Genomic DNA, 113790 nt, shown 5'->3' with positions numbered 1-113790 from the left:
GGGATCCGCGGCGAGCGCCCGGGCCACCGCCACGCGCTGCGCCTGCCCGCCGGACAGTTCGGCTGGACGGCGGCCCGCCAGGTCCCCGGCTTCAACATCGTCCAGCCACCGCACCGCCTGCTGCATAGCCTGGCGCCTCGGCGTCCCGGCGCTCCGCGGCCCGAAAGCCACGTTGTCAGCCGCGGTGAGATGCGGAAAGAGCAGCGGCTCCTGGGCCAGCAGCGCCGTCCCGCGGTGGTGGGGGGCGGCCCACCGCTTCTCCCCGTCCCCCAGGTGGAACAGAGTCCGGCCGTTCAGCTCGGCCCGCCCCCTGTCCGGCCGTACAAGCCCGGCGATGACGGAGAGCAGGGTTGACTTGCCGGCGCCGTTGGGACCCATCACGGCCACAGTTTCCGTGGCGCCCAGCGACAGGGCAACGTCGAAACCGCGCTCTGCCACGGCTGCCTGGAACGAGAACGTCACGTGAGGGCACCGCCTGCCCCGGCAGCCGTCGTCGGCCGCTCGCCCGAAGCCTGCTTCCTGGCTTTCCCATCCGGGCCCCTGCCGCCGGAGCGCCGGTAGGCAAGGGCCACCACCGCGGCGGCCACGGCCACCAGTACCAGGGAAAGCGCGACGGCGGCGTCCGGGTCGGTCTCGCGCTGCAGGTAGATTTCGAGCGGCAGTGTCCGGGTTACCCCCTGCAGGCTGCCGGCGAACGTAAGCGTGGCGCCGAACTCCCCGAGGCTCCGGGCGAAGGAAAGGACCGCCCCGGATGCCAGCCCCGGCAAGACCAGCGGGAGCGTGACGCGCCGGAAGACGGTTCCCGGCGTTGCCCCCAGCGTCGCGGCCACGGCCTCGTACCTCTGGCCGCCGGTCCGGAGGGCACCTTCGAGGCTCACCACCAGGAACGGCAGGGCCACAAACGTCTGGGCCAGCACCACGGCGGTGGTGGAAAACGCGATCTGCAGTCCCAGCACCTCGATCGCCCCGCCCAGGAGTCCCTGCCGGCCGAACGTGTACAGGAGGGCAATGCCGCCAACCACCGGCGGCAGGACCAGGGGCAGCAACACCAGCGAGCGCAGGAGCCCCAGCAGCGGAAACCTGCCCCGGGCCAGGACCACCGCGAGCGGTACCCCAAGCACAATGCAGAGGGCAGTGCTGGCCGCCGCCGTACGCAGGCTCAGGCCCAGCGCCGCCAGTGCCGGCGCGGACGTGACCAGCGGAATGAAGTTGGCCCAGTTGACCCGCGCCACCATCGCAACGAGCGGGAGGACCACCACCAGGGCGGCCAGGACTGCGAGCCCATACAGCCAGCGGGGAACGCCGGTGTACGCCTGGCGGCGCGCGTGCCCGCCGGTCACCTGGCGCCCGCCCCGTGGATGCGCATCACGCGGGGCCCGGCCCAAAGCCGGCCGCCGCCAGGACCTCCTGGCCTTCGGGGCCGGCCAGAAGGTCCAAAAACCTGCCCGCTGCGGCTTTATTGCTGCTGCCGGCCAGCACGGCGGCAGGGTACGGGTTCACTGCGGCTCCTGCCTCCGCGAAGGGGATGCCCTCCACCCGGGCGCCGGCTGACCGGACGTCCGTGACATACACGAGCCCTGCATCCGCTTCACCGGAGATGACTTTGCCCAGGACGTCCGTCACGGAGTTTTCCTCGCTGACCGGGCTGAGCACGGTACCGGTACTGTCCGCCACCCTGGCGGCGGCCGCCCCGCAGGGCACTTGCGGGGCACAGGCCACGAGTTTGATACCGGTTTTGGCCAGGTCCGCGAAGGAGCGGATGCCTGCCGGGTTTCCTGGCGGGACTGCGATGGCCAGGGTGTTGGTGGCAAAGTCGCGCGGTCCGCCGTCCACCAGGCCGGCCTCCTGCACCTTGGCCATGGTGCCGGCGTCCGCGGACGCAAACACGTCCGCGGGCGCTCCCTGGCTGAGCTGGGTGGCCAGGTCCGCTGATCCCGCGAAGCTGAGGCTGACGGTGGTGCCGGGGTTTTCCGCTTCGAAGCGTTCGGCGAGTTCGGTGAAGCTGCTTTTGAGGGAGGCTGCGGCGAACACGGTCAGTGTGCTGCTGCCACTGCCGGCATCCGCGTCACCCTTGCCGGTGCACGCGGCCAGCGAAGCGGTCATCAGTACCGCCAGCAGCAGCGCCGTCAGTCTTTGTTTCCCCGTCACAGCGCCTTGCCCCGGGGCGTTTCGATGATCACCGTGGTGGCTTTGACCACTGCGGTGGCCACGGAACCCGGTTCCAGCCCCAGCTCCCGCACGGCCTCGCTGCTCATCAGCGACACCACACGGAACGGCCCGCACTGCAGTTCCACCTGGGCCATGACCTTGTCCGCGGTGATGTTGGTGACCAGGCCCACGAACCGGTTGCGGGCCGAGCTGCCCGTGCGGTGGGGATCATCCGGAAGCTGCGCGAGTTTCTGCGCATGCAGGGCCAGCTCCAGCCCGTCGACTGCCAGCCGGCCGGCGTCGTCCTTTACCGGGGTGAGGCTCCCGTTCTCTGTCCAGCGCCGGACGGTATCGTCGCTGACGCCCAGGAACCGGGCCGCCTCGGCCACGCGGATAATGTTCATGCCATCAGTCTAATCCGCAGATACGGATGAAAGCGCCCCCTGCTGCCGCATTTCCGGAGAGCTTGAGGCAGTGGGCGCCACCCCGGTGGGCGCTCGGTTTGTGCCTGGTTCCGGCCCGGCGTGCGCTCCTGCCCGGTTGCCCGCCCGGACACGCCGGAGCTGCCGGCGGGTCGGTGCGGAAACCGGCCGCCGCCACCACGTAACCGGGCGGGAGCGCACCCCCTCCGCGGGTTCGGGCCCAATTAGACTTCCCCCATGGCCATCTTCATCGACCCGCCGCTGTGGCCTGCGCACGGAACCCACTTCTCCCACCTCGTTTCGGATGAGTCGCTGGAGGAGCTGCACCTGTTCGCAGCCGCGGCGGGCATCCCCGAGCGGGCGTTCGACGGCGACCATTACGACGTCCCGGAGCGCCGCTTCGATGACCTGGTGGCTGCCGGTGCCGTTCCGGTCGAAGCCCGGATCCTGGTCCGCACGCTGATCGCCAGCGGCCTCCGCATCCCCGCCCGCCGGCGCAACAAGTCGTTAAAGGTTCCGCTGCTGAACCGCTGGAACACCGTGATGCCCGGCCACGACGCCCTCTTCCTGGACCTCCTGGACCGCTGGAGCGAGCCGCACCGCCGGTACCACGGCTGCACCCACCTGCTGTCCGTCCTTGAATCCCTCGACCTGCTCACCGATCCTGCCGATCCGCCGCGCACGGTCCTGCTGGCGGCCTGGTTCCACGACGCCGTCTACCGCGGGGTGGCCGGCCAGGACGAGGAGGAGTCCGCCCGCCTCGCCGAAGAGCGGCTGCAGGCAGCAGGCCTTCCGGAAGCGGAGGCGTACGAGGTGGGGCGGCTGGTCCGGCTGACTTCGGACCACCGCCCGGAACAAGGGGACGACGACGGCGCGCTCCTCTGCGACGCCGACCTCTCCGTCCTCGGCGGGGAACCTGGGGAGTACGCGCGGTACGTTGCGGCCGTCCGCCAGGATTACGCGCACATTGGCGACGCCGACTTCGCCGCCGGGCGCACCGCCGTCGTGCGCCGCCTGCAGGAACTGGACCCGCTGTTCCACAGCGGCAGGGCACGGGAGCTGTGGCTGGACGCCGCGCACCGCAACTTGAAAGGCGAACTGGCGTGAACGCATCCACCTCCAACCCGCGCCACACCATGACGGCAAGCGCCGCGCACCGGCAGCTGCCCTCCGCCGTCCGGATGGAGTGGGGGCTCGACGGCGCCAGGACAGTAGCGTCCGGCGCGGACCTTGCCGTCGTGGTGGACGTCCTGTCCTTCAGCACCTGCGTCAGCATCGCCCTGGACCGCGGAGCGGAAGTTTTCCCCTTTCCCTGGAAGGACACCGGCGCTGAGGACTTCGCCGCGCGCCACGGCGCACATCTGGCAGGTCCCCGCGACGGGGGCGGACTCAGCCTCTCCCCCGCAAGCTTCCGGGCCGCGGCATCCCTGGACCGGGTGGTCCTGCCGTCACCCAACGGCTCCGCGCTCTGCCACGAGCTGGCCCGCGAGGTCCCCCTGGTGGCCGCCGTGAGCCTCCGCAACGCTGCCGCCACCGCCGAGTGGGTGGCCGCCAGCCTCCCCGCGGATGCCGTCATCGCAGTGATTGCCGCCGGCGAGCGCTGGCCCGGCGGCGGACTCCGGCCCGCCGTGGAGGACCAGATCGGCGCGGGCGCGTTCATCGCCGGCCTGGTGGCCGCGGGCAAGGGCGGGTACGAGCCGGAGGACGGCCGGCACGGCTACTCGCCGGAGGCTGTAGCGGCCATGGCCGCCTTTGAAGCCGCCGAGCCGCGCCTCCGCGAGATGCTCCACGCCTGTTCCAGCGGCCGCGAGCTGGCCGGCGGCGGCTACGGGGCGGACGTCGATATCGCCGCCGAACTGGACGACAGCGACGCCGTGGCCCTCCTGGTCAACGGGGTGTTCAGTCCGCGCTGACCGGTGCGGTCAGCGGGCTGGCCTCTACACGGAGGCTGGTGCCCAGGCCGGCAGGCAAAATGGCCGGCAGCTCCCGCCTACCGGTAGGTGGAGACGAACGGCTGGCTGGTGGGCACGATCTGCTTGCCCAGCGGCATCAGGGACACCGGAATGAGCTTCAGGTTGGCGATGGCCAGCGGGATGCCGATGATGGTGACCGCCATGGCGAAAGCGGTGACCACGTGCCCGATCGCGATCCAGACGCCTGCCACCAGGAGCCAGATCACGTTGCCCAGCAGCGGGAAGACGCCGGTGCCGCCGGGCTTGTCCACCACGGTGCGGCCGAAGGGCCAGAGGGTGTAGGCGGCGATCCGGAACGAGGCGATGCCCCACGGGATGGTGATGACCAGCAGGCAGCAGATGACACCGGCCGCGAAATATCCGAGCGCGAGCCAGAACCCGCCAAAAACCAGCCAGATGATGTTGAGCAGTGTCTTCATTCATCCATTGTCCCCCGCGTCCGCCGGCAAACAGCTCAGGGGCTTCCCTGAGAGGCCCCTGAACCGGCTCCCGATGTGCCGCCTCAACCGCGGTGCCGCCTAAACCGTGGACTCGGCTTTCGCCGCATGCACGAACGCGCGGACCTTGGCCAGGTCCTTGACGCCGCGGGATGCCTCAACACCGGAGGAAACGTCCACTCCCCAGGCGTGGGCGGCAGCTGATGCCTTCCCCACGTTCTCCGGGTCCAGGCCGCCGGCCAGCAGCCAGCTGCGTCCCTGCAGGGCAGGGAGGCCGGCCACCGAACCGTAGTCCCAGGCCTCGCCCGAACCGGGAACGGCGGCGTCGATCAGGAGCAGGTCCTCGCCCCAGTCCTCCAGCTCCTCGGGCGTGGCACTCAAGGTGACGGCCCTGACCAGCTTCATCCCGGCGTCGTGCACGGTGGCAACGTCCCCGCGGGTGCGCGTGCCGTGCAGCTGGATCCATTCCAGCCCGGCGGCGCGGGCAATGGCCACGGCGTCAACAACGGGCTCGTCGCGGAAAACGCCGATCGGCAGAACCCTTTCCGGGACCTCTGCCAGCAGGGCCGATGCCTGCGAGGGCGAAACCACGCGGGGGCTGGCGGTGAGGACGAAACCCACCGCATCCGCTCCGGCGTCCACCGCTTCACGGACAGATTCTGGCGTGCTGAGACCACACACTTTGACGAACATTCCCGGCTCCTTCAGGCTGTTTTCGTGTTGTCCCCCCGGAGGAGAGTAGCAGGGAAGGATGGGAGCTGCCGACACCTGCCGCCTGCACCCCGCCCTGCGCGGGCAACTAGGCTGAACAGATGGAGATCATCCGCTTTGCCGACCTTAAATCCGAACCGTGGCGCAACGGCGGCGGGGTAACACGCCAGATCGCGGGCCACTCCGGCGCCGCCTCCGGACAACACGGCGCCTCCGGACATGACGACGGGTGGGACTGGCGGGTCAGCATCGCCGAGGTCAGCAAAGCCGGGGACTTCTCGCCGTTTCCCGGAATGGAGCGGGTGCTCACGGTGGTTGAGGGCGAGCTCCTGCTGCTCACCGTGGATGGTGCTGAACATCCCCTCGAAAAGTACCGCCCGTTCCGGTTCCCCGGCGGGGCCGACACCACCTGCGCCCTCCCCACGGGGGACGTCCGCAACCTCAACGTCATAACCCGGGCAGGGAAGTACAAGGGCTTTGCATCCATCATCGAGCTCTCGAAGAAACGCGCCCACCCCCTTTTCGCCGGCCAGTTGGGCGTCCTGCTGCAGGGCCAGGCCACGGTCTCTGCCCCTGCTGCCCCTGCCGCTGCCGCGGCCGCTGCAGCCGGGTCCGGAGCGCCTGGGCCGGTGGCCCTGGACCGCTACGACGCCGTGGTGGGCTCGGATAGCGGTTCCCCGGAGATCCTGGGCCGCGGCTTCCTGGCCGTTTTGTCCATCGATGAGGTTACTGGCTGAGGCTGAAGCGCCCGACGTCCACTACGGCATTGTTCCGGCGCGCTTCCTCGGCGGCGAAGACGGCGGCGTGGCTGACCAGGGACTCGTCCAGTCCGGACACCACCCCCGACCAGTCCCCGCCGGCGAGCGCGGCAACCCAGGCGGAGATGAGGCCGCGGTCGCCGCCCTCGTGCTTTTCGCCCCGGACCTGCGGGACGGCAGCGGCCACGGGGTGGACAGTTGTTGTTCCGGTCAGGAAGTCGTAGACGGAGATGGCTCCGGCTTCGATGGTGATCTCGCCGTGGCTGCCGAAGATGCGGGTCCGCCGGGGGCCTGCGGCGGTGAAGGCCGTGGCGGTGAACGCGGCGGTTGTGCCGTCCTCGTATTCGATGTTCACCACCTGGTGGTCCACGACGTCGTTGTCCGAGAAATAGACGCAGCGGCCGTAGGGTCCCGTGGCCAGGGCGTGCAGCAGTGATTCGGGGGTGCCGCCAGGATCCACGACGTCGGCGAAGTACGCCCGTGCCGGGTCCGGCCTGCCGCCGTTCGGTGGCCGCCCGGCGCCGTAGATCTTCAGCGCGGAGTAGGGGCAGCGTGGTTCAGCCGGGCAGTCGATGCAGCGCCGGGTTGCGCCTTCCGGTGCCCCCTCGGGACGGAAGTGGGCCAGCTGCCCGAAGGAGGATACCCGCAGGGGCCTGCTGCCGATGATGAAGGAGAGCCAGTCGACGTCGTGCGTGCACTTGGCCAGCAGGAACGGACTTGAGTTTTCCTCGCGGCGCCAGTTCCCGCGGACGTAGGAATGCGCGAAGTGCCAGAAACCAACGGGCTCCAGGTGCTGGACGGAGATGATCCGGCCTACCGCTCCGCCGGCCAGGAGTTGCTTGAGCAGTGCGGTCAGCGGGGTGTAGCGCAGTACGTGGCACACCGTTGCCCTGGTGCCGGTTTCACGGCTGAGGCGGTCAAGTTCGGCGCAGCCGGCGGGGTCGACGGCGACGGGCTTTTCCAGGAGGATTGGGTAGCCGTGGGCTGCGGCTGCTGCGAAGGGGCCCGCATGTTCACGGTCCGGTGTGGCGATGATGATGCCGTCGGCGGGCAGGCGGCCGGCCAGCATCGCCTGCCAGTTGTCGAAAACCCCGCTGTCCGGGACGCCGAGTTCCTTCGCCAGTGGGCCGCGCAGCTCGGCGCGCGGCTCGGCAAGGCCCACCACGGTGGCCCGGCCGGTGGCAGCGGCGAGCCGGGCATAGGCGGCGCCCCTGGCTCCGGCGCCGGCGATGAGGAGGCGCACCGGGCCTGCGTGCTTGCTGGCGGCGCCGTCGTCGTGTGCGGGGAGGCCCGGCGGCAGGGCGCCCACGGATCAGCCGTTCCCGGGATCGGCAAGCCATTCCAGCGCCACGGCCGCTGTCCATGACTGGTCCATGCTGCCCAGCGGTTCACCGGTGAAGGGCTCGTAGTACTCACCGAAGTGGCCCTCCATCAGCTGCGCCAGGGAGGCCTCGCGCAACTGGCCGTATCGCTTCCCGTCGCCGCGCCTGCGCAGGCAGTGGGCCAGGTACCAGTTCATCACCGGCCACACCGGCCCCCGCCAGTACTGGCGGGGCTTCAATCCTTCGTACGTGGTGGAGGTGGAGGCCGGCAGCGGGAAGGCCAGGCGCGGGTCTCCGGTCCAGTCCGGCCCTTCGAAGATCTCAAGCTGCCTGTCGAGGAGGGCCTGGTCCGCGGTGGAAACCAGGGGCGCGAACCCGGCGATGGTGGGCGGTCCGATCCATTCGCCCGCCAGCACGTCCCTGTCCCGCGCAAGTCCCGTCTCCGCATCCACGGTCGCGTCGACGCCGTCGCGGAATTCCCTGGCCCACTGCCGCAGCTGGGGCGCTTCCTCGGGCAGGCCGAACTGTTCAGCCAGCACGGCGAGGTCCTCGCTGGCCGCGGCAAAGATCGCCGACATGAAGACATCCTTGACCTGGAAGGACATCACCCCGGGCAGCCGGGCGTCGTCGAATCCCACGTCGGCCATCTGCTGCACCAGCCACAGGTAGCGGCTGTACTCCTCGTCGCTGGGACGCTGGCTGTGGTCCGTGACCTTGAGTGTGTCCGTGCGGACAAACGGCTCCATGTCGCCGGGCTGGACCCTGGAGTACGGGCCGTCGAAGCGCGGCGAGTTGTCCATCCCGGACTCCCAGCCGTGGTAGATGGTGAGCAGGCCCGAGCCGTCCCCGCCGCGGGCGCTCCGCAGCCAGGCGTGCCAGTCGATCCAGTGCGGCAGGGTCCGCCGGGTGAAATCCTCCGCGAGCCTGGCATCCTCGCCGCCGGCCGCCGTCGCCCGTTCCACGATGCGGCGCAGCATGGTGGCGTGGACCGGCGGCTGGCAGATGCCGCTGGACTGCACGCCCTCCGGCGAAACGCCGCGGGTCCCCCACCGGTCCACGTCGGGGAAGTAGCCAGGGACGTCGGAGAACACGATGTGCGGGATCATTCCGCTCTTCCACTGCGCGGCCACCAGGTAGTCCAGCTCCTGCAGGGCGCGGGCCACGCTCACGGTGGAGAGGCCGGTGGCCACGAAGGCGGCATCCCAGCTCCACATGTGCGGGTACAGGTTCGGCGCCGCCGTCACCATCGTGCCGATGTCGTTGGCCGCCAGGACGTCCCTTGCCCGGCTCCCCAGCTCCCCAAGGGTGCGGATGGGAAAGCTGTCGTCGCTGTTACCCTCCGGCGCGTGGCTCATGCCGTGAGTCCAAGCTGGGTTTCCGTATCGAAGAACCGGATGGCGGCCTGGTCGAAGCGCAGCCCCACCTTTTCTCCTGAGGAGACGCGCACGGTGGAGGCCACCTGCACTTTGATGGTCTGCCCGCCCAGGTCCACGGTCAGCAGCGTGGCGTGGCCCAGCGGTTCCACCACTTCCACGGTGGCGTCCAGAGTGCCCGGCGTGCCGCGGTCCTCGAGGTAGATGTTCTCCGCCCGGATTCCGACCATCACGGGGAGGCCGCCGGACCGGGCTGCGGAGCGGGCCAGGAATTCAGGGGCCTCGGTGCTTTGGCCGGCGACTTCCAGGGCGCCGTGCTGGGTGACGCGGCCCTCCAGGAAGTTCATGGGCGGTGAGCCGATGAACCCTCCCACGAACCGGTCGGCGGGCTCCTCATAAACCGTGATGGGATGGCCCAGCTGGGCGATCTGCCCCTTCTTCATCACGGCGACCCGGTCCGAAAGGCTCATGGCCTCCACCTGGTCGTGGGTCACGTAGAGGGTGGTGGAGCCCAGCTGCTGGACGATCTTCTTCAGCTCCGCCCGGAAGTCGAGGCGCAGAAGCGCGTCAAGGTTGGACAAGGGCTCGTCCATGAGCAGCACGTCGGCGTCCATAACGATGGCGCGTGCGACGGCGACGCGCTGCCGCTGCCCGCCCGACAGCTGGGCGGGGTACCGGTCCAGGTAGGGGGTCAGCTGGAGCAGGTCCGCCGCCCACGCGACCTTCTTTTCCAGTTCGTCCTTGGGAACCTTCTTCATGACCAGGCCGAACGCGATGTTGGTGCGGACTTTCCGGTGCGGGAAGACAGCGTAGGACTGGAACACCATGGACAGGTTCCGGTCCTGCGGCGGCAGGTAGGTCACGTCCCTGCCGCCGATGGAGATGCTTCCCTCGTCCGGGAAGTCCAATCCGGCCACCATGCGCAGCAGGGTGGTCTTTCCGCAGCCCGAAGGCCCCAGGAGCACCATGAACTCGCCCTCGGCCACATCAAGGGAAACGTTGTTGGTGGCCAGCTCGGTGCTGCCCGGGTAGGTCTTTTTGAGACCCTTGATCGAGATGTCAGCCATGGAACAGCCTCTCTGGAACGCACTCAGCGGATGGTGGAGCCCCACATGTTGGTGAGGTAGCGGCGCATGAAGAAGATGAAGATCAGTGCCGGAATCACCAGCAGGAAGCCGCCGGCAAACCGGTAGGCCAGCGGTGACTCGGCGAGGGAACTGAGGACCTGGGCCGGCAGGGTGCGCTGGTTCAGCGTAAGGATCGACGCGCCCAGCACCTCGTTCCAGGACATCACGAAGGTGAAGATCGAGGCCGCGGCAATGCCCGGAATGGCCATGGGCATCACCACCTTGATGAAGGCCTGCACCGGGCTGCAGCCGAAGATCCGGGCGGCTTCCTCAACGTCGCGCGGCACGCCCAGGAACACCGAGGAGGTGATCAGGATGGTGGTGGGCAGTGCCAGTGCTGTGTGGAGCAGGACGACGGCCAGGACGCTGTCGTACAGCCCGGTCTGGAGGAAGAGCTGCGCCAGCGGCACGGAAAGCACCACGATGGGCAGGGCCCGGGTGAAGAGCAGGAAGAGCTGGTACGGGTCCCTGCCGGGGAAGGCAAAACGCGCCACCGCGTAACCGGCCGGGACGCCGATGATCAGGGACAGCAGGAGGGTGAAGATGCCCACCTGGACGGAGTTGATGAGGCCGCCCAGGATGCCCGTGGACTGCAGGAACGTCTGCATGGTCTCAAGGGAGAAATTGTTCGGGATGAAGCTCAGCGGGAAATCCTGCAGGGCCGCCCTGCTGGAGGTGGCGGACAGGGCGATCAGGTAGATCGGCAGCGCCATGAAAAGCGTGATGAGGATGCAGCCCACCTGGAGCAGGATCCGGTTCCGCCGCCGCTTTGCCAGCGGCCTGCGGTCCACCTCCGGCGCCGGGCGGTCTGCCGGGGCCGTTGCCTTGTTGGTGGTGGCGTGGCTCATCGCGGGGCCTCCGACTGGTCTTTCAGGAGCTTGAGGTATCCGACGGCGGTGACCATGGAAACTGCCATCACCACCAGGGCCAGGGCCGACGCCACGTTGGCGTCCTGCAGCCCGGTGTACCAGCGGTAAGTCTCGCCGACCACCAGCGGGAAGTTCTGTCCGGTGAGGGCCAGTGCCACCGCGAAGGTCTGGAAGGCCAGGATGGTCCGCAGGATCAGGGCGGTCTGGAGGCTGGGCCGCAGCAGCGGCAGGGTCACGTGCCACAGCCGGTCCCAGAAGCCGGCCCCGAAAACGCCGGCCGCCTCCTCATAGTCCTTGGGGATGGACTGCAGCCCGGCGACGACGATCACGAACACCAGCGACGTTGCCCGCCAGACTTCCGCGATCAGCACGGCCATGAACATGGATGCGTAGTTGTCGTAGGCGAGCCACGAGACAGGCTCAAGGCCCACGGAGGCGAGCACGGAGTTCAGGTACCCGCGGTCCGTGAAGACCGTCAGCCAGACCAGGCCGGCGGCAAGGTCGCTGACCGCCAGGGGGATGGCCCAGATATAGAAGTACACCGAGGATCCGCGCGGTTTGGCCCGGATCAGCAGGGCCATGGCCAGCGCCAGGACGAACTGGATCGGAATCATCACCACGATCAGCAGCAGGGTGTTGCCCACAGAAGACCAGAAATAGGGGTCCTGCGCCATCCGGGTGAAGTTCGCCGTCGTCAGTCCTTCCGGGCCGCCGAACGCCTGGAGGATGCCGCTGACCATTGGCCAGCCGAACAGCAGGGTCATAAAGACGATGGACGGGGCAATCAGCAGCATTGCCGCCGACGTTCCGCTCCTCCGCGGCGGCCGGCCGCGCGGCCTGGCGGGCCGGGGCCGGGGCCTTGCGGCAGCGGGTGCGTCCGGGGAAGCCATCACGCAACCCTGCACTGGTCAGCGTCGGGGTCCGGGGCCCAGCAGGGAACATTCAGCGTGTCCATGATGCTGGCCAACTCCGCCCCCTGGCGGTCCAGCGTCGCCCTGACGTCTGCGTTGTTCAGGCAGATCTCCTGGAAGCAGTTCTTGAACAGCTGGGAGACCTGCGGGTCCTTGTCGCCCAGCCCCACGGGCGGGAGCGCGAGGATGGCGTCCGGGGCTTCCTGCTGCGCCTTGACGGCCTTGGCCTCCAGGGCGATGCCGCCCGGCAGGTCGCTTCCGATATCCGCCTCCACCACCGGGAAGAACGCGTTGGACTTCAGCGTCTCGATTTGCGCCTCCGGCTTTGACAGCGCCTTGATCAGCTCGAAGGCCTTGTCCTTTTCCGGCGAACCCTGGGGCACGGCCATGCCGCCGACGACGAGCAGGTAGCCCTTGCCCTTCGGGCCGGACGGGGCGGGCACCATCAGCCAGTCGTCAGGCTTGTCCTGGACCGCGTTGATGAGGCGTGCCACATGGTCCCATGCCACCAGGACTTCCCCGTTGCCCAGCGGTTCCTGCATGAAGTCGTAATTTGCGGAGGCCGGATTCATGTTGGCCCACAGGTCACGCATGTAGGTCCAGGCGGTGACGGCATCGTCATTGCGGAACGTGGTGATCTGCCCGCCGGTGAAGCTGGGGAGGAGGAAGCCCTGGTAGAAGCGGTGGTGGAGGCCCTTCGGCCCGGCCGGAATGCCGAATACCGGACGCCCGCCGTTCGCCGCCTTGGCTGCCTGGGCCCACGCCAGGAAGTTCTCGTAGGTCAGGTTGTTGACGTCGGCGCCCGAGGGCAGCCAATCCAGCGCCTTCTTGTTGACCGCCACCACATAGGTCGCCTGGATCCAGGGGATGTACCGGGGAGAATCCGTTCCGAGCTTCGCCAGCTCCAGCAGGTCGTCGGAGAAGCCGGCAGACGAAAGGTCGTTGGTCAGGGAGCTGAGGTCCTCGAACTGGGACGCGAAGGGGATGAGGTCGCTGTGCAGGCCCGCTGCGATGCCTATCTCAACCTTTCCGGCGGCGAGCTGGGACTTCAGGGTGGTGTTGAAGATGCCGGTGTCCACGGGGTTGTAGGCCACCTGGATGTCACCGGCGAACTTCTTCAGCGTGGCTTCATATCTCTGCCGCTCCTCCACGGGGGAGAACTGGGTGGAAAGGAAGTTGACGGAGCCTTCCCCTCCGCTCCCGCTGGTGTTCACGCCGCAGGCTGCCAGCAGGGGGCCGGTGGCCAGGGCCATCAACCCTCCCTTGAGCAAGGTCCGCCGGCTGAGGTCACGGTGGGCAAGATCCGACATTGGAACCTCCTGCTGCAAGGGCAGATAGTATTTTTGTCTGATGATCGATCATAATTGTGTGATCTAGACCACGTCAATGGCCAGCCCGCGGCGCGGGCAGGCCACACATGCAAAGGAAGCGGGCAGGATGACCCAGCAGAGGACGCTCGTCGGGGGCTCAGGCCAACCTCCCGTGGGGCCCGCCACCAGCGCCGGCCACGTCCTCCAGCTCCTGCGCTCAAGCCCGGCCGGATACAGCCGGGCGGACCTGCTGGATATCACGGGAATGGCCCGGTCCACCCTTTATGAGCGGCTGGACGCTCTCTTCGCTGCGGGCCTGGTCTACGAATCCACGCCGCTGCGCTCCCAGCGCGGCAGGCCGCCCCGGGCCCTCCGCTTCGATGACCGCAACAAGCTGGTCCTGGCGATCGAGATCGGGCACACCCACGCCAGCATCCACCTCCTGTCCCTGGGCCGGGATATCGTGGCCTCCGCCCGGCTGCCCATCAAGATCAGCCAGCCCCAGGAAGGCGTGGCCGGCACTGTCATCGAAGAGTCCCTGCGGCTCCTCGACGGGCGGCAGCCGGTAGGAGCAGGGGTGGGGCTGCCGGCCCCGGTGGACCCCCTCCACCGGCTGGGCCTGGAACGCACCGTCCTGGCCCACTGGGACCTGCAGCGCCTGCAGGACGTCATGGAGGCGAGGCTGGACTGCCCGGTCCTGCTGGAAAATGACGCCCGCTCGATGGCCGTCGGCGAGGTCCGGGAGCCGCTCGAGTCCCTCGTGGCAGTGAAGGTCAGCACCGGCGTCGGCTCCGGCATCATTGTGCGGGGCGCCCTGGTCCGCGGCGCCCACGGTGCCGCCGGGGACATCGGGCACGTGCGGATTCCCGAGGCCGCGGGACGCCGCTGCCGCTGCGGCAGGGACGGCTGCCTCGCGGCCGCGGCGTCAGGACGCGCGCTCCTCGCGGAACCGGAACTTGCCCGCTACGGCACCCTGCGCCAGCTCGTTGACGCGTGCGGCAGCGATCCCGCCGTACGCTCCGCCGTCACGGAAGCCGGGCGGGTGCTGGGACGCGCGCTCGCAGCGACGGTGGGGACGCTGAATCCCGGCCGGATCGCCGTGGGCGGACTGGTGGGCGTGCTGCCGGATTTCCTGGGAGCCTGCCGGCAGCAGATCCTCGACGACGCCTTTGAACCGTCCCTGGTGGACCTTGAGGTTGTCTCCGCGGACAGCCGGACGGCCACGGCCGTCGGGTTGTGCAAGCTCGTTGAAGAGAGCCTTTACGCGCCGGAGCGGGTGGAACAGCTGCTGGCGCAGCGGGCCGGCTGAGCAAAGTGCCACAGGGCAGCCTTGCCTTGCAGAAGCAGAGCCTTTCCACACTGGTGGCTCCCCCGGGCCGTCCCTAGACTCGGGCTATGACCACTTCATCGTTCAATGCGCTCCTGTCCACCCAGATCGGCAACGAGTTCACCGCGTCGCAGCAGTACATTGCCGTGGCCACCTGGTTCGCCAACCAGGACCTCCCCCAGCTGGCGCGCTACTTCTACCGCCAGTCCGTGGAGGAACGGAACCACGCCATGATGATGGTGCAGTACATGCTTGACCGGGACATCCCCTTCACCATTCCCGGCGTTCCGGCTGTCCGCAACGACTTCGCCTCCGTCACCGAGCCCCTGGCCCTGGCCTTGCAGCAGGAGAGGGAAGTCACCCGCAACATCGAGGACCTGTTCCGGGCCGCCCGCAGCGAAAACGATGCCCTGGGCGAGCAGTTCATGCTGTGGTTCCTGAAGGAGCAGGTGGAGGAAGTGGCGTCCATGACCACCCTGGTGAACATCGCAGAGCGCGCGGACAACCTGTTCGACATCGAAAACTTCATTGCCCGCGAAACCATCGGCGACGGCGGCCGGGACTCCTCCGCCCCCGAGGCTGCCGGCGGGGCGCTCTAACCCCCCGCCCGGCCCAACTGGGTCGCAGCAGATGTCGGATTGAGCCGCCAAAAGAGCATCTGCTGCTACCTAGTTGGGTGGAGCAGGCGGTGGTGAGGTTGGGCACCAAACGAGCCCGACGCCGTCGCGCGTTGCTATTCTGGAAACCAAGGCTCCGCACCTGAGCCTCCGGACGACGGTTCAGTACCCGGAACGCGACAAGACTGGCCAAAGGATCTGCCATGTCGTGGTTAATACTTCTTCTCTCCGGTGCGCTCGAGGCCGTCTGGGCCGCATCCCTGCACCGCGCCTTCCAGGCTTCCGGGCGGCAGCGCCTCGCCCCGGCCGCACTTTTCCTGGTCTCCGTCGCCGCGAGCACGGGCGGCCTTGCCATCGCAATGCAGTCCATCCCCACCGGCACCGCCTACGCGGTCTGGGTTGGGGTGGGCGTGGTGCTGACTTCCGCCTACGCCATCGTCACCAAGGCGGAACGCCCGACGGCGGCGCGCCTCCTCCTGCTGTCCGGCATCGCTGTGTGCGTGGTTGGCCTGAAGGTGGTGGCGTAATGCTGCGGCGATCACTTCCCTGGCTGGTGCTGCTGGCCTCGGCCGTCCTCGAAGCCGTGTGGGCCACCGCGCTGGGACTGTCCGACGGCTTCAGCCGGCCCGTCCCCACCCTTGTTTTCGCCGTGACGGCCACCCTGAGCATGCTGGGCCTGGGCTGGGCCATCCGCACCATCCCGCTGGGCAGCGCCTACGCCGTGTGGGTGGGCATCGGCGCCGCGCTGACGGTGGGCTGGGCGATGGCCACCGGCGTGGAGCCGTTCAGCGTGCTGAAGGTTGTGTTCATTGCCGGGATCGTTGGCTGCGCCGCCGGCCTTAAGGCGCTGCCGGCCGAAAGGGACCAGCCGGCTGCCGAACCTGCGCACCGCTGAGGGCGGGCAGTCTAGGCTTTTGCCATGGACTCCCCCGAGATCGCCGCAGCTGTCGCCGGACTGCGCGATGCCTTGCGTAGCGCCCCGGGCGGCGGGCGGCGGATACTGCTGGGCATCGCGGGTGCGCCGGGCGCCGGCAAGTCCACGTTCGCTGCCTGGCTGCAGCAGCAGTTCGGGCCCGGGCAGGCGGTGGTGGTGCCCATGGACGGCTTCCACCTGGGCAACGCCATCATTGAGGGCACGCCGCTGCGGCAGCGCAAGGGTGCCATCGACACGTTCGACGCCGGCGGGTACCTTTCGCTGCTGCGCCGGCTGGTGCGGCGGGACGAGGCAGTGGTCTACGCGCCGGAGTTCCGCCGCACCCTCGATGAACCTGTGGCGGCGTCCATCGCCATCCCCGCGGAAGTTTCCCTGGTGATCACGGAAGGCAACTACCTGTTGTTCGAGCAGGAACCCTGGAAGGACATCCGGGCGCAGCTGGACGAGGTCTGGTTTGTTGATGTTCCCCCAACGCTGCGGCTGAACCGGCTGGTGGAACGGCACATCTCGTTCGGAATGGAACGGGCCGCGGCGGAAGCCTGGGCAGCCGGCCCGGACCAGGCCAACGCCGCGCTGATCGAGGCCACCCGTCCGGCGGCCAGCAGGATTATTCCCTGGCACTAAGGGGTTGCCACTACCAACGGCATCTCGAAACAGCGCCGGTCATGGCGAAGAAACAGGAGAACTGATGGCACACGTGGTAAACCTCGGAGTCGGGCTCAACGTCAGCCCGCTCGGCTTCGGCGGCATGGCCCTGACACCCGTGTATGGGGAGGTGGACCAGGAGGACGCGCTCCGCACGCTGCACCACGCCGTCGACTCCGGTGTCACCTTCATCGACACTGCGGACATCTACGGCGGGGGCAGCAACGAGGAACTGATCGCGAAGCTGCTGAAGGAGCGGCGGGACGAGGTCCAGCTGGCCACCAAGTTCGGGCTGGTGGGCACGCCGGCGGACGGCTACACGGATATCCGCGGCGACGCCGCCTACATCCGCCAGGCCGTGGACCGCAGCCTGCACCGGCTGGGCACAGACGTGATCGATCTCTACTACATGCACCGCCGCGACCTCCGCGTTCCCCTGGCGGAAACCGTCCAGGCCATGGCGGAGCTGGTACAGCAGGGCAAGATCAGGCACCTGGGGCTGTCCGAAGTGACGGCCCGGGAGCTGGAGGAAGCCAGCGCCGTGCACCCCATCGCGGCGGTCCAGAGCGAGTGGTCCATCTGGAGCCGCGACGTGGAACGCAACGTCGTTCCTGCTGCTGCCGCCCTGGGAACCGGTTTTGTGCCGTACTCGCCGCTGGGCCGGGGATTCCTCACCGGCACCGTCGACGCCTCCAGCCTGGGCGAGAAGGACTTCCGCCGCCGGATCCCCCGGTTCGCCCCCGATGCTGCCGGCGCCAACCAGGCAGTGGTGGACACGGTGCAGGCCGTGGCGGACAGCCTGGGCGCGACACCCGCGCAGGTTGCGCTCGCCTGGCTGCTCGCCCAGGGCAGGAGGCTGGGGCTGCCCGTCGTCCCCATCCCCGGCACCCGCAAAGCCCACCGGATTGACGAGAACCTCGGCGCCCTGGACCTGGAACTGACCCCGGCGCACCTGGACGCGCTCGGCGAAGCGTCGGACGCCGTCGTCGGTTCCCGCTCAGCCGACCCCAGCTTTGTGTCCGAAGGGCGCGAATAAAGCATCACACGACGCCGAAGGGCGGCCCCGCAGGGGACCGCCCTTCGGCACGCGTCAGGTCAGGAGGCGGAACGTGCTTCCCGGACCAGCTCGGCACAGCGTTCGCCGATCATCATGGTGGTGATGTTGGGGTTCACGGTGGTCAGCTCCGGCATGACGGAGGCGTCAGCCACCCTCAGCCCGGTGACGCCCTTGACGCGCAGTTCGGGATCCAGCGGCGACATCCCGTCGTCGGCCGCGCCCATCCGGACCGTCCCGGCCGGGTGGTACACGGTGTTGTGGGTCTTCCGGATGTAGTCGGTGATCTCCTCATCGCTCTGGATCTCCGGGCCGGGGTACAGCTCGGTTCCCACCCAGTCAGCCAGCGCCGGCTGCGCGGCAATTTCGCGGGCCTTCCGGATTCCGGCGATCATCACGCGCATGTCGTGGCCGTCCGGGTCGGTGAAGTAGCGGGGGTCCACCCTGGGCTTGTCCCGGAAGTCCTTGCTGCGCAGTTTCACGGTTCCGCGGCTGCGGGCGTGCGTGACGTTGGGCGTGAGGCAGAAGCCGTTCTCCGTGGTGGGGAAACCCTGCCGCAGCGTGTGCATGTCGAACGGCACCGAGCCGTAGTGGAACATCAGGTCGGGACGGTCCAGGCCTTCCTCGGTGGTGGTGAAAATTCCTGCCTCCCACCACTGCGTGGACGTCTCCGTCATGGGCTGCCTGGCCTCCCACTGGATCACGCCTTCGGGGTGGTCCTGCAGGTGCTCGCCGACGCCCGGCGAGTCCACACGGACGGGGATGCCGAATTCCTCCAGCTGGGCGGCCGGGCCGATGCCCGAAAGCATCAGCAGCTTGGGGGAATCGATGGCTCCGGTGGAAACGATCACCTCGGCCCGCGCGGTGAGCTCATGCGTCCGGGAGAAGGCGTTGTCCACCACGGCAACGCCGGTGCAGCGGTTGGCGGCGTCGAAGGTGAGTTCCTTGGCCCGCAGCCCGGTCAGGAGCGTGAAGTTCCCGCGGTCCATGATCGGGTGGATGTAGGACACCGAGCTCGAGGACCGGGTACCGTCCGCACGGCGGTTGATCTGGAAGAATCCGGCGCCGTTGATCACCGTCTCACCGGTGTTGAAGTGCGCCTTGGGGATGCCGGACTGTTCGCAGGCTTCCAGCATGGCCCGGCCGGCGGGATCCGACGCCGGGACGTTCATCAGGTGCACCGGGCCGCTGTCGCCGTGGTGGGGCGCGTCGGGGCCGGCGTCCTGGTTGGTTTCCAGCTGCTTGAACAGCCGGAAGGCCAGGTCCGAGTTCCAGCCGGTGGCGCCGAATTTCTGCTCCCACTCGTCGATGTCCTCGCGGGGCGCCCAGAAGGCGATGCAGGAGTTGTGGCTGGAACAGCCGCCCATGACCTTGGCCCGGGCATGCCGCATGAAGGAGTTGCCGTTTTCCTGCTCCTCGATGGGGTAGTCCCAGTCGTAGCCGGATTCCAGCAGCTCCATCCAGCGGTCCAGCTGCAGGATCTCGGGAAGGTTCCGGTCATCGGGCCCGGCTTCCACCAGGGCAACCTCCACGGCCGGGTCCTCGCTCAGGCGGGATGCCACGGCGGCCCCGGCGGAGCCGCCGCCGATCACGATGTAGTCGAATTCCGTCTTTGCTGCCATGTGCCTTAGTTCCTCCCTGCAGGTGCGGCGGCGTGGTCCGCGAACCAGCCGGTGACCTGCGGATCGATGTTCTGGTAGACGTGCTTGGCTTCCTGGTACTCGGCCAGGCCGGTGGGCCCCAGTTCGCGGCCGACGCCGGACTGGCCGAACCCGCCCCATTCCGCCTGCGGCAGGTAGGGGTGGAAATCGTTGATCCAGATGGTGCCGTGGCGCAGCGCCCGGGCCACCCGCTGGGACTTGCCGGCATCCTGGGACCAGACGGCACCGGCCAGGCCGTAGTGGGTGTCGTTGCCCAGTTTCACGGCTTCCGCCTCGGTGGTGAAGGTTTCCACGGTGACCACGGGGCCGAATGCCTCGTCCACCACCACGGACATGCCGCTCTTGACCCGGTCCAGGACGGTGGGCAGGTAGTAGAAGCCCTTCTCCAGCTCCCCTTCGCCCCAGGCGCCGCCGCAGCGCAGCCGGGCGCCCTCGGCGATGCCCTTCTCCACGTAGGCGGTGACCTTGTCGCGGTGGGCGGCGGAGATCAGCGGGCCGGTTTCGGCCTCCGGATCGAACGGGCCGCCCAGGCGGATCTGCTCCGCCCGGCGCACGAGCTCATCCACGAACTCCTCTGCGATGGTCTCATCCACGATCAGCCGGGCGCCGGCTGAGCAGACCTGGCCGGAATGGACGAACGCGGCGTTGAGGGCGTTGTCCAGGGCGGCGTCGAAATCGGCGTCCGCGAAGACGATGTTGGGGTTCTTGCCGCCCAGCTCCAGCGCCACTTTCTTGACCGACGCTGCCGCCGAGGCGGCGATGGCCTTGCCAGTTTCCAGGCCGCCGGTGAAGGACACCAGGTCCACCTCCGGATGGCCGGAAAGGACGGGGCCCACGGTCTTGCCGTCGCCCAGCACAAGGTTCGCGACGCCGTCGGGCAGTCCCAGCTCCGCGAGGACCTCCATCATCAGGATGGAGGTGTGCGGCGTCAGTTCGCTGGGCTTGAAGACGAAGCTGCAGCCCGCGGCGAGCGCGGGAGCGATCTTCCAGGCGGCCTGCAGCAGCGGGTAGTTCCATGGGGCGATCAGCGAGCACACGCCGACGGGCTCGTATTCGATCCGGCTCACCACCGTGGCGCTGCCGGCATCCACCACGCGGCCTGAATCCTGGCCGGCCAGCTTGCCGAAGTACTCAAAGCAGTTGGCGATGTCGTCCATGTCGATTTCGCTTTCCACCAGGCGCTTGCCTGTGTCCAGCGTCTCGGCGCGGGCAAACTCGTCCTTGCGCTCCCGCAGCCGGTTGGCGACGCTGATCAGGAAGGTGCCCCGCTCCAGCGCTGATTTCCCGGACCAGGCGCCGGAGTCGAAGGCTGCCCTCGCCGCCTCCACGGCACGGTCCGCATCCGCGGCGGTCCCCTCCGAGACAGACCCCACCAGTTCGCCGTCGGCCGGGCAATGGATGTCCCGGGTGCCGCCGTCGGACGCTGCGGTCCAGCTGCCGCCGATGTAAAGCGTTGCCGTGCTCATTTCGTTTCCTCCTGCATGTCGAAGTCGGATTCCCAATTGTCTTTTGCCACCTGGTCCTCAACCAGGACGGTATTTCCGGGCGCTGCACGGTTCAGGTGCAGGAATTCAAGGTGCTGTTCGTAGTGGTCCAGGACGTCCGTGATGACCTGTTCCTTGGTGTAGCCCATGAGGTCGTAGCCGTAGCTGCCCTCCTGGGAGAACACCTCCATGCGGTAGTAGTGGTCGTCCGGATCAGCCCTGCGCGTGGCATAGCTGGGCGTCTCGTACTGCACCGGGTAGATCTGGTATTTGAAGGCCCGTTCCTCACCCATGGGCAGCTGCAGGTCGATGCTGCGGATGCCGCAGGGTTCCACGGTGGTCACTGTCAGTGCCGTCTCCGCACCCTGTGCTTTGAGTTCGGCTTCAACTTCCTGCAGTGCCGGGACGGCCACCGTTTCAGCGAACCGGATGGTCTGCCTCCGCCCTGGGTAGCTCATGGCGCGGCTGAGCCGTTGCCGCCAGGTGCGTCCTCCGCGCAGGTCGCTGGAGCGGCCCGTGATGATGCCGGGCAGGCTGGCGCGGTAGCTGTCGTTGAGCGAATTCTCCACCCGGAGGGCCTTGTAGAGGCCCAGCATGATGAACACCAGCAGCAGGGACAGGGGAAGGCCCATGACGATCGTGGCATTCTGCAGCGTGGTGACCCCGCCGACCGTGAGCATGGCCAGGGTCAGCAGCCCGGTGGCCACAGCCCAGAACACGCGCATCCACTCTGGCCCGTCGGAATCCGCGTCCTTCAGGTGGGAGGTGAAGTTGGACATCACCAGGGCGCCGGAGTCCGCCGATGTCACATAGAACAGCAGCCCCGTGAATGTTGCTACGGCCGCTGTGAGGGGGACAGCCGGGTACTCAGCCAGGAGGCTATAGAACCCACGCTCCGGATGGCTCATGGCAGCGTCGCCGAAGGCCATGTTGCCGCCCATGACCAGCTCAAGGCTGGAGTTTCCGAAGATGGAGATCCACAGCACGATGAAGAGGAAGGGGACCGTCATGGTGCCCAGCACAAACTCCCGGATGGTGCGGCCGCGGGAGATGCGGGCCAGGAACAGGCCCACGAAGGGCGCCCACGCAATCCACCACGCCCAGAAGAACAGGGTCCACGCGTTCATCCACTCAGTGGGCTTGTCATAGGCAAACGTGTCCAGGGTCATGGCGGGGAAACGGCTCACCACGTCACCGATGTTCTGGACGATCCCGTCCAGCAGGAAGTTCGTCTTGCCGGTGGCGAGGATGAACAGCATCAGGGCCACGGCCAGGATCACGTTGAGTTCCGAGAGCCGCCGGATGCCCTTTTCCACGCCTGACACCACGGACACAGTGGCCATCACCACGGACAGGGCGATCAGGCCGATCTGCACGGCAAGGTTCTCCGGAATGCCGAACATGAAGTTGAGCCCGTAGTTGAGCTGCACGACGCCGATGCCCAGTGAGGTGGCGATGCCAAAGATGGTGCCGAGCAGCGCGGCGATATCCACCGCATGCCCCATCGGGCCTTCGATCTTCTTCCCGAAGATGGGGTACAGCGCCGACCTGATGCTCAGCGGCAGGTTGTGGCGGTAGGAGAAGTACCCCAGCGCCAGCCCCATCAGGGCATACAGGGCCCAGCCCGTGATGCCGTAGTGGAACAGCGTCCACACCAAAGCCTGCCGTGCGGCCTCGGCGGTTCCGCCCTCCCCTTGCGGGGGCGCCAGGTACTGGCTGACGGGCTCGGAAACGGAGAAGAACATCAGGTCGATGCCGATTCCGGCCGCGAACAGCATGGCCGCCCAGGTGAACATTCCGAACTGCGGTTTGGAATGGTCCGGGCCCAGCTTGGTCCTGCCCACCCGGGACACTGCCGCGAACAGGACAAAGACCACCACCGCAGTGACGATCAGGAAGTAGTACCAGCCCATGTTGGTGGACACCCAGCCCACCATGGATCCGATCACGGCTTCTGCGTTGTCTTTGGCAACAATGGCCCACACGGCGATGCCGAGCACCCCGAAAGCCGAGCCGAAGAACACGGCCTTGTTCACCCGGGTGGTGGCTTCGGGGCCGGCGTCGGCGGCCGGCGTGTTCTTCCCGGCGGGTGGTTGCTGCGACTTTGGATCAGCGTTTTTCGTTCCCGCGGTGGCCGCGGGTGGCGTTGCATTATGGCTCATCGTGTCCCATTCCAGTTTTGAGGCTGTGGTGCGGACGACGTCGGCTCATTGCCTTTCGGACACCGCCGAAAGACCCCAGCCCGCACCATGAGTGACTGTGGCTTGGTTTTCGACGCTACCAAGCCGTTTCCCGAAGGGCCGACTTTTATGAGTCCGGTCACTAGTCCAGACTGAAGCCCATGGACTCACTCATTCACGGCCTCCGTGACATCACCATCCGCCGGATTTCGGTCAGCGAGATGGACAACAACGTGTACCTGCTGACTGCCAAGGCCAGCGGCGAACAGGTGCTGATCGACGCCGCGGATGATGCGCCCGCCATCCGGCAGCTGCTGGCAGACGGTGCTGCGGACACGTCCGCGGCCCCGCGGCTGGGGCTGATCGCCACCACGCACCAGCACTGGGACCACGTCCGGGCGCTGAAGGAGCTCGCGGAGGCCACCGGGGCCCCCACCGCTGCAGGAACGGACGACGCCGGCGCGCTGCCGGTTGCGGTGGACCGGAACCTGGAGCAGGGGGATACGGTCGCCGTGGACGGGTTTTCGCTGACGGCGGTCCACCTGCGCGGTCACACGCCCGGCTCGATTGCCTTTGTTTACGAAGCCCCGGAAGGACCCGTGCACATCTTCTCCGGTGATTCGCTGTTCCCCGGGGGTGTGGGCAACACCCAGAAGGACCCGGAGCGGTTCAACCAGCTCCTCACCGACGTCACGGAGCGGCTGTTCGGGGCCTACTCGGATGACACCGTGGTGCACCCGGGCCATGGCAAGCCGACAACCCTGGGCGCCGAGCGGCCCCACCTTGAGGAGTGGCGCGCCCGCGGCTGGTAGCTGTTAAACGCATCGAGTGCTCCGTAGTTGTCCTTATGACGCGTCTAAAGGACAACTACGGAGCACTCGATGTGGGAACTAGTGGGGATTAGCGGCTGCGCCGTTCGTTGGACGCCGGGGCCGATGCGCGGCGGGGTCCGCTGCGGGCGGGACGGCCGGAGCCGCCGCCGTTGCCGGCGTAGGATCCGCCGGAGGTGCCACCGGTGTTGGAGGACCAGACGGCCTTGTTGCCGCCGCCGGCCGAAGCTGCACCGGCGGAGCGGGCGCCACCGGTCCGGGCACCTGCACCTGCTGCTGCACGCTGGCCCGTTGCCGGGCGGCCGCTGCGCTGGCCGCCGGAAGCAGCCGGACGGCCTGAGGAAGCCGGCCTTCCGGTGCCGCCACGCGGGGCGTCGCTGCGGGTGACGCGTGACTCTGCACGTCCGTCCGAACCGCGGCCGGCCGATGCACGGCCACCTGCCGCGGGGACGTCGTTGCGGTGCGTGGAGGCCGTGCCGCGTCCGCGGTTGTTGCGGCGTGCAGCTGCTGCTGCCACTGCGCGGTCCTCGTTCTGCTCAGACACCCGGTCGAAGGCAGCCCGGGCTTCGGTCCGGCCCTCGAAAGCGACGGCACGGCGCTCTGCGCGGGGAATGTCGGTGCGGGTGGGCTCAGCCGAAACCCGGCCGCGTCCACCGCGTCCGCCACGTCCACCTGCAGTGGGTGCGGCCTGGCGGCGGGCCCGCTTGCGCTCGGCGTTGGCACCGGTGGAGGTGCCGCCGCCCTGCTGTGCGGCCTTCTTGGCCAGCAGCGCTGCGCGGGTGCGCGGATCGATCTTCTCGGCCATTTCGCCCACCAGCTCTGCAACCAGCGGGGAGTTGGCGGTGACGCGCTCGAAGTTGACCTCCACGCCGGCGGCCTTCATCAGCTTCTTCACGTCGGTCTGCTGCTCCGGGAGCGTCAGCGTGACCACGGTGCCGTCGGAACCGGCGCGGGCGGTACGGCCCGAGCGGTGCAGGTACGCCTTGTGCTCGGTGGGCGGGTCAACGTGGATGACCAGTTCGACGTCGTCCACGTGCACGCCGCGGGCTGCGACGTCGGTGGCCACCAGGACGCGGACGTCACCGGAGGAGAACTCGGCCAGGTTGCGGTCGCGGGCGTTCTGCGACAGGTTGCCGTGCAGGTCGACGGCGGGGATGCCGGCGTCGGTCAGGGTCTTGGCGAGCTTGCGGGCGTGGTGCTTGGTCCGCATGAAAAGTACGCGGCGGCCTGCACCGGAGGCAAGCTCAACGATTAGCTGCTTCTTGACGGTCTGGTCGTTGACCACCAGCACGTGGTGCTCCATGGTGGTGACCGCGGCCTGCGGATCGTCCACGGAGTGGGTCAGCGGGTTGGACAGGTAGCGCTGGACGATCTTGTCCACGCCGTTGTCCAGGGTTGCGGAGAAGAGCAGGCGCTGGCCCTGGCTGGGGGTCATGTCCATGAGCTTCTTCACCACGGGCAGGAAGCCGAGGTCGGCCATGTGGTCCGCCTCGTCCAGGACCGTAATTTCCACGGCCTCAAGGGTGAGGACGCGCTGGCGGATCAGGTCCTCAAGGCGGCCGGGGCAGGCGATGACGATGTCGACGCCGGCACGCAGCGCCTTTTCCTGGCGCGCCTGGGAGATGCCGCCGTAGATCACGGTGGTGTTCAGGCCGGCGGCCTTGGCCAGCGGCTCGATGGTGGCGTTGATCTGGGTTGCCAGCTCACGGGTGGGTGCCAGGACCAGGCCCATGGGGCGTCCGGGCTTGCGGAAGTGCTTGGCTTCCCGCTCAGCGAGTCTTGCTACAAGCGGGATGGCGAAAGCGATGGTTTTACCGGATCCGGTCCGGCCGCGGCCCAGGACGTCACGCCCGGACAGCGTGTCCGGGAGGGTCTTGACCTGGATGGGGAACGGTTCAACGATTCCCTGTGCGGTGAGGGTGTCTGCAAGGGCCTTGGGTGTACCGAGGGCAGAAAAAGTAGTCATGTATTTATACGGTCTTTCAGGCGGTATCCAGGCGGATATCGGCCCCCGATGCCGGTTGGACCAGGGGTTCGCCGAAGAAAAGTCAGGTGATCAACCGGGCCGCTGCAAATTTTGGCAGTCAGCCGGGACCAAATGGAACGCGTTCATCGACGCAGGATGTGCCTCTCACATGAAAAAAGCCCAGTCCCTGGCTGGAGGTGTACCTCCGAACAGGAAAACCTGGGCATCACTGCACATCAAGTTCCACCAGTCTAGCATCCCGCCGCCGGCAGGTTTCCCCCGCCCCTCCCCGTTGCCTTGAATGGCACCGCGGGGCAGGCTTGGGGCATGAGCGAAAACGCGGCCCACCAGCATGACACGCAGCATCACCCGCACGACGGCGGCCCCGGCCTTTCCGGCGGCACGCTTGCCGGGGGCACGGCGATAGGCGGCGCAGCGGACGCCGCTGCCACCTGGGATGAGCGGTACCGGAGCAAACCCCAGATGTGGAGCGGCAAACCCAACCCGCAGCTGGTCCGGGAGGCCGGGGGCCTGCGGCCGGGAAAGGCGCTGGACCTGGGCTGCGGTGAGGGCGCGGATGCCATCTGGCTCGCCCAGCAGGGCTGGACCGTCACCGCCGTCGACGTTTCCGCGGTGGCGCTGGACCGGGCCCGCTCGCACGAGAAGGCGGCGTTGGCCCGGGAAGCCGTCCACGCCGCGGATGCCGCCATCGCGAGCCGGATCACCTGGCAGCAGGCGGACCTGGAGCAGTGGCAGCCCGGGGCGTCCTTCGACCTGGTGACAGCGCAGTTCCTGCACTCCCAGGAGCTCGCCTGGCAGGGCCCGCTGCGCACGGCTGCGTCAGCGGTCAAGCCCGGCGGAACGCTGCTGGTGGTGGGCCACCACCCGGACCGGCTGCCGCCGTGGGGCGGTGCCGGGCACCACCACCGGGAGATGTTCTACACCGGCGATGAACTGGTCCAGGAACTGGGACTGGAGGGACCGGAGTGGCAGCTGGAGGTCCAGACCAGCCGGGAACGGCCGGTGACGGGACCGGAGGGCCAGCACGCAACCATCGCCGACGTGGTGGTGCGCGCAACCCGGCTCCCCTGACCCCCGATGGAGTTTTTGTCCGGATATGCAGGGTTCCAGGCCTGACTCCCTGCATATCTGGACAAAATCTCAGGGGGTTTTGGCGGCGGTGACGCGGGGCGCCACGGCGGCCGCGGCTGCGGCGAGCACGGCGGCAAGGCCAAAGACCCCGGCGAAGGAACCCGCCGTCGTCGTAAAGGCCGCGAAGACGATGCCCGTGGTGGCCAGTGCCAGCGCCCCGCCCAGGGAATCCGCAATGGACATGGCGGAGCTGTTGAAGCCCTCGTTCTCCTTGGTGGACAGTGCCAGGGTCATCACGCTGAGCCGCGGATACAGCAGCCCCATGCCTCCGCCGGCGGAGATCCAGCCTGCGATGGCGACGGCGGCCGGCCAGTTGAGCGCTGCCGTTGCCAGGGCCAGGACCACCGCTCCGAGGACCATGAGCGCCCCGATGCCCACGGCGCGGCGGTGCGGCAGCCTGGCACCCAGCCTGCCCTGGACGGCTGACGCGCCTGCCCAGGACAGTGCCCCGGCGGTGAGGGTCAGGCCCGCGAAGGTGGGCGGGAAGGCGTACTGCTCGATCAGCAGGTAGGGCAGGTAGACCTCGGCGCCGAAGAACCCGGCCGAGGCGAGCCCGCGGGTAAGGATGACGCTGGGCAGTCCGCGCCGGGCAGTGAGGGTGCCACGGGGAACCAGTGGCCGGACTGCCAGCAGCGCCACGCCCACGGCCGCGACGGCGAGGGCGCCTGCAACTGCGGGAATGCCGGGAACGCGAACCCCGGCAGACAGGTTGAGCCCGAGCACCGCGGCGGCGGCCAGCGCCGCCCACGCCAGCCGGCCCACCGCCCACGGCGTGGAGGGCTGTGCGGCGGGTTTACTGTCCAGCCTTTTGAGGACAGGTGCGATCATCAGCAGCGCCGGGATGACCAGGCCCACCACGCCCAGGAACACCCAGTGCCAGCTGAAGACCTGCGCCACGATGCCGGCGGCGAACGGGCCCACGAGGGACGGGATCACCCACGCGGCGGAGAACGCCGCGAAGATCTTCGGATGCAGCGCGCCGGGATAGATGCGGGCCACCAGCACATACAGCGAGACGGTCAGGGCTCCCCCGCCGAGGCCCTGCACCAGGCGGCCTGCCACGAGCGCCGGCATCGATGCAGCGGTTCCCGCGATCAGCAGTCCCAGCACAAACAACGCGACGGAGGTGTAGAGCGGGGCCGTGGGTCCGCGCCGGTCGGACCAGTTTCCGGCCGCAACCATGCCGATCACCCCAGTTGCCAGCGGACCGGCGAAGGCGAGGGCGTAGAGTGCCGCGCCGTCGAGTTCGCGGCTGACGACGGGCATGATGGTGGTGACGGCAAGGGATTCGAACGCGGCCAGGAACACCAGGGCGCACGTCCCTACGGTCACCCAGAGGTACGGGCCGCCAAGGATTCCCGACGCCGGACGGGTTGCTGGAACCACGGAATCCTGCACCTTGTCCCGGCCCCTCAGCTGACGTACCGGTTGCGGCCGGCGCGGTACCCGAAAATCCCCGCCAGCAGGCCGACCACCAGGAACAGGACACCGGCAGCGGTGAAGGACCCGGTGGCCTGGTGCAGCTGGCCCACCATCAGTGTCCCGGTGGAGCCCAGCCCGTAGCCCACGCCCTGCATCATGCCGGACAGGTGCGCCGCGGTGTGCCCGTCGCGGGTCCGGAGCATGATCATGGTGAGGGCGACGGCGGTGAGGCTTCCCTGGCCAAGGCCCAGAAGCCCCGCCCACACCCAGACCAGGTCAAGGGGACCGAAAATGCTCAGGGCGAAGCCGCCGCCGGTCATCAGGGCCACCACGGTGTTGATGGCCCGTTGATCGTGGACCCTGGCTGCGAGCGCGGGCGCGAACAGCGAGCCGAGCATCTGCAGGACGATGCACATGGAGACGATCAGCCCGGCGGTGGCCCCGTCCACGCCCCGTTCCCGCAGGATCGGGGCCAGCCAGGCGAAGACGCTGAAGGACATCATGGCCTGCAGCACCATAAAGATGGTCACCTGCCAGGCCACTGCGGAGCGCCACACGTTGACGCCGTCCCTGACGGCCTGGTGCTGGATGCGGGGCTGGCGGAGTGCCACCGGAAGGAAGAGCAAAAGTACGACGGCGGCAGGCGCCGCCCAGAACCACAGCGCCAGGGTCCACTCCCCCGAGGCCGTGTACAGCGGGTAGGTGAAGCCCGCCCCGAGTGCTGCCGAGGCGCAGATGGCCGTGGTGTAGAGCCCTCCCATCAGGCCCAGCCGGTGCGGGAAGTCGCGCTTGACCAGGCCGGGCAGCAGGACGTTGCACAGGGCGATGGCGGCGCCGCATGCGGCTGTCCCGGCGAGCAGCGCGGGCAAGTGGCTGGGACCGGGCAGCTCAACCGGGCGCAGCAGCAGTCCGGCCGTGAGTACTGCCATGGCGCCGAGGAGCACGCGCTCAGCGCCGAACCGCCTGGCGAGGACCGGGGCAAGGGGCGCGAACACGCCCAGCAGGGTGACGGGTACCGTGGTCAGCACCACCACGGCCCAGCCGGGGAGTGCGGCCTGGGCCGTCACCTCAGGCAGGACCGCCGAAAAGCTGGAGAAGACTGTGCGCAGGTTCAGTCCGATCAGGACCAGGCACAGCCCCAGGTAGGCGAGCTGCCGGCGGCTCCCAACGTGGGTGGGCCCGGTTGCAGGCGACTCATCAACCTCGGCATCCACCAGGATGCCTGCCGGCTCGCTCGCCGCAGGTTCAACAGTCCGCTGCTTCCTTGCCCCGGCGTTCGTCGCTTCCCTCACCCGCCCATTCTTGCAGGACTTGTTTCCCCGGTTATCCACATACGGGCTGCGACATCTTCCGGCTCCTCCGCTGCCTCCGTACGTTGGAGCTGCAGTTGCGCGCCGGCAAACCAGCCGGTTGCGTCGTCAGCCATCAGCCACTAAGAGCACGAGGAGAGCAATGGGTGTTCCCCCACCAAATGAGCCCCCGGAGAAACGGACGGCGCAGCACGAGTCGCTTCGTAAAGCGGAAGCCCATGAAGCTTTCGAAGACCGCAACGTCCGCGGGGCAACAGCCAGCCTGATCTTGGCCATTCTTGCCTTGGCCAGCATGGTTATCACCGCCCCACTGGCCATGTTCGCGATGCTTGCCACCTATCCCTCAGAGGGGCCGTCGGAGATGCCCTGGGTGACCCCCTTGGTGTTCTTCAGCCTGCCGCTCCTTTTTGCTGTACCGTCCCTGGCTTTGGCGATACATGTCATCAATCGCTCACCTGAGTCATCGCCTGACCGGCCGTCGGCGGCTGCCGCCTTATGCATTGCCGGTTTAGTCGTGGCCCTTGCTTTGGGTCCTGCGCTTGACCTGCTGGGGAACCTGTAAGTGAAGCTCTGCTCCTGCGCCGCTATTCTGGAAGGGATGAGCGAATCCCCAGAAAACCCCCAGCAGCCGCATGTCCCGAGGCCCGTCACGCCCGGAACGCAGGCTTCCTTCGGCACGTATGGCGGGCGGCCGGTGAGCTTTGTCCGCCGCGGCACCCGCCTGCAGGGCCGGCGGCAGGCGGCATGGGAGGAGCACGCGGAGCGGTGGGCTGTGGACGTCCCGCGGCACGTTGCCAACACCTCCGTCCACCCGGAGTACACCTTCGACGCCGAAGCAGAGTTTGGGCGCACGGCCCCCCTCATTGTGGAGATCGGCTCCGGCCTGGGCGATGCCGTGTGCCATGCCGCCGAGCAGAACCCGGACACCGACTTCCTGGCGGTGGAGGTCTACACCCCGGGCCTGGCCAACACCATCATCAAGATCAACAGCCGCGGACTCAGCAACGTCCGGGTGGTTGAGGCCAATGCCCCGGAGGTTCTGGCCACCATGCTCCCGCCCGGATCGGTCAGTGAGCTCTGGGTCTTCTTCCCCGACCCGTGGCACAAGTCCCGGCACCACAAGCGCCGCCTCATCCAGCCCGAGTTCGCGGACCTTGCAGCGAGGGCGCTGAAGCCGGGCGGGTTGTGGCGGATTGCCACCGACTGGTCGAACTATGCCGTCCATGTCCGTGACGTCCTGGCGGACTCCAAGGATTTCGAAAACCTCCACACCGGCGAGCGCCGCGGGCCGGAAAGCCCCCTGACGCAGGTGTGGCAGTCCGGCGTCGAGTCCGTGGTGGGCGGAGCTCCGGTCAGGGAGGGCCGGGCTCCGGTCAGCACAGCGCACACGGGACCCAACGAGGGCATCGACGAAACGGGAGGCTGGGCACCCCGCTTCGAAGGAAGGATCCGGACCAGTTTCGAGGCGAAGGCCCATGAAGCCGGGCGGCTGATCTTCGACCTCTGCTACCGCCGGCGCTGACCAGCACCAGGGGCAGGCAGCAGGCAGCAGGCAGCAGGCAGGGGCAACGACCAGCCAGCAGCCAGCAGCCAGCAGCCAGCAGCCAGCAGCCAGGGTCAGGCGACACTGATGGCGGCCACAATCTCCTTCAACATGCCGAGCCTCGGTTCAATGGACGGGTCCGTAGAGGGCCAGATGACCACCACGCCGATGAACCGCCCGTTCTCCCAGACGCCCACTGTGGCTGCAACCTTCGCCGAACCCCCGGCATCGTTGTAGCCCACCACCACGGCGTAAGCAGCTTTCCCCGGAAGGTTCAGTTCGCCCTCGGCCAGGAGGGAGCCGCCCCGCTCTTCCCGGTAGAACTCGGACATCAGGTGCGCCCACCCGTTCGCCTGCGGGGCGCCCTGCACGGAGGCATCGTCCTTGATGACGGTCACCAGGACGTCGCCCAGGAGTCCGTACTGCTCGGTGTTGGGCCCGGCGGTGGAATCTTCCAGGACCTGGGTGTGCTCGGGAAATTCTGCGGTGAACCCCAGCGGGGATTCGATGTGCACTGACATGGGTCACAGCCTCTCGAGCTTGGTGTCGTTGGGCACCTTATAGTACGTGGACACGTTGGTGGTGGCCTGGTGTTCGGTCTTGACCTCCACCTCGCCCACCTTCACGTCAAGGCCCGCCTCATGGGAGGCGGTGACAACACTGTTGACCTGGACGGTGGCAGACCCGGCCTCGTAGAGCTTTGCCGCGTCCCGGGCCGCGCCGTAGTCATTGCCCAGGGCGACGTTCCGCAGATAGCTGTCGATGACGTCCCTGTTGTCCGGGGTGTAGTCGACGTTGATCTTCACGGTGCCCTGGCTGCCCACGCTGACGGAGGATTCCACCTTGGCCGCCTTGACGTCCGTTCCTGCAGTGACGCCCTGCGCTACCGTTCCGTCCATCGATACCGTCACCGAATCGATGTTGCTGTCCTTGTCCAGGCTGACCTGCAGCCCGCCCTTGCCGGAGGCTTCGAACACCCGGCCGTCCAGGTTGAGCTTGCCCTGCGCAGAAACCTCGCCGCCCGCCGTCGCGGTCCCGTCCGTCAGGTTCCGTTCGTAGGCCAGGTCCAGCGTCGCCGAGCCGGAAGCGGTGCCTGCCTCCCCTGTGGCCTCCAGGGACAGGGTGCCCTTGGCCTTGTCCGTCTGGCCGGTGGAGCCGTTGTCCCCGGCAGCCTCGTTGATGGTGTCCAGGATGTACCCCGGCGGGTTGCCGGCCACGTCCTTGATCTCGCCCACGCTGTCCGGCGGCAGGTCCCGGTACATCTGCTCCCGGGCCTCCATGGCCTCCTCCACGCTTCCGAACGTGTACTCGCGAGAAACCTCACCGCTGAGCGTGACTCCCGCAGCGCCGGTGGTGTCATTCACTCCCAGGCCCATGTTCCCGTACACCTTCATGGTGGCTGAGCCGTCAGCGTTCTCCACCACTTCCGTGCCCACTTCGGCGCCGCCGTGGACCCATGCGACCCGCGCCTCAATGGACGCCGTGCCGGTCTCGGAGTAGACGGGGATGTCCGCCTTGGCCAGCTCCTGGAGGTGCTCCCTGGCCTGCTCCTGCACGGAGGCAGGGATCCCGCCGTCCATGCGCATGAGGTCGCGGGCAAACGGGCCGTCGTCGTTGCCGCCCTCAATCAGGTACCGCTGGTCAGCCGCGGAGAGGCTGTCCCACCAGGCGGCCTGCTCTTCCGGGCCCGCCTCCAGCATGCGCTCCAGGTCCGACTGCAGCTCCCGGCGGTGTTCAGCGGCTGCTGCTGCGGCGGCTGCCTGTTCCGTCAGCCAGTCCCGGGCCTGGCCGGCCAGTGACGTGATCCGGTCCCAGGCGCTGTTTCCGCCGCTGCCGGCCGGGGACGATGACGATGATTTCTCCTGTTCATCAGCGTGCTGCAGCAGGATCCTGGAGTTCTCCCGCAGGCTGGACACCACCTTTTCCAGCCCTGGGCGGTGGTTCCCGCTCCACTCCTGCCGGAACCGGTCACCGTCGCTGCCCTTCCACGGCGCCGACTGGATCTGGCTGTGCAGTGAGCTTGCCTGGGTACTCAGCGATGACGCCGCCCTGTCGGCGGCCTTGGCCAGGGCCCGCAGCTGGCTGACGTCAGCGCCGTAAAAAGTCATGGTGTTCCCCCGGGAGAAGTTCGCGGTGCGTGTTCAATCGCTGGTCCATATCGTTGCACGGCTGCCACGGCCGGGCGATGGGGATCCCTCCCCATCGCCCCGTGTCACAGGCAACCGGGCAGTCGCCAGGCCGGGGCGCAGCCGCCGCGGCCAGGCCACAGGCGGCGGGCCACTGTCCCAGTACCGCCCGGGCGTGGCACGATTGCCCTAGTGTGCAGGGGCGCACACCGGAAGAGCATTTGCACAAAGGAACCGCCATCAAAAGAGAACTGAAGCAGGCCGCCGACGCGGCGGAGAACGTCACTAATTCGCGGACGCTGGAACTGCTGGCACGGGCCGGGTTCGCGGCCAGCGGGATCCTGCACCTGCTGGTGGGGGCAATCGCCATCCGGCTGGCGTTTGGCGGTACCGGGAACGCGGACTTCAGCGGCGCGGTGGCGGAGCTTGCCACACAGCCGGCCGGGCCGTTCCTTCTCTGGGCAAGTTTCGCAGCCTGCGCTGCACTGGCGCTCTGGCAGGTCAGCGACGCCATCTTCGACTACAACCACCTGCCCGCCAAGGAAAAGGCCGGCAAGAAGGCCAAGGCTGGCGCCCAGGCGCTGGTGTTCGCCGGGCTGGCCCTGACCCTGATGTCCTTCGCCACGGGAACGGGCTCCGGCGGGGACAACCAAGAGACCGCCAGCGACCTGACCGTCGCGGTCATGAAGGCCCCGGGCGGCGTGGCCCTGCTGGTCCTGGTCGGTATCGGCATCGCGGTGGCCGGGGTGGTGTACGGCATCCGGGGGCTGAAGAAATCGTTCGAAAAGCACCTGGCCATGCCCGCATCCCCCTCGGCGCGGACCGCTGTGACCGTCCTTGGCGTCACCGGGTACGTGGCCAAGGGAACGGTGCTGCTGCTGACGGGCCTGCTGATCGCCATCGCCACCGTGCAGGCGCACCCGGAGGACTCAACCGGGCTCGACGGCGGGCTGCGGGCCCTGCGCGACCAGCCCTTCGGCATCTACCTCCTGGCCGCGGTGGGTGCCGGGCTGATCTGTTACGGCGTGTTCATGATGGTGCGGGCCAAGCTGGCCAAAATGAACCGCTAAATCGGTACCGCCAGGAGAATCAGGGCACGGTCACCACTGCCACGGCGCGCTGGGTGCCGTCCCGCAGTTCCACGCTGGAGATGCTCCCCAGCTGGACGGGCGTGGCCCCCGTGATCCTGACCCTGCCGCTGGGGGTGGCGGTCCAGGCGCAGGCACGGTCCTCGCCGCCCGCCCGGTCCCGGACCCACAGGGACAGCGTCCCGTCCTGCGGCAGGCTGCTTCCGTTCACGGCCAGCTCGGTTCCCCAGGTCTTCCGGGCGAGGTCGATGCTGAACTGGAGGCCGCCGGCGGACTGCACCGAGTAGGTGGCGTCCGGCTGCGGCGGCCGGGCCAGGAGCGGACCCGCCGCCAGGCCCAGTGCCAGGCACGCCGCGGCGGCCGCGCCCGCCAGCGCCGTCCACCGCCGTCGTGATGTCCGACGGCGGCGGGCCACCTGACGCAGCAGCGGCGCGGGATCGGAGGGGGGAAGCGGGTCCGCCGCCCCCGGTGCCACCGTCAGTGCAACGGCGTCCGGTACCGGAAGGGCGTCCAGCATCATGGGAACCTTCTCCAGGCCGGCAAGTTCCTTCCGGCAGTGTCCGCACTCCTGCAGGTGCGCTTCAAAGGCCTGCAGATCCTCCGCGTCGAGTCCGCCCAGCAGGTAGGCGCCGAGCAGGTGGTGGGTTTCGGCGTTGTTCACCGTTCCACCCCCATCTCGTCCAGGATGGTCCGCAGCGCCCGCACGGCGTAGTAGGCGCGGGATTTGACGGTGCCGCTGGGGATGTTGAGCTGGACGGCGGCCTCGTTCACGGTGAACCTGCGGTAGTGCAGTGCCACCAGGACGTCCCGGTGTTCCTTGCTCAGCCGCAGCAGCGCCTCCTCGACCAGCACGCGGTTGAGCAGCTCGTCCACCCTTTCCGGAACAGCGGCCGGCTCTGTCAGGCCGCTTTCCAGGGTCTCCGCGGGACGGCGCCGGGCCCGGCGGTAGTTGTCAATCATGATGTTCCTGGCCGTCCGGTACAGGTAGCTGCGGAGGCTGCCCGTGATCTCGGGGGTGTGCTGCCAGACGCGGAGCACGGTTTCCTGCACCACGTCCTCGGCAAGCTGGGGGTCGTGGGAGGCGCTGAGCACGAAGCGGCGCAGGGCAGCGCCGTGGTCGCGGTAGATGGACGCCACCACGTCCTCATCGAGCGGCATGCCGTCCCTCCTGCCGGGCCCCTGCCCCACATTCCTGCTTACCACCGTAAAGACGCCGCCCGCGGCCGGAAGGTTCAACCGCCGGCGGCTGACTGTGTGAACCATTGTTCACCCCGGTACGTCGTAAGGGTTAGCGTCCGGCGGTCCGACGCCGGGCCCAGCCAGCAAGGAGCAACGCCATGAAACTCAACGTGGGCGCAGGACTCGCCGTCCTGGCCCTTTCCGCAGCACTGACTGCCTGCGGCGGCAGCACCGGAACGGCACCGGCAACCACCAGCCCGGCCGTCACGGAAGGTGCGCCTCCGGCCTCCGCAACCGCCCCCGCCGCGTCTGTCACCCCGCCGCCCGCAACGTCCGTCCCGCCGGCAAGTGCCGCCGTCGACCTTAAGACGGCTCCCTCAAGCGCCGGGGACATTGTGGTGGATGCCAACGGGATGAGCGTGTACTTCTTCACAAAGGACGTGAAGGACTCCGGAGCCAGTGCCTGCACGGACGCCTGCCTTGCAGCGTGGCCCCCGGTCACCACCGCAGTTGAGACGCCCCAGGTGGAAGGTGTCACGGGGACCGTGGGCACCATCACGACGCCGGACGGCGCGCAGCAGGTGACGCTGAACGGCCTGCCGCTGTACTACTTCGCCAAGGACACGAAGCCCGGCGACATCCTGGGCCAGGGCGTGAACGACGTCTGGTACCTGGCGGATCCGACCGGCGAGATGATCAGGATGGGTGCATCCGGCTAGCGGACCGGCCCTCCTGTGCCGGGCCCTGCTGTCCAGTGCGCGGACGTCACGGGAGCGGAACGGACGGAAGGTTCCCGGGCAGCGGAACCTGGGACGGGACCGGGACTTCCGGCGCCTTGCCCAGCCCGTCGGCAACGTGCCCGGCCACATTTTCAGGCACAGTTCCTGGAGCGGGGACATCGCCGGGCTTGCCCGGGGTTGTCCCCTGCCCGGCAGGTGTCTCCGGAACAACTGCAGCGTCCGACGGCGGGACGGCGGCCGGTTGCGTTGCTTCGGCCGGGTTCGCGGGGACCGAGGCTGCTCCGCCAGGTGCGCTGCCGGCCGGTACGGTTCCGGCGGGTGCAGGTCCGGCGGGTGCTGTGGGCAGCGGCGCGGCGGGCTGTCCGGTCTGGTGACCGGCCGTGGATGGGGCGGCACCCGTCACGAACGCGGTGATGGTGTGGTTCAGCTGCGTGAGGGAGTCGCGGATTCCCTGGTCCGATGCTGCGGCAACAGCCCCGCCGGCACTCAGCGAGACCGCCACGGAGAGGGTGGTGAGGGCGATCCGGCGCTTGGCCCTGCGGCGGGCGGCCAGTTCGTCCACCCGCGGAGCCTCGTCGGGGCCGGCCGGAGGGGGTGCGGCGGCGCCGGCTGCGGCCGGTGCGGCCGCTCCGGCAGGGGCCATCAGCGCCGCAATCGCGGCGGAAGGCTCGGGCGCGGTGTCCGCGAGCGCACGAAGCTCCAGCAGGGCAGGGCGGAGGCGGCCGTCGTCGTCCATACCTGCCTCAAGCAGCAGCTCGTCGACAAAGGCGTCGCTGCGGGTTCCTGCGGTGTCACTCATGATTCGCCTGGTTTCTCTGGAGCGTTTGTGCCTTGAGGTTGTGAAGGGCCCTGCGCTGGAGCTGTTTGATGGCTCCGGGGCTCTTGCCCATGATCTGCGCTACTTGGTCGATGGACAGATCGGCCACCACCCGGAGGGCCAGCACTTCCTGGTGTTCCTCGCTGAGTCCGTCCAGCAGGGCCACGGCCCCGCCGGTGAGTTCAACGGCGTGGTCCTCCGCGGACGGAGTGGTCCTGGCATCCTGGTGTGGATCGTACGGGCTGAGCTGGGGCCTGCGCTCCAGCCGGCGGTAGTAATCCACCATCCGTGCGTGGGCAATGGAGAAGAGCAGGGACTTGGCGCCCTGGAGTCCCCCGGTAATTTCGCTGATTTTCGGGTAGAAGGCCAAGAACACGTCCTGGGTGACTGCTTCCGGATCGTCCACGCCACGGGCTTTGAGGTATCCCTGCACGGGGCCGGCGAAGGACCGGTAGGCAGCGCCGAAGAGCACAGCCGGGTCTGTTCCGGCCGCGCTCTCGAATATGTCGATATCTTCTTGGGCCAAAGTGCTGAGCACCAGCGGCTCCTCCATCCCAGGACGCGGGGTGCGGCTGTCCGGTTTCCGGCGCGGACAGCCTGGCCCCTGTGTTTCCTGCTGCCTGCCGGCAGGTGCTCCCGGCGGGCCCTCGAACGGGTGGTTGCGTTCGTGCAGCCGGGGCTGTCTGTACTGCGGGAACAGGCCTGGGCCCGGTTCCCGCAGTACAGACTAGCGATCAGCCCTTAGCGGACTGAAACGGAGGGGGTGTCCACTACGTTGCCGCCCTGGGCGGGAACAGCAGGGACTGCGGGGACGGCGGGCTTGCCGTCAACGCCGGGAACGGCAGGCACTGCGGGAACGGCCGGGAGCTCGGGGCGCTCAACGTCAACAGCTGCGGAGCCGTTTGCTGCGGCGCCGGCCTCGGCGGCGGCGTCAGCTTCGGTCACGACGTCGGCGCAGTAGCTTTCCACGTTCGCTTCGCCTTCAGCAGCGATCACCAGGGAGGAGAAGCCCTCGGAGGAAGCGTTCAGGCCGCCGTTGGTGAAGGCGGTGCACAGGCCGAAGGCTGCGGCGCCGGCTGCGTCAACGGCGGTGTCAGCGGCCGCAGAAGCGGAGGCCTTGGCGGAGGCGTTCTCGTTGGTGACCTTGGCGTCGCCTGCGGCAGAAGCCTCTGCGTCGGCAGTAACGTCGGCGTCGGCGTCGGCAGCAGGCTCGGTGGCTGCGTCGGCAGCGGCCTCGGCGGTGGCCTGCGCGTCAGCGGCTGCTTCCGCTGCGAGCTCCGGGGCGGGAGCGCCGAAGAGGTCGTGGGCGGTCTGCTGCGCCTGGGCGGGGAGGACACCGGAAACGGCTGCGGCGCCGGTTCCGCCGACGGCAATGGTGCCGGCTGCCAGAACTCCGGCAGCGACTTTGCTGGTGGCGAGGACGGTGAACAACGACATTTAGAACTCCAAAACCTAGACAACACTTTTGATTCGGGCCCGTCGGGCGGACCCATCACCTCCTACATCGCAGGGGACGGCGGAAAGGTTACGGGTACGGAAGATCTTTTTTCTGCGTGCCTTAGACCTGACCCTCCGCACTACGATCGGTACATGCCCAGCGAAATCGGTATGGAGGACTACGCGGGTTTCCTGCCGCTTGCCCGAAGGACGTCAGTGGTGCCCCCGGCCTCGGAGTGGTGGCCCTGGAGGAATCATCGGATCCACCTTCTTCGGTTTCGGGACGCAAACGCCCCGGTTCGGCTACTCGTCGTCCACGGCGCAGGAGCCCACGCGTTGGCGCTCTGGCCTGTTGCGTCCCTCCTGGCAGGCCGGGGCTTCGACCTGACCGCTGTGGATATGCCCCTCTACGGCCGAACGGTGACAAGATCGCGCAGAACAGTGACCTACCAGGACTGGGTCGACTTACTGGTGGACCTCATTTCAGCTGAGGACGATGGCCGTCCCGTCATCCTCCTCGGGGCCAGCATCGGCGGTCTGCTGACCGTAGAGGCAGGAGCCCGCTCACACCGCGTCGCGGCCGTGGTCGCTACCTGCCTGCTCGACCCGCGGGAGAGGTCCGCCCGCTCAGCCATGACCCGGTTCCATTCTTTGGCGCTGGTTTTCATGCCTCTGCTCAGGCTGGTCCGCGGACCGATCGCCAGGATCCCCCTCAAGGTCTCCTGGATTGCTGATCTCAGGAACATGGGGCGCGACTCCAGCTTGGGGCGGCTCTGCGCGAAGGATGCTCGCGGAGGCGGCGCGTGGGTTCCCCTCGGGTTCCTCGCCAGCTACATGCAGCATTCACATTCCGAGGCCCGCACGGCCCACTTCCCAGTCCATTTGATGCACCCCGAGCTGGACGCGTGGACCCCGGTGGAGCTCAGCGAGGACACTCTCCAAACCCTGCACGGCCCCACCACCAGCCAACTTCTCCGTGGCTGCGGCCACTTCCCCCTCGAAGAACCGGGTTTGGCAGATCTCCTGTCCGGCCTCGAAAAGGTGGCAGCCGCCGCAGTGTCAGGCATAGAGTCGACGCCGGGCTGAGCGCGTCTGTCCGGATAACAATGTGCCTCGTGTCCCTCGGTTTCAGAGCGCAGAAATTTTTCAGTCGAATCTGATGAAGGCTTTGACCGATCCTCGTTGGAATTCCTCGGTCTGGGTGTAGCCGAGCGCTTCATAGAACGCTTTCTGCTTCGGCTCGTCGTCGGTGATTAGAACTTTCTGACGAACATGCGGGTACTGTTCGAGCGCGCGTTCAGCAAGGGCTCGTCCTATACCTCGTCTGTGATGCGACGGCATGACAAGGATGTCCTGGATGTAGCAGATCGAAGCATCATCAGAGATGACACGCGCTAGTCCGACCAGCGTCTGGCCATCATGAGCGGCCACGAGCGTGGAAGATCCTTCCAGCGCTCGTACTAGATTGGCAGGGTCGTTCGCATAGGCAAGCCAGTCCACCGCACGGTATAGCTCAAGAATTTCGCTAAGTGGCAGGTCTTGGGCCTTCACTACGTTGATGGTGATCATGCTCCATCCAAACACGCAGCTTACTCATGGGGTGGCCTCAAACTGCGCGCCCTAAGCCGGTGGCCCACCGACCGCAAGCCGATCCCTTACCGGACGCCGCAGCGCTGCGAGCTGGCTGACTTTCACGGTTGGGTTTTGAATCGTCGTGCTCACGGGTTACTTAGTGAAGACCTGGGCTAGTACTTTGCCGGTTTCGCCATCGATAGTCACGCGGTACCCATTCCAAGTATTCGCAAAAATTGCGCCGTCGACAGCTAGGTCCATAGACACGTAGCATTCCCGAGAATCTGCCTCCGGAAGGTCTGCGATCCAGACAATGCCCCTTGTTCGCTGAATTTTGCTAAATCCCCTCAGCCTCATCTTGACGCCCGCTGTCGTCAAGGTACGACAAGCGGGCACCTCTGGGATCTATGGCGCGGCGTCCGTGACCGAGGTTTCTACCGTGGTCCAGGTCGTCGCGGTTCCCGCCGGCATTGTTCCTCGGGGTTCAGTGATCACTTGGCGTTCCCCGATCGGCATCCCGTTCGTAGGGTCGATGATGATGTCATGACGGAAAGGTGAGTAGTCTTCGATGCGGCCGATGGCAATGCCTTTGCGGCCGTCGAGGGTGGCCTGTTCATCGGTCACAGTTACTCCTGGAATTAGTGCCGCTGCCTTATACAGTGCGGCCCGGAGTTCGCCGGGAACGACACCAGTGCGTAGGAGGTCGGCGATGAAGACTAAGGCTTCGCCGTGAACCGATTGCCCCTTCCCGCCTGTCTTTTGATAGATGTCGTCCAGGAGCAGCCGCGGTTCACGCGGCAAGGAGTCCAGGTAACTGGGTGCAGGGAATGAGGACTCGCTCCCGGGTCCGTAGAAGGCTCCATTTGCGCCCCGCAGTACGTACGCTTCCGGACCGCTGGCTTGGGTGCGTTCTACGTATTCCTTGGATGCCTCATCGAAGAACGTCGTCGGGATACGGCCTGAGCGTTCCCATACCCATTCCTCGGTCCGGTTGGCCGGGATGTACATTGTCATTTTTTCCGTATCCAACCACTGATACTCCTTAGCGCTCTCGTCGACTGCAGCCGAGCCCCAGAGGTTCGTGCTTTGAATCTTCAGATATTGTCCTGGATTCACGATCGGGTCAGCTGTTTGGATTGTTGCGGCCGCTGCGTTGTTCAGCACCTCCGCTGCTTCGGCGGTGGCACCTGGGGCAGCAGGTCTGACAACGTCCGCTACGACGATCACGCCGACAAGCAGGGCTGCAGCTGCCGAACCTAACAGGAGCCGGCGCCGGAAGCGGATGGGGCTGACGGTGCCCTTCTCGTTCGTAGCCGGCCTTGCCGCACCAGAGCCGATAGCCGGATCGATCTTGGCCATGACTTTCTCGCGGCCGCGATCCAATGTCGCCTGTGGGGCGGAGCCGACGTCACTACGCATTCCGCGGAGCAGCTGCAAGTCGTCCATGATCCTTCTCCGTTTCATCAAGTAATTCGAGGTTGAGCTCGGTGCGCAGTGCGCGCCGAGCACGGTTCAAGCGGGACCGCACCGTGCCCACTGGTACGTCCAGCGCCAGTGCGATGCCCTCGTAGGTCAGGTCTGCCCAGGCATAGAGCAGCAGCGTTTCGCGGTCGATGGCAGCCATGCCCCTGAGGGTGCGCGCGATGCGCCCAGTGGCGACAGTGGCGTCAACCTGGGCGGCTATCCGGTCCGAATCGTCGCCTACGGCTTCCCGTGAAGCCGCTTTGGCCGCGGTTTTCAGTACCTTGGCTTCGGCCCGGTGATGCCGGCGGAGCAGGTTGGTTGCGATGCCGAACAGCCAAGGCCGGGCATCTTCCCGGTCAAGTTCGTAGGTCTCGAGTTGCTCCCAAGCCACCAGAAAGGTTTCGGACATGACGTCATCCGCGGCGAACTCGCCTGCCCTTTTGGCGGCATATCTATAGATGATTGACGCGTGTCTGTCGTACAACTCCCCGAAAGCTGCGGGGCTTTCCCGGGACCGCCTGATGATGTCGCTGTCTGTGCTCACACTATGTATTGCCCGCTGACCGCAAAAGGGTTCACGGAGCGTTTCCCTCTTCTAGTGCCCAATGGTTCTTCAATCGAAGAGTAGCCGTCCCGGACCTAGAAAAGAGTTCTGCCGTCCGTAAAGGGATCCGCTTACGGACGAGCAAAATATCTTCGCTGCCTTATCCCACTGTCGAAAGCGTTGCCCAAGCGACATCAATGACGCAAAGCTCTCCGTCAGTTTCACGGAAGAAGACATCGCCCGGGAAGGTGGTGCCCGCTGTTGCACCCTCGGGTAAGCCCTCCAAGTTGATGCTCCACTTCGGGTTGAGCTCTGCTTGGTCCTTCCAAAACTTGCCGGTAAATTTCTCCGGCTCACCAGCAGACAACGAAGACCAGTCGCTAGGTTTGCCAAAATCCGCGGTGGAATCAGCACAGACAACGACCGACGTCTCGCCCGCAGCCAAGTCGGCAATTAGCTTCTCCGTTGCTTCAATTACCTTGGCGCCGTCACTTCCCCATACCAATGAATCGACCGAGCAACCGGCTAAAAGCGCCGCCAATGCTCCCCCAGATAAGCAGCAAACCACTCTTCGCGCCAGTTCCATCTCTCCAACCTAGAGCGCACATGACCAAAAGACGACACTACTGTGCACTGCTCCTGGCCCAGCAAGGCAAGGATGTGCTCTGAAGGCCTAACGGCACACAGCCGGAATTTCATCAAGCGAACGAATGTCGGCATTTCCTCTGCCGCCGGGTTGATATTCGCACCACTGCTCGGTGAAGACTTGTGCGGCAACCCAAATAATAGGGGCTGATGCTGCTACAACGAGGATGATGGCCAATCCTGCCCATACCCAGGTTCTACGGGCGGTGACGCTTCGTCGCATCATAACGAATGCCACTAAGCCGGCTATAAAGGTTGCCAGGACGGCGCTGACTTGCAACGCCTGGTTCGACGTAGCCCCGGTCCCGGTGAGTACGGAAATGATGGTGGCCCCAGCGATGAGTGGCTGGAATCGCGGGCAGAACTGCCAGTGAGCAGAAGATCGTAGCCGAGATCACGGCTAGACGTGGTCGATCAGGGTTTACCCTGGCAAATTCGTTGTTCAATACTTCCCCCCAATTGTTCGTCGCCTGACGCTACCAGACCACCGCCCCGCTGTTTCTGTAGTAGGCAGCTCGAGTCGTCCCGTTAGGGCCCAACGGGCGCTTGGGCGTTCGATTGGGGATCCTCTTGCGGACGCTTCAAGCGGTCCGTAGAGCCACCACCATACGGGCGCTGCTGTGACGCGAATCAACAAAAAACGCCGCCACTAGCATTCGCCAACTACCACCCCTAGTGAACGAGAACGTAGAAGACGATTGCCAGCGCCGGGAAGAGTGCCTGGCCGATGGCGCTGACCAGGAGGCGCTTCTCTGTGACCCACAGCCAGAAACCAAGGAAGACGTGGCACGAGCAGCAGAAGATAACTATGGCCGACCCGCTGGTGGGAGTGCCTGAGAAGTTCACCAGCCACAGGCCCACTGCGATGCCCAAGCCGAAGGTGATGTTGTAGGCGCCAACATTCATCGCCCACATCCGGACTGCGTGCACGTTTTCCTGCCTGATCAGGAAGATCCGGTGGAACCGTTGGTCGCCATGGAAGAAGATCTCCAGGATGCCAACGCTTATCAGCGCCAGGCCGGTGGATCCGGCGAGTATCTGGCTCAGCACATTCATGCCGCGCTCCTAGCCCAATCTTGCAGTCTCCGCTTCTTGCGTGCAGGTTACGCTTCAGGCGCGAAGACCTTCAAGGGGCGGATTGCAGCCGCAGTCCACTACCCACTACCTATGCCCGCCCGCCTCCAGCCCGTCCCCAACAGGCCGCCATAAACGAATCCGTCTACGATGATCTGCGGCTCTTCAACCACAGCGCCGAGGTCCGCCAAGCCAACGGCTCGCTGACCAGTGGCCGCCACACGATCCCCTTGCGATCACAGTGCGTCTGCCGCCAAGCTGGCGTTAACCCGCTACAGCAGACACCTTTCAGAGGAAATTGTGAAAATGAGTGAGAGGTTCGCCGACAGGGGTTACGGTCCCCGATCTCGTGGGTTTACCATTTCACGTCGGGCGAGATGTGGCGGCCGATGCCGGCGTTGCCTTGGCGAACCCTGATCCAGACGGACCGCCTATCGGGGAGCTTGCTTGGCCGGGACTTTTCTACATCACGTCCCAGCGTCCACCCGCCGGGACCAACGTTTATCGATGGGACTCCGTCGCTGTCGAAATCGTCGCGCACTGAGACGCGGAATCCAATGCTTGGCTGCAACACCATGGAACACCGCCCGCGGATTCCGCCCGTGCGATTCCAGAGCGCGAGCAGCATGTTGATCTCACGGAAACGCAACCTCCACCTGAGTGACGCCTCGCCACAAGTCCTATACATGCCAAGCGCGTCGTCTGCGGCCCCAACCAGGCGACGGGACAGCCCCGGTGGGGAGTCCTCTTGCTGGCTGCGCCATGCGACAAATAGCGCCGTGAAAAAGCCGTCATTTAGCGCCGAGAGTCATACCCGGTGCCCGACGATTCCCGTAAGACCCGCCCGCAAAAATGCCCGGTGAAGGGGTGCCGTAAACGCTACACATCAGCCTCGTATCCTCCAGCTTGATTCGGTGTACTGACTCTCAGTTTCGAGAGACGTCGGACCCCTACCTCAAGTCCGCGTTCCCGGCGGAAGCCAGCGGCAGCATGCGTTCCCAGAAGTCCTCCGGGATGCTCCACTGCGCCAGGCGGGCGGCTTCGGCCACCCGCTCTGGCTCCGCCATCCCCACGATGGTTGAGGTGATGCGGGGATCGCGGGTGGAGAACTGCAGCGCCGCGGCGGCGAGCGGCACCGAGTACTCGCGGCAGAGCTCCTGCATCTCCCGGACACGGCCCAGCAGTTCCGCGCTGGCCGGCCGGTAGCAGTAGTTGGCGGTGGCGTCGGGTCCTTTCACCAGCAGGCCGCCGCCAAAAGGCGCGGCATTGATGAAGGCGACGCCCCGCCGTCGTGCGTCCTCGATGAGCGGCTCCGCCGTCTGGTCCACCAGCGTGTACCGGTTGTGGCTGATCACCACGTCGAACACATCCAGGGCCAGGTACTTCAGTTCCAGGTCGATGGGTCCGCCGGCCACGCCGAGGTGCCCAATCACCCCCTGGTCCCTCAGATCAACGAGCGCCTCCAACGGCCCGCCCGCCGCAACACCCTCCCCGAAGCTGATCTTCTCCGGATCATGGAGGTGGACCAGTGGCAGCCTGTCCAGCCCCAGCCGCTCAAGGCTCTCCTCCACGCTGCGCCGGACACGGTCGCCGGAGTAGTCCGCCGTCCCCACGATGGGATCCACTTTCGTGGACAGAACAAAGCCCTCCGGCAGCCCGCCCGCTTCCCGGATGGCCTGCCCGATCCAGCGCTCGCTGCCGCCGTCGTGCCCGTATTCGTTGGAGGTGTCCAGGAAGTTGAAGGGTCCGGCCAGGGCGGCGCGGACGGCGGCCACAGCCGTATCCGTCCGCTCCGCCTCACTGCCGTTCCGCGGGTGGTTTCCCAGCGAACTCGTGCCGACGCACACATCGGTGACAGGGAGGCCGGTGCGGCCCAGGGTCTTCATGGCTGCGGGTATCCTCGCCTCGGTGACAGATTCCATCAGACTACGACGGCGGAAACGTCGCCGCCGCTGACGGTCACCTCGAAGGCCGTGGTGGAACCGTCCGGCGAGGGCACAGCAATGTGCCGTGTCCCGTCCGGCGCGGCGAACGCCCGGAACTGCATGTCCCGCGCCCAGTCGTAGTCCGGCCGGTCCGACACTGTACCGATGGGCAGCACAGCCCCTTCCCGGACCCAGGTGGCAGCCTGCATCACCGAATACTCCTTGCGGTGCCATCGCGGGCCAGCCAGCTGCTCCCCTGTTTCCAGGTGCGTCCAGGTGCCCTCGGGCAGGTAGAAGGACACGGTCCCGGACGGGGCCATGACCGGTGCCACCAGGATGTCCGGCCCCAGCATGTACTGCCGGTCCAGGTGCGCGCAGCCCGGGTCCTCGGGGAACTCCATAAAGAGCGGACGCATCAGGGGAATACCCTCCGCGTACGCCTGCTCCGCCGCCATCTGCAGGTAGGGCATCAGCCGCATTTTCTGCTCCGTGAAGTGCCGGAGCACGTCCACGGATTCCTCATCCACCAGCCACGGCACACGGTAGGAGTTGGAGCCGTGCAGCCTCGAGTGCGAGGACAGCAGTCCGAACGCGATCCACCGTTTGAAGATTTCCGGCTCGGGCGTGCCCTCAAAGCCGCCGATGTCGTGGCTCCAGAAGGAGAAGCCCGACGCCGCCAGGGACAGCCCGCCGCGGAGCGATTCAGCCATGGCCGCGAACGTGGATTCGCAGTCACCGCCCCAGTGCACCGGCATGGTCTGGCCGCCGGCGGTGGCGGAACGGGCAAACACCACGGCTTCGCCTTCGCCCAGTTCCTTGGACAGCAGGTCGAAAACCGTCCTGTTGTACAGCTGCGCGTAGTAGTTGTGCATCCTGTCCGGATCGGACCCGTCGTGCCACACCACATCGGTGGGGATGCGCTCGCCGAAGTCCGTCTTGAACGAGTCAACGCCCTGGCCCAGCAGGCCGCGGAGTTTGTCCTGGTACCAGAGCACGGCGTCCGGGTTGGTGAAGTCCACCAGCCCCATGCCCGCCTGCCACATGTCCCACTGCCATACCGACCCGTCCGGCCGCTTGACCAGGAAGCCCCGCTCCAGGCCCTCCCGGAACAGGTGCGAGCGCTGGGCGATGTACGGGTTGATCCACACGCAGACCTTCAGCCCCCGGTCGTGGAGCCGGGCCAGCATGCCCTCCGGGTCAGGGAACGTGGCGGGGTCCCAGACGAAGTCGCTCCAGTGGAAGGACCTCATCCAGTGGCAGTCGAAGTGGAAGACGGACAGGGGCAGCTTCCGCTCCTCCATCCCGTCAATGAAGGAGTTCACGGTCTTTTCGTCGTAGTCCGTGGTAAAAGAGGTGGAGAGCCACAGGCCATAGGACCAGGCCGGGATCCGTGATGGCCGCCCGGTCAGTTCGGTGTACCGCCGGATGATGTCCTTGGGCGAGGGCCCGTGGATGATGAAGTACTGGAGCTTCTGGCCCTCCACACTGAACTGGGTGCGGGACACCACCTCCGACCCCACCTCGAAGGACACCTTCTCCGGGTGGTTCACGAACACCCCGTAGCCGTCGTTGGTGATGAAGAACGGCACGTTCTTATAGGCGAGGTCGCTGGAGGTCCCGCCGTCCTCGTTCCAGATGTCCACCGACTGGCCGTTCTTGACGAACGCGCCGAAGCGCTCGCCCAGGCCGTACACGTTGGTGCCCACGCCCAGGCTGAGCTGTTCGTGCACAAACGTCCGCCCGGCGTCGTCCGTGATAACACCGACGCTGCGCGGCGTGGAGGTGGTCAGCAACCTGCCGTTGCCCAGAAAATCGACCCCCCAGTCCCCGTCCGTGCTGATACGTGCCGTGAGCCCGCCGGAGGTGATGCTGGCGGTGTCCCCGTCCCGGCTGAACAGCGGCGCCGGTCCTGTCCGGTTCACGTCAAAGTGCGGGCCGTTGTCCAGCCCGCCCTGGAAGTGCTCGATGGTCACGCCGATGACGTCCGGCAGGGGCGCGTCGAAGGTGACCGTCAGCTGGGGAAGGTTCAGGGCATCGCCGCGGGAAGTGATGCGCTTGGTGGGTGCGTAGACCGTCAGGGTCCGCTCGTCCTCCACCACGTCGGACACGTCGCGCGGGTGCAGCGCCGAGAAGCCTTTGCGGTACAGCCAGTAGCCGTCGGTGAATTTCATGGGATCTCAGTTTCCGTTCTCAAGAGGGGCAAGGCTGTCTTTGAGGACCAGGGCGCCGTACGGTTCCAGGGTCAGGCGGGGCCCGCAGGCGTCCCCGGTGAGCGCGTCCACAGACTGCTCGGCGAGCGTCACGGTGCGCGGTTCCGCGCTGTGGTTCAGCAGGAAGTGGTGGCCGCCGCGGGTGGCAAGTTCGACGTCGTCCGGCAGCAGTCCTGCCACCGGCGAGGAAATGCGGGCTGCCGCCAGGGCCTCCCCCACGATGTGCCCCAGCGCGGGACCGGGCAGGTCGCACCCGGCGTACCAGGCGGTGCCGCGGCCGTGGCTGTTCCGGACTACTGCCGGTTTTCCGGCCAGTGCGCCGGAGGCAAACGTGGCCGCCGCCGCAGCGCCGGGACCGTCCAGGCGCAGGTCCTCGGACCACACAGTGGCCTGGAGGCCGGCGGGTGCATCTGCGGAGACGCGGCCCGGGCCGGGTGCCGCGAATTTAAGGCCGATTCCTTCCACCAGGGGCCGCCATTCCTCGCCGCTGACGCCCAGCATGGCCGCCAGGACCGAGGGGAACCGTCCCTGCCGGAGGTGCCCGTTGCTGTCCGCCACCCCCGTGAAGGGCCCGACGACGGCCGTCCCGCCCCGGCGCACCCATGCCGTCAGCGCCCCGGCATGGTCCTCGGTGAGGAGGAAGAGGCTGGGGACGAGCACCAGGTCGAACCGGTCCAGCGGCGTTGAGGGGTGCACCACTTCCACGGCCAGGCCGCGCCGCAGCAGCGGCCGGTAGTAGGCCTGCAGCTGGTCCAGGACGCCGAGCCGGTCCGTGGGGCAGTCCGGGGCCTCCGCCGCCCACCAGCTGTCCCAGTCGAACAGGATGGCGATCCGGGACGGCGCCGGGGTGCCGGCGAGGAACCGCAGGTCCTGCAGCTGGGAGCCGAGCTCCGCGACTTCGCGGAACACGCGGGTGTCCTCCCCTGCCAGCGGCACCACGGCGGAGTGGAAGCGTTCGGCGCCGAAGGCGGACTGGCGGAACTGGAAGAAGCAGATGCCGTCGGAACCGCGGGCTAGGGCGGAGAACGAGTCCACGCGGAGGGCCCCGGGTTCCTTGGCGCTGTTGTGGGGCCGCCAGTTCACCGCGGAGGCTGCCGATTCCATCAGTAGCCAGGGTGTTCCTCCGGCCAGTCCGCGGCACAGGTCGTGGGTGAGGGCGCCCAGTTCCCAGGTCTGCGGCTGCCCGGGATCGGTGTACCAGTTGTTGCCCACCAGGTCCGTTTCCCCCGCGAAGCTGAAGTAGTCCGCGCCGCGGAAGAACCCCATCAGGTTGGTGGTGACCGGTACATCCGGGGAGTACTGGCGGATGATGTCCCGTTCAGCGGTGAAAAGTCTGAGCAGCGACTCCGAGGTGAAGCGCTTGAAATCCAGGACCTGCGTGGGGTTGTGGAGGTACGGCGCCGTGCGCGGCGGCAGGATTTCCTCCCAGGTGCTGTAGCCCTGGCTCCAGAAGGTGGTGCCCCAAACGGAGTTCAGGTGGTCGAGGGAGCCGTAGCGGCGCAGCAGCCAGGTGCGGAACGCGGCGGCCGTTTCGTCGTCGTAACTGATCTGTCCCAGCTCGTTCCCCACGTGCCACATCACCACGGCGGGGTGCTGGCCGTACCGCTCGGCGAGCGCTGCGGTGACCTGCCGTGCGGCGCTGCGGTACACGGCCGACGACGGCGAGAACTGGTTGCGGGAGCCGTACCAGAGCGTCGTTCCGGCTGCGTCCGTGGGCAGTGTGCTGGGGTAGCGGTGTCCCAGCCAGGGCGGCGGCGATGCGGTGGGCGTGGCCAGGCAGACCTTGATGTTTCCCTCGTCGAGGAGGGCAAGGATCCGGTCCAGCCAGCCGAAGTCCCAGGTGCCCTCGGTGGGCTGCAGGCGTGCCCAGCTGAAGACGCCCAGGGTGACCAGGTTGATGCCTGCCTGCTGCATCAGCCGGATGTCCTCCGGCCAGCTTTCCTCCGGCCACTGCTCGGGGTTGTAATCGGCGCCGAAGAGCAGCCCGGCCCGCTCTGTCACGGCGCTCAGGCCGTGGCTTCGAGGATGCATGGAATTCCTTGGTTAAATGATGGATATGAGTAATCGAAAGGCTTCAACGGCGGCGACCATCAGTGACGTGGCCAAAGAGGCGGGGGTTTCCACGAGTACCGTGTCCTACGTGATGAGCGGGAACCGTCCCATATCGAAAGAAACCCGCGAAATCGTCGAAGCGGCGATGCGGCGGCTGAAGTACAGTCCCCGGTCCAGTGCCCGCGCCCTGGCCTCCAGCCGCTCCAATGTCCTGGGGCTGGTGGTGCCCCTCCGCGCGGATGTCAACGTGGGTGTGGTGATGCAGTTCGTCACCGCCGTGGTGACCACCGCCCGGACGTTCAACCAGGACGTCCTGCTCCTGACCCAGGACGACGCCGGCAGCATTGAGCGGGTGACGTCCCAGTCCATGGTGGACGGCCTGGTGATGATGGACATCGAGGCCCGCGATCCGCGCATCCCCGTGCTGGCCAAGCTGGACAAGCCCGCAGTGCTGATCGGCATGCCGGACGATCCGCGTGGCCTCAGCTGCGTTGACTTCGACTTCGCCGGCGCCTCCCGCACCGCGGTCCGCCATCTGGTGGAGCTGGGCCACCGCGGCATCGCCTTCATCGGTTCCCCGCCCGCCTCGCTGCGCCGGCACGCCACCTATGCGGACCGGGCCCTGCGCGGTTTCGAGGAGGCATGCCGGGAACTTGAGGTCACGCATGTTTCGGTGGCCTGCGAGGCGAACTCCAAGGACCTGGCCCGCGCGCTGGACAAGGTCTTCGCCGGTCCGGAGGCCATCACCGCCCTCCTGGTGCACAACGAGGGACTGCTGCCCATCCTGCGCGAGAACCTCGCCGCGCACAGCCTCTCCGTCCCGGAAGACATCTCGGTGGTGGTCATAGCCCCCGCCGATGTGGCCACGTCCGCCTTCCTGCCCTGGACGGCGGTGTCCATCCCCGCCATGGACATCGGCCGCGCCGCCGTGGAGATGGTGATGGACCGGCTGAGCCTGGCCAAGCCCGCCGAGCTGCGGCTCATCGCCCCCACCCTCTCCGAGGGGGCAAGCACCGCGGCGGTCCGCTGACAGCTGCCGCAGGGACACGGGAACGCTCATCCCTTGACCGCGCCGATCATCACACCTTTGGTGAAGTGCTTCTGCACGAAGGGGTAGACGATCAGGATGGGGATCATGGCGAGCACGATCACGGCCATCTGCAGCGCCGGGCCTGCCGCCGCCCCGGTGCCAACATCCACTTGGCCGGGCACAGAAACACCCTGGAGCACATAGGACCGGAGCACCACCTGCAGCGGGTTCATGGAGCTGTCATTGATGTAGAGGATGGCGTTGAAGAACGCGTTCCAATAGCCCACCCCGTAAAACAGGGCGATGACGGCGGTAACGGCCTTGGACATGGGCAGCACGATCTGGGTGAGGGTGCGCCACTCGCTAGCGCCGTCAATCCTGGCGCTGTCCAGGATCCCCCGGTCGATGCCCATGAAGAAGCCGCGCAGGATGATGATGTTGAACACCGAGATGCAGCTGGGCAGGATCAGCGCCCAGTAGGTGTTGATCAGGCCCAGGCCGGACACCAGCAGGTACGCCGGGATGATGCCTGCGCTGAAGAACATGGTGATCAGCAGGGTGAACAGGATAGGCGTGTGGGCGAAGGACCCCGGCCGGGACAGGCCGTACGCGCAGAGGATGGACACCACCATGCTCAGGGCCGTTCCGGTGGCCGTGACGCCCACGCTGACCAGCACCGCCCTGGTGACCACCCCGCCGCTGAGGATCTGCTGGTAGGCGGCGAAGGAAATTTCCCCGGGGACCAGGACCAGCCCGCCGGCCTGCGTGATAGTGGCCTGGGAGGAGATGCTGGTGAGGACGATCGTGTACAGCGGCCCCAGGACTGCCAGGACGACGACGGCCAGCACCACGATCTTGCCGGCCTTCGCCGCCGCTCCGGGTTCTTCGTCCCAGATGGGGCGTTCCGGTTTGGTGCGCGGCTGCCTGGGTGGTTTGGCGGCACTGGCTAGGGTGGGCGCCTTGTTGGTTAGTGTGCTCATTTGGAATAGACACCGCTCTCACCGAAGATGTGGGCAACTTTGTTGGCAGTCAGGATCAGCGCCAGGCTCACCAGGCCCTTGATCAGGCCGGCGGCGGCAGCGTAGCTCCAGTCGCCGTTCTGCACGCCGGTGTAGTACACGAAGGTGTCCAGGACCTCGGATGCCTCGGCCCCCACGGCGTCCCGCTGCAGGATCATCTGCTCGAAGCCCACGGTCAGCGAGTCCCCCAGCCTCAGGATGAGCAGCAGAACGATGACGCTGCGGAGACCGGGGAGTGTGACGTGCCACATGCGCTTCCACCGGCCGGCACCGTCCACCGCCGCTGCTTCATACTGCGCGGGGTCGATGGCACTGAGGGCCGCGAGGAACACGATGATGCCCCAGCCTGCGTCCTTCCAGACGGCCTGGGAGGTGAGCAGGAACAGGAACGTGTCCGGGTTGGTCATGATGTCCACGGCCTGCCAGCCGTTGGCACGCAGCGACTGGTTCAGCAGCCCGGCGCCGCCGAAGATCTGCTGGAAGACGGAGACCACCAGCACCCAGGAAAAGAAGTGCGGCAGGTACACCACGGCCTGGATGGCTGCCCGCAGCCGCGGGTTGACCAGGGAGTTGAGCAGCATGGCCAGGGCGATGGGGATTGGGAAGAAGAACACCAGCTGGAACGCCGTGATCACCAGCGTGTTCTTGACGGCCAGCCAGAAGTCGGGGTCCGCCAGCACCCGCGCGAAGTTGTCCAGCCCCACCCAGGGGCTGGCCGGAATCCCCACATACGGGGAGTAGTCCTGGAAGGCCACCACGTTGCCCAGCATGGGCAGGTACGCGAAAATCGCCAGCAGGATCACGGCGGGCAGTGCCATGAATACCAGGGAGCGGTCCCGGTTGAACCGCAGTTTGAGGTTGGCCTTCGGCCTCAGGGGGAGGGCCGTGCTGCCGGCAGTTGCCCCGCCGCCACCTGAGCCGCCGCCGCCCTGCCCCGGGGCACCCAACCCGCCGGCCGCCGTCGTATGTCCTGCCGAGTGCCCACGGGCCGGCGCCGCGGCGACTTCCTGCCGCGGCGCTGCTGTGCGCTCTGTTCCGGTGCTCATCCTCGCCATCTCCTAGGCCAGGAATCCGGCGTAGAAGTCCCGGAGTTCGTCGCCGCCCTTGCTCTTCCAGGTGGCGAGCTCGGCGTCGAGGTCCTTCATGCTCTTGCGGCCGCGGATGATGTCCTTGGCAAGGTCGTCAAACGGCTTGGACAGTGAGCCGAACTTGGCCGGCTCCTGGATCTGCATGCCGAAGAAGGCGTCCTCCACAACGTTGGGTGCCTGGCGTGCCTCCCACTCGGACTGGGACTGCACCAGCCCCGGGTACTGGACCATGGAGTTCACGATCGGGGCGTTCACCAGGAACGCGTAGGTGCTGGTGACTTCCTCGCTGCCCTTGGCCGTGGCCTTCGGGATGCCCTGCGCGTCCCTGGTGAAGTGGACGCCCTCCACGCCGTTGTTGATCAGCACGTTCTCCTCGGTGCCGAAAGGGGCCGCCATGAAGTTGGCCAGTGCCAGCATCTCCTCCACCTTGGCGGGGTCCGTTTTCTTGATGAAGCTGAAGATCGCTGCCGGCTGGGCCCGGAACAGGGTGGGCTTGCCGCCGTCCGGGGCGAAGTAGTCCATGGGCTGCATGTTGAACTTCGGGTTGGACGGAAGGACGCGGGCCAGGGCCTCGTGCCAGGAGCCCATGCCGTCGGAGGCCATCAGCGAGGCGCCGGATTCGAAGCGCTGCTTGGACTGCTGCGCGTTGCCGGCCACGGCGTCCGGGTGGACCGAGCCGTCGGCAAACAGTTTCGCCGTCCATTCAAGGGCGGCCCGGTACTCGTCCGTTTCCACCTTGTTCTGCAGCTTGCCGTCCACCTGCTTCCACTTGGGGACCACGCCGTGCATGATCTGTGCACCGTTCCAGACGTCTTCTGAACCCCAGCGGTTCTTGGATTCGTCCGTGAGTTCCTTGGCCAGCGTGCGGTATTCGTCGGCGGACGTGGGGGGCTTGACGCCGAGTTCCTCGAAGAGGTCCGCGCGGTAGAAGATGGCGTCCGAGATCAGGGCGCCGGGATAGGGCAACCCGTAAAGGCCGCCCTCGAAGCAGCCCATCTTCCAAGCGGCCGTCGGAATGTTCGCCAGGTTGGGGTATTTGTTGACTTTGTCCCCTGCGATGAATTCGGAGAGGTCCTGGAAGACGCCCGCGGCCGCCTGCCCGAAGCGCGGCGGCAGGTTCCATCCCGGAATGACCATCCAGTCCGGCACGTCCTTGGGCGAGGCGAGGACTGTCTGCACCTTGTCCGCGTAGGCGTTGCCATCGTTGACCTGGAAGTTGATGGTGGCGCCGAGCTTTTCGTTGACCGCCTTGTAGTAGCTGTTTTCCGGCAGCGCAGGCGGGACGGCCCACCAGGCGGGCGTCATGGCCGTGTAGGTTCCGCCGCTTCCGGGAGGCGTGGGCACGGACTTGACCAGGGACGAGGGGATGCTGGTGAAGCCCGGCGTGGAGCCGTTCACGGAGGGGATGTCCGGTGTGACCAGTTCGAGGGGCTTGTAGGCGGGCACCAGCTTGGCCACCGTTTCGGCCAGGCTTCCGGAAGTGGCTGCCTGCGGCGCGGCGCCTCCCGAGCAGGCCGTCAGCGCTGCAGGGGCCGCCGCCAGGAACACCGCACCGCTGAGGATGCCGAGGAAGGAACGGCGGTTGACGCCGCCGGAGGCCTCGTTGAGCAGGCGGCTGGCGGATTTATGGGGGCGTCCCCTTGACGGGTCTACCTGGGAACCGAGCATGACAGCACTCCTTTGTGTGTGAGCCAATGAGGGAAGATTCAATGATTCATCGAACCGATTCGACTTGGATCAGGGTATGACACCAGCACTGGATCCGGCAAGGGCAAAATGTGTTGCGCCTCACAAGCGGGAGTGCAACACTGGGTGTCGCCAGAATTTGTATAAGCGATTCGATAACCTGCTGATTGGACTGCCGTGCGCCTAGAACCCGCCATCCTTCCCTCCCCTGCCGCTGACGCCGCGGGTGACGACATTGTTGGCGCCATCGGCGGCGGCGGCACGGCGGGCGCGGACGGACACGCAGCAAGGCTGGCCCACCAGATCCTTCGCACGCTGTCCCTTGAGCAGAAGGTGGCCATGCTGCACCAGCACGCCCCGGCTGTTCCGGAGCTGGGGTTGGCGCCTTTCCACACGGGGGCGGAGGCCGCGCATGGTGTCGCCTGGCTGGGACCGGCCACCGTCTTTCCGCAGCCCGTGGGCATGGCCGCCACCTGGGATGCGGACCTGATCGAACGGCTCGGCGAGGCCACGGGCCTTGAGCTCCGCGGAAAGAAGGCGGAGGACCCGTCCGTGGGCCTGAACGCCTGGGCGCCAGTGGTGAACCCGCTCCGGCACCCGCTGTGGGGGCGGAACGAGGAAGGCTTCTCCGAGGACCCGCACCTCACCGCGCAGCTGGCCGGCGCCTACTGCCGCGGCCTCAAGGGCAGGGACCCCCGCACCTGGCTGACCGTCCCCACCCTCAAGCACTTCCTCGGCTACAACAACGAGCTGGACAGGAACGTCACCTCCAGCATCCTCAGCCCTCGGGTCCTGCACGAATACGAACTTCCGGCGTACCGCTCCCCCATCGAGGACGGGGTGGCGGGGGCGGTGATGCTGTCCTACAACCTGGTGAACGGCCGGCCCGCCCACGTCTCCGACCTGGTGCAGTCCGAGCTGCGGCAGTGGCGCAACGGGGAGTCGGTGGCCATCGTGACGGACGCCGGCGCGCCAGGTTCCCTCTTCCGGGCGGAGAAGTATTTCGACGACGGCCCGGCAGCCTACGCTGCCGCCCTCCACGCTGGGGTGGACAGCTTCACGGACGACGGCGACAACCCGGCGCCGTCCATCGCCTACCTCAACGAGGCGCTTGAGAAGGGGCTGATCAGCGAGGACGACGTTGACCGGGCGGTGCTGCGGCTCCTTATGCTCCGGGCCAGGACCGGCGAGTTCACGCCGGACAGTGATCCCTACGCCACCATCGGGGCGGACGCCATCGGCGCGCCCGCCCACGTCCGGCTGGCACGGGAAGCAGCCGCCAAATCGGTGGTGGTGCTGCGCAACGTTGCCGCGACTGGGGCCACCACCGGCGCCGGCGCCGGCCTGCTCCCGCTGGGCAGCGACCCCGGAACCATCGCCGTCATCGGGACCCTGGGGTCACGGGTGCTGAGCGACTGGTACAGCGGAACCCTGCAGGACGAGGTCAGCATCGCAGACGGGCTCACCCGCCGCTACGGCGGAAGCGCCGGAGCCGGCGTCGTTGCCGAGGAGGGTGCCGACGTCGTGGCCCTGCGGAGCGTCCGGACCGGCGGGTACCTGGGCGGGGCCAACACTGCCGTCCTGACTGCCCGGGCCGCTGCTCCCGGCGAAGCGGAGCGGTTTATCGTCAAGGACTGGGGCAAGGGGGAGCTGACCCTCCAGTCGGAACTGACCGGGAAGTTCGTGACGGACACCGGGGACGGGTACCTGCGCGCCACGGCTGACCGTGTGGGTGGCTGGGTTGTGCAGGAGACGTTCCGGCTAAACCATGCCGCGGACGGCACAGCCGCGCTGCAGCATGTGGGGACCGGGAAGTGGCTGCGGATAGAAGCGGGCACGGCGAGCGCTGCCCTCGTTCCCGACGCCGGCGCGGCCGACCGCTTTGTGCTCCGCACACTCAAGTCCGGCCACGAGGCCGCCCGGCAGGCCGCCGCAAATGCCCGCACCGCCGTCGTGGTGGTGGGAAACGACCCCCACCTCGGAGGCCGGGAGACGCTGGACCGCACCACCCTGGACCTCCCGCTGGCAGACCAGGAACTGGTCCGCGTGGTGCGTGAGGCCAACCCGCGCACTGTGTTGGTCATTGTGTCCTCCTACCCTTATGCCCTCGGCGCGCTCGCCGATACGCCGGCCATCGCCTGGACGTCCCATGGCGGGCAGGAGCTGGGCAACGGGGTGGCGGATGTCCTGAGCGGTGATACGGAGCCGTCCGGGCGGCTGCCGCAGACCTGGTTCCGCCGGGACGCGGACCTGGCGGACATCCTGGACTACGACATCATCACCTCCCGCTCCACGTACCTCTACAGCCGCGCGGAACCCCTGTTCGCACTGGGGCACGGCCTGACGTACGGCGAGGTGCACTACGAATCCGTGGCCCTGCGCGAACTGCGGGGTGAAGGCCCCCAGGGCCCGGACCAGGCGGAACTGGCGGTGGAGCTGCGCAACACCGGCACGCGCCCGTCGTCGGAACTGGTGCAGGTGTACGCGTCCGCCCCGGGCCACCGCTTCGACTTTCCCCGCCGGCTCCTGGTGGGCCACCAGCGGGTGGAGGTCCCGGCTGGAGGCACGGCCACGGCAAGGGTCCGGGTGCCGCTCGAGAGGCTTGCCACCTACAGCGTGGTGGAGGAGCGGATGCTGGTGGAACGGGGAACCTACCAGTTCCTGGTGGGCGCGTCCGCGGAGGATCTTACGCTGGCAGTGCCCTTCACCGTGGCGGGAAGTGCCGGAGCCGGGCGCCGCTCCGGCCGGTGGTTCCGGGCTGAGAACTTCGACTCCTGCCACAATCTGGCCCTGGTGCCCGAAACACCGCTGGCCGGCACGGCGATCGCGCCGGCGGACACTACCTGGCCCGGCTGGGCGCTCTACCGCGGCTGGAGCTCGGCCCCAGGGGACGGCGGTCATGAGGTGCTGCTTGAGGTGGTTTCCGGCGAACCTGCGGGGCCTGCCGGCCTGGTTTGCATCCAGGTGCCCGGCCCCGCGGACACCTGGAACACCGCGGGCAGCGCCAGGGTTGCCGTGGGGTTCAGCGGTGAGTTGCAGATTCAGCTTCGCTCCGGCACAACATTCCGCGAGCGCGGCGGCGCCTTCCGGCTGGTGCTGGAAGGCGCCGTAAAAGTCACCCGGGTGCAGCTGGCGTAGCCGCGGCCGGCGACGGCCGTCCTAGGCGTCGGCCATCTCAGCGTCCGCTTCTTCGAACTCCACGGCTGCCACGATTTCCTGAGTTTCGGGGTTAATCATGAAGGCCTCGTCGTCCTCCTCGACCATCAGGAACCCGCCATGGTCGGTCGAGAAGTGCCAGGCCAGGGCACGTTCGCCGTTGTGGACGTAGTTGGGGTCGCCCATGGTGATCTTCAGGAGTTCGTACCCGGCAATGCTGCAGAGTTCACGGATGATGATCTCGAAGTCGGGCGCGTGCTCCAAGGCCTCGGCGTCCGCCTGTGCCTGGCGTTCCGGCAGATCGGGAATCATTGACGCAAGCCGCTCGATGTAGGCGCCAACCTCTTCGTCGTCCAGCACCAGGAGCTCGGCCTGGCCGCGGAGCCAGGCGGCATTGAGTGCCGTGATGTTCTCCCGTTCCAACAGCTCCTCAAACTCGCCGTCGAGCTCCTCCATCCGGAGGACGCCGTCGGGAACTTCCTCGGAGTCCTCATCCAGGCCGCCGTCCAGGTAGCGCTCCTCGTCTTCTTCGGACAAGTCATCAAATGCCTCGACTGCCCGGTTGAAGAGGTCAAGATGGGCAGGGGCGCCCATGCCCGCCATGCCTTCGCGGACCGCGGTGTCCGTTTCGGAGCGGTCGACGGCGGTGAAGACGTACTGCGCGAAGCCGCCCTCCAAGGCCTGGGCCAGATAGAAATCCACGTAGTAGCTGCGGACGGCGACAGGCGACATCTCTTCGGTCCGCAGCAGGGCGGCGTGCATGGCATCCACAATGCTGACGTTCGACTCCACGACGTCCTCGTCGCTGGAGTCGATACTGCTGCTGGTCAGGACGACGGGCTGCTGGCTGGTGATCATGGCAATCCTCACGGCTGGTACGGGTGGTGCTCGGAACGTTTTTCACGCTACGTGGACCGGGCCGGTGCGCCGTTGAGGGGGAAATGAACGTCCGGCGAAGTTTACGTCGCCGGCAGGTTTTCCTTCCGCAGGCCGTCATGGCCGCCCTTGCGGCCGGACGGGCCGCCCACCGAGCCGCGCTTCACGAGGGTCGCGGCGAATTCGGGTTTGGCCGCCGGCGCTTTCCTGCCCTGGATCTGCCGGATGAGGGCCTCAGCGGCTGCGACGCCCATCTCGTACACAGGCTGCGCGATCACCGTCAACGGAGGCCTGGTGAGGCGGGTCCAGGCGAAATCGTCGTACATGAGGAACGAGACATCATCCGGAATAGCGAGGCCGAGGTCCTGGATGGCCTCCACAACACTGAGCCCGATCAGGCCGTCAGAGGCGATGATGGCCGTTGCAGGGTCCTGCTGCTGCAGCAGTTCACGGGTGATCTTCTTGATGGTTTCCGGTCCGTCGGCGTTGAAGCGCACCAGATCGTCGGGTTCCTTGACGCCCGCTTCCCGGAACGCCCGCATGATTCCGTCCCGCCGGTCCGAGATCTGGGAAGAGCCCAGGGACAGGCCCGTGGCGTAGGAGTCATTCGTCCGAAGCGTGGAGATGAAAGCGATCCGGCTGTGTCCGGCCTCAATCAAATAGCGGGTTGATTCATGGGAGATGCCTTCCATGTCCACGGCCACCGTGTCCACATCCAGCCCTTTGGCCGTGCGGTCCAGCAGGACCAGCGGCCTTCCGGAATGGTGGACGTCCTGCAGGTGCCGGGTTTCAACGGAGGAAGCGGGGGCGACGATCAGGCCGTCAACCCGCTTGTCCAGCAGCACCCTGACGGCGTCCACTTCCGCCGCCCAGTCCTCATCCGTATTGACCAGGATGACGTTGAAGCCGCTCTTCTTGGCGGTGTCGGTGATCCCCCTGGTGGCCAGGCCGAAGTGCGGGTTTTCGATGTCGCCCACCACCACGCCGATGGTGTTTGATTTTCCCGTGTTCATGCTGCGGGCAAGCTCGTTGGGCCGGTAGTTCAGCTCTTCCGCGGCGGCCTGCACCCGTTCCCGCACGTCATCACTCACTGCACCGTAATTTCCCAGGGCACGGGCCGCCTGGGCCTTGGACACCTGCGCGGCCTTGGCGACGTCGGCAACGGTGACGTCGCGTCGACGGGAAGCATCAGTACTCATGTCGGCCTTTCGTAATGGACCCTTGACGCCCTTAGTGGCGTCGGTTACATTTCTATCCATCGATGTGAGTCCGGTCTCAATCGTAGGCATTGAGACCGGACTCAGCAAGGGTTTCCGGCAAACCCGCCACGGCGGATCTTGATCCTCCATCTCCCGCTTCCTCACGATTGGAAAACTCGCTGTGATTACTCGAACCACTGTGCGCCCCGCGGCGCTCATTGCCGCTGCTGTTGCCGCCGTCCTGGCACTCTCCGGCTGCGGCGGCTCCTCATCAGCCTCATCCTCGCCGGCTGAAAACCCTTACGGCCTCATTGAGCCCGGGTCCATCCGGGTTGCAAGCCTGGGCGATTCGAAGCCCTATACGTTCACGGATGCCCAGGGTAAGTTCACCGGCTTCGACGTGGAACTCTTCACGGACGTTGCCTCCCGCGCCGGCGTAGACGATGTGGTCTTCACCGGGCAGGACTTCTCCGGCCTGCTGGCCGCCGTGGCCAACGGGCAGTTCGACGCCGGCGTGGCCGCCATCGGCATCACGGACAAGCGCAAGGAAACTGTCGATTTCTCCGACGGATACCTGGCCGGCTACCTCACCGTCATCACCACCAAGTCCTCCGGCATCAGCAACGCCGACGGACTTTCCGGAAAACGCCTGGGCGTGGTGCAGGGAACACTGCAGGAAGCCTATGCAGTGAAGAATTTCACCTCCGCCAGCCTGGTGCGGTTCCCGGACAACAACACGGCAGTCTCCGCCGTCAACAGCGGTTCGGTGGATGCGCACTTCCTGGACTATGAGGCCGCCAAGTCCTACCAAGAACAGTTCGGCCTTGTCAGCGCCGCGGACATCCCGTCCTTCGACGCACCGGCCGGGTTCGCCGTCGCCAAGGGCAAGACCGCCCTCAAGGAGGCCCTCAACAAGGGGCTGGCCGAAGCGATGGAGGACGGCACCTGGAAGAAGCTCTACGAGAAGTGGTTCCCGGGTTCCCCGATGCCCGAGCAGTACCTCCCGAAGGCAGAACAGACCGCAACCCCGGCCCCGACAGCAAGCAAGTAGACCACGTGCATGTCCGGGCGGGCCGAACGCTTCCATGCCAAGGCCCGCCCGGCTGCTACCGGAACAACTAACACCTGAGAGCATTCAATGGACTGGCTCAACACCATCATCCGCACCTTCTTCGACTTCGGCGCCATGGCTGAAGTCCTGCCCCAGCTCCTGGCGGTAGGCCTCCTCAACACCCTCATCATCTCTGTCGCCGCCACCGTCATCGGCGTTGTCCTGGGCATGGTGGTGGCCGTCATGGGCATCTCACCGTCCAGGTGGCTGCGCATCCCGGCCCGCATCTACACGGACCTCTTCCGCGGCCTGCCGGCCATCCTGACCATCCTCCTGATCGGCCAGGGCTTTGCCCGCCTCAGCCAGTCGATCTTTGGCCCCTCGCCCTACCCCCTGGGCATCATCGCCCTCAGCCTGATTGCCAGCGCCTACATCGGCGAAATCTTCCGCGCCGGCATCCAGAGCGTGGACAAGGGCCAGGGCGAAGCATGCCGCGCCCTGGGCATGAGCTACGGCAAATCCATGGCACTTGTGGTCATCCCGCAGGGCATCCGCCGCGTCCTGCCTGCCCTGGTGAACCAGTTCATCGCCATTGTGAAGGACTCCTCCCTGGTGTACTTCCTCGGACTGCTGGTCAGCGAACGCGAACTCTTCCGCGTGGGCCAGGACGCCGCAGTGCTCTCCGGGAACCTCTCCCCCCTGGTCATGGCGGGCATCTTCTACCTCATCATCACCGTGCCGCTCACCCACCTTGTCAATTACTTCGACACCCGCTTCCGCACAGGAAAACGCCGCCCCTCGGCCCCCACCAGCGGCCTCAACGAAGTCAAGGAACTGGACGCGGCCTCACCGCTCACCACCGGGAGCAACACATGATCACCAGCACCAGCACGAATACCACCGCTGACATCGAAACCTTCCACGGCTCCAGCCTGGAGCTGAAGAACCTGACCATGGCGTACGGGGACATCGAGGTCCTCCGCAACGTCAGCCTGGCCGTGGCGCCGGGCACCACCACCTGCATCATCGGGCCGTCCGGCTCAGGCAAGTCCACCCTCCTCCGGGGCGTGAACAGGCTGCATGAGCCCAAGAGCGGTGACGTTGTCCTCGCCGGCGAAAGTGCGCTGAAGGTCAACCCGGACATCCTGCGCAGCCGGATCGGGATGGTGTTCCAGCACTTCAACCTCTTCCCGGACCACACCGCCCTGGAGAACGTGGCCCTCGCCCTCTGGAGCGTCAAAAAGATGTCCAAGGCGCAGGCCAGGGAACGTGCACACCGCCGCCTGGCCGAAGTGGGCCTCGCCGAACGCGCCGACCACCGCCCCCGGGACCTTTCCGGCGGGCAGCAGCAGCGCGTCGCCATCGCCCGTGCCCTCGCCATGGAACCGGAAGTGATGCTCTTCGACGAGGCCACCAGCGCCCTGGACCCCGAGCTCGTCAAAGGAGTCCTGACCCTTATGGCCTCGCTCGCCAAGAGGGGAATGACCATGGTGGTGGTGACGCATGAGATGGGCTTTGCCCGGAAGGTGGCCGACCAGGTGGTCTTTATGGACGAAGGCGAAGTGGTGGAAGCCGGCACCCCGGCGGAGATCTTCGACAACCCCCGCAGCGAGCGCCTCCAGCGTTTCCTCTCCGAGGTCCTCTGATGGGGTCCGCAGGACGGGGACCTATCCGTACCGCCATCGTTGGCTTTGGCATCTCGGGACGGGTCTTCCATGCACCCCTCATTGAGGCAGACCCGTCCTATTCACTCGATGTCATTGTCACCGCGGACCCGGATCGCGGTGCAGCAGCGGCAGCCCGCTACCCAAAGGCGCGCATCGTGCCGACGGCGGAGGCCATGTTCGCGCTGGCGGCGGACCTCGACCTGGTGATCCTGGGAACCCCTCCGGCCACGCACTTTGGCATCGCTTCGACGGCGATCGCCCACAAACTGCACGTGGTGGTGGACAAGCCGTTCGTCACCACCTCGGCCCACGGGCAGGAACTCGTGGCCTTGGCGTCCGACGCCGGCGTGCAGCTGACGGTCTTCCAGAACCGCCGCTGGGACGCTGATTTCCTCACCCTCAGGAAGCTCCTCCACGAGGGCGCGCTGGGCGAGGTCCGGACCTTCGAATCCCGGTTCGAATGGTGGCGCCCCGAGGGGTTCGGGAACTGGCGCGATTCCGCCACCACAGCCGAGGGCGGAGGAATCCTCCACGACCTGGGTGCCCACCTCATTGACCAGGCCGTCCAACTGTTCGGCCCCGTGGCGCGCAGCTACGGCGAATCAGCGCGCCAGGGCCTGAACCCGGATGCGGCAGCCACGGAAGCGTTCGTGTCCCTGCTGCATGACTCGGGGGTGCGCTCCCGGCTGTGGATGAACGGCATGGCCGCCCAGGCGGGCCCCCGGTTCCATGTCCTGGGCTCCCACGCCGGCTACACAAAGTGGGGACTGGACGGCCAGGAACCCGCGCTCGACGCCGGCCTGCCGCCGTCGGACCCGGCATATGGCGTTGAGTCCCAGGAGTCTTGGGGGCTCCTGGGAGTCGACGGCGCAACACGCGCCGTGCCCGCCGAGCCGGGCGCGTATCCCCAGTTCTACCGGCTTCTCGCCGGAGCCCTCCTGCACGGTGGGCCGGTCCCAGTTGACCCGGCAGACGCCGTCGACGTCCTGAAAGTCATTGAAGAAGTCCATGCCCTCGCCTGACGCCCGCGCCACGGCACATCTTCCAATTACCTACCTTCCAACCCAGGAAAGCGAGTGACCATGTCCTCCACCAGCCCCGCCAGGAAAATCGCCGTCATCGGCGGCGGAATCCTTGGCGTTTCCACCGCCGTCCATCTGGCAAAGGGAGGCGCGCACGTCACACTCGTCACGTCAGGCCCGTTGGCAAGCGGAGCCTCCGGCCGCTCCATCGCATGGCTCAACTCCTCCGGCGCCCGCTCCGCCGAGTACCACTACCTGCGGATGCTTGCTATCGACCGCTACCGCACCTGGAGCGCGCACCACCCCGAAAGCCGCGACTATCTGAGGTTCGATGGTGCGCTGAAATGGGCAGGCCCGGACGAAACCTTCCGCGACACCTTCGCCTTCGAGCGTTCGGGCGGATACCACTCCGTCTGGGTTGACAGCAGGGACGTGGCCCGGATCGCCCCGAATGTGGATGCCGCTGCGGTTGCCGACGAGGGTGCCATCTACAACCCTGGTGAAGGCTGGGTCAACATGCCCGACTTCATAACGGCATTGGCTTCCGAGGCGGCGGAGAACGGGGCGGTGATCATCAAGGATGCCGGGGATGTTCGGGTGGATGTGCGGGACGGCGCCGCGGGCGGCGTCATCCTCGGCGACGGGACGCGGCTGGAAGCCGACCAGGTGGTGCTGGCAACCGGCGGCGAGGTCCCGGCCCAGCTCGCAGCCCTTGGTGTAACGGTTCCAGATGCCACGCCAGCCGCCTTCGTGGTGTTCACCGAACCGCTCGACCTGAAAGTGCAGACCGTGCTGAACACCCCGCGCGTCGCTGTGCGGCCCATGCCTGACGGAAGGCTGGTACTTGACGCGGACTGGGCAGAGCAGTCTGTGATCATCGAAGATGACGGATCCTTCACGGTTCCCGAGGAGTCCGTCCAGGGCCTGCTCGAGGAAGCCTCGAAGGTACTCGCGGGGAACCCCCGGCTGACCGCCCAGCGGGTGGCTGCAGGCCTGAAACCCATTCCCGGCGACGGTGTACCGGTGGTGGGCCCGGTGTCTTCGATACCGGGCCTGCACACGGTTTTCACCCATTCGGGCGCCACGCTGGGGCTGATCCTCGGTGAGCTCCTCGCGGAGGAAATCCTTACCGGAACCCCCTCTCCCGTACTCGCCGCCTTCCGGCTTGACCGGTTCGACGCCGGCGCCCCCTCCCGCGAGGCCGTGGGGACCGGTGCTTGGGCGCCGGTGCACCAGAGCTGACAGGCCGGGAGGTGGTGCGGGCCGAAGCCCCACCACCTCCTGGGCTGGCTGCGGCATTCCGCTGCAGTTGCCTCCCTGGTTGTCCATGTGATCCCACCCTGCCGTCCTCAAGTGGCCGGCGGCGCCCTTCGCCCCGCCGGCGAACTAAGATGGATCAGATGACCAACCACCGGCCCGGCCCCGCCGTGGCCTGCTGAAAGTAGCGCGCACCATGCCATCCCAACCGGACGAGAGTGCGGCACTGGCAATACAGACTCCCGCCATCAACGACCGCTCCCTGGCGGCCGGGCTGGCGTATGCCATGGGAAGCCGCGTCTCAGGCATCTCGTTCGACGCCGCCACCGGGCTCATGCTGGGCAAGGTCCGCGGCGGCGCGGACGTGCCCTACTCCACCACCGCCAAGCTGGTCCGCAAGGGCGGCGGCTGGAGCTGCACCGTGGGCGTGTGCAGCTGCCCGGTCCGCAAGGACTGCAAGCACGTGGCGGCGCTGCTCTTCGCTGCCGAGGACAACCCGGCCATCCGGGTCCAGCTGCTCACGCCGTCCACTTCCACCCAGCTGTCACGCACCCCGCCCGGCGCCGCCCTGTCCGACTGGGAACAGGCCCTCAGCCCGCTGATCTCCCAGCCGGGAGCCGTCCCCTCCAACGCCGGAGTGCCGCTGGCGCTCCAGTTCGAGGTGGAAGAACCCGCGCCGCACTTTTCCTACACCGGCCGGCGCGATCCGCAGCGCAGCGTCCGCCAGCTCAAGGCCCGGCCCGTCATCATGGGCGCCAAGGGCAAGTGGATCCGCGGCGACGTTTCCTGGACCACGCTGAACTACCTGAACTTCCGGCGCGAGTGCAATCCCGCGCATGTGGAGTGGATGCAGGAGTTCCTGGCCGCCCATTCCGCGGCAGCCGGCCGGACCTACAACTCCTCCGGCTTCTGGCTAGGGCTGAACTCGTACGCCGGGAAAAACCTGTGGAGCCTGCTGGAAGACGCCGGGAAGATCGGCCTTGCGCTGGTGCACTCGCGCGGCACTGAGCCGGTCCGCCTCGCGGGGTCCCCCGCCGCCGTCGGCCTTAGCCTGAGCCGTCACGGCTCGCCGCTCGACGGTACGACCGCAGCGGTGGGGGCGGCACCCGCGGCGGCCGCCAAGGACCAGGCGTCCGACGGCGGGCTGGAGCTTGCGCCCACCATCGCCGTTGAGGGCGTGGAGGTTGATCCGGCGTCCGTGGGAACCATCGGCCGCCCCGCCCACGGCATCTTCTTCACCACCGACGGCGGCGCGCTGCCCGGTGTTGGCGAGGCACCGGCGGGCGAGAACGTGATCACGCTGGCTCCGCTGGAAGGCGGCCTGAGCGAGGAACTGCTGACGTTCGTGACAGCCGGCAGCACGCTGCACATCCCGGCCAGGGACGAGTCGCGGTTCCTGACGGGCTTCTACCCGAAGCTGAAGCAGACGGCCCGGGTCACGGCCCGCGACGAGTCCGTGGAACTCCCCGCCCTGGCCGTCCCCACCCTGTCCCTGCTGGCGAACTACGGCGCCGACCACCGGGTGCGGCTGCACTGGGAGTGGCACTACAAAAGCGGAAACCTGGTCACGGCGCAGCCCCTCTGGAGGCACCCCGGAGACCACGGCTACCGCGACGACACCGCGGAAGCCCGCATCCTCGAAGGCCTCGGCCAGCCGTGGGACGTGGTGCCCGCCCTGGGTGAGTCCGCCACCGGCGGCTGGGGCACCCCGCGGCTGGCGGCGTCAGCGGAACTGAAGGGCCTGGACACCCTGGCCTTCACCGAGGAGGTCCTCCCCCGGCTGCGCGAGGCCCCGGACGTCGAGGTGGACACCGTGGGTGAGATCGCCGAATACCGCGAGGCCGAGGAAGCGCCGGTGGTGTCCATCTCCACCAAGGCCACCGAGCAGCGCGACTGGTTCGACCTCGGCATCCAGATCACCCTTGAGGGGCAGCCGGTCTCCTTCGCGGCGGTATTCTCTGCACTGGCGTCCGGCCAGACCAAGATGCTGCTGCCCAGCGGCGCCTACTTCTCCCTGGACCTGCCCGAGCTGCACCAGCTGCGTGCACTGATCGAGGAGGCGCGCTCCCTGCAGGACAACAAGGACGCGCCCCTGCAGATCAGCCGCTTCCAGGCCGGGCTGTGGGACGAGCTTGCCCAGCTGGGAATCGTGGACGAGCAGGCGGCCGCGTGGCGTTCAGCGGTGGGCGGCCTGCTTGAAGGCGGCGTGGACGGCCTGCCGCTCCCCGCCACCCTCAATGCGGAGCTCCGGCCCTACCAGCTGGAGGGCTTCAACTGGCTCACGTTCCTGTACCGGCACAGCCTGGGCGGGATCCTCGCGGACGACATGGGCCTGGGCAAGACCGTCCAGGCGCTTGCCTTGATGTGCGCGGCGAAGGAGCTCTCCCTGGCGGCAGCAGATGCTTCAGCAGGCCAGTCCGACGCCGGCGCTCCCTTTTTGGTGGTTGCCCCCACCAGCGTGGTGGGCAACTGGGCGGCGGAAGCGGCCCGGTTTGCCCCCGGCTTGAAGGTCCAGGCCGTCAGCGAGACCTTCGCCAAGAGCAACCAGGCGCCGGCTGAGGCACTGGCCGGGGCCGATATTGTGATCACGTCCTACGCCCTGTTCAGGATTGATTACGAGGCCTACGCCTCCCGCACCTGGTCCGGCCTGGTCCTGGACGAGGCGCAGTTTGTGAAGAACCACCAGTCCAAGGCCTACCAGTGCGCCCGGAAACTGCCGGCGGCCTTCAAGCTGGCCATCACGGGCACGCCGCTGGAGAACAACCTCATGGAGTTCTGGGCGCTCACCTCGATCGTTGCGCCCGGACTGTTTTCCAGCCCCAAGCGCTTCGCCGAGTATTACCAGAAGCCGGTGGAGAAGAACGGCGACAAGGGGCAGCTGGACAAGCTCCGCCGTCGGGTCCGTCCGCTGATGATGCGCCGCACCAAGGACCAGGTGATCAAGGACCTGCCGCCCAAGCAGGAGCAGATCCTGGAAGTGGTGCTGAATCCGCGCCACCAGAAGGTGTACCAGACGCACCTGCAGCGCGAACGCCAGAAGATCCTGGGGCTGATCGAGGACGTGAACAAGAACCGGTTCACCATCTTCCAGTCGCTGACCCTGCTGCGGCAGCTCAGCCTGGACGCCTCCCTGGTGGACCCGGCGCTTTCCGCAGTGCGGTCAAGCAAACTGGATGTGCTGTTCGAGCAGCTGGAGGACCTGGTGGCTGAGGGCCACCGGGCACTGATCTTCAGCCAGTTCACCGGGTTCCTGGGGAAGGTCCGGGAACGGCTGGACGAGGAGAAGATCGAGTACTGCTACCTCGACGGCGGCACCCGCAACCGCGCGGACGTGGTCAACGAGTTCAAGAACGGCAGCGCTCCGGTGTTCCTGATTTCGCTGAAGGCCGGCGGGTTTGGGCTGAACCTTACAGAAGCCGACTACGTGTTCCTGCTGGACCCGTGGTGGAACCCCGCTTCCGAAGCGCAGGCCGTGGACCGGACCCACCGCATTGGGCAGGCACGGAACGTGATGGTGTACCGGCTGGTTGCCAAGGACACCATCGAGGAAAAGGTCATGGCGCTCAAGGCCCGGAAGTCTCAGCTGTTTTCCGACGTCATGGAAGGCGATGCCCTGGCCGGCGGCGCCATCACGGCGGAGGACCTCGCGGGGCTGTTCAAGGAGTAGCGCTGAAGGCGGGGCTTTGGGCCCTACGCCTGCACCAGGGCCGGATCTAATCTGGGATCAGCAGAGCGACTGGCGGGCGCCTGCCGAATCCCGGGAGGCAAACCGTGAAATCGGCCAACGCGAGCATCATCGCCGGCATCGTCCTGATCTCGGCGGGCGTGCTGTTGCTGCTGGACCTGCTCAACGTCATCGAGAGCGCCGCCTATGTGCCGATGCTGATCTTCGCCGCCATAGGGGCAGTGTTCCTGTCCCTCTTCATCCGCAGCCCGGAGAACTGGTGGGCCGCAATCCCCGGCTCGGTGTTCCTGGGCCTGGCAGCCGTGATTGCCGCCTCCCAATTTACGGACGGCGGCGCCGGCGCCAGTTTCCTGTTCCTGTTCATGGCCGCCGGATTTGCCGCAGTCTACCTGCGTCAACGGGGCAACTGGTGGGCGGTGATTCCCAGCGGGGTGATGCTGACGCTGGCCGTCATTGTTACCCTTCCGCAGGATCTGCAGGGCATGCCCGTTGCCGCCGTCCTGTTCCTGGGCCTGGCGGCCACCTTCGGTGTGCTGTCCATGGTGCCCGTTCCCGACGCCGGTCCCGCCGGGCGGATGAAGTGGCCCCTGATCCCGGCGGCCGTCCTGGGCGTGCTGGGCGTGATCTTCGCCCTGCAGTCGACGGCACTGCTCATCGCCGCGGACATCCTGGTCCTGACCCTCATGATCCTGGCGGGCGTCGCCCTGCTGGTCTACGCCTACCGCGCCCTGCATGGCGGGCACGGCAAGGCGCACGGCTAGGGCACCGGGGGAACTGGGCACCACCGCCGGGCGCGTCGCATAAGCTGGTACTCCCCGAAACTACAACGTTAGAGAACCAGTGCAAGAGCCGCTCACTCCCCTGCGTCCCGACGCCTTCAGGACGCCGTACCGCGATCCGGTCTGGGACGGCCCAACGGATCCGATCCTGGTTCATGACCACCTCACCGGTGAGTGGGTGCTGTTCTACACCCAGCGCCGGGCCACGGCACCGGGCCTCTCAGGAGTGGAGTGGGTGCACGGCACGGCCATCGGTTCAGCACGATCCTCGGACGGGGGCGCCACCTGGCAGTACCGGGGCACCGTGGACGGACTGGTGCCGCCCGGAACTGAACTGCCGGCAACCCTCTGGGCGCCGGACGTCGTACGCATCGGCGATGAGTGGCTCATGTACCTGACCGTCCTGGGCGGGGTGCGGAAGGACTGGAACGGAAAAGCGGCACTCGTGCAGTTCGCCAGCGGGGACCTGGTGCACTGGGAGTACATGGGCCCCATCGACCTCGATTCGCCTCGGGTGATCGACGCCGCCGTCGCACCGTGCGGGGACGGCCGCTACCGGCTCTGGTACAAGGACGAGGCCCGCGGCTCCAACACCTACAGCGCGGTGAGCGATACGCCGCGGGACCCCTCGTCCTGGACCCTGGAAGGCATCACCATTCCCGGCCGTCCGCATGAGGGGCCCAAGGTGTTCCGGCTCGAGGGAACGTACTGGATGATCGTGGATGAGTGGCGGGGCCAGGGCATATACCGCTCGTCAGACGCCGCCGGCACCTGGGTCCGGCAGGAACACCTGGACGGGCTGATCCTCACCCGGCCCGAGCACGTGGACGGGCGGCCCGTCGTCGGACGCCACGCGGACGTGGTGCCCCTCGCCCCCGGGGAAGACGGTAAGGAGCGGGCCCTGCTGGCCTACTTCACCCATCCGCACTGGGGCGGCGAGGACATCGACACCATGGCCCCGGACCCCAAGACCCGCCTGAGCCACATCCGCGGCGCGGTCCTGGAAGTCCGGGACGGGAACCTTGTTTGCACCGAACACTGAACACTGCGCACTTAGCACTGATTTCCGGACGGCCAGGCCCTTCACAACATGGCAGAGGACCAACCCCTGGAACTATAAGCCGGCTCATGCCGGCACCGGTCCACAGGTTGGCCCTCTGCCTGACTCGTCCTCCGGGTGGCACCCACCCGGAATCCTTCGAAAACCTACGCGCGCTGCGGGGAGCCCAGCTCCACCGGGTCCTCATCCGTAAGGTAAGCGAGCTCGGAGTGGGCCGCGAGGTCGATGCCGCGCATCTCGTCCTCCGGGTTGATCCGCAGGCCGATCGTCTTGTCCAGGATCTTGGCGAGGACCCAGGTGATGCCGAACGAGTAGGCCAGCACCGTGACGGTTGCGAGCGACTGGACGCCGAGCAGCTCCACGCCGCCGCCGTAGAAGAGTCCGCTGACTCCGTTCGGGGCAGCATCGGTGGCGAAGAGGCCGATCAGCAGGGTGCCCAGGATGCCGCCCACCAGGTGGACGCCCACGACGTCGAGCGAATCGTCGTAGCCCAGGCGGTACTTCAGTTCAATGGCCAGCGAGCAGACGGCCCCGGCAATCGCGCCGATGGCCACCGCACCCAGCGGGCTGACCGCACCGCAGGCGGGGGTGATGGCCACAAGTGCGGAGATCAGGCCGGAAGCTGCGCCCATGCTGGTGGCAGCGCCGCGGCGGACCCGTTCCACCAGGGCCCAGGCCAGCAGGCCGGCCGAGGCAGCCACAGCGGTGTTGAGGAACACCACCGACGCCGAGTGGCCGGCGGACAGGGCCGAGCCGGCGTTGAAGCCGAACCAGCCGACCCAGAGGAGGCCTGCACCCACCAGGACCAGCGGCCGGCTGTGCGGCTTCGCGTGCTCCACCTTGGGCCAGCCCGAGCTCTTGCCCAGGACCAGGGCCAGGGCCAGGGCGGCTGCGCCGGCGTTCATGTGCACGGCGGTGCCGCCGGCAAAGTCGATGGCCTCGATGCCGCTGGCGATCCAGCCGCCGGTCACGCTGCCGTCCTCGGAGGAGAAGGCGAACACCCAGTGCGCCACCGGGAAGTAGACGATGGTGGCCCAGATGCCGGCAAACAGCATCCAGGCACCGAACTTCATGCGTCCGGCAGCCGCGCCGGCCACCAGCGCGGTGGTAACACAGGCGAAGAACAGCTGGAAGGCCGCGAACAGGGCCACCGGAATGGACGCCTCCCCATCCTCAGCCATCAGCTGTCCCAGGCCGGGGAACTCGGTGACGTCACCGATCAGGCCCAGCCCGCCCACTGAATTGCCAAAGGCCAGCGAGTAACCGAACAGCGCCCAGAGGACGGCCACCAGGCTGGCGCCGCCAAAGCACATCATCATCATGTTGAGAATGCGGCGCGACCCCACCATGCCCCCGTAAAACAGGGCAAGGGCGGGGATCATCATGCAAACCAGCGCTGCGCTGGCCAAAATCCAAGCGACATTTCCCGAATCCATGGGAAACCCCTTTCGTGATGCGAGGAGAGAACGCCAAATCGCCCGTTGGAGCCACTCCGGAGGAGGGACGCGGAGTCAGTACCACGTTCATCGGAGGGCAGCTATTGCCGTCTGGTTCCAACTGTATGGCGGCAGTAATGGCCTGGGTTTCCGGTGTGTTAAATGATCGTTTCAGTCATCCACACGGAAGTTTCAGCCGTCCCGCAGAGCGCAGGAGTGAGGGTGGGAAGGGCCGGATCCTACTTGGCGGAGATGGCCAGGAACGTGATGGGCAGGTCCAGCAGTTCCAGCGGCCCGTGCGGCCCTTCACCGTCCAGCAGCAGGGAATCGCCCGGCTCCATGGCGTATTCGTACGAGCCGTGGCCGTACACCATCCTGCCGGCGAGCATGTAGATGAACTCCGTGCCGGGGTGCTGGAACAGCGGGAACACGTCGGAGGCGTCCGTGAGCGTGACCAGCGTGGGTTCCAGGGCGTCGGTCCTGCCCTTGAGCGTGCCCAGGACGCGGTATTCGTGGCCGTGCCGGGTGCCGCTGCGGACGGTGAGGCTGCCCTGGCCGCTCTTGGTGAAGGTGGCGTCGCGGTCCGTGTCTGCGCCGCGGAACAATGCGGTGACCGGGACTTCCAGCCCGTCCGCAAGCCGCTGCAGCGTGGTGAGGGAACACGAGGTGGTGGCGGTTTCCACCCGGGAGATCATCGCCTTGGAGAGGCCGGTCCGGGCGGCCAGTTCCGCCGAGGACAGCCCGGCAGCCGTACGGTAGTGCCGCACCTGGCGTGCGATGACCTGCTCCAGCCGGCCTGCAGCCTGCCCGTCAGCCTGCTCCCCGTCGTCGTCACCGGCGTGATCGGCTGCGTGTTCGGTCATAGCAGCCATCTTAGGCACGGAACCGCGCGGGAGGACGACGACGGCGGCGCTACCTGGGTGCGCGGGTGTCGCCTGCCAGCCCCGCGAGGGAGTCCGCCAGCGCGAGTGCGCCGGCCTCGGCATCCCAGTCCTCCACCAGTTCCTCGGGGGAATGGGAGATGCCGGTGGGATTTCGGACAAAGATCATGGCCGTGGGCATTTGAGACCCCAGGACTCCGGCGTCGTGCCCTGCCCCCGTGTCCAGGACCGGCGCGGCCGGAAGCAGTTCCTGCAGCCGGCTGCGCAGCCCGCCGTCGAAATGCACCGTGGAGCTGAGCGATTCCATGGTCATGGCCGCGGTGCAGCCTTCCTCCGCAGCGAACACCTGGGCATTCAGCCCGATGGCCTCCACCAGCGCCGCGGTGACGGAGTCGTCCGGGTGCCGGGCATCAATCCACAGGTCCACGCGGGAGGCGATCACGTTGGTGCCCCCGGGTACCGGCTGGACCCTGCCCACGGTGGCCCTGGCGTCCCGGTACTTCCGTGCGGTGTCCCGGATGCTGACCATGATTTTCGCGGCGGCCACCATGGGGTCCCTGCGGTCCCTCATCAGGGTGGTGCCGGCGTGGTTGCCCTGGCCGCTGATGCTCAGCTTCCAGCGGCCATGCCCAAGGATGGAGGAACCGATGGCCACGGGCTGGTCCAGGTCAACCAGTCCCCTGCCCTGTTCAACGTGCAGTTCCACAAACACGCCCAGCTGCTGGAGCGTTGCGTAGTCCGCTCCGACCAGGCGGGGATCCTGCCCGTTGGCGGCGGCGATGTCAGCGTAGGTGTTGCCTTCCGGGTCCTTGAGCCGGCGGGCTTTGTCCGGGTCCAGCGATCCGGTGAGGAGGCGCGAGCCCAGGCACGCAACGCCGAACCGGGAGCCTTCCTCTTCCGGAAACACGGCAATGGCCAGCGGGCGCCGGGGCCGGAGTCCGCGGGCTTTGAGGATGTCGAGGGCGACCAGCGCCGAGGCGACGCCGAGCGGGCCGTCGTACCCACCGCCGCCGGGGACGGAATCGAGGTGGCTTCCGGTCACGACGGCGTCCTTCCGGGTCCTCGCGGCGGTGTCCCACCAGGCCCAGATGATGCCGTTGTGGTCCGTGTGGACATCCAGGCCCCGCCGGCCGGCCTGCTCAACGAACCAGCCGCGCAGGTCCGTTTCCGCGGTGGAAAAGACCGGCCGCGAGTACCCGCCCCGGAAGGTGTCCCTGCCGATGGTGGAGATGTCCTGCAGGAGGCTGGCAACAGTGGGGTCGCTGGTCCTGCCGGAAGGCAGGGCATCCGCTGCGGGGTCCGCCGTGGGTATTGTCTGTGGAAGGCTCACTGGTATCCGTCCTAGGTGGTCGCAGCTGCTGGGGACGCGGTCCGGAACCGCCCGGGAACACTGCCTGTGCCGTCGGCCAGGTCCGCCGCCCACCGGCCGAGCAGCGGCGCGAACTTGGCGCCGTGGCCGGAACAGGGCGAGAGGACGGACAGGTTGTCCACGCGGTCGATGAGGAAGTCCTCGTTGGGAGTGTTGGTGAACAGGCAGGTTGTTTCGGCGTAGGGCTCCGGGTCCAGGCCGGGCAGGTAGCGCTGCACGTATTCCACCACCCTGCGGCGGTTTGCCGGGTCCACTGCACCCGTCTGCTGTGCCGCGGAGGGGATCAGCCTGCCGCCGTTGTACTCGGCAACTTTCTGGCCGGCGAAGCCTGCGTCGCGTCCGCCCGGCAGGCCGTAGGCCTGGATGCCGGCAGCCTTGTGGATGAACGTCGGCCAGCCTCCGGCACCGGAAGCAGCGCCGCCGTCGTGGTTTGAAAAAGTGTGGTCCCGGTACCTGAAGTGGAAGGCCTGCTCCTGCCGGACGGTGATCTCCGGGAGCCCGGCCACGAACCCTGCCGGGAGGGACAGCCCGCCCAGCAGCGCCGGCAGCCAGCCGCCCGCGCTGACCACCACGTTGCCGGCGTCGTACGTTTGCCCGGTGGTGGAGTGCAGCCGGTAGCCGCCGCCCTGGCGTGACAGGCTCTTCAGCTCCCAGCCGGTCAGCAGCCGGGCGCCGCGTTCCACCGCGAGGGACACCATGGCATTAACGGCAGTCTCGGCGTCGATCACCCCGGCGCCGGGGTGCCACAGCACGTCCGTATCGAAGGCGAACTGCGGCCAGCGCTGCCGGGCTTCCGCGGCGGAAAGCAGCTGGTGCTCGATGCCTTCGTCAGCCAGCACGGACGCCAGCAGCCCCGGATTGCGCGTCGGCCCGTAGTCCACGGCACCGCAGGGAGTGATCAGCGGGGTCCCGCACGCGGCGGAGAGTCCGTCCCACAGGCTTTTCGATTCCACCACCGCGCGAGTGTAGAAGGGGTCCGGATAGGCGTACCGGAAGATACGGGCGGACCCATGGGAGCTGCCGTCGTGGCTCGCCGGGACATTGCGTTCCAGGATGGCCACCTGATGGCCGCGGGCGGCAAGCTGCCAGGCGGTGGCGGCACCGGCAAGCCCGGCGCCCACCACCACATAGCCTGAGGAGCCAGCGCCTGGCATCAGAAGCTCCCTTGGCCCGGGATCCACGAGGTGCCGGCCAGCGGCACGCGGGCCATGGCGGACGCCTCGATGGTCAGCGCCACCAGGTCCTCCGGCTCCAGGTTGTGCAGGTGCGACTTGCCGCAAGCCCGGGCGATGGTCTGGGCCTCCATGGTGAGGACACGGAGGTAGTTGGCCAGCCGCTTGCCGGCGGCCACCGGGTCCAGGCGGGAGGAGAGTTCCGGGTCCTGGGTGGTGATGCCTGCGGGGTCACGGCCGTCCTGGAAGTCGTCGTAGAACCCGGCGGCGGAACCGAGGGCGGAGTATTCGGCGGCGTAGCGGGGATCGTTGTCGCCCAGGGCAATGAGCGCGGCCGTTCCGATCGCCACGGCGTCTGCGCCGAGGGCCATGGCCTTGGCGACGTCGGCCCCGGTGCGGATACCGCCGGAGACGATGAGCTGGACCTTCCGGTGCACCCCGAGTTCCTGCAGGGCCTGCACTGCCTGCGGGATGGCAGCGAGGGTGGGGATCCCGACGTTTTCGATGAACACCTGCTGCGTGGCAGCGGTGCCGCCCTGCATGCCGTCCACCACCACCACGTCGGCCCCGGACTTCACGGCCAGGGCGGTGTCGTAGTACGGCCGGGAGGCGCCGATCTTGACGTAGATGGGGGTCTTCCAGTCGGTGATTTCGCGGAGTTCGCCGATCTTGATTTCCAGGTCGTCCGGGCCGGTCCAGTCCGGGTGGCGGCTGGCGGAACGCTGGTCGATGCCGACAGGCAGGGTGCGCATTCCGGCCACGCGTTCGGTGATCTTCTGGCCCAGCAGCATGCCGCCGCCGCCGGGTTTGGCGCCCTGGCCGAGCACGATCTCGATGGCGTCGGCCTTGCGGAGGTCATCCGGGTTCATGCCGTAGCGGGATGGCAGGTACTGGTAAACGAGGTGCTTGGACTGGCCGCGCTCCTCAGGGGTCATGCCGCCGTCGCCCGTGGTGGTGGAGGTCCCCACCTCCGTGGCGCCGCGGCCCAGGGCCTCCTTGGCGTTGGCGGAGAGGGCGCCGAAGCTCATGCCGGCGATGGTCACCGGGGTCTGCAGGTGCAAGGGCCGGGTGGCGTGCCGGTCGCCGAGGACGACGTCGGTGTCGCACTTTTCGCGGTAGCCCTCCAGCGGGTAGCGGGACATGGAGGCGCCGAGGAAGAGCAGGTCGTCGAAGTGCGGGACCTTGCGCTTGGCGCCCCAGCCGCGGATGTCGTACACGCCGGTGGCGGCTGCCCGCTGGATGTCGGCGATGGTGGCGCGGTCGAAGGTGGCGGACTCGCGAAGGCCCAGGGCAGCGATGTCTGTGGGCGCCGGAGCGGGCATGGAGGTGATGGTCATGGGGGGCCTCCTAGTAGGCAGTCGAGTTGTCGACGTGGAAGTGGTAGAGGTTCCGGGCCGAGCCGTAGCGCTTGAAGTCGGCCGGGTTGTCGGTGCGGCCGGCAGCGGCCAGCAGCTCGCCGAGTTCGGCCAGGTGTTCAGCCCTCATCGGCTTTTCGACGCAGTCCGCACCGAGGGAGGCCACCGTGCCTTTGACGTAGATCCGTGCCTCGTAGATGGAGTCGCCCAGGGCGTCGCCGGCGTCGCCGCAGACCACCAGGCGTCCGGCCTGCGCCATGAACGCGGACATGTGGCCAATGTTGCCGCCCACCACGATGTCCACCCCCTTCATGGAGATCCCGCACCGGGCACCGGCGTTGCCGTCGATGACCACCAGCCCGCCGTGGCCGGTGGCGGCTGCGGACTGGGAGGCATCCCCCTTGACGTGGACGCGGCCGGACATGATGTTCTCCGCCAGTCCGACGCCGGCGTTGCCGGTGATGGTGACGCCGCCTTTTTGGTGCATCCCGGCGGCGTAGTACCCGGCGTGGCCTTCGATGGTCACCGCGATGTCCGCGTCGATGCCGACGGCCAGGCTGTGCTTGCCGCCGGGGCTGGTGACGGTCCACTCCTGTCCGTCAGCGGCGTTATGGATGGCCTGGTTGAGTTCCCGGACGCTGGTGACAGCCAGGTCCACGGTGGTGGTCTCCGGCATCCGGGCTTCCGGGGCGGTGCTTGCCGTGCTTTCGGGGGCTGTCAGAGTGACCATGTGTAGACCTTTCCGGGTTCCGGTTCAAAGATGCGGGCGTCGTCGATGCCGGGCAGGCCGGCCAGGGCGCGGTATTCGGAGGCCATGGCCACGTAGTCATCGGTTTCGGCGATGATGGCGGGCTTGCAGGCGATGGGGTCCCGGACCACGGCCATGCTGTCCGCGGTGGTGACCACTAGGGTGTAGAAGCCGTCCAGGACCTTGCCCAGGTTCACCAGCGCTTCCTCGAGGGTGTCTCCCTGCTGCAGCCGGGAGGCGACGTAGCGGGCGCCCACCTCGGTGTCGTTGTCGGAATCGAACACCACGCCTTCGCGCCTGAGGTCGCGGCGGACCGTGGCGTGGTTGGAGAAGGAGCCGTTGTGGACCAGGCAGAGGTCGTCGGCCACGGAGAAGGGGTGCGAGCCTCCCGCGGTCACGGCCGATTCGGTGGCCATGCGGGTGTGGGACAGGCCCTGGCTGCCGGCCATGGCCTCAAGGCCGTGCGCGGCGGCGATCTCCATGGGGTGGCCCACGCTCTTCATCACGGCCACGTGTTCGCCGCGGCCAATGATTGTGGATCCGGGCAGGGTTTCGCCGACGGCCTTCACCAGCAGGTCAGTCCCGACGGCGGCGCTCACCAGGGTGGTGTCCCCCACCACCTGCACGGCTGGCTGTGCGTCGGATGGGAGGAGCGCCCCGACGCCCGCGGTGATGTCCGCCGTCGTCACGCCCTGGTCCTTTCCGAGGAGGCTGAGGGTGGATGTTCCCGGGGAAACCAGGCCGGGGGTGTTGTAGACGGCCAGGCCGGCGGAGTCCGGCCCTCGGTCCACGATCTGGCAGAGCATGGAGGACAGTAGGCTGCCCATGCGGTGGTGCAGCGAGGGATTGCGCAGCTGCAGCGCGGCGATTCCGCACATGGTGGAGGTCCTTACTTAGGAGGGTCTGGTCGTGTAACTGGATGGAGGACTGGTCAGATGGAGGTCAAATACGTGCGGATTTCCCAGTCGCTGACCTGGTTGTGCCAGCTCAGGAACTCCTCTTCCTTGGCGTCCGCGTAGTACTTGCCTATCTCCGGGTCGCCGCTGAGGCTGGCCAGGATGACCGGGTCATGCCGCAGGGCTTCCACGGCGTGGAGCAGGGTGGCCGGCAGCTGGTGCGCGTCCGGCCTTGACTCGCCGGGACCGGACGGGGCACCCGGGTCCGCGGCTTTCTCCATGCCGTCCAGTCCGGCAGAAATCGCGGTGGCGATGGCCAGGTACGGGTTGGCGGAGCCGTCGCCGGAACGCAGTTCAATCCGTTTGTTGTCCGGGACGCGGATCATGTGGGTCCGGTCGTTGCCGCCGAAGGACGCCTTCCGCGGTGACCACGTGGCTCCGGATGAGCTGGTGGTGGCGCCTGTCCTTTTGTAGGAATTCACGGTCGGGGCGAGGAACGCCTGAAGTGCCGGAGCGTGGTCCAGGATGCCGGCGATGAAGGAGTAGGCGAGTCCGGAAATCCCAAGGCCCCTGCCGTCGTCGTTGTTTCCCTTGCCGTCCGCCCGGCTGCCCGCTGCCGGGAACAGCGGCTCGGCGCCGGACCACAGGGACAGGTGGAAGTGCAGGCCGGTGCCGGTGCGGTCGGTGAAGGGCTTGGGCATGAACGTGGCGGTCATGCCCCGCTGCTCGGCCAGGATGTTCAGGATGTAGCGGAGGGTGACCACCCGGTCTGCTGTGGTGAGGGCATCGGCGTAGTTGAAGTTCTGCTCGAACTGGCCTGCGGCGTCCTCGTGGTCGTTGGCGTAGTTGCCCCAGCCCAGGCCGTTCATCGCCTCGGAGATGGAGGTGAGGTGGTCGTACATCCGGGTGACCCCGCGGGCGTCGTAGCAGGGGCGGGGTGAATCGTCGCTGGCGTCGGCGGTACTCAGCGTCCCGTCGTCGTTCTTCTTCACCAGGAAGTACTCCACCTCGGCACCCACCTTGGCCTGCATGCCTTTGTCCGCAAGGCGGGCCAGGGTGTTTTTCAGGATCACGCGCGGCGCGTAGGGCCAGGGCGAGCCGTTGACGTGGGGGTCGCAGTGGATGATGGCCAGGCCCTCTTTGATGAAGGGCACTGGGGTGAAGGCGTCCAGGTCCGGCACGGCGATCAGGTCCGGGTCCTGCGGCTTCTGCCCCATCAGGCCCGCAGCGAAGCCGGCGAAGCCCATGGCACCGTTTTCGAGTTCGCCGGCGGCTTCCACCGGGACCAGCTTGGCGCAAGGTTTGCCGGTCATGTCCACGAAGGTGGCCAGCAGGAAGCGGACGCCGTGGGCCTTGGCGATGTCTGCCAGGGAAATGGCGGGAGCCCCGGAAACTTCCCGTTCTTCGGCGAACGGCAGGGCGGTTACAGCAGGGGTTGCGACACTGGTCATCGAAACGTTCCTGTTCGGTTGGCGTTAGCTATCAGTAAACCTTGTTGCATCAGAGTATCCAAATTGGTGTTTCGCGGGATCGGCGGCAGGGTTAATTCGGTGTTTCGCGGCGGGCGCTCCCGGGGCCGCGTCACGCCAGGCACCCTTATGGGCGGCAGTGGCTGACAACCTCCCGGAACCACGGGGGATGCAGCGGCGCGGGAGGCCAAAAGCATGCCGTGCGTGACGCCGGCCGCGGCTAAGCTGAAGAACAGCCACGGCAGCACGGGCACTCAGGGCAGGGTGGAGGGCCACAGCCCTCCCTTGAGGCCGCGGAAGGGATAAATGGACATGGCGCGAGCTACAGTGCAGGACGTCGCGAAAACGGCAGGAGTGTCCGTGGGGACGGTGTCGCGTGTGCTGAACGGAAGCCCGGCCGTCAGTGCGGCGAGCAAAGAAAAGGTGGCTGGAGCAATCCGCCAGCTCAATTACCGGCCCCTCGCTTCCGCCCGCGATCTGCGCCGTGACCGCACCATGCGCATCCTGGCCCTCGCGAAAAATCTGGACTCGCCCATCGTCAGTGAAGCCTTCCGGGGTGTCGGCGATGCTGCCGCCTTGTCCGGATACGTCAGCCTCATCGCACCGACAGCCGGCGAACCCGAGCGGGAACAGCAGCTGGTGGACATGCTGCGCAACGGCTCCGTGGACGGCTTGATCATGTTTTCCCCAACCATGGCTGACGACGAGATCGAAGCAGTGGCCACCCAAATGAGCGTGGTGCAGCTCTGCGAAGTGGCGGACTCGGAGGCGGCGTTCGGCGTTTCCATCGATGACCGGCAAGCGTCATACGACATCACGCAGCACCTCATCAAAAGCGGAGGCCGGAAGTTGGCGATGATCGGTAACCGGGCGGCGCGCTCCGGCCGGCTCCGGGAGGAGGGCTTCCGCTGGGCACTTGCCGAAGCGGGTCTCTCGCCGGAACACCTGCTGTTCGCAGACGGGGACTTCAACTTCCATTCCGGCCGGAGCCTCACCCGGGAACTGCTGGGCAGCGACCGGCTGCCCGACGCGGTCTTCTGCGGCAGCGACACGGTGGCCGCCGGATGCGTCCGCGAGATTACCGACGCCGGGCTGCGGGTGCCCGGCGACATCGCCGTTGCAGGCTTTGACGACTCCATCCAGGCGGAGATGTGCGTGCCCGGGTTAACCACCATCAGGCAGCCCGCATACGACATGGGCCGCGTGGCCTTCGACGCACTCTTCGAGCGCATGACGGAACCCGGGGCGCACCGCCGCGGCCGGACCTACCTTCCCCACGAGCTCGTGGTTCGGGACTCAACAAAGGGCTGAAGGGGGTTGACAGCCCAGAACCCCCACTGACAGACTTTTGGAATCGATTCCAACATTTCGGGCAGCTTGCATCGTGTTCGTTGGAATCGATTCCATACCAAGCACATCCCACCCAGAATCAAACCTAAGGAAGCAACCCCTTGAACATCGAGCAGTCCCCGGCGCAAGGGGCAGCAGGACAGCAGGCAGCTACACCAGGCGAAGAACCAGGCTCCAAGGAACTGAGGGTAGGCGTTGTCGGCATCGGCTGGGCCGGACAGCAGCACCTCATGGCCTACAACGGCCTGGACTGCGTGCGCATTGTGGCGCTGGCCGGGATGGAGCAGGACCTCCGCGACTCGCTGCAGGCCGAATACGCCATTCCGAACGCGTTCGCAGACTGGAAGGACATGCTGGAGCACGGCGGGCTGGACGCGATCAGCGTGGCAGTGCCCACCTTCCTGCACGCTCCCATTGCCATCGCCGCCCTGGAACGGGGAATCCACGTGCTGAGCGAGAAGCCCATCGCGCGCAACGCCGTCGAAGGCCAGGCCATGGTGGATGCCGCCCGCAAGGCGGGGCGCGTCCTGGACGTGGCTTTCAACCACCGCCGCCGCGGCGACATCAAGGCACTCAAGGGTGTCATCGACGAGGGCGGGCTGGGCCGGCCCTACTACGCCAAGGCCTCCTGGCTCCGCCGCTCCGGCATCCCCACGCTGGGCAGCTGGTTCACCAACCCGGACCTCGCCGGCGGCGGACCGCTGGCGGACATCGGCGTCCACGCTCTGGACTACGCCCTGCACCTTCTCGGTGAACCCAAAGTGGTGGCCGTCTCCGCCGCAACACATTCGGAGCTTGGCCCCCAGGGGCGGGGCGGTGGAAGCGCCTACTCGGCCCTGGCCTCCAGCCACGCGTTCGAGGTGGAGGACTTTGCCTCGGCGTTCCTCCGGCTGGAGGGCGGCGGCACGCTGGTGATCGAAGCCAGCTGGGCAACCTACCGGGAAACGGACGACCTCCTGGACTTCACCGTCTACGGCACCGATGGCGGCGCCGAGCTCAAGGTGCAGGGGGCGCCCTTCCCGCCCGTCGGGCAGCTTCGGGTGTTCACTGACAAGGAGGGCGAATCCGCCGATTACGTGCCGCCCGTGCTCCCGGGCCGCGCCCACGACGCAGTGGTGGAAGACTTCATCACGGCAGTGCGCGGCGGCGAGCAGGCCTGGGGCGAGCACGATGGCTCCCTGGCGCTCTACCGGGCCCAGATCATCGACGCGTGCTACCTGTCCGCACGCGAACAAAGGGAGGTTCGTCTCTAATGAACGACAAGTTGAGAATCCGCGTCTGGAACGAGGGCGTCCACGAGGCCAACAACGAGCCGTCACACATCGGGGAGATCTACCCTGACGGCATCCACGGCGCCATCGCCGCGGGGCTCCGTTCCTATTACCCCGAGGCGGAAATCACGACGGCGGTGCTGGCCACCGACGATGAGCACGGCCTGGACGAGGAGGTGCTCGCCGAGACGGACGTCCTGCTCTGGTGGGGCCACGTGGCCCACCACGAGGTGAGCGATGCCGTCGTCGAACGCGTCCACCGGCACGTGCTCGGTGGCATGGGGCTCATCGTGCTCCACTCGGGGCACTTCGCCAAGGTCTTCACCAAGCTGCTGGGCACCACGTGCTCGCTGGCCTGGCGGAACGACGGCGAGCGCGAGCTCGTGTGGACCGTGAAGCCGTCACACCCCATTGCCGAAGGCGTGGACAGCCCCATCGTCATCCCCGAGCAGGAGATGTACGGGGAACTGTTCGACATCCCGGACCCGGACGACCTGATCTTCATCAGCTCGTTCGCCGGCGGCGAGGTGTTCCGTTCCGGCGTCACCTTCACCCGCGGCAAGGGACGCATCTTCTACTTCAGCCCCGGAGACCAGGAGTACCCGGTGTACCACCACCCGCAGATCCAGCGGGTCCTGGCCAATGGCGTGAAGTGGGCGGCCCAGCCGGAGCTGCACCGTTCCGTCCCGGAGGTCACCAACCCTTCGCGGGACTGGTTCAACGAAGCGTAGGAGTTTATCCAGGTATGCAGGCTTCCGAGGTCTTTAAGCCGTCTTATCTGGACAAGAACTCCAATGCGGCAGCGACGGCCCCGTTGCCCCAGCTGCGGATTTCCCCATAGCCGGAGCGGGTTCCAGCAGGTACAACTGAGAGATGACTACCCCAGAGCTGGTGCTAGGCCCCATGATGCGGTACGTGGACCAGAGCTCGGCGAGCATCTGGGTGGAAACCCGGGACAACGCCCGCGTGACGGTCAGTGCCGGGGCCGGGCAGTGGGAAGCCCGGACCTTTGCCGTCCACGGCCACCACTACGCGCTGGTGGAAGTGGACGGGCTGGAGCCCGGATCGGTAACTCCCTACACGGTGGCAGTCAACGGAGTACCGGTGTGGCCTGAGCCCGGGACGGGGTTCCTGCCGCCGGTGATCGCCACCCTCAAACCCGGCAAGCCGCTGCGCCTGGCCTTTGGTTCCTGCCGCACCAGCGTCCCGCACGACGGGTCCGGAAACCGGAGCCACGGCGTGGACGCCTTGCGGGCCTACGCCCTGGAGATGAGTTCCGGCGGCAAGGAGCCCTGGCCGGACCTGGTGGCGTTCCTCGGGGACCAGGTCTACGCCGATTCCACCAGCGAGCAGATGCAGGAATTCATCAAAGCCCGGCGGGACATCACGGAGCCTCCCGGCGAGGAACTCAAGGACTTCGAGGAATACGCGCACCTCTACAACCTGGCCTGGTCCGACCCCGCCAACCGGTGGCTGCTGTCCACCCTGCCCAGTGCCATGATCTTCGACGACCATGACATCCGTGACGACTGGAATGCGTCGCGGAGCTGGCGGGAGGCCATGGAGGACACGGACTGGTGGCACGGACGGATCGTGGCGGGCCTTGCGTCCTACTGGGTGTACCAGCACCTGGGAAACCTGTCCCCGCAGGAGCGCGCCACGGATGTGATCTGGCAGGAGATTGCCTCCCGCCGCGGGGACGGCGAACCGGACATCAGCACTGAACTGGACAGTTTCGCTGAACGGGCCGACCAGGATCCGGAAACCTACCGGTGGAGCTTCTGCCGCGACTTCGGCGACACCCGGCTGCTCGTGGTTGATTCACGGGCTGCCCGGAACCTGGACCCGGACCACCGCGCCCTGCTGGATGATGCCGAGGTGGACTGGCTGGACGCCCGGATGCGCGGCGGTTTCCGGCACCTGCTGGTGGCAACGTCCCTGCCGTTCCTCCTGCCCATGGGCCTGCACCACCTTGAGGCCTGGGACGAGGCCGTCTCCGAAGGCGCCTGGGGGAAGATTCCGGCGCGGTTCGGCGAAAAACTGCGCCAGGCTGTGGACCTGGAGCACTGGGGCGCCTTCCAGGAGAGCTTCCGGCGGGTTGCCGCGATGGCTGAGGACGTGGCCGACGGCGGCCGCGGACCTGCCCCGGACAGCATCACCTTCCTGTCCGGGGACGTGCATTTTTCCTACGTCTCCGAGGTGGAGAGGACTGCGGGCAGCCGCATCATCCAAGCCGTCTGCTCGCCCATCCGCAATCCGCTCCCGCGGGTGATGCGGTCCTTCGGCGCCGTGATGTCCTACGGCCTGGCCACGCCGATCGGAGCATTGGCCGCACGGTCAGCCAAGGTCCCGGACCCGCCGTTCCGCTGGTCCGGGATCAAGGGCCCCTGGTTCGACAACAACCTGGCCTGCCTTGAAGTGGTGCCGGAGGGGCTGAAGCTGTGGTGGCAGCGGGGCGTCGTGGAGGGAGGCGATAACCTCAACCCGCGCCTGGAACGCGTGGCGGAGATAACGGTCGCGTCCCGCAAGGCAGGGTCACCGGCCAGGGAACGGATGTAAAACCGCTGACGCAGGGCCCAACTGCCGCCGGAGCCGGGCCACGAGCGTGGCGGCGAGCAGCGCCGTCGCAAGTTCCAGGCCAATGACCACCAACAGCTGGGCAGCGCCGGTTGTGTCCGGAAGGCGCGACGCCGGCCCTCCGCCGTGGGCGTGTCCCGCACCGCCTGCTCCCAGCAGCAACACGGCATGCAGCGCGGCCATTGCAACGGCCGCCGCCGCGACCTGCTGCAGTGCGCCCACGCGGCCGTGCCGCCAGATATGGAAGGCACACGGCACGCACACGGCGGCCAGGGCAACCATCAGGACGCCAAGCCACGGGTCATGGTGGCCCGAGGCCGCCAACCACAGGTGCATCAGGCAGGAACCTGCGGTGACCGTGGCACACATCCGCCGGTGCAGGACGGGCCCTGCCTCCCGGACCCCGCCCGCCGTCGTCGCCATGTCCCGAATCCCGTGGCCGGTCCTAGTGGCAGCCACCAGCGCCTGCATCACTGTGGCAGGCCGAGGCCGGCTGGTTCGGGTTGGCCGGAACGTCCAGGACGGGGCTGCGGTCGAAGAAGCCCTCGGGACGGAGCTTGAAGCCTACGGTGTCCACCGGCATGATGGGCCAGTCCTCAACACGCGGGAAGTGCGTCAGCCCAAAGGTGTGCCACACCACGATGTCCTGGCCGTCGATGTCCCGGTCCTGCGCGACGTATTCGGGCAGGCCTGCTCCCCCGGAGTGCTGGTTCACGAAATCGCCCGTCGGGTAGCGCTCCTCCTCCGCGTAACGGGTGACCCACAGGTCCTTGGTGGCGAAAGCGGCGCGGCGGGCGATGGAGGAGTCCGGATCGGCCAGCAGCGTGGGCTGGTTGTGCGAGTGGAGCTTGTAGCCCACCGGCTCACCCAGCCGGTTGCGGGACTCGGGGTTGGAGATGATCCAGGTCCGGCCGGCGCGTGCGTCGGCCTCCCGGACGGCCTCCGATTCACGGGCCAGGACGGTGCGCTTGCGGGAGAAGGCATTGCCGCGCTCATTGCCCGGCCCCATGGCCTGGCGGACCACGTCCTCTTCCTCCACCCGGTTGGTAAAGCCGTCGATGGCCATGTCCAGCCGGGCACTGAAGAGGTGCTGGTGGAACGGAGCGCCCAAGCCCGGTGCCAGTTGGGAGATGTTGGCGGAACCGCCATCCGGGAACGCGGAGGTGAACACAACGCCGGTGGCCTTAGCCTCGAATTCGATGGTGCCGTCCAGGTAGAGGTACCAGTAGAAGCCGTAATCGTAGTTGCCGATGGTGGTGAAGAAGGAGATCACCAGGCGCCGGTTCCGGCGGGTGTAGTTCACCCCGCTCCAGAGGTCGGAGTGCTTGGACAGGATGCCCCAGTCCTCCTCGTGCATGCAGATGCCATTACGGATCTCGCGGGGGTTGCCGAAGGCGTCCGAGATGACCGGGCTCAGGTAGGTGATGTCCCCCAGGCAGTCACAGCCCAGCTCCAGAGAGTTGGCGTACTGGCCCACCAGATACTCACCCGTGTCAAAGTAGTTCTGCCAGGACCGGATGGGGGACGGATCGCCGTAAGGGACCACCATCTCGGCAATGGAAGCACGGTTGATGATAGGCCGGAGGCGCTCTCCGTCCTGGAAGGAGAGGTTGTGCAGGACCACGCCTTCACGGACATCGAAGCCGACGTCCACGCTCCATTTCTCCCATTCCACGTGGTTGCCGCCGGTGACGGTAAAGCTGGGGCCTTCCGGCTGGGTGATGCTGATGGGCTTCTGGGTGGTCCGCAGCGGTCCGGTCAGTTCCGGGTCCGTGTAGTTGCCATGCTCTGCGGGCACCGGCATGGCGCCGAGGTCGATGACCTGGGTGACTTCCTTGTTGACCACGTCCACGTACGCCACCAGCCCGTCCACCGGGTGCGCCCAGGCGCTGTCCTCCGGGAACTCCTGGACGAACGCCAGGCCACGAAGGATGCGCCGGCCCTTCTCCTCGGTGTACTCGAAGACTCCAGCCGAGAGCGGCGCCACGCGGACTTTGTCGACCTCAAGGCCCCTTGCGGCAAGGGCCGCCAGCCAGCGCTCATCGGTGGCCAACAGGGACTCCACCACCTCAAACTCCTCCTCCAGCACCGGGAGCTCACCGGTGACCGCGGTGTCGAGTTCGACGTCGGACACCACCTTTCCGTCGGTGGCGGAGACGATCACGTCGCGGGGTGCACCGCCGGAGACGTCGTGGATGAAGACCCGGAAGCGCCGGTCAACCTGCCCTTCCGTCCCGGCTGCAGCCACCCGCGGTGGCTCCAGGAGACCGAGGTAGGCGATGCGGTGCTGCGGACCCAGGTGGCCCCCGGAGGAGAGGACGGACCGGACCTCGAGGATCTCGTCGCCGGTGGCCAGGCGGAAGGGGGACGCGATGTCAGTTGGAGCGAGTGTCATGGTGAACCTTTGTCCGGACCGTTTCGGGTCGGTGGTTTTATTTTCTATAGTTGTAGAGAATAAACCTCCGTAACATGGCTCACAAGAGTCTGAGCAGAATATTTCCCGGGAGTGGCCTGCGGTGCCGAAGATAGTTGACCATGACGAGCGCCGCCTGGAACTGGTGGATGCCACCTGGCGCATCATCGCCCGGCAGGGCCTGGAAGGGGCCACCATGCGCGAGATCGCGATGGAGGCGGGCTTCGCCAATGGAGCACTCAAACCCTACTTCCCCACCAAGGACACACTCCTGGAATTCGCCTTCGGCCACGTGTTCAACCGCACCAACCAGCGGATCGCCGAGGTCACCCGCGGCAAGTCCGGCCTGGCTGCCCTGCGCGCCTTCTGCCGTGAGGTCCTCCCGCTGGATGAAGAGCGCGTCAACGAAGCGCGGATCGTTATCCCGTTCTGGCAAAAGGCGGTCAACGACCCACAGAAGGCCGCGATCCACCAGCAGTCCATGAACGAGTGGGCAACCACCATCCGGCGCTTCCTGGCCGAGGCGCGGGACAACGGCGACATCCACGCCGCCGTCGACGATCCCATCCTGGCCGGCCAACTCCTGAACATGCTGCTCGGCGCGCAGATCGAGGCGGCCCTGGCGCCGGAGGGCGGCAGGGACTTCGGACATGCCGCACAGCTCGAAGGCTACCTGGCCCTGCTGTGACCAGACCTCCTGGCATCCCCGCCGCGATTGACACGCCGGACATCCTGATCGACCTCGACATCCTCGAGCGGAACATCGCCCGGATGGCGGAAACCGTCCGGGCAAAAGGCCTTATCCTTCGCCCGCATGCCAAGACGCACAAGATCCCCGAGATCGCTGCGCTCCAGCTGGAGGCCGGGGCCGTGGGACTCACGGTTGCAACGATCGGCGAGGCGGAACTCTTCGCAGCCGCCGGGGTGAAGGATCTCTTCATCGCCTACCCCTTGTGGACTTCAGCCCGGAAGGCCGAACGGCTGCGGCGCCTGGCAGGCACGGCAACGGTGGCCGTAGGGGTGGACTCCCCTGAAGGCGCGGCGAGGCTCGGGGCAGGCCTGGGTCCGGTGGCGTCAAGAGTGGGTGTGCTGGTCGAGATCGACTGCGGCCACCACCGCAGCGGTGTCCACCCGGGCGCGGCTGCGGACGTGGCACAAGCAGCGTCCGACGCCGGCCTGGAGGTGGCCGGGATCTTCACCTTTCCCGGCCACAGCTACGCCCCGGGAATGCCGGCGGAAGCAGCAGCGCAGGAGCAGGAAGCCCTGCGGGCGGCCGCGGAATCGCTTGCCGCAGCCGGATTCGAGGCCACCGTCCGGAGCGGAGGCTCCACGCCAACAGCGCTCTTGACCGACGGCCCGGTGGCTACCGAGGTGCGCCCTGGCGTCTACGTGTTCGGTGACGCCCAGCAGCTTGAGCTCGGCAGGTGTGAACCGGAGGAGATAGCGCTGACCGTGGCGGCAACCGTGGTAAGCCACCATGAGGCCAGGTCCGGCATGCCGGAAAGCTTCATTGTCGACGCCGGAAGCAAGATCCTGGGCAGTGACCGGCCGGCCTGGGCCAGCGGCTTTGGCCGCCTGATGGATTACCCCGCAGCCCGCATCACCGCCCTCTCGGAGCACCATGCCACGGTCGAATGGCATGGCCCCGGAAGAATGCCCGCACTGGGCGCCCGCCTGCGCGTCGTCCCGAACCACGTCTGCCTGGCCATCAACCTCGTGGACAGCGCCGCCGTCATCAGTGCCGGAGAAATTAAGGGCCGCTGGACAGTGGCGGCCCGCGGGAAGAACGCCTAGCGCCCGGGGAAAGTCTTTTTTCGCCGACTGTTGAAAAAAGAAACGGACGGCCCTAACCTGAAGGGACTGTGTTGCAGGACACAGCTCCCGGGGGGAACGTCAGATGGCCATCCGTCGTCAGGAACATCCATGCCAGCAACAGCAAATACCGCGGCCCGCCCCGCACACCAAAACCTCACGTCCAGCGCCGCCACCTCCTTTGACCACTGGAAGCACCTGGTGGCCGAGTCCTTCGTGCCGCTCGCCGCGCAGACAGCGGACGTGGACGGTTTCCGCGGGCAGATGCGCTCGCGGGTGCTGGACCGGATGTCCATCGTTGAGGTCACCGCCACGTCCCACGAGGTGCACCGCACGCCGGCCCTGATTGCCCGGGCCCATGAGCGCTATTTCAAGCTCAACCTGCAACTGGAGGGCACCGGCCTGCTCGTCCAGGACAACCGCGAGGCCGTGCTCCGGCCCGGCGACCTGGCCATCTACGACACCAACCGCCCCTACACGCTGACGTTCGAGGAGCAGGCGCGGATGATGGTGGTAATGTTCCCCTGCGATGCACTGTCCCTGCCCGCCGATTATGTGGGCCAGCTGGCAGCCGTGCGGATGGCGGGCAGCACCGGCCTCAGCGGAATCGTGGGGCAGTTCATCCGCCAGCTCTCAGAGAACCTGGACGTCCTCAGCGGGCCCAGCGGTTCGAGGCTGGCAGCCAACGCCCTGGACCTGGTGTCCACCATGCTCCACGCCGAGATGGACATCGCGCCGGACCGGATGAAGCCGCAGGCACTCCTGGCAGTTTCGATCCGGGAGTACATCGACGCCAACCTGTCCGATCCCCTGCTGTCGCCGGCCACCATCGCCGCGGCACACTTCATCTCCACCCGGCACCTGCACAACGTCTTCCATGAATCCGGGACAACTGTGGCCAGCTGGATCCGGAGCCAGCGCCTGGAAGGTGCCGGGCGCGATCTCCGCGACCCGCTGCATGCCGGGAAGTCCGTGGGTGCCGTCGCGGCGCGCTGGGGATTCCTGGATGCCGCGCACTTCAGCCGCACCTTCCGGGACGCTTTTGGCGTCCCGCCGAGCGACTGGCGGCGGGGTGGGTAGCGCCCCTCACTGCGTCCCGGGCCATCCAACGCCTGGAGGAACGACGACGGCGGGTGGCGCTAGATGAGCCCCTGGGCGAGCATCGCGTCGGCCACCTTCACGAAACCGCCGATGTTGGCGCCCAGGACGTAGTTGCCCGGGTCCCCGTACTCGTCAGCAGTTGACGCGCACCGGTGGTGGATGCCCACCATGATCTCGGTCAGCCGCTCTTCCGTGTGCTCGAAGGTCCAGGAATCGCGGCTGGCATTCTGCTGCATCTCAAGCGCGGACGTGGCAACACCGCCGGCATTGGCGGCCTTGCCCGGGCCGAACAGGACGCCGGCTTCCTGGAAAACGGCGACGGCCTCGCGGGTGGACGGCATGTTGGCGCCCTCGCCGACGGCAAGGAGCCCGCCGCGCACCAACCCGGCGGCAGCAGCGCCGTCGAGCTCGTTCTGCGTGGCGCACGGCAGCGCCACGGAGGCGTCCACGTCCCAGACGGAGCCGCCCTCAACGTAGGAGACGCCGGAACGGCGCTCGGCGTAGTCCTTGAGGCGGCCGCGTTCCACTTCCTTGACTTCACGAAGAAGCGCGACGTCGATGCCCGCCTCATCCACCACGTAGCCGGAGGAATCGGAACAGGCCACCACGGTGGCGCCCAGGTCCTGGGCTTTGGCGATGGCATTGATGGCCACATTTCCGGAGCCGGAAACCACCACGCGCTGGCCGTCAAAGGATGCCCCACGGGTCTTCAGCATTTCCTGGGTGAAGATCACAGTTCCGAAGCCGGTAGCCTCGGGCCGGACCAGGGAGCCGCCCCACGAGATGCCCTTGCCCGTGAGGACGCCTGATTCGTAGCGGTTGGTGATGCGCTTGTACTGGCCGAAGAGGTAGCCGATCTCCCGCCCGCCCACGCCGATGTCGCCGGCCGGGACGTCGGTGTATTCGCCGATGTGCCGGTACAGCTCGGTCATGAAGGACTGGCAGAAGCGCATGACTTCTCCGTCGCTGCGGCCGCGGGGGTCGAAGTCGGAGCCGCCTTTGCCGCCGCCGATGGGCATGCCGGTGAGGGCGTTCTTGAAGATCTGTTCGAAGCCCAGGAACTTGACGATGCCCAGGTAGACGGAGGGGTGGAACCGCAGGCCGCCCTTGTAGGGGCCCAGCGCCGAGTTGAATTCCACCCGGAAGCCGCGGTTGATCTGTACACGTCCGGCATCATCGGTCCAGGGCACGCGGAAGATGATTTGCCGCTCGGGCTCGCAGAGCCGCTCCAGGATGGCGGCTTCGAGGAATTCGGGGTGCCTGTCATGGACGGGCCCGAGGCTCTCGAAGACTTCCACCACCGCCTGGTGGAACTCCGCTTCGCCCGGATTCCTCGCCAGGACAGTATCCCTGATGGCTTCCAGCCGTGAATCCATGTGTCTCCCTCACCTCTGCGTGAACGTGGAACGGCCGACAGCGATCCCGGACGCGCCTATAGTTGAGATTTCAACTTTATCCGATTATGACCGCGCGCCCCCAAGCAGCCTGCCGGACATCCTCTATTATCCGTATTGTGACAGATATATTCCACATAACGAAAATAGGGCGCAGTTCGGCCTGCATACTCGAGGCCGCCTGATGGCGCACATCTGCCTGCTGCTGTCCGGGGCGGCCCTGCTCCTCAACGGGCTGGCCATGCTCGGATTCCTGCCCCGCCGGGACGCAGCCGTATTCAGCCTGGTGGTGGGATCCGTCCAGCTGGCGCTCGGCGTGGGCTACGTTGCGACGGCTGGAGCGGGCGCAACGCCGCTGCTGACTGCTGCGGGAATGTTCCTGTTCGGCCTGACGTACCTCTATGTGGGGCTGGACGTCCTGCTGCGCCTCGGTTCGCGGGGACTGGGATGGTTCTGCGGCATGGTGGGAGGTTGTGGCCTGCTTCTTGCCACGGCCTGGCTGGGAACAGATCCCCTGCTGGCGGTCCTATGGTTGTGCTGGTCGGCCCTGTGGGGACTGTTCTTTGCGTCCATGGCAGCGGGCCTGGGCCGCCTTGACCCCTTCATCGGCTGGGCGCTTGTGCTGACGAGCCAGGTCACAGCCACCCTCCCCGCTTTCCTCGGCCTGGCGGGGATGTGGCCGCGTGAGCCTGTCGTGGCGGGGCTGGCAGCAGCTTTCCTGGCCGCGCTTTTTGTCCTGGCAGGCTTCCTGGCGCGCGTGCCGGCCCGGCGCAGAGTTGCTCCTCGCCGGGCCGGTACAGGGCACGTTGCCGTTTCTGCCGGCTCCAAAGCGCCCGTTAGTTGACTGTATGGCCGAGGCTCTCCGCCTTGTGCCGGCGCTGCACCCGGGCCTCCACCAGCACTCCGGCCGCAAACACAACGGGTACAGCCACCAGGAGTGCCGCTGCCGTCCCGGCGCTGCCGCCGATCAATGCCGTGAAGTTGCTGACCACCAGGAACAGGATGCCTCCCAGCAACAGGGCCGCGAGCGCCGGTGCGATCAGCGTCTGCCACAGCTGGGCGTCATCCCGCTCCCGGCGGAAGTACCCGACGACGGCGATGGAGCAGAGTATGTACAGCACCAGGAGTGCCGCTACAGCCAGTCCGCTGAACCAGGAGAAGAGGGTTAGTACGGGATCCAGGGCGAGGACGGCGAACGGGACCATGAGGACGACGGCGGCAGCCGTCTGGATCCAGGCGGCCACGGCCGGAGCACGGTGGCGGTTGGTCCGGGCCAGGATGGCGGGCATGGAACCGCGCAGGGCCAGGGAGTGCAGGTAGCGGTTGATGCCGTTATGGAAGGCGATGATGCCTGCAAGCAGTGACGTCACCAGCAGGACGCCGGTCACCACGCCCGCCCAGGGACCGAACAACTCCACCATCGGCCCCAGGACGAAGGAGGTGGAGTCGCCGGATTCAAGGGCCGCCCCTGCCGCATCCATGACCCGGGACGGACCATAGTAGCTGACCAGCATCCAGGAGATGAAGGAGAAGAAGACGGCGATGACGCCAACGGACAGGTAGGTTGCCCGCGCCACGGTGCGGGCAGGGTCCTTGGCCTCCGCCGAATAGATGGCCGTCGACTCGAAGCCGAACATGGATGCGACCGCGAACATGATGGCCACCCCGGGGGCGCCGGCGGCGATGGCCTCCGGAGAGAAGGATGCTGCCAGACTGATGCCTTCCGGCCCGCCGCCGCTGAACAGCACGGCGAAGCCGAACAGCAGCAGCACGGCCACCTCCAGGCCCACCAGCACTGCCAGGACGCGGGCGCCGAGTTCGATGTTCAGGGAGCCGAGCACCTGGACACCGGCCACGGTTGCCAGCGCCAGGAGCCACCAGGGCACCTGGAGGCCCATCGAACCCAGAAGGCCGGAGAATGCAGCGCCGTACAGGCCGTACATCGCAGCCTGGATGGTGTTGTAGGCCAGCAGCGCCAGCCAGGCGGCGCCTGTTCCAGTCTTCCTGCCGAAAGCGGCGGTGATGTAGGCGTAGAAGGCGCCGTTTGCCTGGATCCTGCGGCTCATGGCCACGAAGCCCACCGCAAAGATGGCAATGACGATGCCGACGATCAGGTAGGCCCCGGGTGCACCGGCACCGTTGCCCAGGGCTGCGGCGAGTGGTGAAGCTCCCACGATGCCGGTCAGGGGCGCCTGGGCGGAGAGGACAAAGAAGAGGATGCCCAGGACGCCGATGCTCCCGGCGCGAAGGGCTGTGGAATGCTCCTTGGCCGGAGCGTCGGTGGTCCGGGACTCGGAATTCGAAATACTCATTGGGTCCTTCTTAATGGTCATGAGCGTGGGGACGAGCTGTGGAATCCAGCGTGGCAGCGGGCGGCTGCAGCGCGTTGTCCGTCAGCGATCAGTTCTTGTCCGTCAGCGCAGTGCCGTCCGCGCAGTCCCATCAGCGCAGTGCCGTTCGGGACTGACCTCAGGAAGCCGCACCCCGCCGTCGGGCGTTTCCCCAGGCGTGTGACATGGGATACTGCCGTAACAACTTTCCTGCCGGAAACGCCGGCGGAAGCCGGAAGGGGCCGTGGGCATGCAGGAATCCGTCAGGGTGGACGAAACGGCGCTGGAGCACGTGCTGGACGCGCTGTCACGCGAACGGAGCATTGGACTCCGCCCTGATCCGGCATTCGACCGGCGCCTGGAGCAACACTTCCCGGACCTGTACCGCCTGTTCCGGTCCCTGTACGAAACCCGGCAGGACTGGCTGGACCAGCTCATTGCCCTGGTGGTGGAGAGCGCCCGCTCGTGGCAGGAGCGCCCCGCCGACCTGAAGGCCCTGGACGCCCGGCGGGAAGCAGACAGCGGCTGGTTCCTGTCCAACACCATGCTGGGCGGCGTCTGCTACGTGGACCGGTACGCGGACAACCTGGACGGGCTCCGCAAGCACATCCCGTACTTCAAGGAACTGGGCCTGACCTACCTGCACCTCATGCCGCTGTTCCTCGCTCCGGAGCCACACTCCGACGGCGGCTACGCGGTATCGAGCTACCGCCAGGTCAACCCGAAGCTGGGCACCATGGAACAGCTCCGCGACCTTGCCGCAGAGTTCCGCGGCCACGGCATCAGCCTGGTGGTGGACTTCATCTTCAACCACACCTCCGACGAGCACGAGTGGGCCCGGAGGGCAGCTGCCGGCGACCCGAAGTACAGCGACTACTACTGGATGTACCCGGACCGGGCCATGCCGGACGCCTTCGAGCGGAACGTGCGCGAGATCTTCCCGGAGAACCACCCTGGGTCCTTCGTCCACATGGAGGACGGCCGATGGGTGTGGGCCACCTTCCACACGTACCAGTGGGACCTCAACTACTCCAACCCGGACGTATTCCGGGCGATGGCCGGAGAGATGCTGTTCCTGGCCAACCAGGGCGTGGACATCCTGCGGATGGATGCGGTGGCGTTCATCTGGAAGCAGCTGGGCACCCCGTGCGAGAACCTGCCCGAGGCCCACATCCTCCTGCAGGCCTTCAACGCCGTGTGCCGATTGGCCGCCCCCTCGCTGCTGTTCAAGTCCGAGGCAATCGTGCACCCGGACGAGGTAGCGCTCTACATCGACCCCGCCGAATGCCAGCTCTCCTACAACCCGCTGCAGATGGCGCTCATCTGGGAATCCCTGGCCACCCGGGACGTCTCGCTCCTGGCCCAGGCACTGGAGCGGCGGCACAACATCCCGGACGGCACCTCCTGGGTGAACTACGTGCGCAGCCACGACGACATCGGCTGGACGTTCGCCGACGAGGACGCAGCAGAGCTCGGAATCAACGGCTTCGACCACCGCCGCTTCCTGAACTCCTTCTATGTCAACCGCTTCCCCGGCAGCTTCGCCCGCGGCGTGCCGTTCCAGGACAACCCCAAGACCGGTGACTGCCGCATTTCGGGCACGACGGCGTCGCTGTGCGGCATGGAGGTGGACCCGGCTGAGGCGGTGGAGCGGATCCTCCTGTCCCACTCGGTTGCCTTCAGCACCGGCGGCGTCCCCCTGCTGTACCTCGGCGACGAAGTGGGGCAGCTTAACGACTACGGCTACGCGAAGGAGGAAGGGCACGACGCCGACAGCCGCTGGGTGCACCGGCCCCACTATCCGGAGGAACAGTACGCCCGCCGGCACGATGCTTCCACGCCGGAAGGCGCGGTCTACGCGGGCCTGAAGCGGATGATCGAGGTCCGCGGCGCTGCTCCTGAACTTGCGGGAACAACGCTCCTCGATTTCGACACCCACAACAGGGGCGTCCTGGCCTACCAGCGGCCGGCAAGTGCGTCCGACGGCGGGGAGACGAGAATCCTGGTCCTCGCGAATTTCAGCGACGAACCCCAGTCCCTGCCCGCCGAAACCTTCTCCGGTTTCTCAGGCGCCGCCGTCGACCTCCTCTCCGAAGCCGCACTGCAGCTGGGCGAGGGCGTCACGCTCCTCCCCCGCCAGTACGCCTGGCTGCGCGTCACTCCGGTCTAGTCCCGTCCTTCCCCAACTGGGTAGCAGCAGATGTCCTTTTGGGCCCCCAAACCGACATCTGCTGCGACCCAGTTGGGCCTGCGGGCTCGGTCCGTGAAACCATACGGACCATGGCCCAGAAGATTGCGTACCAGGGTGAGCCCGGCGCCAACTCCAATATCGCGTGCAAGCAGATGTTCCCGGACATGGAAAGCGTGCCCTGCGCCAGCTTCGAGGACGCCTTCGAACTGGTGTCCAGCGGCGAGGCGGAGCTGGCCATGATTCCCATCGAGAACTCCATTGCCGGCCGGGTGGCGGACATCCACATCCTGCTGCCGCAGTCCAACCTGCAGATCGTGGGTGAGTTCTTCCTGCCCATCCACTTCGACCTGCTGGGCATCCCGGGCAGCACCATTGAGGACGCAACCGAGGTGCACAGCCACATCCACGCCTTGGGCCAGTGCCGGAAGCTCATCCGCGAGCACGGCCTCAAGCCAGTCATCGCCGGTGACACTGCAGGCTCCGCCCGGGAGGTCAGCGAGTGGAACGATCCGCGCAAGCTGTCCCTGGCACCGCCGCTGGCCGCGCAGATCTACGGCCTGGACGTCCTGGCCTCACGGGTTGAGGATGACCCTTCCAACACCACCCGCTTCGTGGTCCTGGCCCGGGAAAAGGAGCTGCCGGCCCGGGATGAGCTTTCCGGACCGGCAGTGACCAGCTTTGTGTTCCGCGTCCGTAACGTCCCCTCAGCGCTGTACAAGGCACTGGGCGGCTTCGCGACGAACGGGGTGAACATGACGCGGCTGGAAAGCTACATGGTGGGCAACGAGTTTGCAGCCACCATGTTCATGGCCGACGTCGAGGGCCACCCCGAGGACCTGCCGCTGAAGCTGGCCCTCGAGGAGCTGGACTTTTTCACCACTGAGGTGCGGATCCTGGGCGTTTACGCTGCCGCGGAATACCGGACGGGTCAGACAGTCAGCGGCTGACCGGCGTTGTGCCGGCCCGGCAGCAGCGGAGCAAAGAATGCGCCCAGCTCCGCCGTTGCCGTGAGCGGCAGGACGTTCGCCACGTACTGGTCCGGCCGCACCGCCACCACGACGCCGCCGCGGTCCAGGCCGCGGAGCTCGAAAATGTCCGCTTTGGGGTCTGTGCCGTAGACCTTCTCGTAGTCGGTCAGCCTGAACGGGCCCACCTGCGGCTTGAAGACCGCCGGCACCGCGTTAATGTCAAGCTCCGTGTGGGGCTGCTGGTAGATGACCTTAACGTCGAACCAGGCATCGGGATCAGCGTCCGACGGCGTTGCCGCCAGCGGTGATTCGGCCGCCTCCGCCAGCCACTGGGCCAGCTTGTCCGTGGCAGAGCCGGTGCCCGGAAGGGCGGCATCGGCGAACACGTAGATCCGCCAGCGCCCGTCTGCTGTGGCGTGGTGGCCCAGATGCATGGGATTGGTGTCGCCTACCCGCACCACGGGCGCTGACTTGAACCGCTTGCCCACCGGGAAGCCGGCGGCAAGGGCCTGGTGGACTGCCGGTGCCACCAGCATGGACGGCGCGTACTCGGTCATGAAACCGGCCGGGAACTCGGCAGTGCGGACATAGAAGTCCTCAAGGTCCGAGGGGTTCTCGAACTCCTCGGGCTTCTTGGCCATCATGGTGGACCATTCCTTGTCGAAGTCGATCAGGTTCTTGGCCACCACCTGGCGCTCCTCCGAGTAGGTGGAGAGCAGGCTTTCCGGGCTGCGGCCTTCCAGCACGTGCCCCAGCTTCCAGGCCAGGTTGAAACCGTCCTGCATGGACACGTTCATGCCCTGGCCCGCTTTGGCACTGTGCGTATGGCACGCGTCGCCGGTGATGAACACCCGTGGGGTCCGTGTGCCGCGGTCCTCCGGCAGGACGTCGTCGAACCTGTCCGTGAGCCGGTGCCCCACTTCGTAGACGCTGTGCCACGCCACGTTGCGCACGTCGAGGGTGTAGGGATGGAGGATCTCGTTGGCCTTGGCGATGATCTGCTCGATGGTTGTACTGCGCACGGCGTGATGGGTAGCCGGATCCACCTCACCCAGGTCCACATACATGCGGAACAAGTACCCGCCCTCGCGCGGGATCAGCAGGATGCTGCCTTTTTCGCCCTGGATGGCGCACTTGGTGCGGATGTCGGGGAAGTCGGTCACGGCGAGGGTGTCCATCACGCCCCAGGCATGGTTGGCCTGGTCCCCGGCGAGGGTGCAGCCAATCGCTGCGCGCACTTTGCTCCGGGCACCGTCGGCACCAATAACGTACTTCGCCCGGACAATGCGCTCCTGGCCCTCGTTCGGGCCGTCGGTATGCAGCAGCGTTACGCTGACGGGATATTCGTCCCCGTCCGTGATGCTGAGGGACTGGAAATCGTAGCCGTAGTCGGGCGTCATGCGGGTGGGTGCGTTGGCCATGTACTCGGCGAAGTAGTCCAGCACACGGGCCTGGTTGACGATGAGGTGCGGGAACTCGCTGATGCCCATCTCGTCGTCGACGGCGCGGGCGGCCCGGACGATGTTGGCGCGGTTCGCGGGGTCCGGCTTCCAGAACGCCATCTCGGTGATGCGGTATGCCTCGGCAATGATCCGCTCAGCGAAGCCGAAGGCCTGGAAGGTCTCGACGCTGCGCGCCTGGATGCCGTCAGCCTGGCCGATGGCGAGGCGGCCCGGACGGCGCTCAATGATCCGGGTGGTGATGTTCGGGAAGCGGGACAGCTGCGCTGCCGCGAGCATTCCAGCAGGCCCGGTGCCAACGATCAGCACGTCGACTTCCTCCGGAAGCTCCTGGGGCCGGTTCAGGCCAACGCCGGCGGCGGGCAGGACTCGCGGGTCACCGGATACGTAACCGTGGTGGTGGAATTGCACGGGATTTCCTCACTTCGTTGTGGTGGATTATCGCTACTTCGCAGCAGTTGCCTGCCTCTCAAGTTGGTGTTCTATATAAGAACACCCCATTCGATAATCGAAAACTTGAACTTTGGCTTCCACTGTACGCCGGTTGTGATCCAGGCGACAAGTGCCATATTCCCGAAAGCACAACGCCTGATTTGGGGGTTGACGATCCACTCTCGAGGGACGATAGTGATCGTATACGATTTCGTACCTGATGAGGGAGACAGTTTTGGAGCACGTCAACGGCGACACCCTGGCAGCAGCACGGAAGGTGGTCGCGGTGCACATCAACTACCCCAGCCGTGCCGCCCAGCGCGGCCGGACTCCCGCCCAGCCGTCGTACTTCCTCAAGCCCTCCAGCTCCCTGGCCCTGAGCGGCAGCACGGTGGAGCGGCCTGCAGGCTGTGAACTGCTCGGCTATGAAGGCGAGATCGCCTTGGTTATCGGCAAGTCTGCCCGCCGGGTGGGCATCGATGACGCCTGGAGCCACGTTGCCGCCGTGACCGCCAGCAACGACCTCGGCGTCTACGACCTCCGCTACGCGGACAAGGGCTCCAACCTCCGGTCCAAGGGCGGCGACGGTTTCACCCCGGTAGGCCCGGGACTTATCCCGGCAGACGCCGTCGACCCCGCCAACCTGCGCATCCGCACCTGGCACAACGGCGAGCTGGTCCAGGACGACACCACCGGGGACCTGCTCTTCCCGTTCGCCCGGCTGGTGGCCGATCTCTCCCAGCTGCTCACCCTCGAAGAGGGGGACATCATCCTCACCGGCACCCCGGCCGGCGCCTCCGTGGCCAAGCCTGGGGACGTCCTGGAAGTTGAAGTTTCCGCCGGTGGCCTCACCACCGGCCGGCTGGTCACCAGGGTGGAAGCGGGCACGACGCCGTTCGCCGATTTTGGTGCCGGACCCAAGGTTGATGACCTGCAGCGGGAGGAAGCGTACGGTTCGCGCGCAGCGGCGGGGCTGCCGGCGGGGGCAGGCGTCCTCACTCCGGAGCTGAAAGCGAAGCTGGAGTCCGTCGCCACGGCCACCCTGTCCTCGCAGCTGCGAAAGCGCGGCCTCAACAACGTGAGCATCGACGGCCTGCAGGCCACCCGGCCGGACCGCCGCGTGGTGGGACTGGCCCGGACCCTGCGTTACGTTCCCAACCGTGAGGACCTCTTCACGACCCACGGCGGCGGCTTCAACGCCCAGAAACGCGCCATCGATTCCGTGAATGAGGGCGAGATCCTGGTGATGGAGGCCCGCGGCGAGAAGGGCACCGGAACCGTCGGCGACATCCTGGCCCTGCGCGCCCAAGTGCGCGGCGCCGCGGCAATCATTACCGACGGCGGCGTCCGCGACTACACCGCCGTGGCCGGCCTGGAGATGCCCACGTACTTTGCCAACCCGCATCCTGCCGTGCTGGGCCGCCGCCACATCCCGTGGGACACGGATATCACCATCGCCTGCGGCGGCGCCACAGTGCAGCCCGGCGACATCATCGTGGCCGATTCCGACGGCATCCTGGTGGTCCCGCCGTCCATCGCCGAAGAACTCGTGGATGATTGCATCGCCCAGGAGCAGGAGGAAACCTTCATCTTCGAGATGGTCAAGCAGGGCAACAGCGTGGACGGCCTCTACCCGATGAACGCCGCCTGGCAGGCACGGTACAAGGAATGGAAGGCCGGCAACATGGCACCGGTTGGCAGCGCCGATGACTGAAACAACCTTCACCGACCTCCCCGTCGCGGCCCCGGCCGGCAGCAAGTCCGAACAGGCGTACCGGGCAGTCAAGGCCCGCATCGTAGAGGGCACCTACACCCCCGGATACCGCCTGGTCCTCGGCTCTATCGCCAAGGACCTTGGATTCAGCGTGGTTCCGGTCAGGGAAGCGATCCGCCGGCTCGAGGCAGAGGGCCTGGTGACCTTCGAACGCAACGTGGGCGCCACCGTGGCCGGAATCGATCCGACGGAATACCTCTACACCATGCAGACCCTGAGCATCGTGGAAGGTGCCGCCACAGCGCTGTCCGCGCCGCTGGTTGATTCCGTGGCAATTGCCCGGGCCCGTGCGGTGAACGAGGACATGCGCGAATGCCTGGACCACTTCGACCCCGTCCGGTTCACGCAGCTTAACCAGGACTTCCACAGCATCCTGTTCGAGCACTGCCCCAACCCCCACATCCTGGACCTGGTGCACCGCGGCTGGAACCGGCTGGCGTCGCTGCGGTCCTCCACCTTCCGCTTCGTCCCGGGCCGCGCCCGCAATTCCGTAGACGAACACGAGGCACTCCTGAAGCTCATCGAGTCCGGCGCCGACGCCGAGGACATCGAGAAAGCCGCCCGGCTCCACCGCTCCGCCACCCTGGACGCCTACCTCGCCCAGGCGAAAACCATCTGACCCCCCCGATCCCTTCAGAAGCAGTAAGGAAACAACAATGACGTTCACTGCACCGGAAACCAGCACCCATTACGTGCCGCAGGACCTTCCCACCCATATCCAGCACTACATCAACGGCCAGTTCGTTGACTCCGTGGGCGGGGCGACCTTCGACGTCCTGGACCCGGTATCCAACCGGAACTACGCCACCGCCGCGGCAGGCCAGAAAGAGGATATCGACCTCGCCGTCGACGCCGCCCGCGAAGCGTTCGCCAACGGCCCGTGGCCGAAGATGAAGCCCCGCGAACGCGCCCGCGTTCTCAACAAGATCGCCGACGCCGTCGAAGCCCAGGAATCCCGGCTCGCCGAACTTGAGACCTTTGATACCGGCCTGCCCATCACCCAGGCCAAGGGCCAGGCCCTCCGCGCGGCGGAGAACTTCCGGTTCTTCGCGGACCTGATCGTGGCCCAGTTCGACGACGCCATGAAGGTCCCCGGCTCGCAGATCAACTACGTCAACCGCAAGCCGATCGGCGTCGCCGGACTCATCACGCCGTGGAACACCCCGTTCATGCTCGAGTCCTGGAAACTCGCCCCGGCCTTGGCCACCGGCAACACCGTGGTCCTCAAACCAGCCGAGTTCACGCCGCTCTCGGCCTCGCTGTGGGCCACCATCTTCAAGGACGCCGGCCTGCCCGACGGCGTCTTCAACCTGGTCAACGGCCTCGGCGAAGAAGCAGGCGATGCGCTGGTCAAGCATCCGGACGTCCCGCTGATCTCCTTCACGGGCGAGACCACCACCGGCCAGACGATCTTCCGCAACGCCGCCGCGAACCTGAAGGGCCTGTCCATGGAACTCGGCGGCAAGTCCCCCTGCGTGGTGTTCGCCGACGCCGACTTGGACGCCGCGATCGACTCCGCCCTGTTCGGCGTCTTCTCCCTCAACGGTGAACGCTGCACCGCCGGCTCCCGCATCCTCGTTGAGCGCGCCATTTACGACGAGTTCTGCGAGAAGTACGCCGCCCGCGCGAAGAACATCGTGGTGGGCGATCCGCATGACCCCAAGACCGAGGTGGGCGCCCTGGTCCACCCGGAGCACTACGAAAAGGTGGCCTCCTACGTGGAGATCGGCAAGTCCGAAGGCCGGCTTCTGGCCGGTGGCGGCAGGCCCGGGCACCTGCCCGAAGGCAACTACATGGCACCCACGGTGTTCGCCGACGTCGCCCCGGATGCGCGGATTTTCCAGGAGGAGATCTTCGGACCCGTCGTGGCCATCACCCCGTTCGAAAACGACGACGAAGCCCTCGCCCTGGCGAACAACACCAAGTACGGCCTGGCCGCCTACATCTGGACCCAGAACCTGACCCGGGCGCACAACTTCTCGCAGAACGTGGAGGCCGGCATGGTGTGGCTGAACAGCCACAACGTCCGCGACCTGCGCACCCCGTTCGGAGGCGTCAAGGCCTCGGGCCTCGGACACGAGGGCGGCTACCGCTCCATCGATTTCTACACCGACCAGCAGGCCGTGCACATCACGCTCGGCACAGTCCATACCCCCAAATTCGGCGCCTGAACCGCCACCCGCCCCTCCTCAAAGAAGAGAGAACACCATGACCAGCTTCGTTCCTACCCCCACCGTCCCGGCACCGGACATCGTCCGCTGCGCCTACATGGAGATCGTGGTCACCGACCTCGCCAGGTCCCGCGAGTTCTACGTGGACGTCCTGGGCCTGCATGTGACCGAGGAAGACGAGAACGCCATCTACCTGCGCTCCCTGGAGGAATTCATCCACCACAACCTGGTGCTGCGTAAAGGACCCATCGCCGCCGTCGCAGCGTTCGCCTACCGGGTGAAGTCCCCCGCCGAGGTGGACGCCGCCGAGGCCTACTACAAGGAACTGGGCTGCCGCACCGAACGGCGCAAGGACGGCTTCACCAAGGGCATCGGCGACTCCGTCCGCGTGGAGGACCCGCTGGGCTTCCCCTACGAGTTCTTCTACGAGGTGGAACACGTGGAGCGCCTCACCCAGCGCTACGACCTCTACTCCGCCGGCGAACTGGTCCGCCTGGACCACTTCAACCAGGTCACCCCCGACGTCCCCCGCGGCCGCGCCTACCTTGAGGACCTGGGCTTCCGCGTCTCCGAGGACATCAAGGATTCCGACGGCGTCACGTACGCCGCGTGGATGCACCGCAAGCAGACGGTCCATGACACCGCCCTGACCGGCGGCAACGGCCCGCGCATGCACCACGTCGCGTTCGCCACGCACGAGAAGCACAACATCATCCAGATCTGCGACAAGATGGGCGCCCTGCGGATCAGCGACCGCATTGAACGCGGGCCCGGCCGGCACGGGGTGTCCAACGCGTTCTACCTCTACATCCTGGACCCGGACGGCCACCGCGTGGAGATCTACACCCAGGACTACTACACCGGCGATCCGGACAACCCCACCATCACGTGGGACGTCCATGACAACCAGCGCCGCGACTGGTGGGGCAACCCCGTGGTCCCGTCCTGGTACACCGAGGCCTCCCTGGTCCTGGACCTGGACGGCAACCCCCAGCCCGTCATCGAACGCGAGGAAAAGTCCGAGATGGCCGTCACCGTGGGCGCCGACGGCTTCTCCTACACCCGCAAGGACGGATCCCCCGAAGATGACCGGACCGGGTTCAAGCTGGGAGCGCAGCTGTAGCCATGCTGGATGACAGGACGATTGAGGCAATCGCGGACGAACTCGTGGAAGCCGGCCGAACCCGCACCCCTGTTCCCCGCCTGACGGCCCGGTACCCGGAGATGACGGTGGAGGACTCCTACGCGGTGCAGCAGTTGTGGCGGCGCCGCAACGAGGAGGCCGGCCGGACCCTGGTGGGCCGCAAGATCGGCCTCACGTCCAAAGCCATGCAGGCGGCCACGGGCATCACCGAGCCGGACTACGGCGCCATCTTCGATGACATGGTGCTCGAGACCGGCTGCTCGGTGGAGTGGGACAGATACACCCACCCGCGGGTGGAGGTGGAGCTGGCGTTCGTCCTGAAGGACGGGCTCAAGGGACCCGGCGTGACCATCTTCGACGTCCTGAAAGCCACCGACTACGTGGTTCCGGCCCTCGAGATCCTCGATTCCAGGATTGAGATGGAGGGCCGGACCATCGTGGACACCATTTCGGACAACGCCGCCATGGGTGCCATGGTGATCGGCGGCAACCCGGTGAAGCCGGACGCCGTGGACCTGCGCTGGGTCTCCGCCATCCTCTACAAGAACCAGACCGTGGAGGAAACCGGCGTGGCCGCCGGAGTCCTTGACCATCCGGCCAACGGGGTGCACTGGCTGGCGAACAAGATCGCCGCCCACGGCGATTCCCTGAAAGCAGGGGACATCATCCTCGCCGGCTCCTTCACCCGCCCGCTCTGGGTCTACAAGGGCGACACTGTCCACGCAGACTACGGACCCCTGGGGAGTGTCACGTGCCGCTTCGAATAGCAGAGACCTTCCGCGACGCCCTCGCCGGGCAAACGGGCAAAACCGGCCGCCCGCTGGCAGGGATGTGGGTCTGTTCCGGCAGCCCGCTGGTTGCCGAGCTTTGTGCTGGATCCGGACTCGACTGGCTGCTGGTGGACGCAGAGCACAGCCCCAACGGCCTCGAATCCATCCTCGCCCAGCTCCAGGCCATCCACGGCTACCCTGTCCACACCCTGGTGCGGCCGCCGGTGAACGACACCGTGCTGGTTAAGCAGTACCTGGACCTGGGTGTGCAGAACCTGCTCATCCCCATGGTCAACTCGGCCGCTGAGGCGGAAGCCGCCGTGGCCGCCACCCGCTACCCGCCGCAGGGCGTCCGCGGGGTCGGCTCGGCCCTTGCCCGGGCCGCCCGCTGGAACCGGGTGCCCGACTACCTGGCCCGGGCCAACGAAACGATCAGCGTCACCGTGCAGATCGAATCCGACGCCGCGGTTGCCGCCGTGGAAAACATCCTGGCGGTCGACGGCGTCGACGCGATCTTCGTAGGCCCGTCGGACCTCGCAGCCTCGATGGGCCTGCTCGGCCAGCAGGAACACCCCGAGGTGCGCGCCGCCGTCGAACACTGCCTGTCCGCGGCACAGGCAGCCGGGAAACCGGCCGGAGTCAATGCGTTCAACCCGGACACGGCCCGGCACTACCTGGCCAACGGCGCCAATTTCATCCTGGTGGGGGCCGACGTCGCGCTCCTGGCGAGGGGTTCCGAAGCCCTCGCTGCGCAATACATCAAGCCCAGCGACATCCAGAAGGCTGACGACGACACCCCCTCCAGCTACTGATCCCTCCCTTCTTAAGGACTATTTCCATGACAGTTACTCCTGCGCTGCCCCCTGCCGTTTCGTCGGAGCGTGAGGCTGAGCTCCTCGCCTCCGTTCCCACTGGCCTGCTGATTGGCGGGCAGTGGCGGGAGGCGTCCGACGGCGGCACGTTCGACGTGCACGACCCCGCCACCGGGGAGGTGCTCGCCACCCTCGCCTCGGCGACGAGTGAGGACGCGGTGGCCGCACTGGACGCGGCCGACGCCGCGCAGGCCTCCTGGGCGCGGACCGCACCCCGGGACCGCGCGGAGATCCTGCGCCGCGCCTTTGACCTGGTGACCGAACGGGCCGAGGACTTCGCCCTGCTCATGACCCTGGAAATGGGCAAGCCCCTGGCCGAAGCCCGCGGCGAAGTCACCTACGGCGCCGAGTTCCTGCGCTGGTTCTCCGAAGAAACCGTCCGCGACTACGGCCGCTACCTCACCTCACCCGAGGGGAAGAACAAGATCCTGGTCCAGCACAAACCGGTCGGCCCCTGCCTGCTCATCACGCCCTGGAACTTCCCGCTGGCGATGGCCACCCGCAAGGTCGCACCCGCCGTAGCAGCAGGCTGCACCATGGTCCTCAAACCCGCCAAACTCACCCCGCTCACCGCGCAACTGTTCGCCCGGACCATGCTCGACGCCGGTCTCCCCGCCGGCGTCCTGAACGTTGTCTCCTCCTCCAGCGCCTCCGGGATCTCGGGGCCGCTGCTGAAGGACTCCCGCCTGCGGAAAGTCTCCTTCACCGGCTCCACCCCGGTCGGCAAGCGCCTGATGGCCGACGCTGCGCAGAACGTGCTCCGCACCTCCATGGAACTCGGCGGGAACGCACCCTTCATCGTGTTCGAAGACGCGGACCTCGATGCCGCCGTCGAAGGGGCCATGGCAGCCAAGATGCGGAACATGGGAGAGGCCTGCACCGCCGCCAACCGCTTCCTCGTCCAGGAATCCGTCGCTACCGAATTCACGGAGAGGTTCGCCGCCGCCATGGGCGCGCTGGCCACCGGCCGAGGCGCCGACCCCGCCACCCAGGTCGGGCCGCTCATCGATGCCGGCGCGCGCGATGACGTGCACGCCCTGGTGGCCGCCGCCGTCGACGCCGGGGCCACCGCCATCACCGGCGGTGCACCTGTGGACGGTCCCGGCTACTTCTACCAGCCGACAGTGCTGGGCAACGTTCCGAACGGTGCCGCGATCCTGGGCCAGGAAATCTTCGGCCCCGTAGCCCCCGTCACCACCTTCAGCACCGAGGAAGACGCCATCCGCCTGGCCAACGCCAGCGAATACGGCCTCGCGTCCTACCTCTACAGCCGCGACTTCAACCGGCTGCTGCGGGTAGCGGAGCAAATTGAATTCGGCATGGTCGGCTTCAACGCGGGTGTCATCTCCAACGCCGCCGCGCCCTTCGGCGGAGTCAAGCAATCAGGGCTCGGCCGAGAAGGCGGCACTGAAGGCATCGCTGAATACACCACCACCCAGTACATCGGCATCGCGGACCCCTACGCGCGCTGATACCAGCCGCCCGGCGTGACAACCCGCATAAACCTGCCACGCGTGACGCTTCCTGTGAATACAAACAAGTATGTTCAGCATATTAGCCACCAGCCAGTATAGTGAACGAATGACTCCCTCAATCACCCTTGCGATCGCTGTACCGCTCGAAGCAGAGCTGGTGGAACAGATCCGCGCCGTCGACCCGGCAGTTACCGTCCTCTACGAGCCCGAGCTCCTGCCGCCCGAGCGTTATCCGGCCGACCACTCCGGCGACCCGGCGTTCAAGCGCACTCCAGCCCAGGAAGAGCGCTATTGGGCCATGCTCAACAGCGCACAGGTGCTGTATGGCTTCCCCAACGAAAGCCCCGCAGGCCTGGCCCGCATAGCCCGCGAGAATCCGCGGCTGCAGTGGATCCATGCCATGGCTGCCGGGGCGGGCGGAGCCGCCAAGGCCTCCGGCCTGGACCAGGACATTTTGCAAAAGTTCAAGATCACCACATCGGCCGGCGTCCACGCCCTGCCCCTCGCCGAGTTCGCGGCGCTCGGAATACTCAACGGATTCAAACGGAGCGCCGAACTGGCGCAGGACCAGGCCGCCAGAACATGGCCCGAGCTGCGGATTCCCACCCGCCTGGTCAACGGCTCCACGCTGGTGGTCACGGGCTTAGGCGAAATCGGCCTGGAGACCGCACGGATTGCCAGGGCGCTGGGGATGAAGGTCAGCGGGACCAAGCGGTCCGTGGAACACATCGACGGCATCGAGCAGGTGGTGGACAACACCGGCCTTCCGGCCCTGCTGGCCACGGCTGATGCGGTGGTGAACACGTTGCCCGGCACCGCCTTCACGGAGAACCTTTTCAACCACGAAACATTCGCCGCAATGAAGCCCGGGACGGTGTTCATCAACGTGGGACGCGGCACCGTTGTTGACGAAGAAGCCCTGCTGGAAGCCCTCAACAACGGGCAGGTCAGCTACGCCTGCCTGGACGTCTTCGCCGTGGAACCCCTCCCGCAGGACAGCCCTCTCTGGGACCACCCCAGGGTCATGGTCTCCCCGCACACGTCGGCCCTCAGCGCAGCCGAGAACCGGCTTATTACCGAGCGCTTCTGCAGCAACCTCCGGACCTTCCTCGACGGCGGCGACCTTCCCCACCTCGTGGATACCGTCCACTTCTACTAAGCCCCAGGGGCACGATCAGGAGACCCATGCGCATCGCAAGAATCAAGACAGCAGAGGGCGCCCGGCACGCGGTGGAACGGAGCGGGGCATGGCACCACATTGCCGACCCCTTCGAGGAACCCCTGACCTACACCGGGCGCACTACCCCGGCCGCCGACGCGGTGTTCCTTGCCCCGGTCCGGCCCGCCGTGGTCCTCGGCATCGGACACAACAGGACGCTGAACGACCACCCCCTCCCCATCCAGGCATGGCATAAATCCGTGCACACCCTCGCCAATCCCGGCGATCCGGTGGTGGCCGCCCGGGACCGTGGCACGGTCAACGTGGAAGGCGAACTCGCGGTGGTGATCGGGAAACAGGCGAAGGAACTGACGGCGGAGAACGCCCTGGAGCATATCCTTGGGTACACCTGCGTCAACGACGTAACCAACGTGGACCAGGGCCTGGTGGATGAACGGAATTTCCAGGGCAAGGCCGGCGTCAACTACACGCCCCTTGGCCCCTGGATAGAAACCGACCTGCCGGATCCGGACCTTGTGGGAATCGACGTCATCGTCAACGGAGTGGCCCAAGCGAACTCCGGGACGTCCAACCTCCCCTCCTCAGTGGTGGAGTGCCTCGTCTACGTCACCTCCTGGCTGACGCTGGAGCCCGGCGACGTGCTGATGACCGGGGCTCCCGGCACCGCAGTGGCAGTCCTGCCGGGCGACCAGGTGGACGTCGTGATCGAGGGAATCGGCACCCTTACCAATACAGTCGCCTGAGTTCCCCGCCTTTAGGAGTACGCATGGCATTGGGGGCGCGATGGTGCGCGCCCCCTATGATGGATGGTGTTCAGTCAAATGAACACCAGCTCGTCATGCCGCGGCAACCCGAAGGAGAATCATGGCCGATTCCCGCAACTCCGGTCCTCAACCAGACAACCAGGGCAACGCCTCTCCCGCCCCTGCGGTGACGCGGGCGGCTGCGGTCCTGGATGCCCTGGCTTCCTCCGCCACCGGCCGCCTCACCCTCAGCGACCTCTCGCGTGAAGTAGGCATCCCCAAGTCATCCACGTCGAACCTGCTGCTGGCGCTGGAGGAAGCACGGCTCATCAACCGGCAGGGCAGTGAATTCACCCTCGGCCGCAAACTGGTGGAGCTGGGCGCCGCCTACCTCGGCCGGCTGGATGAAGTGCAGGAGTTCTACCGCTACTGCGAGCAGGCTCCTGTCCTGTCCGGCGAGACCGTTCGCATTGCCATGCTCGACGGCCTGAACGTCATCTACCTCGCCCGCTACGAGGGCCATCCTGCCGTGCGCCTGACATCGAACATCGGCGACAAAATGCCGGTTTCACTCTGTGCGGTGGGCAAAGCGCTGATAGCAAGGCTTCACGACCATGACATCGAGGAGCTTTTCCCTGATGATGCCGAGCTGCCGGTGCTGACGCCGAAGTCGCTGCGCACAGGTGCCGAATTCAAGGCGCAGCTGCAGACCATCCGCGAACAGGGCTACGCCTTTGAGGATGAGGAATCCACCACGGGCGTGGTCTGCCTGGCCGTTGCCGTACCAACCCGAGGAGCCCACGGCCCCAGCCTGGGACTTTCCGTGACAGCCCTCAAGGCCACCTACACGCCCGAGCAGGGTGCCCAGATGGTCAAGGAACTCCAGGAGCTCGCCCACTCACTGGGCAACCCCATGGGGTAGCGGCGGCGCCTCCTTCACAAACGCACTCCCCCTTGCCGTCTGTTCAACTTGCTGTATTGTGTTCAGCATAGTGATCGACGCACAGGTGTCGTTGCTATCCCACCAGGCCAACGAGGGTCTGGAGTGCGTTTAAGGGAGTTACTGTGACAACTCGTACTAAATCACCGCAGACTGACAGGAACGGCGATGTCGTCGAACCGGAGCAGCTGCGAAGGGCAACGCTTGCCAGCTCTGTAGGGTCAGCCCTGGAGTACTACGACTTTTACATTTATGGCCTCGCGTCAGCACTGATCTTTGGTCCACTGTTCTTTTCCCCCTTGGGTGAAAGCGGCGCAGTCATCGCCTCGTTTGCCACCTACGGCGTCGGCTTTGCCGCAAGGCCCTTCGGCGGGGTGGTCTTTGGCTACATCGGAGACCGCTTCGGCCGGAAAATGGTGCTGATCCTCACCATCGGCCTGATGGGCATGGCGAGCTTCGCCATTGGCCTCCTGCCCACCTTTGAACAGGCAGGAATGCTCGGGGCCGTTCTGTTGGTGGCCCTCCGCATCCTCCAGGGCCTCGGCGCCGGCGCCGAGCAGGCCGGGGCAACCACGCTGATTTCCGAGGTTGCTCCGCGACGCCGCCGCGGGTTCTTCGCCTCCTTGCCCTTCGTGGGCATCCAGCTGGGCACCCTGCTCGGAGCGGGCACCTTCGCCCTGATGGCCCTCGCGGACAGGGATGTGCTGCTGGGCTGGCTGTGGCGGGTACCCTTCCTGGCCAGCGTCATCCTTATTGTCATTGCCGTCTTTATCCGGCTCCGGCTGAAGGAAACCCCCGTCTTCCAGGAACTTGAAAAGCATAAAGCCGTGGTCAAGAACCCGGTGGGCCAAATCTGGAAGCACTCCAAGAAGAATGTGCTCGTCGGGATCGGCCTGCGCATGGGCGAGAACGGCAACTCGTCGGTTTACTCCGCGCTTCTGGTCTCATTCATCAGCCTTCCGGCCGGCGTCTTTCCGGGCGACAAGTTCATTGGCCCAACAGGCCTGCTGATCGCCGCAGGCTGCGCAGCAGTCATGGTGGTCGTCTTCGGCGCCCTGTCCGACCGGTTCGGCCGGGTTCCCGTGTACCGCTACGGGGCACTATTCCAGGCCCTCATCGCACTGCCCGCGTTCTACCTGGTTACGCTGGGCAACGTCACGCTGGTCTGGGCAGTGATGGCGGTGGGCATCGCCCTGGGCGTGCAGTCCATGCTCGGCCCGCAATGCGCCATGCTGCCCGAACTCTTCGGCTCGCAGCACCGGTTCACCGGCGTGGCCCTGAGCCGTGAACTCTCGGCAGTCCTCGCCGGCGGGTTCGCACCCATGATCGGCGTTGCGCTGCTCGCTGCGACCAACCACTCCTGGCTGGTTCCCGCGCTGTACTCACTGGTCCTGGCGGCAATCTCCTTTGTCACCACATTCTTTACTCCCGAAACCAATGGCCGCGACCTGGCGCTCGTGGAGGACGCTAAATAGAAGTCCCTTAACCCTGGGGGCGGCCCCTGCGGGGGCCGCCCCCAGGGTTAGTCAGCAGCCAAGCACTCCCAGCCCGTCCGGTCACCAAAGGTTGAACATGAACAACGCCACCGCCTCCACCACTCCCCCTGCCCGCGCCGAACGAACCCGTCCGCGTGCCGGGTTTGTCGGGCTGGGGCTGATGGGCGCACCCATGGCCGCCAACCTGCTGCGGGCGGGGTGGTCCGTCACGGGATGGAACCGCTCCCCCGCCGCTGTTGAAGACCTGCTGCGGCTGGGCGGGAGCGGCGCCGCCGCGGTGGCAGACTTGAGGGACGAGCCGGTCATCATCTTTATGCTCCCCGATCTTTCCTTCATTGAAGATGCCGCGGCAGGGCTCCTCGACGCATGGCGGTCCTCGCCTCCTGAACCGGGAACGCTCGTTGTGGTCATGAGCAGCGTTTCACCCGTGGGTGTCCAGGACTTCGGCCGCGCGGTTATCGAGGCAAGCGGCGGGAACGCCACAGTGCTGGATGCGCCCGTCAGCGGCGGCACGCACGGCGCACAGCAAGGAACCCTGGCCATCATGGCAGGCGGCCCGGAAGAGGACTTCGCACGGGCCCTGCCGGCACTGCAGGCCATGGGTGCAACAGTCCGGCGGCTCGGCGGCCTCGGGTCGGGCTCCCTGGCCAAAGCATGCAACCAGTTGGTTGTTGGAACCACGACGGCGGCCCTCGCCGAAGCAGCCGAACTTGCGGAACGCTCCGGCCTGGACGTCACGGCCCTCTTCGACGTGCTCTCCGGCGGGCTCGCTGCAAGCCGCGTGCTCGAAATCGTAGGCCCCCGCCTGGCAACAAAGGACTACACGCCCACAGGACCGGCCAAGTTCATGCACAAGGACCTGTCTTTTGTTGTGGAGAGCGCACGAAACGTCGGTGCCGCTGCGCCGATGGCGTCCGCCGGGAGAGAACTCTATGCGCAGTTGCTCGCCCAAGGCCTGGGGGACCTCGACCTGGCTGTGGTGCGTCAGACCATTGCGAACCTCAGCACCACAGACGCTTCCCACAGCGGAACCGAAACGGCCAAGGAGACTGCACCATGACTTCACTTTTCGACCTGACCGGGCGTACGGCCCTCATTACCGGCTCCAGCCGGGGAATCGGCAACGCCCTTGCCCGGGCCTTGGCGGATGCCGGTGCAACGGTGGTGTTGAACGGGGTGGATGCGGACCGCCTCAAGGCTGCAGAAACGTCCATGTCCGCCGATTTCCCATCCGGCCGTATCCACAGCTGCGCCTTCGACGTGACCAAGGACGCAGAAGTGGGCCGTGCGGTGGCGTGGGTGGAGGAGAACGTCGGTCCGCTGGAGATCCTGGTCAACAATGCCGGAATCCAGCACCGGGTGGCCATGCTTGACCTGGACGTCGAGGACTGGGAAAGGGTCATCACCACGGACCTCACCAGCGCCTTCCTCGTGGGCCGGGCGGCCGCGCGCTTCATGATCCCCCGCGGCCGCGGCAAGATCATCAACATCTGCTCCGTCCAGGCCGACCTGGCCCGGCCCACTATCGCGCCCTACATTGCCGCCAAGGGCGGCCTGCGAAACCTCACCCGCGCCATGACGGCGGAATGGGCGGCTTCGGGCCTGCAGGTCAATGCCATCGCCCCTGGGTACATCCATACCGAAATGACCCAGAACCTGGTGGACG

101 protein-coding genes and 1 riboswitch (2 of these 102 only partly in view) are annotated in these 113790 nt (G+C 66.9%); of the genes, 49 read left to right on the top strand and 52 right to left on the bottom strand.

Going from position 1 to position 113790, the window contains the following annotated elements; genetic code table 11:
* The 4 genes in view from AC6CHP_RS08280 to AC6CHP_RS08265 are tightly spaced (at most 41 nt apart) and all read right to left on the bottom strand, a layout consistent with a single transcriptional unit that may run on beyond the window.
* On the bottom strand, nt 1-462 hold the 5' end (the start) of the coding sequence (locus AC6CHP_RS08280; RefSeq protein WP_498229094.1) for a sulfate/molybdate ABC transporter ATP-binding protein. 585 nt of this gene lie to the left of the window's left edge; the window shows 462 of its 1047 coding nt (coding positions 1-462); it begins with the start codon at nt 460-462; the stop codon falls past the left edge of the window.
* Nucleotides 459-1340 carry an ABC transporter permease gene (locus AC6CHP_RS08275; RefSeq protein WP_498229092.1) on the bottom strand — a complete coding sequence of 294 codons (882 nt, stop codon included), beginning with the start codon at nt 1338-1340 and terminating at the stop codon, nt 459-461. Before AC6CHP_RS08275 ends, AC6CHP_RS08280 begins: the two co-directional genes overlap by 4 nt.
* Before the next feature lie 25 nt (nt 1341-1365).
* The gene (gene modA / locus AC6CHP_RS08270; protein ID WP_498229301.1) at nt 1366-2103 is read right to left on the bottom strand and encodes a molybdate ABC transporter substrate-binding protein; all 738 of its coding nucleotides are present in this window, start codon (nt 2101-2103) and stop codon (nt 1366-1368) included.
* Between the two features lie 41 nt (nt 2104-2144).
* A complete protein-coding gene (locus tag AC6CHP_RS08265; RefSeq protein WP_174175169.1) occupies nt 2145-2552 on the bottom strand; it encodes a TOBE domain-containing protein in 408 nt (135 codons plus the stop codon).
* 255 nt (nt 2553-2807) lie between these two features.
* On the opposite strand from AC6CHP_RS08265, the gene AC6CHP_RS08260 reads away from it, so the two are divergent.
* Together AC6CHP_RS08260 and AC6CHP_RS08255 are read left to right on the top strand one after the other, a co-directional pair.
* Nucleotides 2808-3677 carry a DUF4031 domain-containing protein gene (locus AC6CHP_RS08260; RefSeq protein WP_498229090.1) on the top strand — a complete coding sequence of 290 codons (870 nt, stop codon included), beginning with the start codon at nt 2808-2810 and terminating at the stop codon, nt 3675-3677.
* Nucleotides 3674-4483 (top strand): 2-phosphosulfolactate phosphatase, encoded by an 810-nt coding sequence (locus AC6CHP_RS08255; protein WP_498229088.1) that lies wholly within the window; start codon nt 3674-3676, stop codon nt 4481-4483. The genes AC6CHP_RS08260 and AC6CHP_RS08255 overlap by 4 nt, the downstream gene beginning before the upstream one ends.
* Before the next feature lie 77 nt (nt 4484-4560).
* Here the strand turns inward: AC6CHP_RS08255 and AC6CHP_RS08250 are convergent, their stop codons facing one another.
* Both AC6CHP_RS08250 and AC6CHP_RS08245 read right to left on the bottom strand, forming a co-directional pair.
* Nucleotides 4561-4962, bottom strand: coding sequence for a YccF domain-containing protein (locus AC6CHP_RS08250; RefSeq protein ID WP_104186460.1), 402 nt, complete (start codon nt 4960-4962; stop codon nt 4561-4563).
* Between the two features lie 99 nt (nt 4963-5061).
* Nucleotides 5062-5673: a phosphoribosylanthranilate isomerase gene (locus AC6CHP_RS08245; protein WP_104186461.1), complete on the bottom strand. Its 612-nt coding sequence runs from the start codon at nt 5671-5673 to the stop codon at nt 5062-5064.
* A gap of 119 nt (nt 5674-5792) precedes the next feature.
* On the opposite strand from AC6CHP_RS08245, the gene AC6CHP_RS08240 reads away from it, so the two are divergent.
* On the top strand, nt 5793-6428 hold the full coding sequence (locus tag AC6CHP_RS08240) for a HutD/Ves family protein (protein WP_498229085.1): 636 nt from the start codon (nt 5793-5795) through the stop codon (nt 6426-6428).
* Here AC6CHP_RS08240 and AC6CHP_RS08235 read toward each other — a convergent pair.
* Genes AC6CHP_RS08235 through AC6CHP_RS08210 form a run of 6 tightly spaced genes read right to left on the bottom strand, consistent with a single transcriptional unit; the run spans nt 6418 to nt 13361 of the window.
* On the bottom strand, nt 6418-7758 hold the full coding sequence (locus tag AC6CHP_RS08235) for a Gfo/Idh/MocA family protein (RefSeq protein ID WP_498229083.1): 1341 nt from the start codon (nt 7756-7758) through the stop codon (nt 6418-6420). The genes AC6CHP_RS08240 and AC6CHP_RS08235 overlap by 11 nt on opposite strands.
* A 3-nt stretch (nt 7759-7761) precedes the next feature.
* Nucleotides 7762-9126 carry a glucosylglycerate hydrolase gene (gene ggh / locus AC6CHP_RS08230; protein ID WP_498229081.1) on the bottom strand — a complete coding sequence of 455 codons (1365 nt, stop codon included), beginning with the start codon at nt 9124-9126 and terminating at the stop codon, nt 7762-7764.
* Nucleotides 9123-10211 (bottom strand): ABC transporter ATP-binding protein, encoded by a 1089-nt coding sequence (locus tag AC6CHP_RS08225; protein WP_498229079.1) that lies wholly within the window; start codon nt 10209-10211, stop codon nt 9123-9125. The genes ggh and AC6CHP_RS08225 overlap by 4 nt, the downstream gene beginning before the upstream one ends.
* A 23-nt stretch (nt 10212-10234) precedes the next feature.
* A complete protein-coding gene (locus AC6CHP_RS08220) occupies nt 10235-11119 on the bottom strand; it encodes a carbohydrate ABC transporter permease (RefSeq protein WP_104186465.1) in 885 nt (294 codons plus the stop codon).
* A complete protein-coding gene (locus AC6CHP_RS08215) occupies nt 11116-12030 on the bottom strand; it encodes a carbohydrate ABC transporter permease (protein ID WP_219816813.1) in 915 nt (304 codons plus the stop codon). The genes AC6CHP_RS08220 and AC6CHP_RS08215 overlap by 4 nt, the downstream gene beginning before the upstream one ends.
* The gene (locus AC6CHP_RS08210; protein ID WP_377192783.1) at nt 12030-13361 is read right to left on the bottom strand and encodes an ABC transporter substrate-binding protein; all 1332 of its coding nucleotides are present in this window, start codon (nt 13359-13361) and stop codon (nt 12030-12032) included. Before AC6CHP_RS08210 ends, AC6CHP_RS08215 begins: the two co-directional genes overlap by 1 nt.
* Before the next feature lie 127 nt (nt 13362-13488).
* Here AC6CHP_RS08210 and AC6CHP_RS08205 point away from each other — a divergent pair, with 127 nt between their 5' ends.
* The 6 genes from AC6CHP_RS08205 (at nt 13489) to AC6CHP_RS08180 (ending at nt 17920) form a co-directional block, all read left to right on the top strand.
* Complete coding sequence (locus AC6CHP_RS08205; RefSeq protein ID WP_377192785.1) at nt 13489-14670, top strand: ROK family transcriptional regulator; 1182 nt, start codon at nt 13489-13491, stop codon at nt 14668-14670.
* An 86-nt stretch (nt 14671-14756) separates the two neighbouring features.
* The gene (locus AC6CHP_RS08200; RefSeq protein ID WP_188731281.1) at nt 14757-15287 is read left to right on the top strand and encodes a ferritin; all 531 of its coding nucleotides are present in this window, start codon (nt 14757-14759) and stop codon (nt 15285-15287) included.
* 146 nt (nt 15288-15433) lie between these two features.
* A riboswitch (guanidine-III (ykkC-III) riboswitch) is annotated at nt 15434-15499 on the top strand.
* Between the two features lie 9 nt (nt 15500-15508).
* The gene (locus tag AC6CHP_RS08195; protein ID WP_377192787.1) at nt 15509-15832 is read left to right on the top strand and encodes a DMT family transporter; all 324 of its coding nucleotides are present in this window, start codon (nt 15509-15511) and stop codon (nt 15830-15832) included.
* Nucleotides 15832-16200 (top strand): DMT family transporter, encoded by a 369-nt coding sequence (locus tag AC6CHP_RS08190; RefSeq protein WP_188731276.1) that lies wholly within the window; start codon nt 15832-15834, stop codon nt 16198-16200. Before AC6CHP_RS08195 ends, AC6CHP_RS08190 begins: the two co-directional genes overlap by 1 nt.
* Before the next feature lie 24 nt (nt 16201-16224).
* A complete protein-coding gene (locus tag AC6CHP_RS08185; protein ID WP_377192789.1) occupies nt 16225-16863 on the top strand; it encodes a nucleoside/nucleotide kinase family protein in 639 nt (212 codons plus the stop codon).
* Between the two features lie 64 nt (nt 16864-16927).
* Entirely contained in the window at nt 16928-17920 is a 993-nt protein-coding gene (locus tag AC6CHP_RS08180; RefSeq protein ID WP_377192791.1) for an aldo/keto reductase, read from the top strand.
* Between the two features lie 59 nt (nt 17921-17979).
* Here AC6CHP_RS08180 and AC6CHP_RS08175 read toward each other — a convergent pair whose 3' ends face one another.
* Genes AC6CHP_RS08175 through betT form a run of 3 tightly spaced genes read right to left on the bottom strand, consistent with a single transcriptional unit; the run spans nt 17980 to nt 23245 of the window.
* Complete coding sequence (locus tag AC6CHP_RS08175) at nt 17980-19560, bottom strand: GMC family oxidoreductase (protein WP_377192793.1); 1581 nt, start codon at nt 19558-19560, stop codon at nt 17980-17982.
* A gap of 5 nt (nt 19561-19565) precedes the next feature.
* Entirely contained in the window at nt 19566-21065 is a 1500-nt protein-coding gene (locus AC6CHP_RS08170; RefSeq protein ID WP_498229074.1) for an aldehyde dehydrogenase family protein, read from the bottom strand.
* On the bottom strand, nt 21062-23245 hold the full coding sequence (betT, locus tag AC6CHP_RS08165) for a choline BCCT transporter BetT (protein WP_498229072.1): 2184 nt from the start codon (nt 23243-23245) through the stop codon (nt 21062-21064). Before betT ends, AC6CHP_RS08170 begins: the two co-directional genes overlap by 4 nt.
* A gap of 179 nt (nt 23246-23424) precedes the next feature.
* Here betT and AC6CHP_RS08160 point away from each other — a divergent pair, with 179 nt between their 5' ends.
* Nucleotides 23425-24075 carry an MBL fold metallo-hydrolase gene (locus AC6CHP_RS08160; RefSeq protein WP_498229070.1) on the top strand — a complete coding sequence of 217 codons (651 nt, stop codon included), beginning with the start codon at nt 23425-23427 and terminating at the stop codon, nt 24073-24075.
* An 88-nt stretch (nt 24076-24163) separates the two neighbouring features.
* Here AC6CHP_RS08160 and AC6CHP_RS08155 read toward each other — a convergent pair whose 3' ends face one another.
* Nucleotides 24164-26059, bottom strand: coding sequence for a DEAD/DEAH box helicase (locus AC6CHP_RS08155; protein WP_188731264.1), 1896 nt, complete (start codon nt 26057-26059; stop codon nt 24164-24166).
* A 327-nt stretch (nt 26060-26386) separates the two neighbouring features.
* On the opposite strand from AC6CHP_RS08155, the gene AC6CHP_RS08150 reads away from it, so the two are divergent.
* Nucleotides 26387-27151 carry a class I SAM-dependent methyltransferase gene (locus tag AC6CHP_RS08150; RefSeq protein WP_377192803.1) on the top strand — a complete coding sequence of 255 codons (765 nt, stop codon included), beginning with the start codon at nt 26387-26389 and terminating at the stop codon, nt 27149-27151.
* Nucleotides 27152-27220: 69 nt separating this feature from the next.
* On the opposite strand, the gene AC6CHP_RS08145 is transcribed toward AC6CHP_RS08150, so the two are convergent.
* Both AC6CHP_RS08145 and AC6CHP_RS08140 read right to left on the bottom strand, forming a co-directional pair.
* A complete protein-coding gene (locus AC6CHP_RS08145; RefSeq protein WP_498229067.1) occupies nt 27221-28609 on the bottom strand; it encodes an MFS transporter in 1389 nt (462 codons plus the stop codon).
* A gap of 14 nt (nt 28610-28623) precedes the next feature.
* A complete protein-coding gene (locus tag AC6CHP_RS08140) occupies nt 28624-29925 on the bottom strand; it encodes an MFS transporter (protein WP_498229065.1) in 1302 nt (433 codons plus the stop codon).
* Between the two features lie 160 nt (nt 29926-30085).
* Here AC6CHP_RS08140 and AC6CHP_RS08135 point away from each other — a divergent pair, with 160 nt between their 5' ends.
* Both AC6CHP_RS08135 and trmB read left to right on the top strand, forming a co-directional pair.
* The gene (locus AC6CHP_RS08135) at nt 30086-30505 is read left to right on the top strand and encodes a hypothetical protein (RefSeq protein WP_498229063.1); all 420 of its coding nucleotides are present in this window, start codon (nt 30086-30088) and stop codon (nt 30503-30505) included.
* Between the two features lie 36 nt (nt 30506-30541).
* Nucleotides 30542-31465 carry a tRNA (guanosine(46)-N7)-methyltransferase TrmB gene (gene trmB, locus AC6CHP_RS08130; protein WP_498229061.1) on the top strand — a complete coding sequence of 308 codons (924 nt, stop codon included), beginning with the start codon at nt 30542-30544 and terminating at the stop codon, nt 31463-31465.
* Between the two features lie 95 nt (nt 31466-31560).
* On the opposite strand, the gene AC6CHP_RS08125 is transcribed toward trmB, so the two are convergent.
* Together AC6CHP_RS08125 and AC6CHP_RS08120 are read right to left on the bottom strand one after the other, a co-directional pair.
* A complete protein-coding gene (locus AC6CHP_RS08125) occupies nt 31561-32007 on the bottom strand; it encodes a hypothetical protein (protein WP_188731251.1) in 447 nt (148 codons plus the stop codon).
* 3 nt (nt 32008-32010) lie between these two features.
* Nucleotides 32011-33594 (bottom strand): fimbrial protein, encoded by a 1584-nt coding sequence (locus AC6CHP_RS08120; RefSeq protein ID WP_377192815.1) that lies wholly within the window; start codon nt 33592-33594, stop codon nt 32011-32013.
* Between the two features lie 239 nt (nt 33595-33833).
* Here AC6CHP_RS08120 and AC6CHP_RS08115 point away from each other — a divergent pair, with 239 nt between their 5' ends.
* The gene (locus tag AC6CHP_RS08115) at nt 33834-34682 is read left to right on the top strand and encodes a DUF1206 domain-containing protein (protein WP_188731247.1); all 849 of its coding nucleotides are present in this window, start codon (nt 33834-33836) and stop codon (nt 34680-34682) included.
* Nucleotides 34683-34701: 19 nt separating this feature from the next.
* On the opposite strand, the gene AC6CHP_RS08110 is transcribed toward AC6CHP_RS08115, so the two are convergent.
* Nucleotides 34702-35361, bottom strand: coding sequence for a zf-HC2 domain-containing protein (locus tag AC6CHP_RS08110; protein WP_377192817.1), 660 nt, complete (start codon nt 35359-35361; stop codon nt 34702-34704).
* The gene (locus tag AC6CHP_RS08105; protein ID WP_104186485.1) at nt 35358-35858 is read right to left on the bottom strand and encodes a sigma-70 family RNA polymerase sigma factor; all 501 of its coding nucleotides are present in this window, start codon (nt 35856-35858) and stop codon (nt 35358-35360) included. The genes AC6CHP_RS08110 and AC6CHP_RS08105 overlap by 4 nt, the downstream gene beginning before the upstream one ends.
* A 179-nt stretch (nt 35859-36037) precedes the next feature.
* Here AC6CHP_RS08105 and AC6CHP_RS08100 point away from each other — a divergent pair, with 179 nt between their 5' ends.
* Nucleotides 36038-36598, top strand: coding sequence for a COG4315 family predicted lipoprotein (locus AC6CHP_RS08100; RefSeq protein ID WP_498229058.1), 561 nt, complete (start codon nt 36038-36040; stop codon nt 36596-36598).
* Nucleotides 36599-36644: 46 nt separating this feature from the next.
* Here AC6CHP_RS08100 and AC6CHP_RS08095 read toward each other — a convergent pair whose 3' ends face one another.
* The 3 genes from AC6CHP_RS08095 to AC6CHP_RS08085 all read right to left on the bottom strand — a co-directional run bounded on the left by AC6CHP_RS08095 (nt 36645) and on the right by AC6CHP_RS08085 (nt 38873).
* Nucleotides 36645-37418: a hypothetical protein gene (locus tag AC6CHP_RS08095; protein WP_427116062.1), complete on the bottom strand. Its 774-nt coding sequence runs from the start codon at nt 37416-37418 to the stop codon at nt 36645-36647.
* Nucleotides 37411-37989 carry an RNA polymerase sigma factor gene (locus AC6CHP_RS08090; protein WP_188731237.1) on the bottom strand — a complete coding sequence of 193 codons (579 nt, stop codon included), beginning with the start codon at nt 37987-37989 and terminating at the stop codon, nt 37411-37413. Before AC6CHP_RS08090 ends, AC6CHP_RS08095 begins: the two co-directional genes overlap by 8 nt.
* Before the next feature lie 188 nt (nt 37990-38177).
* On the bottom strand, nt 38178-38873 hold the full coding sequence (locus tag AC6CHP_RS08085) for a protein tyrosine phosphatase (RefSeq protein ID WP_498229055.1): 696 nt from the start codon (nt 38871-38873) through the stop codon (nt 38178-38180).
* Nucleotides 38874-39026: 153 nt separating this feature from the next.
* Here AC6CHP_RS08085 and AC6CHP_RS08080 point away from each other — a divergent pair, with 153 nt between their 5' ends.
* Nucleotides 39027-39959 carry an alpha/beta hydrolase gene (locus tag AC6CHP_RS08080; protein WP_498229053.1) on the top strand — a complete coding sequence of 311 codons (933 nt, stop codon included), beginning with the start codon at nt 39027-39029 and terminating at the stop codon, nt 39957-39959.
* A gap of 60 nt (nt 39960-40019) precedes the next feature.
* Here the strand turns inward: AC6CHP_RS08080 and AC6CHP_RS08075 are convergent, their stop codons facing one another.
* The 9 genes from AC6CHP_RS08075 to AC6CHP_RS08035 all read right to left on the bottom strand — a co-directional run bounded on the left by AC6CHP_RS08075 (nt 40020) and on the right by AC6CHP_RS08035 (nt 50338).
* Nucleotides 40020-40442, bottom strand: coding sequence for a GNAT family N-acetyltransferase (locus tag AC6CHP_RS08075; protein ID WP_377192827.1), 423 nt, complete (start codon nt 40440-40442; stop codon nt 40020-40022).
* Between the two features lie 156 nt (nt 40443-40598).
* Entirely contained in the window at nt 40599-40802 is a 204-nt protein-coding gene (locus AC6CHP_RS08070) for a DUF7957 family protein (protein ID WP_498229299.1), read from the bottom strand.
* A 48-nt stretch (nt 40803-40850) separates the two neighbouring features.
* Complete coding sequence (locus AC6CHP_RS08065) at nt 40851-41864, bottom strand: CU044_5270 family protein (protein WP_498229297.1); 1014 nt, start codon at nt 41862-41864, stop codon at nt 40851-40853.
* Nucleotides 41857-42453 carry an RNA polymerase sigma factor gene (locus tag AC6CHP_RS08060; RefSeq protein WP_377192831.1) on the bottom strand — a complete coding sequence of 199 codons (597 nt, stop codon included), beginning with the start codon at nt 42451-42453 and terminating at the stop codon, nt 41857-41859. The genes AC6CHP_RS08065 and AC6CHP_RS08060 overlap by 8 nt, the downstream gene beginning before the upstream one ends.
* 160 nt (nt 42454-42613) lie before the next feature.
* Nucleotides 42614-43039 (bottom strand): hypothetical protein, encoded by a 426-nt coding sequence (locus AC6CHP_RS08055; RefSeq protein ID WP_377192833.1) that lies wholly within the window; start codon nt 43037-43039, stop codon nt 42614-42616.
* A gap of 731 nt (nt 43040-43770) precedes the next feature.
* The gene (locus AC6CHP_RS08050) at nt 43771-44154 is read right to left on the bottom strand and encodes a DUF1304 family protein (RefSeq protein ID WP_377192835.1); all 384 of its coding nucleotides are present in this window, start codon (nt 44152-44154) and stop codon (nt 43771-43773) included.
* Between the two features lie 968 nt (nt 44155-45122).
* Nucleotides 45123-46094 carry an aldo/keto reductase gene (locus AC6CHP_RS08045; protein ID WP_498229050.1) on the bottom strand — a complete coding sequence of 324 codons (972 nt, stop codon included), beginning with the start codon at nt 46092-46094 and terminating at the stop codon, nt 45123-45125.
* Nucleotides 46094-48268 (bottom strand): alpha-xylosidase, encoded by a 2175-nt coding sequence (gene yicI, locus AC6CHP_RS08040; protein ID WP_498229048.1) that lies wholly within the window; start codon nt 48266-48268, stop codon nt 46094-46096. Before yicI ends, AC6CHP_RS08045 begins: the two co-directional genes overlap by 1 nt.
* A 6-nt stretch (nt 48269-48274) precedes the next feature.
* On the bottom strand, nt 48275-50338 hold the full coding sequence (locus AC6CHP_RS08035) for a beta-galactosidase (protein WP_498229046.1): 2064 nt from the start codon (nt 50336-50338) through the stop codon (nt 48275-48277).
* Nucleotides 50339-50363: 25 nt separating this feature from the next.
* Here AC6CHP_RS08035 and AC6CHP_RS08030 point away from each other — a divergent pair, with 25 nt between their 5' ends.
* Nucleotides 50364-51389, top strand: coding sequence for a LacI family DNA-binding transcriptional regulator (locus tag AC6CHP_RS08030; protein WP_174176318.1), 1026 nt, complete (start codon nt 50364-50366; stop codon nt 51387-51389).
* 26 nt (nt 51390-51415) lie between these two features.
* Here AC6CHP_RS08030 and AC6CHP_RS08025 read toward each other — a convergent pair whose 3' ends face one another.
* The 3 genes from AC6CHP_RS08025 to AC6CHP_RS08015 are packed head-to-tail and all read right to left on the bottom strand — an operon-like array spanning nt 51416 to nt 55164.
* Nucleotides 51416-52369, bottom strand: coding sequence for a carbohydrate ABC transporter permease (locus tag AC6CHP_RS08025; protein WP_498229044.1), 954 nt, complete (start codon nt 52367-52369; stop codon nt 51416-51418).
* The gene (locus AC6CHP_RS08020; protein ID WP_427116075.1) at nt 52366-53454 is read right to left on the bottom strand and encodes an ABC transporter permease; all 1089 of its coding nucleotides are present in this window, start codon (nt 53452-53454) and stop codon (nt 52366-52368) included. Before AC6CHP_RS08020 ends, AC6CHP_RS08025 begins: the two co-directional genes overlap by 4 nt.
* Nucleotides 53455-53466: 12 nt before the next feature.
* Nucleotides 53467-55164 (bottom strand): extracellular solute-binding protein, encoded by a 1698-nt coding sequence (locus AC6CHP_RS08015; protein WP_377192847.1) that lies wholly within the window; start codon nt 55162-55164, stop codon nt 53467-53469.
* Nucleotides 55165-55359: 195 nt separating this feature from the next.
* Here AC6CHP_RS08015 and AC6CHP_RS08010 point away from each other — a divergent pair, with 195 nt between their 5' ends.
* Nucleotides 55360-58320: a glycoside hydrolase family 3 C-terminal domain-containing protein gene (locus tag AC6CHP_RS08010; RefSeq protein ID WP_498229041.1), complete on the top strand. Its 2961-nt coding sequence runs from the start codon at nt 55360-55362 to the stop codon at nt 58318-58320.
* 21 nt (nt 58321-58341) lie between these two features.
* Here AC6CHP_RS08010 and AC6CHP_RS08005 read toward each other — a convergent pair whose 3' ends face one another.
* Complete coding sequence (locus AC6CHP_RS08005) at nt 58342-59196, bottom strand: DMP19 family protein (protein ID WP_498229039.1); 855 nt, start codon at nt 59194-59196, stop codon at nt 58342-58344.
* Nucleotides 59197-59297: 101 nt separating this feature from the next.
* Entirely contained in the window at nt 59298-60413 is a 1116-nt protein-coding gene (locus AC6CHP_RS08000) for a LacI family DNA-binding transcriptional regulator (protein ID WP_498229037.1), read from the bottom strand.
* A gap of 184 nt (nt 60414-60597) precedes the next feature.
* Here AC6CHP_RS08000 and AC6CHP_RS07995 point away from each other — a divergent pair, with 184 nt between their 5' ends.
* The 8 genes from AC6CHP_RS07995 (at nt 60598) to AC6CHP_RS07960 (ending at nt 70916) form a co-directional block, all read left to right on the top strand.
* On the top strand, nt 60598-61464 hold the full coding sequence (locus tag AC6CHP_RS07995) for an ABC transporter substrate-binding protein (protein ID WP_188731725.1): 867 nt from the start codon (nt 60598-60600) through the stop codon (nt 61462-61464).
* Nucleotides 61465-61551: 87 nt separating this feature from the next.
* Nucleotides 61552-62340 (top strand): amino acid ABC transporter permease, encoded by a 789-nt coding sequence (locus AC6CHP_RS07990; protein ID WP_104186508.1) that lies wholly within the window; start codon nt 61552-61554, stop codon nt 62338-62340.
* A complete protein-coding gene (locus AC6CHP_RS07985; protein ID WP_229675390.1) occupies nt 62337-63110 on the top strand; it encodes an amino acid ABC transporter ATP-binding protein in 774 nt (257 codons plus the stop codon). Before AC6CHP_RS07990 ends, AC6CHP_RS07985 begins: the two co-directional genes overlap by 4 nt.
* Nucleotides 63110-64153 (top strand): Gfo/Idh/MocA family protein, encoded by a 1044-nt coding sequence (locus AC6CHP_RS07980; RefSeq protein ID WP_498229034.1) that lies wholly within the window; start codon nt 63110-63112, stop codon nt 64151-64153. Before AC6CHP_RS07985 ends, AC6CHP_RS07980 begins: the two co-directional genes overlap by 1 nt.
* Nucleotides 64154-64213: 60 nt before the next feature.
* Nucleotides 64214-65395, top strand: coding sequence for an NAD(P)/FAD-dependent oxidoreductase (locus AC6CHP_RS07975; RefSeq protein ID WP_498229295.1), 1182 nt, complete (start codon nt 64214-64216; stop codon nt 65393-65395).
* 211 nt (nt 65396-65606) lie between these two features.
* Entirely contained in the window at nt 65607-69077 is a 3471-nt protein-coding gene (locus AC6CHP_RS07970; protein ID WP_498229032.1) for a DEAD/DEAH box helicase, read from the top strand.
* A gap of 104 nt (nt 69078-69181) precedes the next feature.
* Complete coding sequence (locus AC6CHP_RS07965; protein ID WP_104186511.1) at nt 69182-69856, top strand: hypothetical protein; 675 nt, start codon at nt 69182-69184, stop codon at nt 69854-69856.
* Nucleotides 69857-69935: 79 nt separating this feature from the next.
* A complete protein-coding gene (locus AC6CHP_RS07960; protein ID WP_498229030.1) occupies nt 69936-70916 on the top strand; it encodes a family 43 glycosylhydrolase in 981 nt (326 codons plus the stop codon).
* 164 nt (nt 70917-71080) lie between these two features.
* On the opposite strand, the gene AC6CHP_RS07955 is transcribed toward AC6CHP_RS07960, so the two are convergent.
* The 8 genes from AC6CHP_RS07955 to glnT form a co-directional block, all read right to left on the bottom strand.
* A complete protein-coding gene (locus AC6CHP_RS07955) occupies nt 71081-72370 on the bottom strand; it encodes an ammonium transporter (protein ID WP_377192861.1) in 1290 nt (429 codons plus the stop codon).
* Nucleotides 72371-72609: 239 nt separating this feature from the next.
* On the bottom strand, nt 72610-73233 hold the full coding sequence (locus AC6CHP_RS07950) for a helix-turn-helix domain-containing protein (protein WP_188731168.1): 624 nt from the start codon (nt 73231-73233) through the stop codon (nt 72610-72612).
* Between the two features lie 49 nt (nt 73234-73282).
* Nucleotides 73283-74533, bottom strand: coding sequence for an allantoate amidohydrolase (locus tag AC6CHP_RS07945; RefSeq protein ID WP_377193063.1), 1251 nt, complete (start codon nt 74531-74533; stop codon nt 73283-73285).
* Between the two features lie 59 nt (nt 74534-74592).
* Complete coding sequence (locus AC6CHP_RS07940; RefSeq protein ID WP_498229027.1) at nt 74593-75774, bottom strand: FAD-dependent oxidoreductase; 1182 nt, start codon at nt 75772-75774, stop codon at nt 74593-74595.
* On the bottom strand, nt 75774-77129 hold the full coding sequence (locus AC6CHP_RS07935; RefSeq protein WP_498229025.1) for an FMN-binding glutamate synthase family protein: 1356 nt from the start codon (nt 77127-77129) through the stop codon (nt 75774-75776). The genes AC6CHP_RS07940 and AC6CHP_RS07935 overlap by 1 nt, the downstream gene beginning before the upstream one ends.
* Before the next feature lie 10 nt (nt 77130-77139).
* Complete coding sequence (locus tag AC6CHP_RS07930; protein WP_498229024.1) at nt 77140-77877, bottom strand: protein glxC; 738 nt, start codon at nt 77875-77877, stop codon at nt 77140-77142.
* Nucleotides 77865-78773, bottom strand: coding sequence for a class II glutamine amidotransferase domain-containing protein (locus AC6CHP_RS07925; protein WP_498229022.1), 909 nt, complete (start codon nt 78771-78773; stop codon nt 77865-77867). Before AC6CHP_RS07925 ends, AC6CHP_RS07930 begins: the two co-directional genes overlap by 13 nt.
* Before the next feature lie 53 nt (nt 78774-78826).
* Nucleotides 78827-80242, bottom strand: a complete 1416-nt coding sequence (gene glnT / locus AC6CHP_RS07920) for a type III glutamate--ammonia ligase (RefSeq protein WP_498229020.1) — start codon at nt 80240-80242, stop codon at nt 78827-78829.
* A 330-nt stretch (nt 80243-80572) separates the two neighbouring features.
* Between glnT and AC6CHP_RS07915 the strand changes: the two genes are divergently transcribed.
* From AC6CHP_RS07915 to AC6CHP_RS07900, 4 genes are all read left to right on the top strand, one after another.
* The gene (locus AC6CHP_RS07915) at nt 80573-81571 is read left to right on the top strand and encodes a LacI family DNA-binding transcriptional regulator (RefSeq protein WP_188731148.1); all 999 of its coding nucleotides are present in this window, start codon (nt 80573-80575) and stop codon (nt 81569-81571) included.
* Nucleotides 81572-81711: 140 nt separating this feature from the next.
* Nucleotides 81712-82863 carry a Gfo/Idh/MocA family protein gene (locus tag AC6CHP_RS07910; RefSeq protein ID WP_498229018.1) on the top strand — a complete coding sequence of 384 codons (1152 nt, stop codon included), beginning with the start codon at nt 81712-81714 and terminating at the stop codon, nt 82861-82863.
* Nucleotides 82863-83612, top strand: coding sequence for a ThuA domain-containing protein (locus AC6CHP_RS07905; protein WP_188731146.1), 750 nt, complete (start codon nt 82863-82865; stop codon nt 83610-83612). The genes AC6CHP_RS07910 and AC6CHP_RS07905 overlap by 1 nt, the downstream gene beginning before the upstream one ends.
* A gap of 142 nt (nt 83613-83754) precedes the next feature.
* Nucleotides 83755-85440 (top strand): alkaline phosphatase D family protein, encoded by a 1686-nt coding sequence (locus tag AC6CHP_RS07900; RefSeq protein ID WP_498229016.1) that lies wholly within the window; start codon nt 83755-83757, stop codon nt 85438-85440.
* On the opposite strand, the gene AC6CHP_RS07895 is transcribed toward AC6CHP_RS07900, so the two are convergent.
* Both AC6CHP_RS07895 and AC6CHP_RS07890 read right to left on the bottom strand, forming a co-directional pair.
* On the bottom strand, nt 85417-85881 hold the full coding sequence (locus AC6CHP_RS07895; protein ID WP_498229014.1) for a hypothetical protein: 465 nt from the start codon (nt 85879-85881) through the stop codon (nt 85417-85419). The genes AC6CHP_RS07900 and AC6CHP_RS07895 overlap by 24 nt on opposite strands.
* Nucleotides 85882-85903: 22 nt before the next feature.
* Nucleotides 85904-87853 (bottom strand): primary-amine oxidase, encoded by a 1950-nt coding sequence (locus AC6CHP_RS07890; RefSeq protein WP_498229012.1) that lies wholly within the window; start codon nt 87851-87853, stop codon nt 85904-85906.
* A 121-nt stretch (nt 87854-87974) separates the two neighbouring features.
* On the opposite strand from AC6CHP_RS07890, the gene AC6CHP_RS07885 reads away from it, so the two are divergent.
* The 3 genes from AC6CHP_RS07885 (at nt 87975) to AC6CHP_RS07875 (ending at nt 90763) form a co-directional block, all read left to right on the top strand.
* Nucleotides 87975-88559: a TetR/AcrR family transcriptional regulator gene (locus tag AC6CHP_RS07885; protein ID WP_498229010.1), complete on the top strand. Its 585-nt coding sequence runs from the start codon at nt 87975-87977 to the stop codon at nt 88557-88559.
* The gene (locus tag AC6CHP_RS07880; protein ID WP_498229008.1) at nt 88556-89665 is read left to right on the top strand and encodes an alanine racemase; all 1110 of its coding nucleotides are present in this window, start codon (nt 88556-88558) and stop codon (nt 89663-89665) included. Before AC6CHP_RS07885 ends, AC6CHP_RS07880 begins: the two co-directional genes overlap by 4 nt.
* Nucleotides 89666-89794: 129 nt before the next feature.
* On the top strand, nt 89795-90763 hold the full coding sequence (locus AC6CHP_RS07875) for an AraC-like ligand-binding domain-containing protein (protein WP_498229006.1): 969 nt from the start codon (nt 89795-89797) through the stop codon (nt 90761-90763).
* A gap of 59 nt (nt 90764-90822) precedes the next feature.
* Here AC6CHP_RS07875 and gdhA read toward each other — a convergent pair whose 3' ends face one another.
* Entirely contained in the window at nt 90823-92160 is a 1338-nt protein-coding gene (gene gdhA, locus AC6CHP_RS07870) for an NADP-specific glutamate dehydrogenase (RefSeq protein WP_066279713.1), read from the bottom strand.
* A 202-nt stretch (nt 92161-92362) separates the two neighbouring features.
* Between gdhA and AC6CHP_RS07865 the strand changes: the two genes are divergently transcribed.
* Nucleotides 92363-93022 carry an AmiS/UreI family transporter gene (locus AC6CHP_RS07865; protein WP_188731122.1) on the top strand — a complete coding sequence of 220 codons (660 nt, stop codon included), beginning with the start codon at nt 92363-92365 and terminating at the stop codon, nt 93020-93022.
* On the opposite strand, the gene AC6CHP_RS07860 is transcribed toward AC6CHP_RS07865, so the two are convergent.
* Nucleotides 93015-94490, bottom strand: coding sequence for an APC family permease (locus AC6CHP_RS07860; protein ID WP_377192883.1), 1476 nt, complete (start codon nt 94488-94490; stop codon nt 93015-93017). The two genes, AC6CHP_RS07865 and AC6CHP_RS07860, sit on opposite strands and share 8 nt — an antisense overlap.
* Nucleotides 94491-94758: 268 nt before the next feature.
* Between AC6CHP_RS07860 and AC6CHP_RS07855 the strand changes: the two genes are divergently transcribed.
* Nucleotides 94759-96678, top strand: coding sequence for an alpha-amylase family glycosyl hydrolase (locus AC6CHP_RS07855; protein ID WP_498229003.1), 1920 nt, complete (start codon nt 94759-94761; stop codon nt 96676-96678).
* Between the two features lie 110 nt (nt 96679-96788).
* The gene (locus tag AC6CHP_RS07850; RefSeq protein ID WP_104186534.1) at nt 96789-97646 is read left to right on the top strand and encodes a prephenate dehydratase; all 858 of its coding nucleotides are present in this window, start codon (nt 96789-96791) and stop codon (nt 97644-97646) included.
* On the opposite strand, the gene AC6CHP_RS07845 is transcribed toward AC6CHP_RS07850, so the two are convergent.
* A complete protein-coding gene (locus tag AC6CHP_RS07845; RefSeq protein ID WP_498229001.1) occupies nt 97628-99538 on the bottom strand; it encodes an FAD-binding monooxygenase in 1911 nt (636 codons plus the stop codon). The genes AC6CHP_RS07850 and AC6CHP_RS07845 overlap by 19 nt on opposite strands.
* A 241-nt stretch (nt 99539-99779) precedes the next feature.
* Here AC6CHP_RS07845 and AC6CHP_RS07840 point away from each other — a divergent pair, with 241 nt between their 5' ends.
* From AC6CHP_RS07840 to AC6CHP_RS07780, 13 genes are all read left to right on the top strand, one after another.
* Nucleotides 99780-101273, top strand: coding sequence for a fumarylacetoacetate hydrolase family protein (locus AC6CHP_RS07840; RefSeq protein ID WP_498228999.1), 1494 nt, complete (start codon nt 99780-99782; stop codon nt 101271-101273).
* A complete protein-coding gene (locus tag AC6CHP_RS07835; protein WP_188731112.1) occupies nt 101266-101952 on the top strand; it encodes a GntR family transcriptional regulator in 687 nt (228 codons plus the stop codon). Before AC6CHP_RS07840 ends, AC6CHP_RS07835 begins: the two co-directional genes overlap by 8 nt.
* Nucleotides 101953-101989: 37 nt before the next feature.
* Nucleotides 101990-103504 carry a 5-carboxymethyl-2-hydroxymuconate semialdehyde dehydrogenase gene (gene hpaE / locus AC6CHP_RS07830; RefSeq protein ID WP_498228997.1) on the top strand — a complete coding sequence of 505 codons (1515 nt, stop codon included), beginning with the start codon at nt 101990-101992 and terminating at the stop codon, nt 103502-103504.
* Nucleotides 103505-103541: 37 nt separating this feature from the next.
* On the top strand, nt 103542-104627 hold the full coding sequence (hpaD, locus tag AC6CHP_RS07825; RefSeq protein ID WP_188731108.1) for a 3,4-dihydroxyphenylacetate 2,3-dioxygenase: 1086 nt from the start codon (nt 103542-103544) through the stop codon (nt 104625-104627).
* A 2-nt stretch (nt 104628-104629) separates the two neighbouring features.
* Nucleotides 104630-105415, top strand: a complete 786-nt coding sequence (gene hpaH, locus AC6CHP_RS07820; protein WP_188731107.1) for a 2-oxo-hept-4-ene-1,7-dioate hydratase — start codon at nt 104630-104632, stop codon at nt 105413-105415.
* Nucleotides 105400-106230 carry an HpcH/HpaI aldolase family protein gene (locus AC6CHP_RS07815; RefSeq protein ID WP_498228994.1) on the top strand — a complete coding sequence of 277 codons (831 nt, stop codon included), beginning with the start codon at nt 105400-105402 and terminating at the stop codon, nt 106228-106230. The genes hpaH and AC6CHP_RS07815 overlap by 16 nt, the downstream gene beginning before the upstream one ends.
* A 26-nt stretch (nt 106231-106256) precedes the next feature.
* On the top strand, nt 106257-107762 hold the full coding sequence (locus AC6CHP_RS07810) for an NAD-dependent succinate-semialdehyde dehydrogenase (protein ID WP_498228992.1): 1506 nt from the start codon (nt 106257-106259) through the stop codon (nt 107760-107762).
* Between the two features lie 109 nt (nt 107763-107871).
* Nucleotides 107872-108924, top strand: a complete 1053-nt coding sequence (locus AC6CHP_RS07805; RefSeq protein WP_498228990.1) for a D-2-hydroxyacid dehydrogenase — start codon at nt 107872-107874, stop codon at nt 108922-108924.
* Between the two features lie 26 nt (nt 108925-108950).
* Complete coding sequence (locus AC6CHP_RS07800) at nt 108951-109688, top strand: fumarylacetoacetate hydrolase family protein (RefSeq protein ID WP_498228988.1); 738 nt, start codon at nt 108951-108953, stop codon at nt 109686-109688.
* Between the two features lie 121 nt (nt 109689-109809).
* Nucleotides 109810-110610 carry an IclR family transcriptional regulator gene (locus AC6CHP_RS07795; protein WP_066279747.1) on the top strand — a complete coding sequence of 267 codons (801 nt, stop codon included), beginning with the start codon at nt 109810-109812 and terminating at the stop codon, nt 110608-110610.
* A gap of 143 nt (nt 110611-110753) precedes the next feature.
* A complete protein-coding gene (locus tag AC6CHP_RS07790) occupies nt 110754-112103 on the top strand; it encodes an MFS transporter (RefSeq protein WP_188812093.1) in 1350 nt (449 codons plus the stop codon).
* 97 nt (nt 112104-112200) lie between these two features.
* Nucleotides 112201-113184 carry an NAD(P)-dependent oxidoreductase gene (locus tag AC6CHP_RS07785; protein WP_498228985.1) on the top strand — a complete coding sequence of 328 codons (984 nt, stop codon included), beginning with the start codon at nt 112201-112203 and terminating at the stop codon, nt 113182-113184.
* On the top strand, nt 113181-113790 hold the 5' portion of the coding sequence (locus tag AC6CHP_RS07780; RefSeq protein ID WP_498228983.1) for an SDR family oxidoreductase. The gene runs 161 nt beyond the window's last position; only the first 610 of its 771 coding nucleotides appear in the window; the start codon lies at nt 113181-113183; the stop codon falls past the right edge of the window. Before AC6CHP_RS07785 ends, AC6CHP_RS07780 begins: the two co-directional genes overlap by 4 nt.

It is taken from the genome of Pseudarthrobacter sp. GQ63, from assembly GCF_059758765.1.
The sequence above is the reverse complement of the archived record's forward strand: the minus strand, read 5'-3'. Positions and strand labels throughout refer to the sequence as shown.

Bases quoted from the DNA above. Each gene is read 5' to 3' on its own strand.
- modA (WP_498229301.1), bottom strand. From the start codon at position 2,103: ATGACCGCTTCGCTGGCCGCGTGCACCGGCAAGGGTGACGCGGATGCC.
- AC6CHP_RS08265 (WP_174175169.1), bottom strand. From the start codon at position 2,552: ATGAACATTATCCGCGTGGCCGAGGCGGCCCGGTTCCTGGGCGTCAGC.
- AC6CHP_RS08260 (WP_498229090.1), top strand. From the start codon at position 2,808: ATGGCCATCTTCATCGACCCGCCGCTGTGGCCTGCGCACGGAACCCAC.
- AC6CHP_RS08250 (WP_104186460.1), bottom strand. From the start codon at position 4,962: ATGAAGACACTGCTCAACATCATCTGGCTGGTTTTTGGCGGGTTCTGG.
- AC6CHP_RS08245 (WP_104186461.1), bottom strand. From the start codon at position 5,673: ATGTTCGTCAAAGTGTGTGGTCTCAGCACGCCAGAATCTGTCCGTGAA.
- AC6CHP_RS08240 (WP_498229085.1), top strand. From the start codon at position 5,793: ATGGAGATCATCCGCTTTGCCGACCTTAAATCCGAACCGTGGCGCAAC.
- ggh (WP_498229081.1), bottom strand. From the start codon at position 9,126: ATGAGCCACGCGCCGGAGGGTAACAGCGACGACAGCTTTCCCATCCGC.
- AC6CHP_RS08225 (WP_498229079.1), bottom strand. From the start codon at position 10,211: ATGGCTGACATCTCGATCAAGGGTCTCAAAAAGACCTACCCGGGCAGC.
- AC6CHP_RS08220 (WP_104186465.1), bottom strand. From the start codon at position 11,119: ATGAGCCACGCCACCACCAACAAGGCAACGGCCCCGGCAGACCGCCCG.
- AC6CHP_RS08215 (WP_219816813.1), bottom strand. From the start codon at position 12,030: ATGGCTTCCCCGGACGCACCCGCTGCCGCAAGGCCCCGGCCCCGGCCC.
- AC6CHP_RS08210 (WP_377192783.1), bottom strand. From the start codon at position 13,361: ATGTCGGATCTTGCCCACCGTGACCTCAGCCGGCGGACCTTGCTCAAG.
- AC6CHP_RS08205 (WP_377192785.1), top strand. From the start codon at position 13,489: ATGACCCAGCAGAGGACGCTCGTCGGGGGCTCAGGCCAACCTCCCGTG.
- AC6CHP_RS08200 (WP_188731281.1), top strand. From the start codon at position 14,757: ATGACCACTTCATCGTTCAATGCGCTCCTGTCCACCCAGATCGGCAAC.
- AC6CHP_RS08195 (WP_377192787.1), top strand. From the start codon at position 15,509: ATGTCGTGGTTAATACTTCTTCTCTCCGGTGCGCTCGAGGCCGTCTGG.
- AC6CHP_RS08190 (WP_188731276.1), top strand. From the start codon at position 15,832: ATGCTGCGGCGATCACTTCCCTGGCTGGTGCTGCTGGCCTCGGCCGTC.
- AC6CHP_RS08185 (WP_377192789.1), top strand. From the start codon at position 16,225: ATGGACTCCCCCGAGATCGCCGCAGCTGTCGCCGGACTGCGCGATGCC.
- AC6CHP_RS08180 (WP_377192791.1), top strand. From the start codon at position 16,928: ATGGCACACGTGGTAAACCTCGGAGTCGGGCTCAACGTCAGCCCGCTC.
- AC6CHP_RS08175 (WP_377192793.1), bottom strand. From the start codon at position 19,560: ATGGCAGCAAAGACGGAATTCGACTACATCGTGATCGGCGGCGGCTCC.
- AC6CHP_RS08170 (WP_498229074.1), bottom strand. From the start codon at position 21,065: ATGAGCACGGCAACGCTTTACATCGGCGGCAGCTGGACCGCAGCGTCC.
- betT (WP_498229072.1), bottom strand. From the start codon at position 23,245: ATGAGCCATAATGCAACGCCACCCGCGGCCACCGCGGGAACGAAAAAC.
- AC6CHP_RS08160 (WP_498229070.1), top strand. From the start codon at position 23,425: ATGGACTCACTCATTCACGGCCTCCGTGACATCACCATCCGCCGGATT.
- AC6CHP_RS08155 (WP_188731264.1), bottom strand. From the start codon at position 26,059: ATGACTACTTTTTCTGCCCTCGGTACACCCAAGGCCCTTGCAGACACC.
- AC6CHP_RS08150 (WP_377192803.1), top strand. From the start codon at position 26,387: ATGAGCGAAAACGCGGCCCACCAGCATGACACGCAGCATCACCCGCAC.
- AC6CHP_RS08135 (WP_498229063.1), top strand. From the start codon at position 30,086: ATGGGTGTTCCCCCACCAAATGAGCCCCCGGAGAAACGGACGGCGCAG.
- trmB (WP_498229061.1), top strand. From the start codon at position 30,542: ATGAGCGAATCCCCAGAAAACCCCCAGCAGCCGCATGTCCCGAGGCCC.
- AC6CHP_RS08125 (WP_188731251.1), bottom strand. From the start codon at position 32,007: ATGTCAGTGCACATCGAATCCCCGCTGGGGTTCACCGCAGAATTTCCC.
- AC6CHP_RS08120 (WP_377192815.1), bottom strand. From the start codon at position 33,594: ATGACTTTTTACGGCGCTGACGTCAGCCAGCTGCGGGCCCTGGCCAAG.
- AC6CHP_RS08105 (WP_104186485.1), bottom strand. From the start codon at position 35,858: ATGCCGCTCGATGAGGACGTGGTGGCGTCCATCTACCGCGACCACGGC.
- AC6CHP_RS08100 (WP_498229058.1), top strand. From the start codon at position 36,038: ATGAAACTCAACGTGGGCGCAGGACTCGCCGTCCTGGCCCTTTCCGCA.
- AC6CHP_RS08095 (WP_427116062.1), bottom strand. From the start codon at position 37,418: ATGAGTGACACCGCAGGAACCCGCAGCGACGCCTTTGTCGACGAGCTG.
- AC6CHP_RS08090 (WP_188731237.1), bottom strand. From the start codon at position 37,989: ATGGAGGAGCCGCTGGTGCTCAGCACTTTGGCCCAAGAAGATATCGAC.
- AC6CHP_RS08085 (WP_498229055.1), bottom strand. From the start codon at position 38,873: ATGTCGTTGTTCACCGTCCTCGCCACCAGCAAAGTCGCTGCCGGAGTT.
- AC6CHP_RS08080 (WP_498229053.1), top strand. From the start codon at position 39,027: ATGCCCAGCGAAATCGGTATGGAGGACTACGCGGGTTTCCTGCCGCTT.
- AC6CHP_RS08075 (WP_377192827.1), bottom strand. From the start codon at position 40,442: ATGATCACCATCAACGTAGTGAAGGCCCAAGACCTGCCACTTAGCGAA.
- AC6CHP_RS08070 (WP_498229299.1), bottom strand. From the start codon at position 40,802: ATGAGGCTGAGGGGATTTAGCAAAATTCAGCGAACAAGGGGCATTGTC.
- AC6CHP_RS08065 (WP_498229297.1), bottom strand. From the start codon at position 41,864: ATGCGTAGTGACGTCGGCTCCGCCCCACAGGCGACATTGGATCGCGGC.
- AC6CHP_RS08055 (WP_377192833.1), bottom strand. From the start codon at position 43,039: ATGGAACTGGCGCGAAGAGTGGTTTGCTGCTTATCTGGGGGAGCATTG.
- AC6CHP_RS08050 (WP_377192835.1), bottom strand. From the start codon at position 44,154: ATGAATGTGCTGAGCCAGATACTCGCCGGATCCACCGGCCTGGCGCTG.
- AC6CHP_RS08045 (WP_498229050.1), bottom strand. From the start codon at position 46,094: ATGGAATCTGTCACCGAGGCGAGGATACCCGCAGCCATGAAGACCCTG.
- yicI (WP_498229048.1), bottom strand. From the start codon at position 48,268: ATGAAATTCACCGACGGCTACTGGCTGTACCGCAAAGGCTTCTCGGCG.
- AC6CHP_RS08035 (WP_498229046.1), bottom strand. From the start codon at position 50,338: ATGCATCCTCGAAGCCACGGCCTGAGCGCCGTGACAGAGCGGGCCGGG.
- AC6CHP_RS08030 (WP_174176318.1), top strand. From the start codon at position 50,364: ATGAGTAATCGAAAGGCTTCAACGGCGGCGACCATCAGTGACGTGGCC.
- AC6CHP_RS08025 (WP_498229044.1), bottom strand. From the start codon at position 52,369: ATGAGCACACTAACCAACAAGGCGCCCACCCTAGCCAGTGCCGCCAAA.
- AC6CHP_RS08020 (WP_427116075.1), bottom strand. From the start codon at position 53,454: ATGAGCACCGGAACAGAGCGCACAGCAGCGCCGCGGCAGGAAGTCGCC.
- AC6CHP_RS08015 (WP_377192847.1), bottom strand. From the start codon at position 55,164: ATGCTCGGTTCCCAGGTAGACCCGTCAAGGGGACGCCCCCATAAATCC.
- AC6CHP_RS08005 (WP_498229039.1), bottom strand. From the start codon at position 59,196: ATGATCACCAGCCAGCAGCCCGTCGTCCTGACCAGCAGCAGTATCGAC.
- AC6CHP_RS08000 (WP_498229037.1), bottom strand. From the start codon at position 60,413: ATGAGTACTGATGCTTCCCGTCGACGCGACGTCACCGTTGCCGACGTC.
- AC6CHP_RS07990 (WP_104186508.1), top strand. From the start codon at position 61,552: ATGGACTGGCTCAACACCATCATCCGCACCTTCTTCGACTTCGGCGCC.
- AC6CHP_RS07985 (WP_229675390.1), top strand. From the start codon at position 62,337: ATGATCACCAGCACCAGCACGAATACCACCGCTGACATCGAAACCTTC.
- AC6CHP_RS07980 (WP_498229034.1), top strand. From the start codon at position 63,110: ATGGGGTCCGCAGGACGGGGACCTATCCGTACCGCCATCGTTGGCTTT.
- AC6CHP_RS07975 (WP_498229295.1), top strand. From the start codon at position 64,214: ATGTCCTCCACCAGCCCCGCCAGGAAAATCGCCGTCATCGGCGGCGGA.
- AC6CHP_RS07970 (WP_498229032.1), top strand. From the start codon at position 65,607: ATGCCATCCCAACCGGACGAGAGTGCGGCACTGGCAATACAGACTCCC.
- AC6CHP_RS07955 (WP_377192861.1), bottom strand. From the start codon at position 72,370: ATGGATTCGGGAAATGTCGCTTGGATTTTGGCCAGCGCAGCGCTGGTT.
- AC6CHP_RS07950 (WP_188731168.1), bottom strand. From the start codon at position 73,233: ATGACCGAACACGCAGCCGATCACGCCGGTGACGACGACGGGGAGCAG.
- AC6CHP_RS07940 (WP_498229027.1), bottom strand. From the start codon at position 75,774: ATGCCAGGCGCTGGCTCCTCAGGCTATGTGGTGGTGGGCGCCGGGCTT.
- AC6CHP_RS07935 (WP_498229025.1), bottom strand. From the start codon at position 77,129: ATGACCATCACCTCCATGCCCGCTCCGGCGCCCACAGACATCGCTGCC.
- AC6CHP_RS07930 (WP_498229024.1), bottom strand. From the start codon at position 77,877: ATGGTCACTCTGACAGCCCCCGAAAGCACGGCAAGCACCGCCCCGGAA.
- AC6CHP_RS07925 (WP_498229022.1), bottom strand. From the start codon at position 78,773: ATGTGCGGAATCGCCGCGCTGCAGCTGCGCAATCCCTCGCTGCACCAC.
- glnT (WP_498229020.1), bottom strand. From the start codon at position 80,242: ATGACCAGTGTCGCAACCCCTGCTGTAACCGCCCTGCCGTTCGCCGAA.
- AC6CHP_RS07915 (WP_188731148.1), top strand. From the start codon at position 80,573: ATGGCGCGAGCTACAGTGCAGGACGTCGCGAAAACGGCAGGAGTGTCC.
- AC6CHP_RS07905 (WP_188731146.1), top strand. From the start codon at position 82,863: ATGAACGACAAGTTGAGAATCCGCGTCTGGAACGAGGGCGTCCACGAG.
- AC6CHP_RS07900 (WP_498229016.1), top strand. From the start codon at position 83,755: ATGACTACCCCAGAGCTGGTGCTAGGCCCCATGATGCGGTACGTGGAC.
- AC6CHP_RS07895 (WP_498229014.1), bottom strand. From the start codon at position 85,881: ATGGCGACGACGGCGGGCGGGGTCCGGGAGGCAGGGCCCGTCCTGCAC.
- AC6CHP_RS07890 (WP_498229012.1), bottom strand. From the start codon at position 87,853: ATGACACTCGCTCCAACTGACATCGCGTCCCCCTTCCGCCTGGCCACC.
- AC6CHP_RS07875 (WP_498229006.1), top strand. From the start codon at position 89,795: ATGCCAGCAACAGCAAATACCGCGGCCCGCCCCGCACACCAAAACCTC.
- gdhA (WP_066279713.1), bottom strand. From the start codon at position 92,160: ATGGATTCACGGCTGGAAGCCATCAGGGATACTGTCCTGGCGAGGAAT.
- AC6CHP_RS07865 (WP_188731122.1), top strand. From the start codon at position 92,363: ATGGCGCACATCTGCCTGCTGCTGTCCGGGGCGGCCCTGCTCCTCAAC.
- AC6CHP_RS07860 (WP_377192883.1), bottom strand. From the start codon at position 94,490: ATGAGTATTTCGAATTCCGAGTCCCGGACCACCGACGCTCCGGCCAAG.
- AC6CHP_RS07855 (WP_498229003.1), top strand. From the start codon at position 94,759: ATGCAGGAATCCGTCAGGGTGGACGAAACGGCGCTGGAGCACGTGCTG.
- AC6CHP_RS07850 (WP_104186534.1), top strand. From the start codon at position 96,789: ATGGCCCAGAAGATTGCGTACCAGGGTGAGCCCGGCGCCAACTCCAAT.
- AC6CHP_RS07840 (WP_498228999.1), top strand. From the start codon at position 99,780: ATGAGGGAGACAGTTTTGGAGCACGTCAACGGCGACACCCTGGCAGCA.
- AC6CHP_RS07835 (WP_188731112.1), top strand. From the start codon at position 101,266: ATGACTGAAACAACCTTCACCGACCTCCCCGTCGCGGCCCCGGCCGGC.
- hpaE (WP_498228997.1), top strand. From the start codon at position 101,990: ATGACGTTCACTGCACCGGAAACCAGCACCCATTACGTGCCGCAGGAC.
- hpaD (WP_188731108.1), top strand. From the start codon at position 103,542: ATGACCAGCTTCGTTCCTACCCCCACCGTCCCGGCACCGGACATCGTC.
- hpaH (WP_188731107.1), top strand. From the start codon at position 104,630: ATGCTGGATGACAGGACGATTGAGGCAATCGCGGACGAACTCGTGGAA.
- AC6CHP_RS07810 (WP_498228992.1), top strand. From the start codon at position 106,257: ATGACAGTTACTCCTGCGCTGCCCCCTGCCGTTTCGTCGGAGCGTGAG.
- AC6CHP_RS07805 (WP_498228990.1), top strand. From the start codon at position 107,872: ATGACTCCCTCAATCACCCTTGCGATCGCTGTACCGCTCGAAGCAGAG.
- AC6CHP_RS07800 (WP_498228988.1), top strand. From the start codon at position 108,951: ATGCGCATCGCAAGAATCAAGACAGCAGAGGGCGCCCGGCACGCGGTG.
- AC6CHP_RS07795 (WP_066279747.1), top strand. From the start codon at position 109,810: ATGGCCGATTCCCGCAACTCCGGTCCTCAACCAGACAACCAGGGCAAC.
- AC6CHP_RS07785 (WP_498228985.1), top strand. From the start codon at position 112,201: ATGAACAACGCCACCGCCTCCACCACTCCCCCTGCCCGCGCCGAACGA.